This window comes from Pseudomonas sp. LBUM1672 (assembly GCF_059695655.1).
Map to the genome: position 1 here is coordinate 5915515 of NZ_CP166781.1, position 113300 is coordinate 6028814.

The 113300-nt window shown below is 60.1% G+C and carries 112 protein-coding genes, 1 pseudogene and 1 riboswitch (2 of these 114 only partly in view); of the genes and pseudogenes, 58 read left to right on the forward strand and 55 right to left on the reverse strand.

Translation table 11 applies throughout. From position 1 onward, the window contains the following. From dbpA to yccS, 3 genes are all read left to right on the forward strand, one after another. Positions 1 to 488 carry the 3' end of an ATP-dependent RNA helicase DbpA gene (dbpA, locus tag ACA053_RS27075; protein WP_497318362.1) on the forward strand. Its footprint begins 850 nt before the window's first position, so only the last 488 of its 1338 coding nucleotides appear in the window; the start codon falls outside the window, past its left edge; the stop codon is at positions 486 to 488. Between the two features lie 149 nt (positions 489 to 637). Then, a complete protein-coding gene (locus tag ACA053_RS27080) occupies positions 638 to 1816 on the forward strand; it encodes a BaiN/RdsA family NAD(P)/FAD-dependent oxidoreductase (protein ID WP_497394082.1) in 1179 nt (392 codons plus the stop codon). A gap of 286 nt (positions 1817 to 2102) precedes the next feature. Next, positions 2103 to 4286, forward strand: coding sequence for a YccS family putative transporter (gene yccS, locus ACA053_RS27085; RefSeq protein ID WP_497394083.1), 2184 nt, complete (start codon positions 2103 to 2105; stop codon positions 4284 to 4286). Positions 4287 to 4408: 122 nt separating this feature from the next. Here yccS and ACA053_RS27090 read toward each other — a convergent pair whose 3' ends face one another. Continuing rightward, positions 4409 to 5146, reverse strand: a complete 738-nt coding sequence (locus tag ACA053_RS27090) for a substrate-binding periplasmic protein (protein ID WP_109635492.1) — start codon at positions 5144 to 5146, stop codon at positions 4409 to 4411. 257 nt (positions 5147 to 5403) lie between these two features. Between ACA053_RS27090 and ACA053_RS27095 the strand changes: the two genes are divergently transcribed. After that, entirely contained in the window at positions 5404 to 5856 is a 453-nt protein-coding gene (locus ACA053_RS27095; protein WP_497314199.1) for a GNAT family N-acetyltransferase, read from the forward strand. Positions 5857 to 5952: 96 nt separating this feature from the next. Here ACA053_RS27095 and ACA053_RS27100 read toward each other — a convergent pair whose 3' ends face one another. From ACA053_RS27100 to ACA053_RS27110, 3 genes are read right to left on the reverse strand one after another with little or no spacing between them, the layout of a single operon-like run. Then, complete coding sequence (locus ACA053_RS27100; RefSeq protein WP_090178776.1) at positions 5953 to 6249, reverse strand: winged helix-turn-helix domain-containing protein; 297 nt, start codon at positions 6247 to 6249, stop codon at positions 5953 to 5955. A gap of 13 nt (positions 6250 to 6262) precedes the next feature. After that, positions 6263 to 6754, reverse strand: a complete 492-nt coding sequence (locus ACA053_RS27105) for a M48 metallopeptidase family protein (RefSeq protein ID WP_109636241.1) — start codon at positions 6752 to 6754, stop codon at positions 6263 to 6265. Positions 6755 to 6800: 46 nt separating this feature from the next. Then, complete coding sequence (locus ACA053_RS27110) at positions 6801 to 8924, reverse strand: putative bifunctional diguanylate cyclase/phosphodiesterase (protein WP_109635495.1); 2124 nt, start codon at positions 8922 to 8924, stop codon at positions 6801 to 6803. 323 nt (positions 8925 to 9247) lie between these two features. Here ACA053_RS27110 and ACA053_RS27115 point away from each other — a divergent pair, with 323 nt between their 5' ends. Together ACA053_RS27115 and ACA053_RS27120 are read left to right on the forward strand one after the other, a co-directional pair. After that, complete coding sequence (locus ACA053_RS27115) at positions 9248 to 9916, forward strand: polysaccharide lyase family 7 protein (RefSeq protein ID WP_497314201.1); 669 nt, start codon at positions 9248 to 9250, stop codon at positions 9914 to 9916. A 729-nt stretch (positions 9917 to 10645) separates the two neighbouring features. Beyond that, on the forward strand, positions 10646 to 10939 hold the full coding sequence (locus ACA053_RS27120) for a fructose-bisphosphate aldolase (RefSeq protein WP_497394084.1): 294 nt from the start codon (positions 10646 to 10648) through the stop codon (positions 10937 to 10939). Positions 10940 to 10990: 51 nt separating this feature from the next. Here the strand turns inward: ACA053_RS27120 and ACA053_RS27125 are convergent, their stop codons facing one another. Next, entirely contained in the window at positions 10991 to 11122 is a 132-nt protein-coding gene (locus ACA053_RS27125; protein ID WP_497394085.1) for a hypothetical protein, read from the reverse strand. A gap of 338 nt (positions 11123 to 11460) precedes the next feature. Here ACA053_RS27125 and ACA053_RS27130 point away from each other — a divergent pair. Beyond that, a pseudogene (locus tag ACA053_RS27130) lies at positions 11461 to 12167 on the forward strand (transposase). Between the two features lie 376 nt (positions 12168 to 12543). Then, positions 12544 to 12903, forward strand: coding sequence for a hypothetical protein (locus ACA053_RS27135; RefSeq protein WP_497394086.1), 360 nt, complete (start codon positions 12544 to 12546; stop codon positions 12901 to 12903). Positions 12904 to 13018: 115 nt separating this feature from the next. Here ACA053_RS27135 and fba read toward each other — a convergent pair whose 3' ends face one another. The 6 genes from fba to tkt all read right to left on the reverse strand — a co-directional run bounded on the left by fba (position 13019) and on the right by tkt (position 19357). Continuing rightward, entirely contained in the window at positions 13019 to 14083 is a 1065-nt protein-coding gene (fba, locus tag ACA053_RS27140) for a class II fructose-bisphosphate aldolase (RefSeq protein WP_109635505.1), read from the reverse strand. 252 nt (positions 14084 to 14335) lie between these two features. Next, positions 14336 to 14668 (reverse strand): MliC family protein, encoded by a 333-nt coding sequence (locus ACA053_RS27145; protein ID WP_131060609.1) that lies wholly within the window; start codon positions 14666 to 14668, stop codon positions 14336 to 14338. Positions 14669 to 14724: 56 nt separating this feature from the next. Beyond that, positions 14725 to 14946 (reverse strand): hypothetical protein, encoded by a 222-nt coding sequence (locus ACA053_RS27150; protein WP_411960199.1) that lies wholly within the window; start codon positions 14944 to 14946, stop codon positions 14725 to 14727. A gap of 34 nt (positions 14947 to 14980) precedes the next feature. Continuing rightward, positions 14981 to 16144, reverse strand: coding sequence for a phosphoglycerate kinase (locus tag ACA053_RS27155; protein ID WP_150633739.1), 1164 nt, complete (start codon positions 16142 to 16144; stop codon positions 14981 to 14983). A gap of 12 nt (positions 16145 to 16156) precedes the next feature. Next, complete coding sequence (gene epd, locus ACA053_RS27160) at positions 16157 to 17209, reverse strand: erythrose-4-phosphate dehydrogenase (protein ID WP_109635511.1); 1053 nt, start codon at positions 17207 to 17209, stop codon at positions 16157 to 16159. 150 nt (positions 17210 to 17359) lie between these two features. Then, positions 17360 to 19357 carry a transketolase gene (tkt, locus tag ACA053_RS27165; protein ID WP_497394087.1) on the reverse strand — a complete coding sequence of 666 codons (1998 nt, stop codon included), beginning with the start codon at positions 19355 to 19357 and terminating at the stop codon, positions 17360 to 17362. Between the two features lie 273 nt (positions 19358 to 19630). Here tkt and ACA053_RS27170 point away from each other — a divergent pair, with 273 nt between their 5' ends. The 4 genes from ACA053_RS27170 to ACA053_RS27185 all read left to right on the forward strand — a co-directional run bounded on the left by ACA053_RS27170 (position 19631) and on the right by ACA053_RS27185 (position 24250). Continuing rightward, positions 19631 to 20626 carry an ArsR/SmtB family transcription factor gene (locus ACA053_RS27170; RefSeq protein WP_497394088.1) on the forward strand — a complete coding sequence of 332 codons (996 nt, stop codon included), beginning with the start codon at positions 19631 to 19633 and terminating at the stop codon, positions 20624 to 20626. Between the two features lie 18 nt (positions 20627 to 20644). Continuing rightward, positions 20645 to 21835, forward strand: coding sequence for a methionine adenosyltransferase (metK, locus tag ACA053_RS27175; protein ID WP_497394089.1), 1191 nt, complete (start codon positions 20645 to 20647; stop codon positions 21833 to 21835). Between the two features lie 248 nt (positions 21836 to 22083). Continuing rightward, positions 22084 to 23757 (forward strand): NAD-dependent DNA ligase LigB, encoded by a 1674-nt coding sequence (ligB, locus tag ACA053_RS27180; protein WP_497394090.1) that lies wholly within the window; start codon positions 22084 to 22086, stop codon positions 23755 to 23757. A gap of 97 nt (positions 23758 to 23854) precedes the next feature. Next, positions 23855 to 24250, forward strand: coding sequence for a DUF1090 domain-containing protein (locus ACA053_RS27185; protein WP_497314216.1), 396 nt, complete (start codon positions 23855 to 23857; stop codon positions 24248 to 24250). Between the two features lie 186 nt (positions 24251 to 24436). Here ACA053_RS27185 and ACA053_RS27190 read toward each other — a convergent pair whose 3' ends face one another. Beyond that, positions 24437 to 24886, reverse strand: coding sequence for a c-type cytochrome (locus ACA053_RS27190; RefSeq protein ID WP_109635519.1), 450 nt, complete (start codon positions 24884 to 24886; stop codon positions 24437 to 24439). 128 nt (positions 24887 to 25014) lie between these two features. Here ACA053_RS27190 and mltA point away from each other — a divergent pair, with 128 nt between their 5' ends. After that, entirely contained in the window at positions 25015 to 26199 is a 1185-nt protein-coding gene (mltA, locus tag ACA053_RS27195) for a murein transglycosylase A (protein ID WP_497314218.1), read from the forward strand. A gap of 145 nt (positions 26200 to 26344) precedes the next feature. On the opposite strand, the gene ACA053_RS27200 is transcribed toward mltA, so the two are convergent. Continuing rightward, positions 26345 to 26728, reverse strand: coding sequence for an MAPEG family protein (locus tag ACA053_RS27200; RefSeq protein WP_109635522.1), 384 nt, complete (start codon positions 26726 to 26728; stop codon positions 26345 to 26347). 40 nt (positions 26729 to 26768) lie between these two features. After that, positions 26769 to 27602, reverse strand: coding sequence for an EamA family transporter (locus tag ACA053_RS27205; protein ID WP_497314220.1), 834 nt, complete (start codon positions 27600 to 27602; stop codon positions 26769 to 26771). 221 nt (positions 27603 to 27823) lie between these two features. Between ACA053_RS27205 and ACA053_RS27210 the strand changes: the two genes are divergently transcribed. Together ACA053_RS27210 and ACA053_RS27215 are read left to right on the forward strand one after the other, a co-directional pair. Continuing rightward, complete coding sequence (locus tag ACA053_RS27210) at positions 27824 to 28993, forward strand: MFS transporter (RefSeq protein WP_497394092.1); 1170 nt, start codon at positions 27824 to 27826, stop codon at positions 28991 to 28993. A gap of 179 nt (positions 28994 to 29172) precedes the next feature. Then, positions 29173 to 30438: a cation:proton antiporter gene (locus ACA053_RS27215; RefSeq protein WP_497394093.1), complete on the forward strand. Its 1266-nt coding sequence runs from the start codon at positions 29173 to 29175 to the stop codon at positions 30436 to 30438. Here ACA053_RS27215 and ACA053_RS27220 read toward each other — a convergent pair whose 3' ends face one another. Together ACA053_RS27220 and ACA053_RS27225 are read right to left on the reverse strand one after the other, a co-directional pair. Further along, positions 30439 to 31326 (reverse strand): formate/nitrite transporter family protein, encoded by an 888-nt coding sequence (locus ACA053_RS27220; protein ID WP_109635528.1) that lies wholly within the window; start codon positions 31324 to 31326, stop codon positions 30439 to 30441. It abuts the gene before it with no gap. 205 nt (positions 31327 to 31531) lie between these two features. Beyond that, a complete protein-coding gene (locus ACA053_RS27225) occupies positions 31532 to 31936 on the reverse strand; it encodes an acyl-CoA thioesterase (protein WP_109635529.1) in 405 nt (134 codons plus the stop codon). A gap of 198 nt (positions 31937 to 32134) precedes the next feature. After that, positions 32135 to 32237: riboswitch (S-adenosyl-L-homocysteine riboswitch) on the forward strand. Positions 32238 to 32260: 23 nt separating this feature from the next. Between ACA053_RS27225 and ahcY the strand changes: the two genes are divergently transcribed. From ahcY to rhlE2, 4 genes are all read left to right on the forward strand, one after another. After that, entirely contained in the window at positions 32261 to 33670 is a 1410-nt protein-coding gene (ahcY, locus tag ACA053_RS27230) for an adenosylhomocysteinase (RefSeq protein ID WP_077747242.1), read from the forward strand. A gap of 194 nt (positions 33671 to 33864) precedes the next feature. Further along, positions 33865 to 34710 carry a methylenetetrahydrofolate reductase [NAD(P)H] gene (gene metF, locus ACA053_RS27235; protein ID WP_109635533.1) on the forward strand — a complete coding sequence of 282 codons (846 nt, stop codon included), beginning with the start codon at positions 33865 to 33867 and terminating at the stop codon, positions 34708 to 34710. 175 nt (positions 34711 to 34885) lie between these two features. Continuing rightward, positions 34886 to 35701: a substrate-binding periplasmic protein gene (locus ACA053_RS27240; RefSeq protein ID WP_497394094.1), complete on the forward strand. Its 816-nt coding sequence runs from the start codon at positions 34886 to 34888 to the stop codon at positions 35699 to 35701. 222 nt (positions 35702 to 35923) lie between these two features. Beyond that, complete coding sequence (rhlE2, locus tag ACA053_RS27245) at positions 35924 to 37801, forward strand: RNA helicase RhlE2 (protein ID WP_497394095.1); 1878 nt, start codon at positions 35924 to 35926, stop codon at positions 37799 to 37801. 277 nt (positions 37802 to 38078) lie between these two features. Here rhlE2 and ACA053_RS27250 read toward each other — a convergent pair whose 3' ends face one another. From ACA053_RS27250 to ACA053_RS27260, 3 genes are all read right to left on the reverse strand, one after another. Beyond that, positions 38079 to 38663 (reverse strand): YceI family protein, encoded by a 585-nt coding sequence (locus tag ACA053_RS27250; RefSeq protein ID WP_497314231.1) that lies wholly within the window; start codon positions 38661 to 38663, stop codon positions 38079 to 38081. Between the two features lie 32 nt (positions 38664 to 38695). Beyond that, the gene (locus ACA053_RS27255; RefSeq protein ID WP_497314233.1) at positions 38696 to 39247 is read right to left on the reverse strand and encodes a cytochrome b; all 552 of its coding nucleotides are present in this window, start codon (positions 39245 to 39247) and stop codon (positions 38696 to 38698) included. Positions 39248 to 39511: 264 nt separating this feature from the next. Further along, the gene (locus tag ACA053_RS27260; protein ID WP_497394096.1) at positions 39512 to 41263 is read right to left on the reverse strand and encodes a flavin monoamine oxidase family protein; all 1752 of its coding nucleotides are present in this window, start codon (positions 41261 to 41263) and stop codon (positions 39512 to 39514) included. 222 nt (positions 41264 to 41485) lie between these two features. Here ACA053_RS27260 and ACA053_RS27265 point away from each other — a divergent pair, with 222 nt between their 5' ends. Next, complete coding sequence (locus ACA053_RS27265; protein WP_109635542.1) at positions 41486 to 42892, forward strand: adenosylmethionine--8-amino-7-oxononanoate transaminase; 1407 nt, start codon at positions 41486 to 41488, stop codon at positions 42890 to 42892. A 179-nt stretch (positions 42893 to 43071) separates the two neighbouring features. Further along, complete coding sequence (locus ACA053_RS27270) at positions 43072 to 43791, forward strand: 16S rRNA (uracil(1498)-N(3))-methyltransferase (RefSeq protein ID WP_497314237.1); 720 nt, start codon at positions 43072 to 43074, stop codon at positions 43789 to 43791. A 136-nt stretch (positions 43792 to 43927) separates the two neighbouring features. Here ACA053_RS27270 and ACA053_RS27275 read toward each other — a convergent pair whose 3' ends face one another. Genes ACA053_RS27275 through ACA053_RS27285 form a run of 3 tightly spaced genes read right to left on the reverse strand, consistent with a single transcriptional unit; the run spans position 43928 to position 46468 of the window. Further along, positions 43928 to 44830, reverse strand: a complete 903-nt coding sequence (locus tag ACA053_RS27275) for a transporter substrate-binding domain-containing protein (protein WP_109635545.1) — start codon at positions 44828 to 44830, stop codon at positions 43928 to 43930. Between the two features lie 27 nt (positions 44831 to 44857). Next, positions 44858 to 45208 carry a RidA family protein gene (locus tag ACA053_RS27280; RefSeq protein WP_497394097.1) on the reverse strand — a complete coding sequence of 117 codons (351 nt, stop codon included), beginning with the start codon at positions 45206 to 45208 and terminating at the stop codon, positions 44858 to 44860. Between the two features lie 18 nt (positions 45209 to 45226). Continuing rightward, complete coding sequence (locus tag ACA053_RS27285; RefSeq protein WP_497394098.1) at positions 45227 to 46468, reverse strand: D-amino acid dehydrogenase; 1242 nt, start codon at positions 46466 to 46468, stop codon at positions 45227 to 45229. 106 nt (positions 46469 to 46574) lie between these two features. On the opposite strand from ACA053_RS27285, the gene ACA053_RS27290 reads away from it, so the two are divergent. After that, positions 46575 to 47537: a LysR family transcriptional regulator gene (locus ACA053_RS27290; RefSeq protein WP_497394099.1), complete on the forward strand. Its 963-nt coding sequence runs from the start codon at positions 46575 to 46577 to the stop codon at positions 47535 to 47537. A gap of 59 nt (positions 47538 to 47596) precedes the next feature. Here ACA053_RS27290 and trhA read toward each other — a convergent pair whose 3' ends face one another. Next, positions 47597 to 48214, reverse strand: a complete 618-nt coding sequence (gene trhA / locus ACA053_RS27295; protein ID WP_109635552.1) for a PAQR family membrane homeostasis protein TrhA — start codon at positions 48212 to 48214, stop codon at positions 47597 to 47599. A 129-nt stretch (positions 48215 to 48343) separates the two neighbouring features. On the opposite strand from trhA, the gene ACA053_RS27300 reads away from it, so the two are divergent. Continuing rightward, positions 48344 to 49258, forward strand: a complete 915-nt coding sequence (locus tag ACA053_RS27300; protein ID WP_077747236.1) for a LysR family transcriptional regulator — start codon at positions 48344 to 48346, stop codon at positions 49256 to 49258. Between the two features lie 120 nt (positions 49259 to 49378). Here ACA053_RS27300 and madM read toward each other — a convergent pair whose 3' ends face one another. From madM to ACA053_RS27355, 11 genes are all read right to left on the reverse strand, one after another. After that, positions 49379 to 50143, reverse strand: coding sequence for a malonate transporter subunit MadM (madM, locus tag ACA053_RS27305; RefSeq protein WP_150658389.1), 765 nt, complete (start codon positions 50141 to 50143; stop codon positions 49379 to 49381). A gap of 1 nt (position 50144) precedes the next feature. Then, the gene (gene madL / locus ACA053_RS27310; protein ID WP_497314244.1) at positions 50145 to 50561 is read right to left on the reverse strand and encodes a malonate transporter subunit MadL; all 417 of its coding nucleotides are present in this window, start codon (positions 50559 to 50561) and stop codon (positions 50145 to 50147) included. Positions 50562 to 50626: 65 nt separating this feature from the next. Continuing rightward, on the reverse strand, positions 50627 to 51538 hold the full coding sequence (gene mdcH, locus ACA053_RS27315) for a malonate decarboxylase subunit epsilon (protein WP_497314246.1): 912 nt from the start codon (positions 51536 to 51538) through the stop codon (positions 50627 to 50629). After that, a complete protein-coding gene (locus ACA053_RS27320; protein ID WP_497314248.1) occupies positions 51535 to 52146 on the reverse strand; it encodes a malonate decarboxylase holo-ACP synthase in 612 nt (203 codons plus the stop codon). The genes mdcH and ACA053_RS27320 overlap by 4 nt, the downstream gene beginning before the upstream one ends. Further along, positions 52140 to 52943, reverse strand: coding sequence for a biotin-independent malonate decarboxylase subunit gamma (gene mdcE / locus ACA053_RS27325; protein WP_497394100.1), 804 nt, complete (start codon positions 52941 to 52943; stop codon positions 52140 to 52142). Before mdcE ends, ACA053_RS27320 begins: the two co-directional genes overlap by 7 nt. Continuing rightward, positions 52940 to 53791: a biotin-independent malonate decarboxylase subunit beta gene (locus ACA053_RS27330; protein ID WP_497394101.1), complete on the reverse strand. Its 852-nt coding sequence runs from the start codon at positions 53789 to 53791 to the stop codon at positions 52940 to 52942. Before ACA053_RS27330 ends, mdcE begins: the two co-directional genes overlap by 4 nt. Further along, entirely contained in the window at positions 53784 to 54083 is a 300-nt protein-coding gene (locus ACA053_RS27335) for a malonate decarboxylase subunit delta (RefSeq protein ID WP_109635561.1), read from the reverse strand. Before ACA053_RS27335 ends, ACA053_RS27330 begins: the two co-directional genes overlap by 8 nt. Further along, entirely contained in the window at positions 54083 to 54940 is an 858-nt protein-coding gene (locus tag ACA053_RS27340) for a triphosphoribosyl-dephospho-CoA synthase (protein WP_497394102.1), read from the reverse strand. The genes ACA053_RS27335 and ACA053_RS27340 overlap by 1 nt, the downstream gene beginning before the upstream one ends. Continuing rightward, a complete protein-coding gene (mdcA, locus tag ACA053_RS27345) occupies positions 54940 to 56610 on the reverse strand; it encodes a malonate decarboxylase subunit alpha (protein WP_109635564.1) in 1671 nt (556 codons plus the stop codon). Before mdcA ends, ACA053_RS27340 begins: the two co-directional genes overlap by 1 nt. A gap of 231 nt (positions 56611 to 56841) precedes the next feature. Next, positions 56842 to 57267, reverse strand: a complete 426-nt coding sequence (locus ACA053_RS27350) for a hypothetical protein (protein ID WP_497394103.1) — start codon at positions 57265 to 57267, stop codon at positions 56842 to 56844. Further along, a complete protein-coding gene (locus ACA053_RS27355; protein WP_497394104.1) occupies positions 57230 to 57859 on the reverse strand; it encodes a nucleotidyltransferase domain-containing protein in 630 nt (209 codons plus the stop codon). Before ACA053_RS27355 ends, ACA053_RS27350 begins: the two co-directional genes overlap by 38 nt. A gap of 438 nt (positions 57860 to 58297) precedes the next feature. Between ACA053_RS27355 and ACA053_RS27360 the strand changes: the two genes are divergently transcribed. Beyond that, positions 58298 to 58675: a DUF6124 family protein gene (locus ACA053_RS27360; protein WP_083375549.1), complete on the forward strand. Its 378-nt coding sequence runs from the start codon at positions 58298 to 58300 to the stop codon at positions 58673 to 58675. Positions 58676 to 58807: 132 nt separating this feature from the next. Here ACA053_RS27360 and ACA053_RS27365 read toward each other — a convergent pair whose 3' ends face one another. The 6 genes from ACA053_RS27365 to pilG form a co-directional block, all read right to left on the reverse strand. Then, positions 58808 to 59263: a chemotaxis protein CheW gene (locus ACA053_RS27365; protein WP_497331573.1), complete on the reverse strand. Its 456-nt coding sequence runs from the start codon at positions 59261 to 59263 to the stop codon at positions 58808 to 58810. After that, complete coding sequence (locus ACA053_RS27370) at positions 59256 to 65156, reverse strand: Hpt domain-containing protein (protein ID WP_497394105.1); 5901 nt, start codon at positions 65154 to 65156, stop codon at positions 59256 to 59258. The genes ACA053_RS27365 and ACA053_RS27370 overlap by 8 nt, the downstream gene beginning before the upstream one ends. 52 nt (positions 65157 to 65208) lie before the next feature. After that, positions 65209 to 67266: a methyl-accepting chemotaxis protein gene (locus ACA053_RS27375; protein WP_497394106.1), complete on the reverse strand. Its 2058-nt coding sequence runs from the start codon at positions 67264 to 67266 to the stop codon at positions 65209 to 65211. Positions 67267 to 67420: 154 nt separating this feature from the next. Further along, positions 67421 to 67960, reverse strand: coding sequence for a chemotaxis protein CheW (locus tag ACA053_RS27380; protein WP_109635577.1), 540 nt, complete (start codon positions 67958 to 67960; stop codon positions 67421 to 67423). 10 nt (positions 67961 to 67970) lie between these two features. Then, positions 67971 to 68336, reverse strand: a complete 366-nt coding sequence (gene pilH / locus ACA053_RS27385) for a twitching motility response regulator PilH (RefSeq protein WP_109635579.1) — start codon at positions 68334 to 68336, stop codon at positions 67971 to 67973. Positions 68337 to 68393: 57 nt separating this feature from the next. Next, the gene (pilG, locus tag ACA053_RS27390) at positions 68394 to 68798 is read right to left on the reverse strand and encodes a twitching motility response regulator PilG (RefSeq protein WP_010466861.1); all 405 of its coding nucleotides are present in this window, start codon (positions 68796 to 68798) and stop codon (positions 68394 to 68396) included. A 234-nt stretch (positions 68799 to 69032) separates the two neighbouring features. Here pilG and gshB point away from each other — a divergent pair, with 234 nt between their 5' ends. The 7 genes from gshB (at position 69033) to ACA053_RS27425 (ending at position 75084) form a co-directional block, all read left to right on the forward strand. Next, positions 69033 to 69986: a glutathione synthase gene (gene gshB / locus ACA053_RS27395; protein ID WP_109635581.1), complete on the forward strand. Its 954-nt coding sequence runs from the start codon at positions 69033 to 69035 to the stop codon at positions 69984 to 69986. Between the two features lie 77 nt (positions 69987 to 70063). After that, positions 70064 to 70963 (forward strand): energy transducer TonB, encoded by a 900-nt coding sequence (locus ACA053_RS27400; protein WP_109635582.1) that lies wholly within the window; start codon positions 70064 to 70066, stop codon positions 70961 to 70963. Positions 70964 to 71179: 216 nt separating this feature from the next. After that, on the forward strand, positions 71180 to 71752 hold the full coding sequence (locus ACA053_RS27405) for a YqgE/AlgH family protein (protein WP_109635583.1): 573 nt from the start codon (positions 71180 to 71182) through the stop codon (positions 71750 to 71752). Continuing rightward, positions 71752 to 72189: a Holliday junction resolvase RuvX gene (gene ruvX / locus ACA053_RS27410; RefSeq protein WP_005792259.1), complete on the forward strand. Its 438-nt coding sequence runs from the start codon at positions 71752 to 71754 to the stop codon at positions 72187 to 72189. Before ACA053_RS27405 ends, ruvX begins: the two co-directional genes overlap by 1 nt. Before the next feature lie 91 nt (positions 72190 to 72280). After that, entirely contained in the window at positions 72281 to 72784 is a 504-nt protein-coding gene (gene pyrR / locus ACA053_RS27415; RefSeq protein WP_462029647.1) for a bifunctional pyr operon transcriptional regulator/uracil phosphoribosyltransferase PyrR, read from the forward strand. A 27-nt stretch (positions 72785 to 72811) separates the two neighbouring features. Continuing rightward, positions 72812 to 73816, forward strand: a complete 1005-nt coding sequence (locus ACA053_RS27420; protein ID WP_007897943.1) for an aspartate carbamoyltransferase catalytic subunit — start codon at positions 72812 to 72814, stop codon at positions 73814 to 73816. Next, positions 73813 to 75084 (forward strand): dihydroorotase, encoded by a 1272-nt coding sequence (locus tag ACA053_RS27425; protein ID WP_497394108.1) that lies wholly within the window; start codon positions 73813 to 73815, stop codon positions 75082 to 75084. Before ACA053_RS27420 ends, ACA053_RS27425 begins: the two co-directional genes overlap by 4 nt. A 94-nt stretch (positions 75085 to 75178) precedes the next feature. Here ACA053_RS27425 and ACA053_RS27430 read toward each other — a convergent pair whose 3' ends face one another. After that, positions 75179 to 75610 carry an NINE protein gene (locus ACA053_RS27430; protein WP_497314272.1) on the reverse strand — a complete coding sequence of 144 codons (432 nt, stop codon included), beginning with the start codon at positions 75608 to 75610 and terminating at the stop codon, positions 75179 to 75181. 249 nt (positions 75611 to 75859) lie between these two features. Here ACA053_RS27430 and ACA053_RS27435 point away from each other — a divergent pair, with 249 nt between their 5' ends. Beyond that, the gene (locus ACA053_RS27435) at positions 75860 to 76477 is read left to right on the forward strand and encodes a C40 family peptidase (RefSeq protein WP_461956131.1); all 618 of its coding nucleotides are present in this window, start codon (positions 75860 to 75862) and stop codon (positions 76475 to 76477) included. Between the two features lie 134 nt (positions 76478 to 76611). On the opposite strand, the gene ACA053_RS27440 is transcribed toward ACA053_RS27435, so the two are convergent. Continuing rightward, positions 76612 to 77646 (reverse strand): type IV pilus twitching motility protein PilT, encoded by a 1035-nt coding sequence (locus ACA053_RS27440; protein ID WP_131061131.1) that lies wholly within the window; start codon positions 77644 to 77646, stop codon positions 76612 to 76614. 56 nt (positions 77647 to 77702) lie between these two features. Between ACA053_RS27440 and ACA053_RS27445 the strand changes: the two genes are divergently transcribed. The 10 genes from ACA053_RS27445 (at position 77703) to ACA053_RS27490 (ending at position 84701) form a co-directional block, all read left to right on the forward strand. Beyond that, positions 77703 to 78389 (forward strand): YggS family pyridoxal phosphate-dependent enzyme, encoded by a 687-nt coding sequence (locus ACA053_RS27445; RefSeq protein ID WP_497394109.1) that lies wholly within the window; start codon positions 77703 to 77705, stop codon positions 78387 to 78389. Between the two features lie 35 nt (positions 78390 to 78424). Further along, entirely contained in the window at positions 78425 to 79243 is an 819-nt protein-coding gene (gene proC, locus ACA053_RS27450; RefSeq protein WP_497394110.1) for a pyrroline-5-carboxylate reductase, read from the forward strand. Between the two features lie 24 nt (positions 79244 to 79267). Continuing rightward, positions 79268 to 79855, forward strand: a complete 588-nt coding sequence (locus ACA053_RS27455) for a YggT family protein (protein ID WP_010466835.1) — start codon at positions 79268 to 79270, stop codon at positions 79853 to 79855. Next, positions 79855 to 80151: a DUF167 domain-containing protein gene (locus tag ACA053_RS27460; protein WP_008007416.1), complete on the forward strand. Its 297-nt coding sequence runs from the start codon at positions 79855 to 79857 to the stop codon at positions 80149 to 80151. Before ACA053_RS27455 ends, ACA053_RS27460 begins: the two co-directional genes overlap by 1 nt. A gap of 181 nt (positions 80152 to 80332) precedes the next feature. Beyond that, entirely contained in the window at positions 80333 to 81472 is a 1140-nt protein-coding gene (metX, locus tag ACA053_RS27465; protein ID WP_109635598.1) for a homoserine O-succinyltransferase MetX, read from the forward strand. A 7-nt stretch (positions 81473 to 81479) separates the two neighbouring features. Then, positions 81480 to 82100 carry a methionine biosynthesis protein MetW gene (gene metW, locus ACA053_RS27470; protein WP_010466828.1) on the forward strand — a complete coding sequence of 207 codons (621 nt, stop codon included), beginning with the start codon at positions 81480 to 81482 and terminating at the stop codon, positions 82098 to 82100. Between the two features lie 25 nt (positions 82101 to 82125). After that, positions 82126 to 82560 (forward strand): DUF4426 domain-containing protein, encoded by a 435-nt coding sequence (locus ACA053_RS27475; protein WP_109635600.1) that lies wholly within the window; start codon positions 82126 to 82128, stop codon positions 82558 to 82560. Continuing rightward, on the forward strand, positions 82557 to 83153 hold the full coding sequence (gene rdgB, locus ACA053_RS27480) for an RdgB/HAM1 family non-canonical purine NTP pyrophosphatase (protein WP_109635601.1): 597 nt from the start codon (positions 82557 to 82559) through the stop codon (positions 83151 to 83153). Before ACA053_RS27475 ends, rdgB begins: the two co-directional genes overlap by 4 nt. Continuing rightward, positions 83150 to 84355: a radical SAM family heme chaperone HemW gene (hemW, locus tag ACA053_RS27485; RefSeq protein WP_497394111.1), complete on the forward strand. Its 1206-nt coding sequence runs from the start codon at positions 83150 to 83152 to the stop codon at positions 84353 to 84355. The genes rdgB and hemW overlap by 4 nt, the downstream gene beginning before the upstream one ends. Before the next feature lie 22 nt (positions 84356 to 84377). After that, positions 84378 to 84701 carry a DUF3392 domain-containing protein gene (locus ACA053_RS27490; RefSeq protein ID WP_131061120.1) on the forward strand — a complete coding sequence of 108 codons (324 nt, stop codon included), beginning with the start codon at positions 84378 to 84380 and terminating at the stop codon, positions 84699 to 84701. Between the two features lie 129 nt (positions 84702 to 84830). On the opposite strand, the gene trmB is transcribed toward ACA053_RS27490, so the two are convergent. The 4 genes from trmB to ACA053_RS27510 form a co-directional block, all read right to left on the reverse strand. Then, complete coding sequence (gene trmB / locus ACA053_RS27495) at positions 84831 to 85556, reverse strand: tRNA (guanosine(46)-N7)-methyltransferase TrmB (protein ID WP_497314282.1); 726 nt, start codon at positions 85554 to 85556, stop codon at positions 84831 to 84833. 9 nt (positions 85557 to 85565) lie between these two features. After that, positions 85566 to 86360: a thiazole synthase gene (locus tag ACA053_RS27500; protein WP_008068101.1), complete on the reverse strand. Its 795-nt coding sequence runs from the start codon at positions 86358 to 86360 to the stop codon at positions 85566 to 85568. 60 nt (positions 86361 to 86420) lie between these two features. After that, positions 86421 to 86621, reverse strand: coding sequence for a sulfur carrier protein ThiS (thiS, locus tag ACA053_RS27505; protein ID WP_007897898.1), 201 nt, complete (start codon positions 86619 to 86621; stop codon positions 86421 to 86423). Positions 86622 to 86711: 90 nt separating this feature from the next. Further along, positions 86712 to 87083 (reverse strand): DUF423 domain-containing protein, encoded by a 372-nt coding sequence (locus ACA053_RS27510; RefSeq protein WP_497394112.1) that lies wholly within the window; start codon positions 87081 to 87083, stop codon positions 86712 to 86714. Between the two features lie 74 nt (positions 87084 to 87157). Between ACA053_RS27510 and mtgA the strand changes: the two genes are divergently transcribed. Then, complete coding sequence (gene mtgA / locus ACA053_RS27515) at positions 87158 to 87880, forward strand: monofunctional biosynthetic peptidoglycan transglycosylase (protein WP_497314286.1); 723 nt, start codon at positions 87158 to 87160, stop codon at positions 87878 to 87880. 188 nt (positions 87881 to 88068) lie between these two features. Here the strand turns inward: mtgA and rpoH are convergent, their stop codons facing one another. The 4 genes from rpoH to ftsY form a co-directional block, all read right to left on the reverse strand. Continuing rightward, positions 88069 to 88923, reverse strand: a complete 855-nt coding sequence (rpoH, locus tag ACA053_RS27520) for an RNA polymerase sigma factor RpoH (protein WP_007897890.1) — start codon at positions 88921 to 88923, stop codon at positions 88069 to 88071. A gap of 113 nt (positions 88924 to 89036) precedes the next feature. After that, positions 89037 to 90059, reverse strand: a complete 1023-nt coding sequence (ftsX, locus tag ACA053_RS27525) for a permease-like cell division protein FtsX (protein WP_497394113.1) — start codon at positions 90057 to 90059, stop codon at positions 89037 to 89039. Beyond that, on the reverse strand, positions 90056 to 90727 hold the full coding sequence (gene ftsE, locus ACA053_RS27530) for a cell division ATP-binding protein FtsE (protein ID WP_010466809.1): 672 nt from the start codon (positions 90725 to 90727) through the stop codon (positions 90056 to 90058). Before ftsE ends, ftsX begins: the two co-directional genes overlap by 4 nt. Beyond that, on the reverse strand, positions 90724 to 92223 hold the full coding sequence (gene ftsY / locus ACA053_RS27535) for a signal recognition particle-docking protein FtsY (RefSeq protein WP_497394114.1): 1500 nt from the start codon (positions 92221 to 92223) through the stop codon (positions 90724 to 90726). Before ftsY ends, ftsE begins: the two co-directional genes overlap by 4 nt. Before the next feature lie 344 nt (positions 92224 to 92567). On the opposite strand from ftsY, the gene ACA053_RS27540 reads away from it, so the two are divergent. From ACA053_RS27540 to ACA053_RS27560, 5 genes are read left to right on the forward strand one after another with little or no spacing between them, the layout of a single operon-like run. Next, positions 92568 to 93923 (forward strand): M16 family metallopeptidase, encoded by a 1356-nt coding sequence (locus ACA053_RS27540; protein WP_109635615.1) that lies wholly within the window; start codon positions 92568 to 92570, stop codon positions 93921 to 93923. Beyond that, positions 93916 to 95406: a M16 family metallopeptidase gene (locus ACA053_RS27545; protein WP_497394115.1), complete on the forward strand. Its 1491-nt coding sequence runs from the start codon at positions 93916 to 93918 to the stop codon at positions 95404 to 95406. The genes ACA053_RS27540 and ACA053_RS27545 overlap by 8 nt, the downstream gene beginning before the upstream one ends. Beyond that, positions 95406 to 96017, forward strand: a complete 612-nt coding sequence (gene rsmD / locus ACA053_RS27550) for a 16S rRNA (guanine(966)-N(2))-methyltransferase RsmD (RefSeq protein WP_109635619.1) — start codon at positions 95406 to 95408, stop codon at positions 96015 to 96017. Before ACA053_RS27545 ends, rsmD begins: the two co-directional genes overlap by 1 nt. A gap of 56 nt (positions 96018 to 96073) precedes the next feature. Next, positions 96074 to 97072, forward strand: a complete 999-nt coding sequence (locus ACA053_RS27555; RefSeq protein ID WP_497394116.1) for a hydrolase — start codon at positions 96074 to 96076, stop codon at positions 97070 to 97072. Positions 97073 to 97075: 3 nt separating this feature from the next. Further along, a complete protein-coding gene (locus ACA053_RS27560; RefSeq protein WP_497394117.1) occupies positions 97076 to 97915 on the forward strand; it encodes an AraC family transcriptional regulator in 840 nt (279 codons plus the stop codon). Between the two features lie 31 nt (positions 97916 to 97946). On the opposite strand, the gene ACA053_RS27565 is transcribed toward ACA053_RS27560, so the two are convergent. Both ACA053_RS27565 and ACA053_RS27570 read right to left on the reverse strand, forming a co-directional pair. Beyond that, on the reverse strand, positions 97947 to 98801 hold the full coding sequence (locus tag ACA053_RS27565; protein ID WP_497394119.1) for a sulfurtransferase: 855 nt from the start codon (positions 98799 to 98801) through the stop codon (positions 97947 to 97949). Positions 98802 to 98834: 33 nt separating this feature from the next. Then, positions 98835 to 99506 (reverse strand): TetR/AcrR family transcriptional regulator, encoded by a 672-nt coding sequence (locus tag ACA053_RS27570; protein WP_109635625.1) that lies wholly within the window; start codon positions 99504 to 99506, stop codon positions 98835 to 98837. Between the two features lie 148 nt (positions 99507 to 99654). Here ACA053_RS27570 and ACA053_RS27575 point away from each other — a divergent pair, with 148 nt between their 5' ends. The 5 genes from ACA053_RS27575 (at position 99655) to ACA053_RS27595 (ending at position 104363) form a co-directional block, all read left to right on the forward strand. Further along, the gene (locus ACA053_RS27575; protein WP_497394121.1) at positions 99655 to 101085 is read left to right on the forward strand and encodes a coniferyl aldehyde dehydrogenase; all 1431 of its coding nucleotides are present in this window, start codon (positions 99655 to 99657) and stop codon (positions 101083 to 101085) included. 27 nt (positions 101086 to 101112) lie between these two features. After that, the gene (locus ACA053_RS27580; protein ID WP_109635628.1) at positions 101113 to 101658 is read left to right on the forward strand and encodes a twin-arginine translocation pathway signal protein; all 546 of its coding nucleotides are present in this window, start codon (positions 101113 to 101115) and stop codon (positions 101656 to 101658) included. A gap of 160 nt (positions 101659 to 101818) precedes the next feature. Then, positions 101819 to 103414, forward strand: a complete 1596-nt coding sequence (locus ACA053_RS27585) for a GMC family oxidoreductase (protein WP_497394122.1) — start codon at positions 101819 to 101821, stop codon at positions 103412 to 103414. A gap of 115 nt (positions 103415 to 103529) precedes the next feature. Then, positions 103530 to 104009, forward strand: coding sequence for a pantetheine-phosphate adenylyltransferase (gene coaD, locus ACA053_RS27590; protein ID WP_109635631.1), 480 nt, complete (start codon positions 103530 to 103532; stop codon positions 104007 to 104009). A 102-nt stretch (positions 104010 to 104111) separates the two neighbouring features. Continuing rightward, complete coding sequence (locus ACA053_RS27595; RefSeq protein ID WP_048722619.1) at positions 104112 to 104363, forward strand: YfhL family 4Fe-4S dicluster ferredoxin; 252 nt, start codon at positions 104112 to 104114, stop codon at positions 104361 to 104363. Positions 104364 to 104523: 160 nt separating this feature from the next. Here the strand turns inward: ACA053_RS27595 and ACA053_RS27600 are convergent, their stop codons facing one another. The 3 genes from ACA053_RS27600 to ACA053_RS27610 are packed head-to-tail and all read right to left on the reverse strand — an operon-like array spanning position 104524 to position 106575. Continuing rightward, a complete protein-coding gene (locus ACA053_RS27600) occupies positions 104524 to 104847 on the reverse strand; it encodes a multidrug transporter (protein WP_497394123.1) in 324 nt (107 codons plus the stop codon). A 54-nt stretch (positions 104848 to 104901) separates the two neighbouring features. Beyond that, complete coding sequence (gene mutM / locus ACA053_RS27605; protein WP_497394124.1) at positions 104902 to 105714, reverse strand: bifunctional DNA-formamidopyrimidine glycosylase/DNA-(apurinic or apyrimidinic site) lyase; 813 nt, start codon at positions 105712 to 105714, stop codon at positions 104902 to 104904. A gap of 45 nt (positions 105715 to 105759) precedes the next feature. Continuing rightward, entirely contained in the window at positions 105760 to 106575 is an 816-nt protein-coding gene (locus tag ACA053_RS27610; RefSeq protein WP_497396252.1) for an HDOD domain-containing protein, read from the reverse strand. A 310-nt stretch (positions 106576 to 106885) separates the two neighbouring features. On the opposite strand from ACA053_RS27610, the gene ACA053_RS27615 reads away from it, so the two are divergent. The 5 genes from ACA053_RS27615 to ilvD form a co-directional block, all read left to right on the forward strand. Further along, entirely contained in the window at positions 106886 to 108082 is a 1197-nt protein-coding gene (locus ACA053_RS27615) for a class I SAM-dependent rRNA methyltransferase (RefSeq protein ID WP_003195152.1), read from the forward strand. Positions 108083 to 108508: 426 nt separating this feature from the next. Then, positions 108509 to 109588: a SagB family peptide dehydrogenase gene (locus ACA053_RS27620; RefSeq protein WP_497394126.1), complete on the forward strand. Its 1080-nt coding sequence runs from the start codon at positions 108509 to 108511 to the stop codon at positions 109586 to 109588. Beyond that, positions 109585 to 110562: a diiron oxygenase gene (locus tag ACA053_RS27625; protein WP_497394128.1), complete on the forward strand. Its 978-nt coding sequence runs from the start codon at positions 109585 to 109587 to the stop codon at positions 110560 to 110562. Before ACA053_RS27620 ends, ACA053_RS27625 begins: the two co-directional genes overlap by 4 nt. Beyond that, the gene (locus ACA053_RS27630; RefSeq protein ID WP_497394129.1) at positions 110555 to 111763 is read left to right on the forward strand and encodes a multidrug effflux MFS transporter; all 1209 of its coding nucleotides are present in this window, start codon (positions 110555 to 110557) and stop codon (positions 111761 to 111763) included. The genes ACA053_RS27625 and ACA053_RS27630 overlap by 8 nt, the downstream gene beginning before the upstream one ends. A 258-nt stretch (positions 111764 to 112021) precedes the next feature. Then, a protein-coding gene (gene ilvD, locus ACA053_RS27635; RefSeq protein WP_007945541.1) for a dihydroxy-acid dehydratase crosses the window boundary here: on the forward strand, positions 112022 to 113300 show its 5' portion. The gene runs 563 nt beyond the window's last position; the window shows 1279 of its 1842 coding nt (coding positions 1-1279); it begins with the start codon at positions 112022 to 112024; its stop codon lies off the right edge, out of view.

Here is a 113300-nt window from a genome sequence, read left to right on the forward strand (position 1 = left end):
CTACCGACGTCGCCGCTCGCGGCCTGGACATCGATGCGCTGGACATGGTGATCAACGTCGAACTGGCCCGTGACTCGGAAATCCACATTCACCGTGTCGGCCGTACCGGTCGCGCTGGCGAGAAAGGCATCGCGATCAGCCTGGTCGCGCCGTCCGAAGCGCACCGCGCCCAAGCCATCGAGCAATTGCAGAAGTCGCCGTTGAGCTGGGATCAGCTGGACAACCTCAAATCCCAGGGCGGCGCACCGCTGCTGCCGGTGATGAGCACGCTGGTCATTGGCGCTGGCCGTAAAGACAAGGTTCGTCCGGGCGACATTCTTGGCGCACTGACGGGCGATGCCGGTATTCCGGGCGCTCAGGTCGGCAAGATCGCGATTTTCGACTTCCAGGCCTATGTGGCCGTGGAACGCGGGATCGCCAAGCAAGCCTTGCAGCGCCTGAACGACGGCAAGATCAAAGGCCGTTCGCTGCGCGTTCGCATCCTCTAAGAACGCCGCGCCCCCCCTGTAGGAGCGAGGCTTGCCCGCGAAGAACGAACACTCGGTGTATCTGATTCACCGCGTTATCGTTCTTCGCGGGCAAGCCTCGCTCCTACAGGGATCGGGGTAAACCCTGAGATTTGTGTGAGGACATCGTTTTGCGCTCTACCGAAGTCGTGATCATTGGCGCTGGCGCCGCAGGGTTGATGTGCGCACTGACCGCCGCCGGGCGTGGGCGCAAGGTGATGTTGCTCGACCATGCGAACAAGGCCGGCAAGAAAATCCTGATGTCGGGCGGTGGCCGCTGCAATTTCACCAACATGTACACCGAACCTGGCAATTTTCTCTCGCAGAACGAACACTTCTGCAAATCCGCACTGGCGCGCTACACCCAGTGGGATTTCATCGGCATGGTCGCCAAGCATGGCGTGCCGTACCACGAGAAGAAACTCGGCCAGTTGTTCTGCGATAACAAATCCAGCGACATCCTCGAAATGCTGCTCAATGAGTGCGATCAGGTCGGTGTGAGCCTGCACCTGGACACGTCGATCCAGACCATCGAGAAGCTCGAAAGCGGTTACTTGCTGGACACCACGCTGGGCCAGATCACCTGTGAATCCTTGGTGATCGCCACCGGAGGTCTGTCGATTCCGACCCTGGGCGCCACCGGTTTCGGTTATCAAGTGGCCAAGCAATTCGGCCACGACTTGCTGCCAACCCGCGCCGGCCTGGTGCCGTTCACCATCACCGATCAGCTCAAGGAACTGTGCACCGAGCTGTCCGGCACCTCGGTGGATTGCCTGGTGAGCTGCAACGATCAGAGCTTTCGCGAGAACATCCTGTTCACCCACCGCGGCCTCAGCGGTCCGGCGATTTTGCAAATTTCCTCGTTCTGGGAATCCGGCGATACGGTTGAGATCAACCTGATGCCCGACCACGACGTGCCGACCTGGCTGCAACAACAGCAAGCAGAACGCCCGAACAGCGAGTTGAAAACCCTGCTCGGTGAAATCTTCACCAAGAAGATGGCCAACCTGCTGGCGGACAACTGGTTCGTTTCCAAGCCGATGAAGCAGTACACCCACGCGGAAATCGCCGACATCGCCGAAAAACTGGCGAGCTGGAAAGTGGTGCCGGCCGGCACTGAAGGCTATCGCACTGCCGAAGTGACCTTGGGTGGCGTCGATACTCATGAAGTGTCGTCCAAGACCATGGAGTCGTTGAAAAGCCCGGGCCTGTACTTCATTGGCGAAGTGCTCGATGTCACCGGCCACCTGGGCGGCTTCAACTTCCAGTGGGCCTGGGCCTCGGGTTACGCCGCCGCGCAATTTGTCTGACCCGCATCAATATGGTATTGGGCTTTTGTGGCGAGGGGATTTATCCCCGTTCGGCTGCGAAGCAGTCGTAAATCTGCAAGCAAGGTCTACCTGACGTAACGCGTTTGCCGATTTGGGGCCGCTTCGCAGCCCGACGGGGATAAATCCCCTCGCCACAGGGTCAATTCAGACCTGACACCTCCACCAGGAAGGAACAGATTTTGCTGTCAGATGTGATCGGCGCCATTGCGTCGGCGTCATTACTGGCTCAATTTAGCGGCATTGCCTCGGAAGGCCTTCGCACTTCATGTCATCGACCTCATTTCGTCAGTCTCTGCGCCGTCTCTGGGCGCTGGATAAATTCAGCTACAGCGTGCGGGTATTCATCGCCCTGACCGGCAGCATGGCCGTCTGTTGGTATCAGGATGAAATGGGGCTGTTGATCCCGTTGTTCCTGGGGATCATCGCCAGCGCCCTGGCCGAGACCGACGACAGTTGGCAGGGCCGCCTCAACGCGCTGGCCGTGACGCTGGTGTGTTTTCTGGTCGCCGCGTTATCGGTCGAGCTACTGTTCCCTTATCCCATCTTTTTCATCATCGCCTTCGCCCTCGCCGCATTCTGCCTGACCATGCTCGGCGCCCTCGGCGAGCGCTATGGCGCGATTGCCTCGGCGACGTTGATTCTGTCGGTTTACACCATGATCGGCGTCGACCAGCGTGGCGGCGCGGTCACCGATTTCTGGCACGAACCGGTGCTGCTGGTGGCCGGTGCGGCCTGGTACGGCTTGCTCTCGGTGCTGTGGCAGGCGATGTTTTCCAACCAGCCGGTGCAGCAGAGCCTGGCGCGGTTGTTCCGTGAGTTGGGTTATTACCTGAAACTCAAAGCGTCGCTGTTCGAGCCGATTCGGCAGATGGATGTAGAAGCGCGCCGACTGGAGCTGGCCCAGCAAAACGGCCGGGTGGTGGCAGCACTCAATGCGGCCAAGGAAATCATCCTGCACCGGGTCGGCAATGGTCGGCCGGGCTCGAAGGTCAGCCGCTACCTCAAGCTGTATTTCCTCGCCCAGGACATCCACGAGCGCGCCAGCTCTTCGCACTACCCTTACAACGCGCTGGCCGAGGCGTTCTTCCACAGCGACGTGCTGTTCCGCTGTCAGCGCCTGCTGCGCCAGCAAGGCAAAGCCTGCCGGGCGCTGGCGGAATCGATCCAGATGCGCCAGCCATTCATCTACGACGCCAGCTTCGCCGAAGCGTTAAGCGACCTGCACGCTTCCATCGAGCACCTGCGCATCCAGAGCAATCCGGCCTGGCGCGGTCTGCTGCGTTCATTGCGGGCCTTGGCCGCCAACCTCGGCACTCTCGACCGCTTGCTCAGTGACGCCAGCAACCCCGACGCCCTCGCCGACGCCACCGACAGCAGCCTGCTCGACCGCTCGCCGCGCAACCTCAAGGATGTGTGGATTCGCTTGCGCACGCAGCTGACGCCGACCTCGCTGCTGTTCCGTCATGCACTGCGCCTGCCCCTGGCGCTGAGCATCGGTTACGGCATGGTGCATTTGATTCACCCGTCGCAGGGTTACTGGATCATCCTCACCACGCTCTTCGTCTGCCAGCCGAACTACGGCGCCACTCGGCGCAAACTCGGCCAGCGGATCATTGGCACCGCAATTGGTCTGACGGTGGCGTGGGCGTTGTTCGACCTGTTCCCCAATCCGCTGGTCCAGTCGTGCTTCGCGATTGCTGCCGGGGTGGTGTTCTTTATCAACCGCACCACCCGCTACACCCTGGCCACGGCCGCGATCACCCTAATGGTGCTGTTCTGCTTCAACCAGGTGGGCGACGGCTACGGACTGTTCCTCCCGCGGCTGTTCGATACCTTGCTCGGCAGCCTGATCGCCGGGCTGGCGGTGTTCCTGTTCCTGCCGGACTGGCAGGGCCGACGCCTGAACAAAGTGCTGGCCAACACTCTGACCTGCAACAGCATTTACCTGCGCCAGATCATGCAGCAATACGCCGCCGGCAAAAGCGACGACCTGGCCTATCGCCTGGCCCGACGCAACGCGCACAACGCTGACGCGGCACTGTCGACGACGCTGGCCAACATGCTCATGGAACCGGGGCATTTCCGTAAGGAAGCGGATGTCGGGTTTCGTTTCCTGGTGTTGTCGCACACCTTGCTCAGCTACTTGTCGGGCTTGGGTGCGCACCGTGAAACCCAGTTGCCGGCGGATGTGCGCGAACAATTGATCGACGGCGCGGGCGTGAGCCTGGCGGCCAGCATCGACGAGATCGCCCAAGGGCTGGCGAGCAAACAGCCGATTGCGATTCAGAGCGATGCGGAAGAGGCGCTGGCCAATACGCTTGAGCAAATGCCGGATGAGATCGATGAAGGGCAGCGGCTGGTGCAGACGCAACTGGCGTTGATTTGCCGGCAGTTGGGGCCGTTGCGCACGTTGGCGGCGCATCTGATCAAGGACACCAGCGAAGCCTGAGATCTGTGGTGACTGGGCGGGCCTCTTCGCGGGCAAGCCCGCTCCCACATTTGGAATGCGTTCCCTTGTGGGAGCGGGCTTGCTCGCGAAGGGGCCATCAGCCGCACCACAAATCTTTGGCTCTACATCCCATGCTGCTTCATCAACCGCTCATAACTCCCATCAGCCTTCATCTCCGCAATCTCACGGTCGAAACTGGCGACGATCTGTTCATGCTGCGGATTCTTCAGGCTGACCAATATGTGCAGGCTGTTCTCGCTCAGCGGTTTGGGCAGGAACTCCACTGAATTGCGCACCTTGGATGATTCCCGAGCCAGGTAATAACGGGCGACGTATTCATCTTCAAGCGTCAACTTGACCCTATCCGCCGCGACCATGCGCACGGCCATGGCGAAGTTATGCACAGGGACTTTCTGCAGCGACACGTCTTCGTCGAATTCCGATGAATAGGCATACCCGCGCACCACCGCAATCGGATAGGTGTGCAGTTGCTGCAGGTTGTTGAACTCGATGGGCGCGTCCTTGCGCTTGAGAAAGCGCACGCGGTTGATCAGGTATTCGCCGGAGAACTGGCCCAGTTTGGTGCGTTCATCGGTGTACCAGGCGTTGACCAGCACGTCGTACCGGCCCTCGCCCACCCCGAGCAACGCTCGCGCCCAAGGCACTTGTTCGAAATCACTGGCGTAACCGGCCCGGGCCAGCGCGGTGCTGACAATGTCCGTGGCCAGGCCGCCATTGACCAGCGTGGCGTCGGTAAACGGCGGCCAGGCGTCCGCGACCAGACGCAGCTTTTCTGCTGCCGCGCTCTGTGTCAGCAACAGCAGCACGATCAAAGCACAAGCTTGATGCAATCGCGGCATGCCAGAAATCCTTAGCGGGCGCGTTGCCCGGCGTGTTTTTCAGCCAAAACTCCAAGACTCATGTACCGACCAGCCAGGTACTCAACATTAGCTCATTGGAGCCACTGCACAGCGCTTCATCGCAGATTACACAAAGAAGACAACCCCGCGCGAAATGAATGGTGGCATTTTGGCCTTTGTCACAGATTTCTCCGCCATAAAGACATCTATCACCGGGACGCTTAGTATCGGAACGACGTTGCTCAAGGAAAGTGAAGATGACAATCGATTGGGTCTGCAAACACCACAGCGATCTGGGGAAGGAGCAGCTGTACGCCATTCTCCAGTTGCGCGCGGAAGTATTCGTCGTCGAACAGAAATGCGCTTACCAGGATGTCGATGGCCAGGATCTGGAAGGTGACACCTGCCATTTGATGGCGTGGGACGGGGATCGGCTGGTGGCCTATCTACGCTTGCTCGACCCAGAAACCCAGGGCGGCGACGTGGTGATCGGGCGGGTGATCATTGCACCTGGCGCCCGTGGCACCGGGCTTGGGCATGAGTTGATGGCCCAGGCGCTGAGGCAAGCCGAAAAGCGCTGGCCTGAAGTGCCGATCTATCTCTCGGCGCAATCGCATTTGCAGGGGTATTACGGGCGATACGGGTTTGTGGTATCGGGCGAGGAGTTTCTGGAGGATGACATTCCGCATATCGGGATGCGTCGTCCTTAATGGCCCTATCGCGAGCAGGCTCGCTCCCACAGGGGACCGCGGTCAAATGTGGGAGCGAGCCTGCTCGCGATGGCGTCATCTCCAACACTGCAAATCTTACGGGTACTCCAACACCGCTTTAATCTGCCGCAAATTGCGCTCGATCCACCCCCGATCAATCGCCCCCCACTCGCGAATCCGATAGCGTCCCGCATGATTGCGCGCCCCCTCTTCCTGCTCGAACTCGCAAATGATGTCCAGGTCCGCCAACGCCGCAATCGTATCCTGCGCCGTGCGCCGGGGCATGCCGGTCACTTCGGTCAGCGCCGGGACACTGCTCGCCAACCCGCTATCGATCAGGTACGCCACGTACAACCGGCGATAGAAGCTGCTTTTGGTTTTGCTTACATCCATCCAGTCACTCCCTTTACTGCATATCCCGCCACGTCAGGTACACCCGCAGATCAAACTCCACCTGGTGATACCCCGGCAACATGTGTTCGCAGAGCTTGTAGAACGCCTTGTTGTGATCCGATTCCTTAAAGTGCGCCAGCTCATGCACAACGATCATTTTCAGAAACTCGGAGGGCGCTTCCTTGAACAACGAGGCCACGCGGATTTCTTTCTTGGACTTGAGCTTGCCGCCCTGCACCCGCGAGATCGTCGTGTGCAAACCGAGGGCGCGGTGGGTCAGGTCGAGGCGGTTGTCGAATAGCACCTTGTCGATGGCCGGCGCATTGCGCAGGTATTCCTGTTTGAGATCCAGCGCGTAGGTGTACAGCGCCTTGTCACTCTGCACTGCGTGTTTTTCCGGGTAGCGCTGGCTCAGGTAGTCGCCCAGCCGATCTTCGACGATCAACTGGCGCACCTGGTCTTGCAAAGCAGCGGGATAGGCCTGGAGGTATTTCAACGCGGTCATCAGGGGCGGCAACACAATCACGGAAAAGGTCGCCAGTGTAGCGAATTCAGCCGGTCAGCGCGCTCCAGTCAAACGGCTCCACAAAGTCGCCAGCGTCTTCGGCCATCATCGGCCGCCCCACCAGAAAACCTTGCACGTACTGGCAACCATTGGCTTGCAGCCACTCATATTGCGCAATGGTTTCCACCCCTTCGGCAATCACCAGCATGCCGTATTGCTTGCACAGATCGATCACATTGCGTACCAGCGCCGCATCCCGTTCGGACGCCGGCAATCGAGCGATCAGATGCCGATCAAGCTTGAGTGTGTCCAGCTCCAGGTCGCGCAGATGCGCCAGTGAGCACGGCCCGGAACCGAAATCATCCAGCGCCACCCGCACCCCGAGATTGCGTAGCAGGCGCAACGTCTTGCGGGTTTCTTCGGGGTTTTGCATCAACGCTTCTTCCGTCACTTCGACTTCCAGATGACGGGGCTGCAAACCGTGACGCTCCAGCACCTGGCGCAATTCAGTGACCAGATTGGGCATGCCGAACTGAGTGCTGCTCAAGCTGACGCCCAACACCAGATCCTCGGCGAACAAGGTTTCCCAGGCTTTGCGCTGGCCAGCCCCGCGATGATAAATCCAGCTGCCCAGACGACTGATCAGCCGCGCCTCTTCCAGCAATGGCAAAAACAGCCCCGGCGGTACATCGCCGACACTCGGGTGTTGCCAGCGCAGCAACGCTTCAAAGCCACGAATCTGCCCGCTGCCAATGGCCACCTGCGGCTGATACACAAGGTTGAAATCACGGTTCTCAATGGCGGCGCGCACGCTTTCTTCGAGCATCAATCGCGAGCGTGCCCGGCCATTCATGTCGTGGTCGTAGAAACGGTATTGCTGGCGGCCGGCACGTTTCGCTTCGTACATGGCGATGTCCGATGCACGCAGCAAGCCATCAAGATTTGAACCGCAATCCGGGTAAGTGGCGATGCCGATGCTGGCGCCCAACGCGATATCCAGGCCATCAATCTGCTGACAGATCGACACCCGCTCGATGAGCTTCTCGGCAATCTTCGCCGCTTGTTCCGGGAACTCCAGATCCAGCAGCGCCGTGAACTCGTCGCCGCCCATGCGCGCCAGAATGTCGAAGGGCCGCAGACAGGCTTTCAATTGCTCTGACACCCAGCGCAGCACTCGGTCGCCGGCATCGTGACCGAGGGAATCGTTGACGCGTTTGAAGCCGTCGAGGTCCAGGTACAACAGCACCCAAGCACTATCGGACCGTTCGCCGCGCAGCAGCAGATTTTCAACCGTCTGGTAAAAACCGCGACGGTTGAGCAGCCCGGTCAGCGGATCCGTCACCGCCTGGAATTCCAATTGCTGATGCAGATGGCGCACCACCGACATGTCCAGCACCGTCACCACCATCGCATGCTGCTCGCTGGGCAAAGGCGCGCAAGACAGCGCCACCGGCACTTGCTGGCCGGGTGCCGTTCGCAGCAGCGCGTCGTGCAGGCGCAGTGTTTCGCCACGTTTGTAACCGGTGTAAAGATCAGAATCCGCCCAGACCGGGATATGCGGTTTTTGCAGGAAATCCAGAAACTCCCGGTCTTGCAGGTCCTTCACCGTTGCATTGAGCAAGCGCGACATTGCCGGGTTGGCAAAGCGGATCAGACCGTCCTCACCGACCACCAGGATGCCTTCGGCGGCATTGTCCAGCACCGAGGCATTAAACGCGCGCGCGACCTCCAGATCGTGGCTCAGGCGCTGCAACGCACGGCGATTGCGCTGATGCTCGAGCAACGCCTGGACTTTTGGCTTGAGAATTTGCGGGTCGAACGGCTTGAACAGGTAATCCACCGCGCCACTGGCATAGCCCTTGATCACGGCGTCCTGGGACTGTTCGTTGGCGGTCAGGAAAATAATCGGCGTAAGACGGGTTCGCTGGCTGCCGCGCATCAGGCGCGCCACTTCAAAACCGTCCATGCCCGGCATCTGCACATCCAGCAGCACCAGGTCGACATCGTGTTCGAGTAAAAGACTGAGGGCCTCAAAACCGGAAGCCGCGGTAATGACCTGCCAATCCTGGCGCTGGAGCAACGCGCGCATGCTGATCAGATTTTCAGGGTAGTCATCGACGATTAAAAGGATCGAGTTGCCTTCAGCTGGCGTGGGGGGCGCGCATTCCATGCTGCTTCTCTTGTTCGGGGCGTCAGGCCGGTTTCTCGTGAAAACCGGACAAATACTGAGCCTTCACTCTAGACCGGGATCCGCAAAAGCAGAAGCAGCCAATGCGCCATCATTTAACCATCACGTACATTTGCCGACTAACGGTCGCTTCTACAGCCCCCTGAAACCGGGAAAGATGGCCTTTTAACAGGATTTTGACGCCATCCGTTTGTCATTTACGCATTAACAAATTGAACTTCTGCGCTTATAAGGACTGCCCCCAAGGCGCGTGCCAGAGCTTCTGGCACGCGCGTGCAGTAAAAAATTCGTGGAAGCTTTTGTCTATGATCGATCTCGCAACCTGGAACCTCAGCGTTCCTGTCGGCAATCCGCCGTACACTGTCGACACGCCAAAACTGGTGAACGGCTTCAAGGATCAATACTTCCACTCCGACACCGGCACCCTGTTTTTCTGGTCACCGGTCACCGGCTCCAAAACTGAAAATGCAAAATACCCCCGCACCGAACTTCGCGAAACCTACAGCAACGGCACCCTGAAAAACTGGCTCTACCCGGACGCCGACAACTCCCTGCGCGCCACCCTCGCGGTCAACCAGGTACCGAGCACAGGCAAAATCGTCATCGGCCAGATCCACGCCTATGAAAGCCAGAAACCCATGGTGAAGCTCGAGTATCAGTACAAGACCAGCACACAGTCGGGCAACATCGTCGCCAAGGTACGCATGCGCCCGGATGACGACGAAGGTCGGGTCATCACCATCGCCACCGGGGTGAAGCTTGACCGGGAGTTTTCCTACCTCATCCACCTGAGCCCGGGCGGTGCACTGGGTATCAGTGCGGCGGGTTATCAGTGGGACACCGACATTAGCGCGACATGGCGCGATAAGCCGCTGTATTTCAAGGCCGGGGTCTATGTGCAAGACCACACCGGGTACACCAGCGAAGGCGGGAAAGTGACGTTCAGCAAGCTGGATATTGATCACGATAAGTAAACCAACCCCCCGATCGTTTCCACGTCGAGGCGTCGAACCGTCCGCGTGGTAACGCATCCCGGGACGCTCCGCGCCCCATCCCTCTGAAGAACGCCGCAGTTCCTGTAGCAGCTGCCGAGCAACGCGAGGCTGCGTCCGACCGCGCAGCGGTCGCAACACACCGATCACCGTATTCCTGAAAAACACGGTGATCGGTTTCACGACTGCTGCGCAGCCGAACGCAGCCTCGCAGGCTCGACAGCTGCTACAAACCAATCATCTAAGTATCTGAAAAACTCGTAGGACGCCTCTGACCGTGGCGAAGGAGCTTGCTCCCGCTGGACGGCGAAGCATCTCAAAATCCTGCCATCAATTTCTGATGACTCCCCACAGCGCCCTGTTTTATTGCGGTGACGCCGTAAACCAAAACCACGCCACCTAGATAAAAGGCCAGACAGGCGTCCTACAGGGCAGTTGCGGATGCCAGAGTTGCTGCCTAGAGTTGGCCTGTCGCTGACACCGTTGGCGATAGGGTTTCGCAGCCCTAACGATACGTGTAGTAACCTAGCGCCTCGAAAAGACGGGCGCCTCAGCACTCGTCCTCCTTTTTTATGGTGGCTGTGTGTGGGAGACCTTCGGGTCTGCCGGGTTCCTCGTATCCTCGGTCTGCGAACCCGCACACAGCTACCACCCAATTCGTTTCGCAGCGAACGGCAGTAGCTCTTCCTTTAGATTCGAGGAGCTTTACTTATGACAATGAACAATCCGCCCCGCCGCTTCACTCCAATGTCCCAATTCGCCACCAACTACCCCGTCCTGCTCATCGACAGCGACGCCCCGCTACGCGAACTCCACAACTGCGTCAGCGAACGCCTCAATGCAGTTCTCAAATACCTGAACCTCATTGCTTGTTCCAGCCTGCCGGACTATGCGGAGAACGATATCAACACCGTTACCAATATTGCGCGGATCATGATTCAAGACATCGCCGATGTGTTTGGAGTAATTGAGCAGCGCGGATTTGATCAGGCTAAAGTTGAATAGCAGTTTTTCAGGGGAATAAAAAAACCCGCTTTATCGCGGGTTTTTTTCAGACTATTTAGATTCTTTAGGAATCGTCATGGGGGCAGGCTTTTTGCCGTTTTCTACATCACCAAAATTCTTTTCAGGAGGAATGGTGTAAGGGGCCGGCTTTTTACCGTCTTTCTTTAAGTCCTTTGTACTCATGATTGCGTACTCCATTACATATTTTAGGGGAACAAGGGGGCAGATATGGTTTAACGCCCCTTTGTCTTTTTTCTTGTTACACGCTAGAGAATAGAGCGATACAAACTTGCCAGCACCTGTAGGAAATGACAGTTTTTTATACGCTTTGGCGATTAATATATCGTTTCTTATAAAAATACTGAAAAGACATTACAACAAAGGTACAACAAAGGGGACAGATTTGAATGGCACTTACTTAGCAGCTAACCACTTGAGCAGAACAAAGGGGACAGATTTATTATTTAATCGATTGCCTGCTGCTATGCTTCACCCATCACTACAAGGACGTAGGAGGCTATATGCCCAGAATGGGACGTGTTGTGTTACCCAATTATCCGCATCATGTCGTGCAACGAGGTCACAACAAGCAGGTTGTGTTCGCCGAACCGGGAGACTACCAGCGTTACCTCGAAGATCTGCGAGAGCTCAAAGCGCTTTACGACGTTAAAGTTTATGCCTTCTGCTTGATGACCAATCATGTCCACCTACTACTCGCACCAGGAAACTCCGCTGCGAGCCTCGGACAATTGATGAAAGGCCTGGCAGGCGAATGACGCGCTATCGCAACAAGCTGGAGGGACGCTCCGGTACCTTGTGGGAAAGTCGCTACAAATCCAGCGTGGTTCAAACTGACACCTATTTGCTGGCTTGCATTCGATACATCGAGCTAAATCCGGTGAGGGCGCAAATGGTTGAGCATGCACAGGATTACCCTTGGTCGAGCCTGCACCTGCGTCTCAATGAAACGGCTGAAAATCATTGGCTGGATGAAGATCTTTGCTTCACCGAGTTCGGCAGAACCCATACCGAGCGCCTTGCCCGTTACACCTCTTTTATGGAACAGACGATTCCTTCCTCGGAATTGCAATTGATCAGAGGCGCCCTTCAGCGCGGACAATTGACGGGCAACCCTCGATTCACAGATGAGATAGAAAGAATCACTGGAACGCGAATATCGCATCGCACGCGAGGCCGGCCTGCAAAGCAAATCGAAAAGAGGCACTAAAGGGGACGATTAAATAAATCCGTCCCCTTTTCGCTCATTTTTCTAGTCCTCCTTTTAGCAAAAACATAACAAAAAGTTATAAAAAACTGTCAGGTTTTACAGGTGCTTTAAACAGCCTTTCCATCTAGCCTCATAAACGCAACAAGTAAAACAGAAAAGAAGGACAATAATAAATCTGTCCCCTTTTCTACTTATTATTTAAAAAACCACCACCCCTATAACAAAAAGGTATGAGAAACTGTCATTTATTACAGGTGACGGGCGCCATCTGATACAACTAGCCTTATCTACGAAACACAAAAAAGAACAGGGGTAAAAAATCTACCCCCTCTGCTCTTTTCCTCTGTTACATCCTACACAGCGAAAGGACTCTCTTATGAAATACGAAGATCTTAAATCCAACAGCCCAGAGCTCAAACGACTCAAACGACTCAAACAAGACTTGGCAAATTTAATAGCCACTACACAACCGTTACTCGAAGCAGAAGGACACGAGGTAGAGAACAAGCGAGTCCAATATCTAATGAACAGTTACGCCAAAACACCACAAGAAGAGGAGGCGCTACGCGTAACATATGAAACCGCGTCCAAAACTTACGGTTCAAACAAAGAAAACTACCAAAACAAACAAAATGCTATAAATAAAGAAATCTACAATACAGAGCGTAGGCTTGCAGAAGAAAGTGACGATGCACGACCAAAAACTCAGAAAGAACTGGACGATGAATGGAGTTAAAAAAACCAAAATCAAGAGCGCTCTATTGATCCTGCTAAATATCTGTAATTGTTTTTAACCTCCATTAAAAACCCGCCTCTCGGCGGGTTTTTCCATCAACTCAAACGCTAAAGATTTAATTAACCTTAGCGTTCAACTCACCCTTCAAATACCGCTGATACATCCCTTCCAACGAGATCGGTTTGATCTTCGAAGCATTACCCGCCGTACCAAACGCTTCATAACGAGCAATACAAACATCACGCATCGCCGTCACAGTCGCGCCGAAGAACTTACGCGGATCAAACTCGCTCGGGTTAGTCGCCATCAACCGACGCATCGCACCAGTAGAAGCCAGACGCAGGTCAGTATCGATATTGACCTTACGCACGCCGTGCTTGATGCCTTCGACGATTTCTTCAACCGGTACGCCGTAGGTTTCTTTGATGTCGCCGCCGTACTGGTTGATGATCGCCAGCCAGTCTTGTGGCACCGAAGACGAACCATGCATCACCAGGTGGGTGTTCGGGATGCGTTTGTGGATTTCCTTGATGCGGTCGATGGCCAGCACGTCGCCGGTAGGCGGCTTGGTGAACTTGTACGCGCCGTGGCTGGTGCCGATGGCGATGGCCAGGGCGTCGACTTGGGTGCGTTTGACGAAGTCAGCGGCTTCTTCCGGGTCGGTCAGCATTTGGCTGTGATCCAGAACGCCTTCGGCGCCGATGCCGTCTTCTTCACCGGCCATGCCGGTTTCCAGCGAACCCAGGCAGCCCAGCTCGCCTTCTACCGAAACGCCGCAGGCGTGAGCCATGGCCACGGTTTGTTGGGTGACGCGCACGTTGTAGTCGTAGTCGGTCGGGGTCTTGCCGTCTTCGCCCAGGGAACCGTCCATCATTACCGAGCTGAAGCCCAGTTGGATGGAACGCTGGCAGACGTCAGGGCTGGTGCCGTGGTCCTGGTGCATGCACACCGGGATGTGCGGGAATTCTTCGATTGCCGCCAGGATCAGGTGACGCAGGAACGGTGCGCCGGCGTATTTGCGAGCACCGGCCGAGGCCTGGACGATCACCGGGGAGTCAGTCTTGTCAGCGGCTTCCATGATGGCGCGCATCTGCTCAAGGTTGTTGACGTTGAAGGCTGGAACGCCGTAGCCGAACTCGGCTGCGTGGTCCAGCATCTGGCGCATGCTGATAAGTGCCATTATGTGTGTCTCTCCCGGTTTGGGTCGTTAATCGTGCCAGCCTGCCGGAGCGGCGGCGGCTATTCAAGTTATTGCAGATCGGGGGTTGGCCCGGGCTGCGAATTCGGTCTTGCCAAAATCTCTATAAGCCATCGAGTTCCCGTAGGAGCGAAGCTTGCTCGCGAAAGCGGTTTTACTGGCAACACATGTGTTGAATGTGATGACGTCTTCGCGAGCAAGCTTCGCTCCTACAGGTTTCGCACAAGCCTTCAATTACTGCGCTTTACAACCGCGGCCAATCAAATCATTGGTGGCGACCCAGTAAACCAGGCCTTCCTCACCTTTTACGTGAAACGCCAGCATGTCGTTGCTGTACAGCGAACCTTCAGCGCCCGGCTCAAGCTTCAAGCGGTAGACCTGATCGGCCCCGCCGAGGCGCACGTCGACTTCCTTGCGGCTGTCGTCGGTGTAGCGCCAGAGCACTTTGGCCTGGCTGTCGCAGGTCCAGGTGGTCCAGTTGTCCGTCGATTCGGCAGGCTTGAACAGGTTGAAATTCGAGCAACCTGCCAGCAGTGCCAACGCCATAACGGCGATAAAACCTTTCATCCATGTTCCTCGACTGACGGCGCACGCCGCCAGCCCTGAGTAATGTGTCAGACCCGTCAAGGGCAACCATGTTCCTTGGCCGGAGTCTGGGTCTCGTATTTCTCCAGGCCATCAGGTCCGGAGCGCTTGTTGATCACCGGATTGGTTTCCGCCTGCCAGTCGGCCTGGTAGCAGCCTTTTTCCACCGATTGCGGCGCAGGGTCCGGCTTGGCTTTCGGGTTACTCCCGCAAGCCACCAGCATACCCGCAGCGATCAACAGCGCTAACGGTTTGACCATGAGAACACTCCTTTGCGTGGTCAAATGAACGACCTCAGGCCTTGGCACGGCTTTCCAGGACTTCAACGGCTGGCAACACCTTGCCTTCCACGAATTCGAGGAACGCGCCGCCACCGGTAGAAATGTAGGAGATCTGATCGGCCACGCCATATTTATCGATGGCCGCCAGGGTGTCGCCGCCACCAGCGATCGAGAACGCCGAGCTTTCCGCGATGGCCTGGGCCAGCACTTTGGTGCCGTTACCGAACTGGTCGAATTCGAACACGCCAACAGGACCGTTCCACAGGATGGTCTTGGACGACTTCAGCAGCTCGGCGAAGTTCGCCGCGGTCTGCGGGCCGATGTCCAGGATCATGTCGTCGGCGGCTACGTCGGCGATCAGCTTGACGGTAGCGGTCGCGCTTTCAGCGAATTCCTTGGCAACCACAACGTCGACCGGCAGTGGCACGCTGACTTTGGCGGCGATTTCGCGCGCGGTGTCCAGCAGGTCCGGTTCGTACAGGGACTTGCCGACCGGGTGACCGGCTGCGGCCAGGAAGGTGTTGGCAATGCCGCCGCCGACGATCAGTTGGTTGCAAATCTGGCTCAGGCTGTTCAGTACGTCGAGCTTGGTCGAGACCTTGGAGCCGGCAACGATCGCAGCCATCGGCTGGGCCGGGGCGCCAAGGGCTTTGCCCAGTGCGTCCAGTTCGGCGGCCAGCAGCGGGCCAGCAGCGGCGACCTTGGCGAACTTGGCCACGCCGTGGGTCGAACCCTCGGCGCGGTGAGCGGTGCCGAAGGCGTCCATCACGAACACGTCGCACAGGGCGGCGTATTGCTGGGCCAGTTCGTCAGCGTTCTTTTTCTCGCCTTTGTTGAAGCGCACGTTTTCGAACAGCACGATGTCGCCGGCTTTGACGTCGACGCCGCCCAGGTAATCGGCGACCAGCGGCACTTCGCGGCCCAGGGCCTTGCTCAGGTAATCAGCGACAGGCTTGAGGCTGTTCTCGGCCGAGAACTCGCCTTCGGTCGGACGGCCAAGGTGCGAGCAGACCATCACGGCCGCGCCTTTTTCCAGGGCCAGCTTGATGGTCGGCAGCGAAGCCAGGATTCGCGCATCGCTGGTGACTACACCGTCCTTGACTGGGACGTTGAGGTCTTCGCGGATCAGTACGCGCTTACCTTGCAGATCGAGGTCGGTCATCTTCAACACGGTCATGGGTCGCATTTCCTACTGTTTTGGAGAGGCTGCTGTTTGCAGATAGTGTTCCGCAACGTCCAGCATTCGGTTGGCAAAACCCCATTCGTTGTCGAACCAGGCCAGGATGTTCACCAGCCGTGGGCCGGAAACTCGGGTCTGACTGGCATCGACGATGGCCGAATGTGGGTCATGGTTGAAATCACAACTGGCGTGAGGCAACTCGGTGTAGGCCAGAAGCCCTTTGAGCGGGCCGCTGGTCGCGGCCTCGCGCAGAATCCGGTTGACCTCGGTGGCGTCGGTGTCGCTGACGGTCTGCATCGTAATGTCGAGGCAAGACACGTTAACCGTCGGCACTCGCACGGCTTTGGCCTGAATTCGCCCGGCAAGTTCCGGCAGCAGGCGTTCGATGCCACGCGCCAGACCGGTGGACACAGGAATCACCGACTGGAACGCCGAACGCGTGCGGCGCAGGTCTTCGTGATGATAGGCGTCGATCACCGGCTGATCGTTCATGGCCGAGTGGATGGTGGTGATCGACACGTATTCCAGACCAATGGCCTGATCCAGCAGGCGCAACAGCGGCACGCCGCAGTTGGTGGTGCAGGACGCGTTGGACACCAGCAGCTCATCACCGGTCAGGCAATCCTGGTTCACGCCGTAGACGATGGTCGCGTCGACATCCGCCTCGCTGGCCATCGGCTGGGAAAACAGCACACGCGGTGCGCCAGCGTCGAGGAACCGCTGGCCATCGGCACGCGTGTGGTAAGCGCCGGAGCACTCCAGCACCAGATCGACGCCCAAGGACGCCCAATCGATGCCTTCAGGGGTGGCACTGCGCAGGACCTTCACGCAGTCGCCATTAATATGCAGACAATCGCCGTCGACCTTCACTTCGCCGGGAAAACGCCCGTGAGTGGAGTCGAAGCGTGTCAGGTATTCGATGCTGGCCATGTCCGCCAGATCGTTGATCGCGACAATTTCAAACCCGGCCTTTTCGCCTCGCTCAAACAACGCACGCAAGACGCAACGACCAATCCGGCCGTAGCCGTTGAGTGCAACTTTGTAAGGACGCGGTTGAGGCATGGGGTTCTCGATTACCGTGGTGAATCTGTCATTGCAGTGTTGGCAGGGCCGACGCCTTCGCGAGCAAGCCCGCTCTCACAGGAGAATGCATTTCCATGTGGGAGCGGGCTTGCTCGCGAAAGCGGCAGTCCAGACGCCGCAACTTCTGGATCAGTCTTCCAGCAGCTCTTCAGCCTGACCCAGGATGTTTTCCAGGGTGAAGCCGAACTCTTCGAACAAGGCTGGCGCAGGCGCCGACTCGCCGTAGGTGGTCATGCCGATCACGCGACCTTCCAGGCCCACGTACTTGTACCAGTAGTCCGCGTGCGCGGCTTCGATGGCAATACGGGCGCTAACCTGCAATGGCAGAACCGCTTGCTTGTAACCGGCGTCCTGAGCATCGAACACGCTGGTGCACGGCATCGAAACAACACGCACCTTGCGACCTTGCTCGGTCAGCTTGTCGTAAGCCTGAACCGCCAGACCGACTTCCGAACCGGTAGAGATCAGGATCAGCTCAGGCTCGCCTGCGCAGTCCTTCAACACGTAACCGCCACGGGCGATGTCAGCGATTTGCAGTGCGCTGCGTTCCTGATGCTGCAGGTTCTGACGCGAGAAGATCAGCGCCGAAGGGCCGTCCTTGCGCTCGATGGCTGCTTTCCAGCAAACGGCCGATTCAACGGCATCGGCTGGACGCCAGGTGTCGAGGTTCGGCGTGCTGCGCAGGCTGGTCAGTTGCTCGATCGGCTGGTGAGTCGGGCCGTCTTCGCCCAGACCGATGGAGTCGTGGGTGTAGACGAACACCACGCGTTTCTTCATCAGCGAAGCCATGCGTACCGCGTTGCGAGCGTATTCCATGAACATCAGGAAGGTCGCGCCGTAAGGCACCAGGCCGCCGTGCAAGGCCACGCCATTCATGATTGCGCTCATGCCGAATTCGCGAACGCCGTAGTACATGTAGTTGCCGCTGGCGTCTTCAGCTGTAACACCTTTGCAACCTTTCCACAGGGTCAGGTTGGAACCGGCCAGGTCAGCGGAGCCGCCCAGCAGTTCAGGCAACAGCGGGCCGTAGGCATTCAATGCGTTCTGGCTGGCTTTACGGCTGGCGATGGTTTCGCCCTTGGCCGCGACTTCAGCGATATAAGCCGAGGCTTTTTCGGCGAAGTCTTCCGGCAGGTCGCCGCCCAGACGACGGACCAGTTCGTTGGCCAGCTCAGGGAAAGCAGCAGAGTAGGCAGCGAAACGCTGATCCCACTCGGCTTCGGCTGCACGACCGGCTTCCTTGGCGTCCCACTCGGCATAGATGTCAGCCGGGATTTCGAACGGACCGTGGTTCCATTTCAGCGCAGCACGGGTCAGCGCGATTTCCGCGTCACCCAATGGAGCGCCGTGGCAGTCTTCTTTACCTTGCTTGTTCGGCGAACCGAAACCGATGGTGGTCTTGCAGCAGATCAGGGTCGGCTGCTCGCTTTTGCGTGCAGTCTCGATCGCGGTCTTGATCTCTTCCGGGTCGTGACCGTCGACGTTGCGGATCACTTGCCAGTTGTAGGCTTCGAAACGCTTAGGGGTGTCATCGGTGAACCAGCCTTCGACTTCGCCGTCGATGGAGATGCCGTTGTCATCGTAGAAAGCGATCAGCTTGCCCAGACCCAAAGTACCGGCCAGGGAGCCGACTTCGTGGGAAATGCCTTCCATCATGCAGCCATCACCCAGGAACACGTAGGTGTGGTGGTCGACAACGTTGTGGCCAGGACGGTTGAACTGCGCCGCCAGGACTTTTTCAGCCAGGGCGAAACCTACGGCGTTGGCCAGGCCTTGGCCCAGCGGACCGGTGGTGGTTTCAACGCCCGGGGTGTAGCCGAATTCCGGGTGACCCGGGGTGCGGCTGTGCAGCTGGCGGAAGTTTTTCAGGTCATCGATCGACAGGTCGTAGCCGGTCAGGTGCAGCAGCGAGTAGATCAACATCGAGCCGTGACCGTTGGACAGCACGAAGCGGTCACGGTCGGCGAACGATGGATTGCTCGGGTTGTGCTTCAGGTAGTCACGCCAAAGTACTTCGGCGATATCCGCCATACCCATCGGGGCACCGGGATGGCCGCTGTTGGCTTTTTGCACGGCATCCATGCTGAGGGCACGAATGGCGTTGGCACGCTCACGACGGCTGGGCATCGCTGTTCTCCTGCGGGTTCTGTATCGAGAGTGAATAAAACGAAACGGAAAAAAGGCGAGCATTTTCCCTCACCGACCCGCCTCGGGGCAATGACAGATAGTCATCTGAAGGCGTTTTTCCAATGGTTAACAGCGGTTTCGACTGATGAAACCTTTCTGCAGTTCGTTTGTTGACTGAACCTAACGTCTGTAAGTGCCATCTATCGACCAATATCAAAACTTTTTGATATTGCCCTTGCGATGATTTCTACCCGTCACTAGACTGCTGGCCTTATGAATTTACGCGTGCCTTCCATTCGACATGACGATTGCGATGAGCTGGCGGCCCTGTGCAAGGCCGGCGGCGATCCTCTGCGGCTGAATGTATTGCGCGCACTGGCCAACGATTCGTTTGGCGTACTGGAACTGGCGCAGATTTTCGGGATTGGTCAATCCGGCATGAGTCACCACCTCAAGGTCTTGGCCCAGGCCGACCTGGTGGCGACCCGCCGTGAAGGCAACGCGATTTTCTACCGTCGCGCCCTGCCCCACACCGACCTGCTGGGCGGCAAGCTGCACGCCGCCTTGCTCGAAGAAGTGGACAACCTGACCCTGCCGGACGATGTGCAGTCGCGGATTGCTCAGGTCCATGGGCAACGAGCGGCGGCCAGCCAGGACTTTTTCTCCCGGGTAGCGGAGAAGTTTCGCGCCCAGCAAGACCTGATCGCCGGCCTGCCGCAGTACCGCGAAAGCGTGGTGGCATTGCTCGACAAGCTGAGTTTCAGTGACGGCGCGACGGCCATCGAAGTCGGCCCCGGCGACGGTGAATTCCTGCCGGAACTGGCGCGCCGCTTCACCCAGGTCACGGCGCTGGACAACAGCCCGGCGATGCTCGAACTGGCGCGTCAGGTCTGCGAACGTGAAACGCTGGCTAACGTCAGCCTGCAACTGGCCGATGCATTGAATGGCGTCAGCCTTCAGGCCGATTGCGTTGTACTGAACATGGTGCTGCACCATTTCGCCGCGCCGGCCGAAGCGCTCAAGCACATGGCCGATTTGCTGCAACCGGGCGGTAGCCTGCTCGTGACAGAGTTATGTAGCCACAACCAGAGTTGGGCCAGGGAGGCCTGCGGTGATCTGTGGTTGGGGTTTGAACAGGACGATTTGGCCCGTTGGGCCACCGCTGCGGGACTCGTTCCCGGGGAAAGCCTCTATGTAGGCTTACGTAATGGTTTCCAGATCCAGGTCCGCCATTTTCAGCGACCGGCTGGCGACACTCACCATCGGTAAATTCAGGAAAAAATCGAGATGAGCGAATACTCCCTCTTCACCTCCGAGTCCGTGTCCGAAGGGCATCCGGACAAAATCGCCGACCAGATTTCCGATGCGGTGCTGGACGCCATCATTGCTGAAGACAAGTTCGCCCGTGTGGCGTGCGAGACGCTGGTCAAGACCGGCGTGGCAATCATTGCAGGTGAAGTCACCACGTCGGCCTGGGTCGACCTGGAAGAAATCGTGCGTAACGTCATTCTGGACATCGGCTACAACAGCTCCGATGTCGGCTTCGACGGTGCCACTTGCGGCGTGATGAACATCATCGGCAAGCAGTCCCCTGACATCAACCAGGGTGTCGACCGTGCCAAGCCTGAAGATCAGGGCGCCGGCGACCAGGGCCTGATGTTCGGCTACGCCAGCAACGAAACCGATGTGCTGATGCCAGCACCGATCACCTTCTCGCACCAGCTGGTGCAACGCCAGGCCGAAGCCCGTAAATCCGGCCTGCTGCCTTGGCTGCGCCCGGACGCCAAGTCGCAAGTGACTTGCCGTTACGAAGGCGGCAAGGTTGTCGGTATCGACGCCGTTGTTCTGTCGACCCAGCACAACCCGGAAGTGTCGTACAAAGACCTGCGCGAAGGCGTGATGGAGCTGATCGTCAAGCACGTGCTGCCTGCCGAACTGCTGACCAAAGACACCCAGTTCCACATCAACCCGACTGGCCAGTTCATCATCGGTGGCCCGGTGGGCGACTGCGGCCTGACTGGTCGCAAGATCATCGTCGACAGCTACGGCGGCATGGCCCGTCACGGCGGCGGCGCGTTCTCCGGTAAGGATCCATCGAAGGTTGACCGTTCGGCGGCCTACGCCGGTCGTTACGTGGCCAAGAACATCGTTGCCGCCGGCCTGGCCGAACGTTGCGAGATCCAGGTTTCCTACGCGATCGGTGTTGCACAGCCTACGTCGATCTCGTTGAACACTTTCGGCACCGGCAAGATCAGCGACGACAAGATCGTCAAACTGGTTCGCGAAATTTTCGACCTGCGTCCATACGCGATCACCACCATGCTCGACCTGCTGCACCCGATGTACCAGGAAACCGCTGCGTACGGCCACTTCGGTCGCACCCCGACAACCAAGACTGTGGGCGAAGACACCTTCACCACGTTCACCTGGGAAAAGACCGACCGCGCCGACGACCTGCGTACTGCAGCCGGCCTGTAAGACTTTCCCGGCGGTACCAAAAGCCCCGCACGGTTCGCCGTGCGGGGCTTTTTATTGCGCGCAATTCGATAGAACGCAGCCTCGTTTCACTCGACATCGGTTACAAAAATATCTGTAGGAGCTGTCGAGTGAAACGAGGCTGCGATCTTTTGATCTTTATATCGAAACACACCGAAAAACATCGCTGCTGCCGACGCCCGAAAGCTGACTAACCTTGAAAGCATTCCCCCTGAGCAAGGACGCTCACGATGCTTCTGCGCCTGTTTTCCGCTTTGTTGCTGACCTTGTTTTGCCTGCACTCAACGGCCAACGACTGCCCCGACTGGTCACCCGCCCGCGCCCTGGACGAAATTACCGCCCTGCAACAACAAATCGATTTCTGGGACGACCACTATCACCGCAACGGACGCTCACTGGTCGCCGACGAGATCTATGACCAGTCCCGCGCCCGATTGAGCGAATGGCGTGAGTGTTTTGACTTGAGCCTGGCGCCCGACCCCTTGCGCACGGCGGGCGGCAAGATTGCCCACCCCATCGCCCACACGGGCCTGGAAAAACTGCGAGATGGGCCGGCGGTCGAGCATTGGCTACGCAAGCGCGATGACCTCTGGATACAGCCCAAGGTCGACGGCGTGGCCGTGACGTTGATCTATCGCAACGGCTCGCTGCATCAAGCGATCAGTCGGGGTGACGGCTTGAACGGTCAGAACTGGACCGCATCGGCCCGACTGATTGAAGCCATCCCCCGGCAACTGCCGCACCCCTTGAATGTGCTGGTGCAAGGCGAACTCTATTGGCGCCTGACCGACCATGTGCAAGCCAAGGCAGGCAGCCTCAACGCCCGCTCCACGGTGGCCGGGTTGATGGTTCGCAAGGAGCTGAACGCCGAACAGGCCGGTGGTATCGGGTTGTTTGTCTGGGACTGGCCACAAGGTCCGGCAAGCCTGCCGGCCCGCGTGGCGGCGCTCGGTGAAATGGGTTTTCCGAGCACGGCGCCTTACAGTCAGCCGATCAAGGGATTCGCCGACGCGCAACGATGGCGCGATCACTGGTACCGCACGCCCCTGCCCTTCGCCAGTGATGGCGTCGTTTTGCGGCAGAGTCAGCGTCCACCCGCCGAACGCTGGCAGGCGCGGCCGTCATTCTGGAGCGTTGCCTGGAAATACCCCTTCGCCCAGGCACTGGCCGAAGTGCGCAAAGTCCATTTTAAAATTGGCCGCACGGGGCGGATTACACCGGTGCTGGACCTCACACCAGTGAAGCTCGATGACCGACAGATCAAGCGGGTGAGCGTCAGCTCCCTGCAACGCTGGGAGGCGCTGGATATCCGCCCCGGGGATCAGGTGTCCATCAGCCTGGCGGGCCTGACCATTCCAAGGCTCGATGGCGTCGTGCTGCGCAGTACCGAACGCACTGAATTGAACGTGCCATCGGCAGCAGACTTTCATCAATTGAGTTGCTGGCAACCGACATCAGGCTGCGAGAGCCAATTTCTCGCGCGCCTGACCTGGCTCAGCAGCAAACAGGGACTGGCTCTGCCTCATCTCGGCCCTGGCACCTGGGAGAAACTTTTCGAAACAGGCCGCCTCAACAGCCTGCTGGATTGGTTGACCCTCGATGCTCAAGAGCTTGCTAACATTGATGGCTTCGGCAAACGCAGCGCGGCTCGCCTTTTAAACAGTTTCAACAGCGCCCGGCAACGTCCGTTTGCTCGCTGGCTCAAAGCCTTGGGGTTGCCGCCCACCGGCCAGGCACGGCTTGCCGATTCATGGCAGGAACTGGCGAATCGAAATACCGAACAATGGCAGGCAGAAGCCGGTATCGGCCCGGGACGCGCGGCGCAATTGAACGCCTTTTTTCGCGACCCGCACGTCCTGGCACTGAGTCAAACATTACGCATGGCCGGGATTGACGGCTTTTAAACGCCGAGACACCTGGCAGCCCGGGAACCCAAAGGTGGCGACGGGCTCAAACGCCCATCGCCACATCGACCCGATTGTCTTTGCACATGGAGCTTTTATGAAATTTCTTTCACCGCTCGCCTTGCTGACCCTTTGCAGCGTGATGGCCGCTCCCCTGATGGCCGCCGAAGAAGCCCCGGAACTGACCGGCTGTGCCGCGAAGAAACAGGGGATCATCACTCAGATCGAACTGGCCAAATCCCACGGCAACGCCGAACAGCAGGCCGGCCTCGAAACGGCCCTGAGCGAAGTCACCGCCCATTGCACCGACGCCTCGCTGAAGAAGGAACGGGAAAACAAGGTGCTCGACGCCAAGCATGAAGTCAGCAAGCGTCAGGCCGACCTGGACAAAGCCATGAAGAAAGGCGACCCGGAGAAGATCAACAAACGCAAAGACAAACTCGCCGAGTCTCGCAAGGAATTGCAGGACGCACTCGATGAGCTGGATAAATAAGCCATCACAGAATCGTGCGGCTTGCCTGTGGCGAGGGAGCTTGCTCCCGCTGGGCTGCGAAGCGGCCCTAAACGCGCTTATCCAGGCAGACCGCATTTTCCTGGTTTACGACGGCTTCGCCGCCCAGCGGGAGCAAGCTCCCTCGCCACAGTTGCGCAGCAGGTCTCCCCAGATCACACCCGAGAATCAATGATCCCGAAATTCTTTATGGCAGGCACTGCAGGCATCTTCGACTTTCTGTACCGCCGGCCCCAGGTTACTGGCCTTGTAAGGTTGAACCTTGCTGGCAATCACCAATTCACCGGTGGCGGCTTCAAGGGTGCGGGCCATTTCCTGGAAGCGTGTCTGCTGCTGCCACACATTGTCCTTGGCGCTGGTGTGATCTTCTTCGCGCACCTGCGGGAAATGTTTCCACGGCTCACGGGACAACGTGTCGAGCTTCACGGCGCCTGCCTCGAATTTCGGACCGTCGAAGGGAATACGACCACGCAACATGCCGCCCAAGTCTTCGCCGGTCTTGAGCATCTGTTTGAAGATCGCCTTGCGTTGGCCCAGTGGCGAACTCGGGTCGACACCACCGCAAGCAGACAACGTCAGGCAGGCCAGCAATACAACAGAAAGTCTTTTAAGAGTCATGGTGGCTTCAGGTCACGGGAAACGGCGGCCAGTATCCTCGTGTCATCGGCAAAGACCAATAGCCCTATTATCAATACGGGTTGTTTGAGCGCATGGAGCACTCAGGCAACCGGCAAAGGAATTACTCCATGAACAGCCGTTTCAAGGCATTGCGTCACCACCTCGTGTGGACTCTTCCAATGGTGGCCGTGCTTGCTGGCTGCACCGGCGGCGATAAAAGCACGCCTAAAACCCACGCGCTGGCGACCTACTCCAGTGCCACTTGGGAAGCGCTGCCGGCCGTGTCCGACAACGACCTCGTCGCCGGTTTCGGCTCGTGGCGCAGCGCCTGCACCCGACTCAAGGCCGACCCGGTCTGGGGTGCGACCTGTGCGGCTTCAGCTAATGTGCCGCAAACCGCCAACGACATCCGCGGCTTTCTCAAGCAGAACCTCGACGTCTACGGCCTGCGCGCCGCCAATGACAACCCCAACGGTTTGATCACCGGCTATTACGAACCGGTCTACCCCGGCAGCCTGACCCAGACCGACGTGGCAAACATCCCGGTGTACGGCGTGCCCGAGGACATGATCATCGTCTCCCTGGACAGCATTTACCCCGAACTCAAAGGCAAACGCCTGCGCGGACGCCTCGAGGGTCGCGTACTGAAGCCTTACGACGATGCGGCAACGATTGAGACCAATGGGGTGAAGGCGCCAGTGGTTGCCTGGCTGACCGACCCGATGAACCTGCAATTCCTGCAAATCCAGGGTTCGGGTCGCATCCAGCTCGACGACGGTCGTCAGTTGCGCATCGCTTACGCTGACCAGAACGGCCATCCGTACCGACCAATCGGGCGCTGGCTGGTGGAGCAAGGCGAGCTGAAGAAAGAAGACGTGACCATGGGCGCCATCAGCACATGGGCCAAGGCCAATCCGTCGCGCATTCCGGAATTGCTGGGCAGCAACCCGAGTTATGTGTTCTTCACCCGCAACCCGGACAGCAACGAAGGGCCTCGCGGCTCGCTGAACGTTCCGCTGACCGCCGGTTACAGCGCGGCAGTGGACCGCAAGGTGATACCGCTGGGCAGTCTGTTGTGGCTGTCCACCACCAAACCGGACGGCACCGCACTGGTACGGCCCGTGGCAGCGCAAGACACCGGCGGCGCAATTGCCGGCGAAGTGCGTGCGGATCTGTTCTGGGGCACCGGCGAGGCCGCCGGGCAATTGGCCGGGGACATGAAACAGCAGGGGCAGATCTGGATGCTGTGGCCTAAAGGCGCGGCGTTGCCGCAAGTGCCGCAGGTGGCTGATGCGGTGAAGGCGAATCCTTAAGTTCTACGGTGGCTGATGCATAGCCTTCGCGAGCAAGCCCGCTCCCACATTTAATACAGGTCGCGCACCAATCAAATGTGCACTGAAGATCAAATGTGGGAGCGGGCTTGCTCGCGAAGGGGCCAGCACAATCACCGAAGAATTTTCAGACCGACACCACAAAGAAACTGACAATCAACCCCATCCCCACAAACCACACCAGCGACCGCAAAATCGCCCAGTCCGCCAGGTAGCAAATGATGTACAGCAGCCGACTGGTGATAAACAGCACCGCCAGCACGTTGACCGTCACCAGCTGCGCCGTGCCCACCAGATGCGCCACAATCACCGCCGCCGCGAACGCCGGGGTCACTTCAAAACTGTTCAGTTGCGCCGCATACGCGCGTCTACCCAAACCATTCAGCGAATCAAGAAAGTCCCGGGGGTCATGGTTGTCTTGCAGCCCAAACCTGCCACTGACCTTGGCAATGCCCGTGCAGATATAAGGCAGGAAGATCGCGATCAAAACGCACCACAGAGCAACCGTCATAAAGCAGTCCTTTCTTCAGTTTTAGAAATTCGGGGCCCGGTCAAAACTTCATCACCAACATGCCGATCAGTACCAGCCCACAGGCTAAGAGCCTTGGCCTGCCGAAAGGTTCTTTCAGGTACCGCATGCCGAACAGCACGACCAGGATCACGCTGATCTCGCGCAACGCTGCCGCTTCGGCAATCGATCCCAGTTGCATCGCCCACAGCACCAGAGCGTAGCTGAACAACACGCAGAACCCGACCGCCAGACCCAATCGCCACTGTTCTCGCCAGAACAGCATGAACGCCGGGCGCTTGCGCACCAACGCCAGCAACGGGAACGGCCAGGCGCTGAGCAGCGTGACCCAGACCAGATAATCCAGAGGGTGCGACCAGCGCCGCAGCGCCTGGCCATCGATGAAGGTGTAGCAGCCGATGCACAGGCCGATCAGCGCCACCACCGGCAACATCGACCACGGCAGACGCGCCCCGCCGCCGCCCTGCCAGAGCAGGCATAGCATGCCGAACGGGATCAGCAGGATTCCGAAGATCTGCTGGTTCGTCAGCACTTCCCCGGCGAAGATCAGCGTCAACGCCAGCACCACCAGCGGCGACAGCCCACGCATCAACGGATAGACCAACCCGAGGTCGCCGACCCGATAGGCCTGGATCAGCAGGTAGCGATAGAGCAGTTCGAACGCCGCCGATGCCAGGATCCATGGCCAGATTTCAATCGGCGGCAGCGCCACGAACGGCAGCATCAGGGCGACAAACAACATCGCGACGCTGTCCATGCAGGCCACCACCAGCAGCCGTTCGGCGCTGAACTTGATCAGGGTATTCCACGCCGCGTGCAACAGCGCCGCCACCAACACCAGAGCCGTCGCAAGCACGGCACACTCCTTTTGTTAACCGCCGCGCCTCCTGCAAGAAGCGCGTGGATAATTGATTCGCCATATGTCAGCAGCTGTTTATACTGCAAGCGACCACGCCGCACTCAGTTGCGCACAGACTAATTCCAATAATTTCTGCCCCTGCCCGCTCTCTTCGAGAACGGTCATCGGCATGCGTATGCCTGATCAAAGCGTCAAGACTACCGACAGAGACCTTGCGCATGCCACTCGCCTTGCTTGCCCTCGCTGTTGCCGCGTTCGGCATCGGCACCACTGAATTCGTCATCATGGGCTTGCTGCCCGACGTCGCCCGCGACCTCGCCGTGAGCATTCCCCACGCTGGCCTGCTGATCACCGGCTACGCCCTGGGCGTGGTGTTCGGGGCGCCGATCCTCGCGATCGGTGCCGCCAACATGCCGCGCAAAGCCACACTGCTGGGCATGACGCTGATGTTCATCCTCGGCAACGTGCTGTGCGCACTGGCGCCGAACTACGCCACGCTGATGGCCGCGCGCGTGGTCACCGCGCTGTGCCACGGTGCGTTCTTCGGTATCGGCTCGGTGGTCGCGGCCGGGCTGGTCGCACCGAACAAACGGGCGCAGGCGATTGCCATGATGTTCACCGGCCTGACGCTGGCCAACGTGCTCGGCGTGCCATTGGGCACCGCGCTCGGGCAATACGCCGGCTGGCGCTCGACGTTCTGGGCGGTCTCGGTGATCGGTGTGATTGCCGCGTTAGCGCAGTGGCTCTGGCTACCGAAGGACATCGCGATGGACAAGGCCAACCTCGCCAGCGAGTTCAAAGTGCTGGGCAAGATCAATGTGCTGTTAGCGTTGGGCATGAGCGTGCTGGCGTCGACCAGCCTGTTCAGCGTGTTCACCTACATCGCGCCGATCCTCCAGGACATCACCGGTGTCAGCCCCCACGGCGTGACGATCATGCTGCTGTTGTTTGGCGTCGGCCTGACGGCGGGCAGCATGCTCGGCGGACGTCTGGCGGACAGCCGTTTGTTGCCTTCATTGGTGGGCATGGCGCTGGCCGTCGCGGTGGTATTGGCTGCGTTCAGCCAGACCAGTCATTCGGTGATTCCGGCGGCGATCACGCTGGTGCTGTGGGGGATTTTCGCGTTTGCCCTGTGCCCGATCCTGCAACTGCTGATCATCGATCAGGCGCATGAAGCACCGAACCTCGGTTCGACGCTGAACCAGAGCGCCTTCAATCTCGGCAACGCGGCCGGTGCGTGGATTGGCGGGCTGGTAGTTGCCAGCGGTGCGGATCTGGCGGACCTGCCGTGGACCGGCGCGCTGGTCAGTGGCCTGACGGTGCTGACTGCGTTGTTCTACATCTATCTGCAACGTCGCGGTGCGACTGCGGTCAATGTGTCCGGCTGAATAATCGCTTCGCTCATGCAAATGCATTCGCGAGCAAGCCCGCTCCCACATGGATTTCGGTCGTATACAGAATCTGTGTTCACTGGAGATCCACTGTGGGAGCGGGCTTGCTCGCGAAGAAACAGACTCGCTGCAACTGACTGAAACCCCATTTCTCACCCCCCATCCAAGGACCCCGGATGCTCGAGCTTGTCGCTGCCTTTATCTGCCTCACCACCCTCCTCACCTACGTAAATTTCCGCTTCATCGGCTTGCCTCCGACCATCGGAGTCATGGTCACGGCGCTGATGTTTTCCCTGCTGCTGCAAGGTCTGAGCTTTCTCGGCTACCCCGGCCTTGAAGAACGTATCCAGCAGTTGATCGGCCAGATCGATTTCGGCGATCTGCTGATGAACTGGATGCTGTCCTTCCTGCTGTTCGCTGGCGCCTTGCACGTCAACCTGAATGACCTGCGCAGTTATCGCTGGCCCATCGGACTGCTGGCGACTGTCGGCGTATTGATTGCAACAGCGGTGATCGGCAGCCTCGCCTATTACATTTTTTCCCTGTTCGGCTGGCACGTGAGCTTCCTCTATTGCCTGCTGTTCGGCGCGCTGATTTCCCCCACCGACCCGATTGCGGTCCTCGGCGTGCTGCGAACCGCCAATGCGTCCAAGCCTCTGAAAACCACCATCGTCGGCGAGTCGCTGTTCAACGACGGCACGGCCGTCGTGGTCTTCACCGTGCTGCTGGGCATCGCACAACTCGGTGAAACCCCGACCGTCGGCGCCACGGCGATGCTGTTTGCACACGAAGCGATTGGTGGCGTGCTGTTTGGCGGGCTGATCGGTTATCTGGTGTACCTGATGATCAAGAGCATCGAACAGCATCAGATCGAGGTCATGCTGACCCTGGCGCTGGTGATCGGCGGCTCGGCCATGGCGTCGGAGCTGCATGTATCCGCGCCGATCGCGATGGTCGTCGCCGGCCTGATCATCGGCAACCTGGGCCGCAACCTGGCGATGAACGACATGACCCGCAAGTACCTGGACGGTTTCTGGGAACTGCTCGACGACATGCTCAACGCCCTGCTGTTCGCCCTGATCGGCATGGAACTGTTGCTGCTGCCGTTCAACTGGCTGCACGTGCTGGCCGCGAGTTTGCTGGCGTTGGCAATTCTGCTCTCGCGCCTGCTGACGGTCGCACCGGCCATCGTGCTGTTGCGGCGCTGGCGCACAGTCCCGCGCGGGACGATCCGGATTCTGACTTGGGGTGGTCTGCGCGGTGGTGTTTCGGTCGCGCTGGCCTTGGCCCTGCCGCTGGGCCCGGAGCGTGACTTGCTGTTGAGCATCACCTACATCGTGGTGCTGTCGTCGATCCTGTTGCAGGGTCTGAGCATCGGCAAACTGGTCAAGCACGTGACTCGGGACGAGCCTGCGCCAGCGGCACAGGCCGAGCATCACTGATTATTTTTTGCTCTTCTGCGGATCGGGCGCCTGGCCCTGATCCGCCGTCTTCTTCGGCGGTCCGCTCTCACTGCGGATCTGCGCATGGCTGATCAGCGCGAAGATAAAGCTGCCGCCGATGATATTCCCCGCCAGCGTCGGCCCGGCGAACACCAGCCAGAAATCCTTCCACGGCAACTCGCCGGCAAACACCAGGTACGAGACTTCGGCCGACCCCACCACGATGTGGGTGAAATCCCCGAGCGCCATCAGGTAGGTGATGAGGATGATGATCCACATCTTGGCGCTCTCCATGGACGGGATCATCCAGACCATGGTGGCAATCATCCAGCCCGAAACGATGCCTTTGGCGAACATCTGGCTGGCGTCGTTCTCCATGATCTTGCGGCCGATATCGAGAAAAGCCAGATCGGTCTTGCTGTCGAAAATCGGCAGATGCAACATCACGTAGGCCACCAGCAACGTGCCGCAGAGGTTGCCTACCAGCACCACCGACCACAGGCGTAGCAGCCGGCCGAAATTGTTCAGTGTGGGTTTGGTCATGATCGGCAGCACGGCCGTCAGGGTGTTCTCGGTGAACAGTTGCTGACGGGCCAGGATCACCGCGAGAAAGCCTGCGCAGTAACCGAAGCTGGCGATGACCTTGAAGCCTTCACCGTCCGGCAGTCGGGAATTGAGCAGACCCATGGCCATCAGCGACAGGCCCATGGTCAGGCCAGCGGCCAGGGCCGACCACCACAAAGCGGCGACACTGCGCTCGAGTTCCTGATCGCCCTGGGTGCGGATGATTTCGTGCAGCACCGCGGCGCGCGGTGGCTGGTTCTTGTCGACGTCGTGCTGTTCTTCCGGCGACAGGTTTGGGGTTTTGCCTTCTTTCTTGGCGTCCATAAAGCTCCGGAACCGGTGGTGTGTCATGTAGGTACGACACGCGGGGTTCGGAGCTGTTCACTGGTCCGCTGAATCATCGTTGAACCGTAGCCCGCCTTCGCGAGCAAGCCCGCTCCCACAGAGGATCTTCAGCGAACGCAATTCCGGTGAACGACTGAGATTAAATGTGGGAGCGGGCTTGCTCGCGAAGGGTGCGCCGCCGATATCACTCGCTGGCAATATCATCCTTGAACTGGTCTTTGACGTACTTGATCTCGGTCTGGCCGTGTGGCGCAGGCAAACCGTCTTCACCCAGATTGACGAAGACAATCTTGTCCACCGTCAGGATGCTTTTGCGAGTGATCTTGTTGCGCACTTCGCACTTCAGGGTGATCGAGGTGCGACCGAACTCGGTGGCGGTGATGCCCAGTTCGATGATGTCGCCCTGGCGCGAGGCGCTGACGAAGTTGATCTCGGAAATGTACTTGGTGACCACACGCTGATTGCCCAGCTGGACGATGGCGTAGATCGCCGCCTCTTCGTCGAGCCAGCGCAACAGGCTGCCGCCGAACAGCGTGCCGTTGGGGTTGAGGTCTTCGGGTTTTACCCATTTGCGGGTGTGGAAATTCATATTCACTCCTGAGCGTCTTGCCGAATGATGGGGGGCATCATGGCAGAGCCCGGCCTAGAGCTCTATTGGGCATCGACTATGGCCTCGATTACCGTTCGGACATTCATCAACAGAAACGCTTTGGAAGATAAGAATAGCCCGCTATAATCGCCACCGTTTCAAAACGGTAACGTTCACTTGCTACCGTTTTCCCGCCACCTGTCCGAGGGGCGCTGCAGCAGGTTCGACCTGTCAGGCTCGGATGGGGCGTTGACTGGCCATGATTGGCCGGACACTAAACGCACAACGGCGCCCATTCGCATACATTACGAATGGAGGCTCATCATGAGCGCTGTTATCACGCCTGCAGATTTTAACGATTACAAAGTGGCTGACATGTCCCTGGCTGCCTGGGGCCGTCGCGAAACCATCATCGCCGAATCCGAAATGCCTGCCCTGATGGGTCTGCGCCGCAAGTACGCCGGTGAGCAGCCGCTCAAAGGCGCAAAAATCCTCGGCTGCATCCACATGACCATTCAGACTGCCGTGCTGATCGAAACCCTGGTTGCCCTGGGTGCCGAAGTGCGTTGGTCGTCCTGCAACATTTTCTCGACTCAAGACCAGGCCGCTGCTGCTATCGCTGCTGCCGGTATCGCGGTTTATGCCTGGAAAGGCGAAACCGAAGAAGAGTACGAGTGGTGCCTGGAGCAAACCATCCTCAAAGATGGCGCGCCTTGGGATGCCAACATGATCCTCGACGACGGCGGCGACCTGACCGAGCTGCTGCACAAGAAATACCCGGCGATCCTGGACCGCGTCCACGGCGTCACCGAAGAAACCACCACTGGCGTTCACCGCCTGCTGGACATGCTGGCCAAGGGCGAGCTGAAAATCCCGGCCATCAACGTCAACGACTCGGTGACCAAGAGCAAGAACGACAACAAGTACGGCTGCCGTCACAGCCTGAACGATGCGATCAAGCGCGGTACCGACCACCTGTTGTCCGGCAAGCAAGCGCTGGTCATCGGTTACGGTGACGTGGGCAAGGGCTCCGCTCAGTCCCTGCGTCAGGAAGGCATGATCGTTAAGGTTTCCGAAGTCGACCCGATCTGCGCCATGCAAGCCTGCATGGACGGCTACGAGCTGGTTTCGCCGTTCATCGACGGTATCAACAACGGCACCGAAGCCAGCATCGACAAAGCCCTGCTGGGCAAGATCGACCTGATCGTGACCACCACCGGCAACGTCAATGTTTGCGACGCAAACATGCTCAAAGCCCTGAAGAAGCGCGCTGTTGTCTGCAACATCGGCCACTTCGACAACGAAATCGACACTGCTTTCATGCGCAAGAACTGGGCATGGGAAGAAGTGAAGCCACAGGTTCACAAGATCCACCGTACCGGTCCTGGCGCATTCGATGCCCAGAACGACGACTACCTGATCCTGCTGGCCGAAGGCCGTCTGGTTAACCTGGGTAACGCCACCGGTCACCCAAGCCGCATCATGGACGGTTCGTTCGCCAACCAGGTTCTGGCGCAGATCTTCCTGTTCGGCCAGAAGTACGCCGACCTGTCGCCAGCCCAGAAAGCCGAGCGCCTGACCGTTGAAGTACTGCCGAAGAAACTCGACGAAGAAGTGGCCCTGGAAATGGTCCGCGGTTTCGGCGGCGTTGTGACTCAACTGACCAAGACCCAGGCCGACTACATCGGCGTGACCGTCGAAGGCCCGTTCAAGCCGCACGCTTACCGCTACTGATCGACCTGCAGCCTGCTCTCCCTTGTGGGAGCGGGCTTGTGTGGCGAGGGAGCTTGCTCCCGCTCGACTGCGAAGCAGTCGCAAAGCTTTGAGGTCGCTGCGCGACCCAGCGGGAGCAAGCTCCCTCTCCACACAAACCTGCTCCCACACGGGATATGCAAGCCTCTGGCTTACGCGTTTTCAAGGGTATTCCCATGTCCCAAGACCGTCGCTACAGCTTCGAGTTCTTCCCTACGAAGACCGACGCTGGGCATGAAAAGCTACTCGCCACTGCCCGTCAGCTGGCCACGTACAACCCCGATTTCTTTTCCTGCACCTACGGCGCTGGCGGTTCGACCCGTGATCGCACGCTCAATACCGTGTTGCAGCTCGAAAGCGAAGTCAAAGTCCCGGCTGCACCGCATTTGTCCTGCGTTGGCGACAGCAAGGACGACCTGCGCGGCCTGCTGACTCAATACAAGGCAGCCGGCATCAAGCGTATCGTTGCCCTGCGCGGTGACCTGCCTTCGGGCATGGGCATGGCCAGCGGCGAATTGCGCCACGCCAACGACCTGGTTCAATTCATTCGTGAAGAAACCGGCGATCATTTCCACATCGAAGTCGCTGCTTATCCGGAGATGCATCCGCAAGCGCGCAATTTCGAAGACGATCTGAACAACTTCGTGCGCAAGGCCAACGCTGGCGCCGACAGTGCGATCACCCAGTACTTCTTCAACGCCGACAGCTACTTCTACTTCGTCGAGCGTGTGCGGGCGATGGGCGTGAACATCCCGATCGTGCCGGGGATCATGCCGATCACCAACTACAGCAAGCTCGCGCGCTTCTCCGACGCTTGCGGTGCGGAAATCCCGCGCTGGATCCGCAAGCAGCTGGAAGCCTACGGCGACGACACCCAGAGCATTCAAGGCTTTGGTGAGCAAGTCATCACCGAAATGTGCGATCGCCTGCTGCAAGGTGGCGCGCCGGGGCTGCACTTCTACACACTGAACCAGGCTGAAGCGAGCCTGGCGGTGTGGAACAACCTGAAGCTGCCTCGTTAAAAGCAAGATCAAGAGATCGCAGCCTCGTTTCACTCGACAGCTCCTACAAGGGAATACGTACTCTGTAGGAGCTGTCGAGTGAAACGATGCTGCGATCTTTTGCGTTTAACGCCCGAACCAGAGCTTCTGGATCCGGTTTCTGGCTCTTTATGATTTCTCGTCGTAATCTCAAGCCATGCCCCTGATCGCACAGTTACTCACCGTGTTTCTTTTCTCTTGCCTGAGCTTTGCCGCCCGGGGCGAGAAGCTGCGCATTGTCACCGAGCCGTGGGCGCCTTATGTCTATGAGGAAAACGGCAAATCCCTGGGCCTGGATTACGAAACCACGGCGATCGTGTTCAAACGCCTGGGGATCGAAGTGGACTGGCAATTCCTGCCGTGGAAACGCTGCCTGTCAATGCTTGAAACGGGTCAGGCGGATGGCGCGCTGGATATTTTTCACAGTGATGAACGCGACGCCACGTTGCTCTACCCCAGCGAACCGCTGTCAGATGTCGAGTTCGTGATGTTCTACGCCAACGAACGCCCCCATCCCTTCCGCACCCTGGACGATCTGAAAGGCCTGACCGTCGGCACTTCGCCAGGCTACCTCTACAGCAAGGATTTCAGCGATTCGACCCTGTTCACCCGGGAGCCGGCGCCGACCCACGAAGCCAATTTCGGCAAACTGGTACGCGGGCGGATCGACCTGTTGATCACCGATCGCCGGGTCGGCCAGCATTTGCTCGACGAATTGGGCATCCGCGACAAGATCACTGAAAACCCGACAGTCATCAGCCATCAGAGCCAGTTTTTGGCGGTACGCCGTAATGCGGGCATGGATTTACTGGTGCAGCGTTTCGGTGCCGAGCTCAAGCGCTTCAAGCGCGAGCCCGCCTACGCTGAGCTGAGCGCCCGTTATGGCGCGGGGCCCGGCACCGGAGGGCAACCCACCGCCACCACCACCGCCACCGTAAAAACCGTTGAGCAGCAGGAAAGCGGCGCGCAGTGATTGCTCTGTTATACTCCGGCGTTCCCGCCAGGCTCACGCCCGGACGCTCGGACTTGTTCAAGGCATCTCGATCCGCTACAGCGCAGCTTTCCAGCCCGCGCGAGCGCTCCAGACGAGCTTTCAAGGCCCAGCAGGACCGGACGGGATTGCGTTCCTCTTAAACGCCATTCGCGCCAGGCAAGACTCCCATTGGGCCAAGCCCTAACTAAAACAGGATTACTCATGTCCTTTGCTTCCCTCGGTCTCTCCGAGGCTTTAGTCCGCGCCATCGAGGCAGCGGGCTATACCGAGCCTACTCCGGTGCAACAGCGGGCTATCCCCGCCGTGTTGCAAGGTCGCGACCTGATGGTCGCGGCACAGACAGGTACTGGTAAAACCGGCGGCTTCGCCCTTCCGATTCTGGAGCGGTTGTTCCCCAACGGTCACCCGGACAAATCCCAGCGTCACGGCCCGCGCCAACCGCGCGTACTGGTCCTGACCCCTACCCGCGAACTCGCGGCTCAAGTCCACGAGAGTTTCAAGGTCTATGCCCGTGACCTGAAGTTCGTCAGCGCCTGCATCTTCGGCGGCGTCGGCATGAACCCGCAGGTTCAGGCCATGTCGCGCGGTGTTGACGTGCTGGTGGCCTGCCCCGGCCGTCTGCTCGACCTCGCCGGTCAAGGCAGCGTCGATCTGTCCCACGTGGAAATCCTCGTGCTGGACGAAGCCGACCGTATGCTCGACATGGGCTTTGTCCATGACGTGAAGAAAGTCCTGGCTCGTCTGCCGAGCAAACGCCAGAACCTGCTGTTCTCGGCGACCTTCTCCAAAGACATCACCGACCTCGCCGGCAAACTGCTGCACAACCCGGAACGCATCGAAGTCACGCCGCCGAACACCACGGTCGAGCGCATCGAGCAACGCGTCTTCCGCCTGCCAGCCAACCACAAGCGTTCGCTGCTGGCGCACCTGATCACCGCTGGCGCCTGGGAACAGGTCCTGGTGTTCACCCGCACCAAGCACGGCGCCAACCGTCTGGCCGAGTACCTGGACAAACACGGCCTCAGCGCCGTCGCGATCCACGGTAACAAGAGCCAGAACGCCCGCACCAAAGCCCTGGCCGACTTCAAGGCCGGTGAAGTGCGCATCCTCGTCGCCACCGACATCGCCGCTCGCGGCCTCGACATCGACCAGTTGCCACACGTGGTCAACTTCGAACTGCCGAACGTCGACGAAGATTACGTTCACCGTATCGGCCGTACCGGCCGTGCCGGTCGTTCGGGCGAGGCGATCTCGCTGGTCGCTCCGGACGAAGAAAAGCTGCTGAAAAGCATCGAGCGCATGACCAAGCAGAAGATTGCCGACGGCAACCTGATGGGCTTCGATTCCAGCGCTGTAGAAGCCGAGAAACCGGAAGTCCGCGAGCGTCCGGATGTGCGTAACCCGCGCAACCCACGTGGCCCGCGCGGCGACGGTCCGAACGGCACCGGTGGTGGCGGCGGTCGTAAAGACAAAGGCAAGGACAAGGGCGGTAAAGAAAAAGCGCCTGCCACTGGCCGTGGCGATCGCCCAGCCCGTGAACACAAGCCACGCGAAGGCACCCCGGCTCGCGAGCAACAGCGTCCAGCGCCACGCGCTGCTGCTGCAGACCGTGCTCCGGACGAGTTCCTGGACGACGACATCGATAACTTCGGTAACCGCGTCGACTACGTGCCTCAAGCCAAACCGGCTCAGGGCCGTGGCCGCCGTCCGGGTGCTCCGGCACAAGGCACGGCAGCGGGCGCTGGTGCTCCACGCACTGGCGGCAAGCCTCAGGGTCGCCAAAGCGGTCCGCGCAGCAGCGACGGCGCCACCACCGGCACGCCACCGGCCAAGCGCAGTGGCCCACGCAACGGCGCTCCACGTGACGGCCAGGCCCGTCGCGAAGAGTCGCGCAACCGCCGTCCGGCCCGTGACGAACAGCCACGTTCCGAACCTGCCGTGCAAAACCCGCGCGGCCCGGCTCCGAAGATCATTCACAAGGAGTCGAAAACCGATCGTTTCCCGACTCCAGAGCAACTTGATCAACTGCCAGGCCGTCCGCGTGGTGAGAAGCCAGCGTTGCTGACCCGCAACCGCTGAATTAGCACTGCAACGAAAATGCCCCGGATCGCGAGATCCGGGGCATTTTTGTTTTCTGAGGGTGAGCACAAATCCTCAACTCACTAAAGAACCCCTTGTGGGAGCGGGCTTGCTCGCGAAGAGGCCGTGTCAGTCGACATCAATGTTGAATGACACACCGCATTCGCGAGCAAGCCCGCCCCCACAGGGGATCTGTGGTGTCCCTTTCCAATTGTGCCAGGCAATAAAAAACGCCCCCGACCATAAGGCCGGGGGCGTTTTTGTGTCAGCGCGAAAATTACTTCGCTTTCACACCTTCAAACGAAACGTACAGCTCGACCGCGTCGGACGCTGGGCCCAGGTCTTTCTGCTTGCCGAAATCGGAACGCTTGATGCTGGTAGTACCTTCGAAGCCGGCACGGTAGCCGCCCCATGGATCCTTGCCTTCGCCCAGGAAGGTAGCCTTGACCACAACTGGCTTGGTCACGCCAAGGATGGTCAGGTCGCCGGTCACGTCAGCAGTGTCTTTGCCAGCGGCGTTTTTACCGGTGGATTTGACGCTGGTGGAGACGAACTTGGCTTTGGAGCCGTTCAGGAAGTCTTTGCTGGCGATGTGCTTGTCGCGCTCGGCATGGTTGGTGAACACGCTGGCGGTGTTCACGTTGAACTCGATCTTGCTGTCTTCAGGCTTGGCAGCGTCAAAGCTGAACGTGCCATCGATGTCCTTGAAGGTACCGGTGATAAAGCTGTAGCCCAAGTGGCTGATCTTGAAGTCAACGAAGGCGTGCTGGCCTTCCTTGTCGACGACGTAGTCAGCCGCCATCGCGTTGGCGGACAGCAGAGCAGAACCGATTGCCAGAGCAGCGAGTGTTTTTTTCAACATGCTTTCTATTCCTTTGGAGTCGAGGTTGAACTTCAGGCTTTGCGACCCAGCATTCGAGTGAGGGTCGCATCACGATCGATAAAGTGGTGCTTCAATGCTGCCAACGCATGGAGACCGGAAAAAATTACCAGCGCCCACGCCAGATACAGATGAATCACACCGGCGGTGTCTGCCTGGTCCGGTAGTCCGGAAACCAGTGCAGGAACTTCAAACAGGCCAAACACCGAAATCCCGACACCGTCTGCGGTGGAAATCAGGTATCCGGCAATCATCACAGCAAACAGACTGAGGTACAGGAACGAATGACCGAACTTGGCGCCAAGACGCGTCATGCGGCTATACGTTTCCAGTGTCGGCGGTGGCGGGCTGACAACGCGCCACAACACCCGAAGGACCATAACGGCCAACAACACCAGGCCAATGCTCTTGTGCAATTCCGGCGCGTCTTTGCGCCAGGTGCTGTAGTAGTCGAGACCGACCATCCACAAGCCCAACGCAAACAAACCAACGACCGCCAGCGCCACGCCCCAATGCATGAAGATGCTGACCCAACCGTAGCGGGAAGAAGAGTTACGTAGCTGCATTGCCCAAATCCTGTGAGAACTGCGACCAAGACTATCGACTTATCTATCGAATTAAAGCGGAAAATTTTGCTTTGAAATATCGAGAAATACGATCAAGAGTCTGAAATAGATCAGTTAAGGAAAGATTAAAGACCAATGTGTGAGAAAAAATGAAGGCAACCAAGGAACACCTGCGCCACAGGATTTATTCGATTCTTGTGATTGGTTTCCTTCAGGCATAAAAAAACGCGGCATTTCTACCGCGTTTCTTTGAGTGCCAAAAGCTTACTGGGCTTTGGTTTCCGTTGCCGGGGTTGTAGAAGTTTTTGCCGCTGGTTTCTTCGCGGTTTCAGCCTTCTTCGCCGGGGCTTTGGCCGGAGCCTTTTTGGCTTCGGTCTTGGCAGCAGGCTTTTTCACCGGGGCTTTCTTGGCCGGCTCGGCTTTCGCTGGAACCACTGGCTTAGGCGCTTCAACCGGTGCAGGTGCTGGAGTCGGCGCTGGAGCCGGTGTCGGAGCGACTGGAGCCACTGGCTCTGGCGCCTTGACCGGTGCCGGCTTGTCATCCGAACCACCGAACAGGTTGGTGAAGAAGTTACCTTTCTTCGCCGCCACCGCACCCGCCGCTACAGCGGTCGCTGCCGGCACAACCTTCGCAGGCTCAAACGATTTGCCCGCCGCCAGGTCTTCAACCTGACTGGCCGCGCGCTGACCGGTGCGCAATGCGCCTTCCAGTGTGCCCGGGTACAAGGTGTCGGTGTGCTCGCCAGCGAACGCTACGCGCTGCAGCGGACGTTCCCACAAGCGCCAGTACTTGCTGATCTGGCCCGGGCCGAAGGCCAGGTAAGCGCCGCCCATCGACGGGTCGGTGCTGTAGCGGCGGATTTCATAACCGGTGAACGAACCGCGCGCCTGTGGATAAAACGCGTGCAGACGGATCAGCACCTGATCGACCATCTGCTTGTCGCCGAACGCCTGCATGACACGCGCGTTGTCGCCGGACAGGTTGATCACCACATTGGCGCCGCCCTTCAGCGCCGGCTCGACCCACAACATGCCCAGACCGGTGTTGCTGTAGATCTCGCCGGACATGCGCGCCTTGCTTTCCCATACCGGCGTCTTGAACTTCAGCATGATCTGGTCACGCCAGCCGTAGTTAGTGCCTTTGATGGCGCCCAGGTGCTGGGCATCCAGCGCCGGGGTCATCTGGATCTTGTTGAGGGCGCGCAAAGGCACGGCCACCACCACGTAGTCAGCCTGATAGCCGACGCTGCCGACTTTGACGGTCACGCCGTCCTTGTCCTGGTTGATGGACGACACCGGGGAACTGGTCTTGATGGTTTTCAGCTGTTTGACGAAAGCCTGGGCCAGCACCGGGCTACCGCCGAGCAGACGCGAAGCGCGCAGGTCACGGTCGGAGACGCCACGGTAAACACGGCTTTGCTGTGCGAAATACAGCAGCGACAGGCGCGAAGGTTCGTCGTAACGGGTACGAATCTGCTGGTTCACCAACTGACGTGCCGTGGCTGGCAAGGTCAGACGGTCAAGCCAGTTGGAGACGTTGATCTGATCCAGAGCGTGCAGCGTACTGTTGGCCGCCGGGTTCTGCGGATCCTCGATCGAACGCGCCAGATCATCCACGGTCTTTTCGTAGCGCTTGAGCGCTTCGGCGGTGGCCGGCTCCTTGGTGGCCAGATCGGCAGCGGTGTAATACACGCCATCGATCAGGTAGCTCGGGACACGCACGAATTCAGGGGCTGGCGTGGTGCTCAGCTTGAAGGTCGAGACGTATTTGTTCAGCACCGGTTGGGTCTTGTCGTTGCCGATCCACTCGCTGGTGGCCATGCCGGAGCGACCGCCCAGGCTCGGCTTGGCTTCCAGCAGGGTCACCTGCCAGCCTTTGTTCTGCAGTTCGTAAGCCGCCGTCAGGCCCGAGAGCCCGCCGCCGATCACGATCGCCGTTTTATCCTTGGCCAGCGCAGACACGCTGAACAGCCCCAACATCACCAGCGCACAGGCGCGCAGCCAACCAGCAGACATTCAGCGAACTCCGGAAATACACGAGAAAATAGCGGTTTCACGAGTCAGACGACTCAAAGAACCGCGAAGAATACGTTAGCCATCAAAAGGCCGCCAGCGACGTCTATCGACCTATACAAAGTAGCTCAATCGACACAATGGGTTGTCCCCGTGCGATGCATTGCATAGGCTTGCGCGATTGTTTGCCCGCGAAACCAGCGAGCCGCCTCGAGGAGACTGAACATGGGCCTGAATAACCAGTGGATGCAACGCGATCTCGCGGTGTTGTGGCATCCCTGCACCCAGATGAAAGACCACGAACAGCTGCCGCTGATCCCGATCAAGCGCGGTGAAGGCGTGTGGCTGGAAGACTTCGAAGGCAAACGCTACCTCGACGCCGTCAGCTCCTGGTGGGTCAACGTGTTTGGCCACGCCAACCCGCGCATCAACCAGCGCATCAAGGATCAGGTCGATCAGCTGGAGCACGTGATTCTCGCCGGGTTCAGCCATCAACCGGTGATCGAGTTGTCCGAGCGTCTGGTGAAGATGACGCCGGAAGGCCTGACCCGGTGCTTCTACGCCGATAACGGTTCGTCATGCATCGAAGTCGCACTGAAGATGAGCTTTCACTACTGGCTCAACCGCGGCCAGCCGAACAAGAAGCGCTTCGTCACCCTGACCAACAGCTACCACGGCGAAACCATGGCGGCGATGTCGGTGGGCGACGTGCCGTTGTTTACCGAAACCTACAAGGCGTTGCTGCTGGACACCATCAAGGTGCCGAGCCCCGATTGCTACCTGCGCCCGGAAGGCATGAGCTGGGAAGAACACTCGCGCAACATGTTCGCCGCCATGGAACAGACGCTGGCCGAGAATCACGACACCGTCGCTGCCGTGATTGTCGAACCGCTGATCCAGGGCGCCGGCGGCATGCGCATGTACCACCCGGTGTACCTCAAATTGCTACGCGAAGCCTGCGACCGCTACGGCGTGCATCTGATTCACGACGAAATCGCCGTCGGCTTCGGCCGCACCGGGACCATGTTTGCCTGTGAGCAGGCCGGCATCCGCCCGGACTTCCTCTGCCTGTCCAAGGCCCTGACTGGCGGTTACCTGCCGCTGGCGGCGTGCGTCACCACCGAAGACGTCTACAGCGCGTTCTACGACGACTACCCGACCCTGCGCGCCTTCCTGCATTCCCACAGCTACACCGGCAACCCGCTGGCGTGCGCGGCGGCGTTGGCGACGCTGGATATCTTCGAAGAAGACAACGTCATCGAGAACAACAAGGCCCTGGCGCAGCGCATGGCCTCCGCCACCGCGCACCTGGTCGATCACCCGAACGTTTCGGAAGTGCGTCAGACGGGCATGGTGCTGGCCATCGAGATGGTCAAGGACAAGGCGACGAAAGAAGCCTATCCGTGGCAGGAACGTCGCGGCTTGAAGGTGTTCCAGCATGCGCTGGAGCGCGGTGCTTTACTTCGACCGTTGGGCAGCGTGGTGTATTTCCTGCCGCCGTACGTGATTACGCCGGAGCAAATCGATTTCCTGGCGGAAGTGGCCAGCGAAGGCATCGACATCGCGACCCGTGACAGCGTCAGCGTGTCGGTACCGAAAGACTTCCACCCCGGCTTCCGCGATCCGGGCTAAAGACCCATGCAGTTCCCCTGTTGTGAGGGGATTTATTGTGGTGAGGGGATTTATCCCCGTTGGGCTGCGAAGCGGCCCCAAAAATGGGACTGCTGCGCAGTCCAACGGGGATAAATCCCCTCGTCACAAATAGTCAGCAGCCACAAAAGCAACTCCGATCCAATTTTTCGAGACCCAGCATGAGACTGTCCCGCTTCTTTATCGACGCCCCCTTGAGCACCGGCGAACACGAGTTGCCCGAGGCCCAGGCCCATTACATCAGCCGCGTGCTGCGCATGGCCGAGGGTGATGCGCTGCAACTGTTCGACGGCTCGGGCCATGAGTTTCGCGCCACGCTGGTGGAGGTCGGCAAGAAGCGCGTTGTCGTGCAGATCGATGAAAGCTTCGCCGGGCAGGTCGAGTCGCCGTTGCAGATCCATCTCGGCCAGGGCTTGTCCCGTGGCGAGCGCATGGATTGGGCGATTCAGAAAGCCACCGAGTTGGGCGTCACTGAAATCACGCCGATCTTCAGCGACCGATGTGAAGTCCGGCTGAAGGATGAGCGCGCCGACAAACGCCTGATGCACTGGCGCCAAGTGGCAATCAGCGCGTGCGAGCAATGCGGGCGTTCACGGGTGCCGGTGATTCATCCACCGCTGTTGTTGGCGGACTGGTTGAAGCAGACCGAGGCTGAGTTGAAGTTGGTGCTGCATCCGGTGGCTGAGCCGTTGGTGAGTCATGCGAAACCGGCAACCTTGGCGTTTTTGATTGGCCCGGAAGGCGGGTTGTCCGATGCTGAAGTCGAGCAGGCCAAGGCTGACGGTTTTCACGCCGCCCGCCTCGGCCCTCGCGTATTGCGCACCGAAACCGCGCCCGTCGTTGCATTGGCGGTAGCGCAACAACTGTGGGGCGACTTCTAGGGCCCTGTGGCGAGGGGATTTATCCCCGTTGGACTGCGCAGCAGTCCCATTTTTGGGACCGCTACGCAGTCCAACGGGGATAAATCCCCTCGCCACGGGTCTACAAGACATAAAACAGCATCTGATCGTTCAGAAACTACTGCACCGGATCACTCACCGGCTTGGCGATGATTGCCTTCAACTCGCTGGTCATCGGGAATTCCAGGTTCAAGCCTTTGGGCGGTATCGGTTGCTGAAACCAGCGGTTGTAGATGCTGTTGATTTCCCCTGAGCTGTACAGGTCGGCCAGCGTGGCGTTGACCAGTGCCAGGAACTGCGGATCATCCTTGCGCACCATGCAGCTGTAGATTTCTCGCGACTGCTCCTCGCCCACCACCACCCACTTATGCGGATCGCGGGCCTTGGCGCGCTCACCGTAGAGCAACGCGTCGTCCATATAGAACGCCGCCGCCCGACCCGACTGCAGCATCTGGAACGCTTCGCCATGGTCCTTGGCGCTGATCACGAACATGTCGATCTTGTGATCGACGTTGTAGCTCTTCAGAAACCGTTCATTCGTTGTGCCGGCGGTGGTCACGACGTTCTTGCCGCGCAAGTCGGCGAAACTCTTGATGCCGCTGTCCTTCGCCGTGAGCAACTGCCCCTTCACGTAGATGAACCCGTAGGAAAACGCCACTTGCTGCATACGCTCTGCGGTCACGCCGGTGGAGCCGCACTCAAGGTCGACCGTGCCGTTCTGCACCAGCGGAATGCGCGTTTGCGAGGTCACCAGGTTGTACTTCACCTGCAAATCCGGCAGTTCAAGCTTTTGCTTGATGCGCTCGACAATCTTGCTCGCCAGGTCTACCGAATAGCCCATCGGCTGCCCCGTGTGATCACCCACGTAGGAGAACGGCACCGAGGCATCGCGATAGCCCAGCGTGATGCTCTTGGCATTGGCGACCTTGTTCAGCGTGCCGGTCAGCGGCGCTTCGTTTGCCTGGACCTGGCTGGCGAGCAGCAGGCCGAGGGTGCAGCCGATCAACGTGATTTTTTGCATTGTTATTCTCCGTTGTGGGTCAAGCGATTAGCGGCGGGCGGCGATTACGGTGATTTCCACCAGCACCTCTGGACGAGCCAGTTGCGCCTGTAACGTGGTGCGGGTCGGCGCATTGCCCGGTGACAGCCACTGCGTCCAGACCTCGTTCATGGCGGTGAAATCGCGGCCAATGTCATTCAGGTAAATGGTCGCGTTAAGCAGATGATCCTTGTCGCTGCCAGCCTCGGCCAGCAACGCATCGATCTTCGCCAGCACCTCGGCGGTTTGGCCGGTGACGTCGGGGCTGTCACCCGGCACCTGTCCCGAGAGAAACACCAGATCGCCAAAGGTCAGCGCGCCAGAGAGTCGGCTGTTGCTGTTGATACGGTTGATGCTCATCGGTTTTTCCTTTTCAAGTCAGGCGACGCGGGGTGCGAGGCCGTGCATTTCAATTGAAGGTGCGCGCCGGGCGATCAACTCGCTGAGCAACCGGGCGCTGCCACACGCCAGGGTAAAACCCAGGGCACCATGGCCGAGGTTGAGCCAAAGATTGCGGTACGCCGTGGCGCCAATCAACGGCACGCCGCTGGGGGTGGCCGGGCGCATGCCGGCCCACTCGATGGCGGCGTCGTAATCGCCGGCCTTGGGCAAGGTTTCCTGCGCCTGGCGCTTGATCAGCGCCAGCCGTCTGGGGTCGAGCGCCGGGTCGAAGCCGACGATGTCGACCATCGCCGCCACGCGCAGTTGTTCACCAATGCGGGCGTAAACAATCTTGCGGTTGTAATCGGTGATGCTCAGGTCCGGCGCACGATGTTCGGCGCCGATAGGCAAGGTCAGGCTGTAACCCTTGAGCGGGTACAGCGGCAAGTTCATGCCCGGCAGCGCCAGCGCCGGACTGCGATGTCCGGCGGCAATCACCAGTTGCTCGACCGGCAGCACCTGCGACCCCATTTCTATGGCCTGCACCGCGCCGGCTGCGTGGCGAATGCCGGTGACCTTGTGGCCGAGCAAAAACTCGCAACGCCCCGAGGCCTTGAGCCGAGCCAGCAGTTGCTGACAGAAAGCATGGCAATCGGCGACTTCTTCGTCAGGGGTATAAATCGCGCCCACAAACGGCGCCTCGGCGAGTGCAGGCTCCAACTGTGCACACTCAGCCCGGGACAACACTTGTTGCTGTTGCGGATCGGCCAAACCCTGGCGAGCATGTTCGAAACTTGCCGCTTCACGAAACGTCACCAGTTTGCCGTTACGCCGCCAGTCGAAACCGTCGAAATGGTCTTCGTCGCGCCAGCCTTGCAGCGTGGACTGGCTCAAAAGCGCCAGACGCAACAGGTGCGCGCCATTGCGCTGATTCACCGAACGACGGCAGGCCGCCAGGAAGGACGCCATCCAGCGCCATTGCGCCGGGTCCAGGCGCGGACGCAGCTTCAGCGGCGAGTCACCGCGCAACATCCAGCCAAGTGCCTGCAACGGAACGCCGGCATCGGCCAGAGGCGCGACGTAACGGTAGGACAACTGGCCGCCGTTGGCGAAACTGGTCTCGCTGCCCAGCGAATCCCGGGCCTCGACCAGCGTCACGTCGACGCCCTCGCGCACCAGTGCGTAAGCCGTCGTCAGGCCAATGACGCCACCACCGATGATGCAAACCAGCTGAGCCATGTCTGTCCTTAACCGTTGTTGAAACAGGCTTCAGGTTAGGACCAGGTGACAGACCTTGAACAATGCATAAAGATGCCTGACCCATAAACAAAGGTTATGGACTGCCATGCGACTGCGACACATCGAGATTTTCCAGGCCATTCGCCAGACCGGCTCGGTCAGTGGCGCTGCCCAGTTGCTGCACGTGTCGCAGCCGGCGGTGAGCAAAGTGCTGCAACACGCCGAACAGCAACTGGGCTTCCCGTTATTCCTGCGGGTGCGCGGGAAATTGCAGGCCACGCCCGAAGCGCTGGAGCTTGAGCGCGAAGTCGACAAGGTCACCGAAAGCCTGCAAGGCGTGCGACGTCTGGCCCAGAGCCTGCGTCGCGAGCCGGGTCACAGCGTTCGGATCGGCGCGATCCCGGCGCTGGCCCTGTCGCTGCTGCCACCGGCCATCAACGAGTGGACGCAACGCTACCCGGACATCGTCTGCGAACTGTCCAGTGCCCACAGCCGTGAGCTGATGCAGAACTTGCTGATGCGTGAAGTGGATGTCGCGCTGACCTTGCAACCGCCAGATCACCCGGGCCTGAAGGCACAGGTCTTGGCCTGCGGGGTTTTGGTGGCGCTGGCGCCGTTGGGCTATTGGAACGATGACGCCTTGAGCCAACCGTTGCCGTTGATCGAACTGGCCGGTGCGCCGCTGATTGGCCTGTCCAGCGCTGACCCACTGGCGGCCAGGCTCGACAGCTACCTTGAGGCGGTCGATCCACCGCCGCGGGTGCGCATCGCGGTGCAAACCTATTCACTGGCGCGGGCGATGGTTGAATCCGGCGCCGGGCTGGCGGTGATCGATCCGTTTACCGCGCTCGGCGCATCCCCCGCCACCACGGCGATTCGACCGCTGGCGCCCGCGTTACCGATCACCTTGTATGCAGTCACCCGCGCCGACGAACCGCCGCCCCACACCTTGAGCGACTTGTTGCAGGTGTTCAGCCGACGGGCGCAGGCGCAACTGGATCACCTGTCCCCCTGTGGGAGCGGGCTTGCTCGCGAATGCGGTGGATCAGTCAGCGATGATGTCGACTGACCTGACGCTTTCGCGAGCAAGCCCGCTCCCACAGGTTTTGCAAATAGCTGCAGTGCGGTCTACAAGACATAAAACAAAATCGCGACAAAGTGCAGCACACTCCCCGCGATCACGAACAAATGCCAGATCCCGTGCGCATGCCGCAGCCGATGATCCAGCGCAAAAAAGACAATCCCCACGGTGTACAACACCCCGCCCGACGCCAGCCAGGCAAAACCGGTACTGCCTAGCGCCGCGAGCAATGGCTTGACCGCCACCAGCACAATCCAACCCATCACCGCGTAAATCACGATCGACAAAACCCGCGCTTCCGACCGCGGCTTGATCTCTTGCAGGATGCCGATCAGCGCCAGCCCCCAGACAATCCCGAACAACGTCCAGCCCCACGGCCCGCGCAGGGTCACCAGGCAGAACGGCGTGTAGCTGCCGGCAATCAGCAGGTAGATCGAAAAGTGATCGACCTTCTGCATGATCGTTTTCTTACGCCCGCGCACGCTGTGGTAAACGGTCGACGCGCTGTAAAGCACCATCAAGGTAAACCCGTAAATCGCCACGCTGACGATCTTCCATGGGCTGCCGTCCATGCTGGCAATCACCAGCATCCACACCACCCCGACCGTCGCCGCCACCGCCCCGACCAGATGCGTCCAGGCGTTCAATCTTTCCCCGTGATACATGTATTGCTTCCCTCAAAATTCGCTACAACCTTGCGCAAGGCTCAGGCCTTGAGATTAAAAGCGCAATGTTTCAGATCACAATTCCCCTCATACGTGCACAATCGAGCCATTCGACCAAGAGTCCACGCCATGCTGATCGACGAAGAGTTGACCCTGAAAAAACTCGAGGTGTTCCTCGCCTTCATGCGCACCGGCAACCTGGCCCGGGCCGCCGCCGAGTTGCAGACCAGCAACGTCAGCGTGCACCGTGCCATTCACTCCCTGGAAAGCGCTTTGCGCTGCCCGTTGTTCAAGCACGAAGGCCGCAACCTGACACCGCTGGAAAGCGCTTATGTGCTGGAAGAGCGGGCGCAGAAGCTGATTCAGGACGTGGTCGAAACCGTGCGCCTGACCCGCGAAGCGGCGGGGTTTTCGGCTGAACGCTTCAAGCTTGGCTCGTTGTATTCGCTGACGGTGAAGACCGTGCCGCAGCTGATCATGGGCCTGAAGATCCGCCGCAGCGAGCTCAACATCGACCTGATCCTCGGCTCGAATTTCGACCTGCTGTACAAGCTCAAGAACATGGAAGTCGACGCGATCCTGGTGTCCCTGGACGACAGCGTCAACGACCCGGACTGCGAGCAGATACCGCTGTTTTCCGATGACATCTTCCTGGCCACACCGGCGGATTCGAAATTTGCCCAACGGGCGGAAGTTGACCTGGCCGAAGTGCGCGACGAAACCTTCATCACCCTGACCCAGGGGTTTGCCACACACCAGGACGGCAACCGGGTGTTCAAGCAGGCAGGGTTCGAGCCGAAGGTGGCGATGCAGGTCAACGACATCTTCACCCTGCTGAGCATGGTCAGTTCAGGGGTGGGTTATGCGTTGCTGCCGGGGCGGATTGCGGCGGTGTATGAGAACCGGGTGAAGCTGATCCCGTTGCAGGAAAAGTATCGGTTGCAGCAGCACATCGGCGTGGTGTTTTTGAAGGCCAAGGAGCGTGATCCGAATCTGCTGGCGTTGCTGGCGGAGTGTCGGATGTATGCCAATCGTCAGGCCTGAGACCGAGTCGGCCCCAATCGCCAGCAGGCTGGCTCCCACAGTGGAAGTGCAAACCCTATTCCCCCTGTGGGAGCTAGCCTGCTAGCGATGGCGTCAGTCCAGGCAACTCAGAATCTGAAGTCAGCCAACAATCCCGCGAACAATGAAGTACAACAACGAAGGCCCAAGCAAGCACCCAAGCCCGGTATGGAACGTCGCGGTCAACGCGCCATAAGGCACCAACCGCCGATCCGTCGCCGCCAGCCCGGCCGTCACACCGCTCACAGTGCCGGCCAACCCGCCAAACACCATCGCCGAACGCGGGTTATCCAGCCCCATCCAGCGCGCAGCCATCGGCGTGCCGACCATCACGAAAATCGCCTTGATCAACCCGGTGGCAATCGACAACGCCACCACGTCAGAACTCGCACCAATCGCCGCTCCGGTCACCGGCCCGACGATGTACGTCACTGCGCCCGCACCAATGGTGGTCATGCTGATCGCATCGCGATAACCGAATACCCAGGCCATGCTCGCCCCGACAATAAACGGCAGAATCGTGCCCAGCAGCAGCGCAATCACGCCGATCAAACCAGCCTTTTTCGCTTCGGTGGCCTGCACTTCGAACGCCGTTGCGACGATCGCAAAGTCTCGCAGCATCGCGCCGCCCATCAAACCAATGCCGGAGAACAGCGTCAGGTCCGCCAGGCCTTTTTGTCCGCCGGTCATGGTGCCGCCGACCCAGGCCAATACAAGCCCGATGACAATGGCAATCGCCGAGCCGTGAATCCGCCCGAACGTCAGCCGCTTGGACAACACCACCGACACCCACATGATTACGCCGACAAATGCGAACGCCGTGACCAAGCCGTTATGTTCCAGGCCTTTCTCGATGAGATCCCACATATCAACGACCTCCTACTGGCGTGCCGACCGGGGTAATTTCCTCGGGCTCATCGGGCAAGGGTTCGCCTTTGTGAGTGCGGCTGATCAGCGCAATCGTGCAACCGCAGATCACCACCGAACCAATCGCCGCCAGCACCGCCACCGGGCCACCGTGCAGCGCCGTCACGACGTTCTGTTGTGCGGCCATTGCGACCACCACCGGAATGTACATGGCGCCCCAGAAGCCGACGCCCATCTCGCAATCCTTGGTCATGCCGCCGTGCCTGTGCATCCACAACCGCGCGCAGATCAACAGGATCATCGCGATCCCGACTCCGCCCACGTTGGATTTGACGCCCAATAACACGCCAAGCGCATCGCCCATGATCACCCCTGCCAGCGTACAGATCGCCAACAGCGCCACACCGTAAATAATCATTGTTGTTGTCCTCAAAGTGCATCGTCGAATGTTGTTTTTGTTGTTCGAAGGCTTGAGTCGGTGGTCTAGGGTTGGCGGCTTCCCTCCTCACGCAACAGCGCCTGCAAGGTGTCGAGGCGAGCACCGTCGAAGGCAATCACGGTGCCCTGCTCGAACACCCGGCGCGCCAGCCCGGTCAGCACCGCACCAGGCGGCAGTTCGATCTGTAGACGCACGCCACGCTCGTAAGCGCTTTGCACGGTGCCGCGCCAATCCACCACGCGGCACATGTTGAAAGCCAGGTCGTTGCGCAAAGCTTCGATGTTGATGATCGGCCGGGCGCGGCTGCCGCTCAGGTAGCCCAATGTCGGTGTTTTCAGTTGCACGTTGGCGAAGGCTTCGGCCAGGGTTTTCGCCGGAGCTTCCAGCAGCGGGCAATGGGAAGGCACGCTGACGACCAGGCGTTTGGCCAATCCGGCACCGCGACCTTTCGCCAATTCGGCAACGGACTTCATAGCAGCATCGCTGCCGGCGATGACCACCTGATTATCAGCATTGATGTTGGCCAGATAAACCGGCGTATCGATGCTGTGAACCTGCGCCAGCAACCCTTCCACGGTCGACAGCTCCAGGCCGATGATCGCGGTCATGCCGTAGCCCTGTGGATAAGCTTGCTGCATCAACTCGCCACGCAGGCTGACCAGATGCAGCGCATCGCTGAAGCTCAGGGCGCCCGCCACCACCGCTGCCGGGTAGGCACCGATGGACAATCCCGCCACGTAATCCGGCGCCATTGATAACTGGCGTGAAGCCGCAACGCCGGCAATCAACAGGCACAGCTGAACGGCCCGTGTCGACGTCAACGCCTCGGCCGAATCCAGCAGCAAAGTGTCTTCGCCAAGCACTTCACTCGCCTCGATCACCGTTTCGCGAGGCAAACGATGGAGCATGCCCGGCTGCTGCGCGCCTTGCCCTGGGAACACCAGCAAACTGCTCACGCTGCTTGCTCCCACGGATCAATGACCAGGCAGGCCTCACGGGCGTTTTTCAGCAAAACCCGACGGGCAGGACCGGCCCATTCGCGCAGGGCGACGGCGCCGAACGGTGTTTGCAACTGCATGTCTACCTGGCACGCAGCCGTGTCCAGAATCTTCAGCAGCGCCTGCGCTTTCAGTCGATCCATTGGTTGCGGTGTGCGCAGGATCAAGTCGAGATCACTGCGCTCATGCAACGCTTGAACACCACTGGCCAGTTCAAACCCGGCACTGCCGCTGACACCCCACACCCAACCGCAACCATCGAGCATCGGCCGCAGTTGATCGAGGGCACGCAACGCCAATACATCCCGGTCGATAGAAACATGACAAAGCGCTTCCGGCCGTACCCGACGCGAAATCGAATCGATCGACATCACCGCTGCAAAGCGCTGCTCACGCAACCGCCCACGCACCCCGACCGCGATGTGATCCGGCGCACTCAGCGCACGCCGAACCACCACCGGCTGACCTGCGCGGATCGACTCGATCACCCACGCAGGCGCGTCCATCGGCAGCTTTTCTAGAGTCATGCCCCAGAGCAGGTCGTGGGCCAGAAAGGTATTCACCACTGCGCTCTCAGCAGTTCGCGAACCTTGCTCGATGCAGCGCGGTTGCTCGCACCCAATCGACCGCTCAGGTCTCGCCCCGTCGCGGCAACATCGCCGATTGCCTGATCCAGACATTCAGTCACTCGCGCCAAGTCGGCTGCGGTTGGTTGTTCAATCTGCTCGACCGACAAGGTTTCCCACAGCAATCCAAGGCTCGCGTAGCTGTCGATGTCATACGCCATCGGTGGCACGCTGGCAGCCAACGCTTCAAGCTCCTCGACGCTGCGCAACGTCACCCGCGCCGCCGACGCCTTGCCCATCGCATGCACCATCACGCCCGGATCACGCAGGGCAATCAAGCGATTGGCCTGATACCCGTGCGCCAGAAACGCCCCGGACATCGCCTTGCCCACCAGCAAACCGATCACCGCATGGCCAGCCAACCGGGCGCGGGCATAGCTGTCCGCCGCACCGGCGAGGGCCTGATGAATGCCGAGCGCTTCTTCGCGCCGGCCGTAGGCCTGGCTCGGTACATCGACGATGGCGATCAAGGCACGCTTGTGCGGTTTATCCAGATCGGTCGAGATGACTTCATCCACAGCCTTGGCCAGACCCCAGCCTTCCAGCAGACCGACCTCGCCATTGCGGGCGCGGACGAAACGGTTGTCGGGATCAGCCACCACGGCGATAAAGCGAACAGGCTGATCACCCAACACACCGTCGGCGACCTTCAATGAAGCGGGCAAACCTTCGACCGGTTTCGCGCCAGCGCTCAAGGCGTTGAACCAGTTCAAGCCCCTCAGGGAATAGGTGCTCATGAGCGCTCTCCTTGATACAGATCGCGAACCACTGACGGCTCGATTTGCGGCTCGGCGTCCAGACGGGCCAGCCGTTGCAGGAACAGATCGGCCTGACGACTGCGTTGTTGTTCCGGCAAACCTTGCTTGAGCAATTCGCCGACCTGCTGCTGAATCTGCGTCACATCATCGGCGACATAACGGTCCGCCAAACCACTGGCGAAACGCTGCTCGCCCCCGGTCAGGCTCCAGATGAAAGGACGGTCGCGGGAGTCGTATTCCTCAAGCCCCGCCTCCTGTTCGATCACTTGCGGACCGTTTAGGCCAAGCCGCGCTTCCTGAGTCACCAGCAAGTAGCTGCACAACCCGGCGGCAATCGACATTCCGCCAAAGCAGCCCACGCTGCCGGCGACAACACCAACAACTGGCTGGTACTGGCGCAGATCGACAATCGCCGCATGGATATCGGCAATCGCTGCCAGCCCGAGGTTGGCTTCCTGCAAACGCACGCCGCCGGTTTCCAGCAACAACACCGCGCGAGTCGGGATGCCATTGCGGTTATCTTCGGCGGCCAGTTCCAGCGCACCGGCCATTTTCGCCCCACCGACTTCGCCGAGGCTGCCGCCCTGAAACGCGCCTTCGATGGCGGCGATGACCACCGGTAATCCACCGATGCTGCCCTTGGCGATCACCACGCCGTCATCGGATTGCGGCACCACGCTCTGGCGCAATAGCCACGGCGACATGACGCGTTGAAACGGGTCTAGCATTTCGCGGAAGGTGCCAGGGTCGAGCAAGGCTTTCGCCCGTTGCCGGGCGCCGAGTTCGACGAAGCTGTGCTTGTGTAGGAGTTCTTTACTGTCAGTCATGACCGATCTCCTCAAAGCCTTGTTCCAGACGCAAACGCACCACGCCGGGTGTCGCGCCGAAATCATGGATATCGATGGCCATCGCTGGCGGAGTCTGGCCGTCGAACATCCGTGCAAACAGGTGCTGCCAGCGTTGTTGCGCGCCATTGACCGAGGTCTGCACCTTAATCGTCAGCGTGCCCGCCTGACCCGGTTCGATCAGCACTTCCAGATCGCCCGAACCGACACAGCCCACCAGCGTACGGCCCCGTGGCGGCTGCCCGGCGGGGAATTCAAAGGATAAGGTTTCCATCAGAAAGCTCCGGACTCGATGCGGTCGATAAACAGGCAGGCGGCGAGCAAATCCGCGGCACCACCGGGCGACGCATTCAATGCGATTAATTGTTCGTCCAGCTCGTGCAAACGGCGGCGACCGGCGAGGCTGGCGCTGCCACCGGCGTCGAGTACGGCCTGGGCACCGAGTTGCATGGTCTGCAGACCGTGTTCGCCAGCGCGGTAGAGCACGCAGGTGTCGGCCAGACCCGTCATGATCGCCAGCAAGGCATCGAGCCGGGCGTTCTGCTCACCATGGCCAACGGCACGGCTGCGTTTGAGTTGCGGCAGTGCCCGTTGCTGCACCGACGGAAAGCCCAGTTGAGCTTCCTCACGGGCACCGCGCACGCCATAGCGTTGGGCGACTTGAGCGCCATGGCTGAGTGGACGTGGCGCGTAACGGTCATCAAGTAGCGCGAGGCGTGCTGCGCGCACAGCAATCGAACCTGCGGCACTGGATTCAGGTTCAAGCGCGCAGGCCGTGACCAACAGACCCAAGGCCCAGATCGCCCCGCGATGAGTGTTCACGCCGCCGGTGGTGGCGAGCATCGCTTCCTCCCCTTCCCGACCAATGCGCCCGACGGCTTCGCGCAGCGGCACGCCGACTTCGCCAAGCTCAATGGCCGCTTCCGCCATTTCCTTGAACGCAGGCCACAGGGACAGCGCCGAGGCGTGCATCAGCCCGAGGTGCAAATCGGTATGGGCGCCATTGCCACGACGGTCGACCAATGCCGGTTTCGGCGACAGGTCCGCTTCGTCGATCAGCGCGTCCACGGCCACGTCCGCCAGCCGTTCAGCCAGGGAAAGCGTTTTCGGTTGCAGGTTGAATGCGTGCATTACCAGCTCCTGAACTTGGCGGGCGGGTTGTAGAGGCCACCGGACCACTCGACCAGATCCGCCACGCTTTTGGCGGCGAGCAATTCGCGGGTGGCGTCGGTGCGGCGAATGCCGAGGTCTTCGGGCAAGGCGATCAGGCCTTCGCGGCGCATGCGTGCGGTGTCTTTGGGGTTGTGGCGCAGGCCGATGGCGGTCACTCCGGCGACGGCGGCGATCATCGCCTGACGTTCTTCCAGCGAGCGGGCCTTGTACAGATAGGCGATACCTTCTTCGGTCAGCAGGTGGGTGACGTCGTCGCCGTAGACCATGATCGGCGCCAGCGGCATGCCGCTTTTCTTCGCCACTTCTATTGCATCGAGGGTTTCGACGAAGGTCGGTTTGCCGCCTTCCTGGAAGGTCTCGACCATTTGCACCACGAGTTTTTTACCGCGTTCGAGCAAGGCTTCGGGCGCATCCTCATGACGCATGTCGAGCCAGGCCGGCGTGCTGTGACGGCGACCGCGCGGGTCGTGGCCCATGTTCGGCGCGCCGCCGAAACCGGCCAAACGACCACGCGTTACGGTAGAGGAATGGCCGTCGCCATCGACTTGCAGGGTGGCGCCGATGAACAGGTCCACCGCGTATTGCCCGGCCAGTTGGCAGAACATTCGGTTGGAACGTAGAGATCCGTCGCGCCCGGTGAAGAACACGTCGGGGCGCGCGGCGATGTAGTTTTCCATCCCCAGTTCAGTGCCGAAGCAATGCACGCTTTCGACCCAGCCACTTTCGATCGCAGGGATCAGCGTCGGGTGCGGATTGAGCGTCCAGTTGCGGCAGATCTTGCCTTTAAGGCCCAGGGATTCGCCGTACGTCGGCAGGATCAGTTCGATGGCGGCGGTGTTGAAACCGATGCCGTGGTTCAGCGACTGGACGTTGTGTTTCTCGTAGATCCCACGAATCGCCATCATCGCCATCAACACGTGCACAGGCTTGATGTGCCGTGGGTCGCGGGTGAACAGCGGTTCGATGTAGAACGGCTTGTCGGCCACCACCACGAAATCGACCCAGGACGCGGGGATGTCGACGCGCGGCAGGTCGCTGACATCGTCCACCAGTTGATTGACCTGGACGATGACGATGCCGTCGCTGAAGGCGGCCGGTTCGATCAATGCGGGGGTGTCTTCGGTGCTCGGGCCGGTGTAGATGTTGCCGGCGCGGTCGGCCATGAAACCGGCCGAGAGCACGACGTTGGGAATCAGGTCCACCACCAGCCGCGCATAGAGCTCGATGTAGGTATGGATCGCGCCGATTTCCAGCAGGCCATCTTCCAGCAACTGGCTGATGCGCAAGCTCTGGGTGCCGGCAAAAGAGAAGTCGAGCTTGCGGGCGATGCCGCGTTCGAACAGGTCCAGGTGCTCGGAGCGTCCGACGCTGGGCATGATCATGTGCAAGTCATGCAGCTTGGCGGGATCGGCCTTGGCCAAGGAGCGGGAGAGGAAATCCGCCTGCTTCTGGTTATTGCCCTCCAGCACCACACGGTCGCCGGGCAGGATCAAGGCCTCCAGCGCTGCGACGATGTTGTCGGTGGGCAGCACCACACCGTCGGCCAGACCGCGCACAAGCTCGAGACGCCGCTGCTTTTCGCTGCGCCGCCGCGTCCATCGCGAGTCGGGGGATATTGTTGTTGTCATGACCACTCCACGGGTTCGCTGTCGTGGGAGTCACCTTAGGAGTGTTGGGTGGGGGGCATCAATCAAGCACAGAGTCGGATCGTTACGCTTGGAGTAATGGTTGGCCGGGCGGACGCCATCGCGAGCAGGCTCGCTCCCACATTGAATCTGCGGCGCATACAAAACCCCTGTGGGAGCGAGCCTGCTCGCGATGGGGCCGGAACAATCACCGTAGTTTTCAATGCCGAAGCACTACAGCCCGATCATCTGCTCCTGCACCCGAATCAAAAGCTGCTCAGCACTTTCCAACAGCTGCGCCAACAACGCCGGATCTTCATCCATGTAACCTTCGTACTCCGCCAGGTTTCGTCGCTCATGGCACAGGGCGAACAACCGAACCTGTACTTTGCCGATATCTGCGGTATGAACCAGACACTGGAACACCAGATATCGCTTGTCCGAACGGTAGCCACACAAGCGAAGAGCTGTCAGTGCAAGCGCGTGGGCAGCGTTGTAAGCCAGGTCGAATCGACTTGCGAAGGACAGCGAGCATGTTTGCGCATCTTTCAATCGATCCACAGCCGAACGCATCAGCCCTTCACATTCCTTGCGATCCGGCGGCTCGGCTTTCAGTCCACCGCTACGTAACAGGTTCTCCAGATTCTCGTTGCTGCCCATCCTTGGACTCCAAAGGGTTTTCCCCCATCAGGTTGATCTTGTCCTGCTGCGCTACCCGCACGACGAAGCTGTTTTCAGCCGTCAGTTTTGCGGCCCAGTCGTCGGGGGTGTAGAGCGTCGGATTGAGGACGCGGCCTAATTGCTCCTCCAGAGGCATAAGCCGTTCCATCACTTCACTGTAGTGCAGGCCTTCGCCGATCAGCATGAGATCAATGTCACTGGATGCGTTTGCCGAATCCTTGGCGATTGAACCGTACACAAATGCCCAGGTGATCTGTTCAGCAAAGGGTTGAAGCGCCTGACGCAGAGGCTCGGCAATGCCAAACGTTTTGCGGGCGATGCCCAACAGCTCGGCATAGATCGGGCACTGCGGATTGGCTTGATAGTGGGTCTGGTTGCCCTGGCGGCTCAGGGTCAACACGCCTGCCTGTTGCAACCGATCCAGCTCGCGCATGAGGCTGCCTTTACCCACTTGAGCCCAGCGGGCGATCTCGTTGGCGTAAAAACTTCGGTCGGGTTTGCCGAACAACAAGCCCAGCACTTTTTGCTGAGTGGTGGTGAACAGGGCTTCGCTGAGGGAAAGGTTTTTCACAGTGGCAACCGATGAGTCCCAAAAAGGGAATGATAGGTCCCTTTTTGGGAATCTTCAACTTTTGCCGGTCGATTGGAGGTTTGTGTTTAAAAGTTTGTCCGCTGCAAGGGTGGGAGGCTACACGGCGTGACGTCGCCACCTACAGCAATGCCGGAAGCCGCTGACTGGTGGGGTTTTGCGCTGAGCTTTATCGTTTGTGAGTCGCTGCCAAATCAGCGATAGGGGCTGGAAACCCCATAAGTGACGGGGCGCAAAAGCGTCCTTCATAACGTATGCTTGCGCACCTTTATTGTGTGCACTCCGTTATGGCGGCTGTGCGCGGGAGACTTAACCGTCTGCCGGGTTTCTCCGTTACCCCGGGTTTCCAGCCGCGTACAGCTGCCACCTATTCGCGTGGAAACCGAATGGGTCAGCCTCAACCCCTGACGGAGATTCACAATGTTCAAAGCCACTCCCAATCCCCCGGAAACCGACACCGATCCCGAGGCAGTCCTCGAAGCCGAAAAACTCAAGGAAGCCGCCGACCGCGCCTTCGCCCATTACTTCCCTCCCGCTCACGAAAAACCGGCCAAACGCCGCAAACACCCTCTCTTCACCGTCTCCCCCGACATCGACACCGAAGCCCTTTTGGCCAACGCCTCCGAAGACTTGCTGTCGATCAGCGCCATTGCGGCCGATCTGGCGGACGATGTTGAAGGTTCGCGCCGGTCGGTAGCCTTGGCGCTCAGTCGAATGGCCGATGGGGTGCAGTTGTTGGTGGAGCGGGCGCTGGATCATAACGAGGCGTTGCAGATGCAGATGCGCGCCAAAGTCTAGTGCACACCCCCTGTGGCGAGGGAGCTTGCTCCCGTTCGGCTGCGCAGCAGTCGCTAAATAATCGGTTCGCCGGAGATTTTGGGGCTGCTTCGCAACCCAGCGGGAGCAAGCTCCCTCGCCACAGGATACGGGTCAGACTAGCCCGGCACTCACCAACAACTCCTCCAGCGCCAGCAAGTCCGGCACCTTCGCCACTTGCTCCCCCACCTGCACCGCCGCCTGCTCCAGCGGACACAACGGCACATCCACGTAACTCAACTGACTGTCGAGCTTGTACGACCGCGGAATCCCCTGCACCAGCAACGCAATGAACTTCAACTCCGGCCGTCCACCCAGTGCATTGAGAATCACGATCCGCGCCCGCTCGCCGATGACGATTTTCTGGCCGCACGCCGACTCGAAACTGAGCAACGGAATCTGCCGGTCCCGCCACGTCACCAACCCCAGGTACCACGGCGGCGTGTCAAGATCGAACGCCCCCGGTTGATAGTCAATCAACTCCGCCACTGCCACATTGGGCAGGATCAGGTTGCGGTCGGCCAGGGGCAACAGCAGGCCGGTGAGATTGGAGGTACGGTGCTCAAGCATGGGTTTTGCTCCACAACGCGATGCTGTCGAGCAGCACCGATTCCTGGTACGGCTTGCCGAGGTAGTCGTTGACGCCGATGGCCATGGCGCGGTCGCGGTGTTTCTGGCCGGTGCGGGAGGTGATCATGATGATCGGCAAGTGCTGCAGACGTTCATCGCTGCGCACTTGGGTCGCCACTTCGAAGCCGTCCATGCGCGGCATTTCGATGTCGAGCAGCATCACGTCCGGCAGGTGATCTTCGAGCAGCAGCATGGCGTCGACCCCGTCCTTGGCGGTCAGCACGTTCATGCCGTGGCGTTCGAGCAGGCGGCTGGTGACCTTGCGCACGGTCACCGAATCGTCGACCACCAGCACCAACAGCGGCTTATGCGGCTCGATTTCCGGGTCCTGAGTCTGCGTCCGTTGCGGCGCCTGGGCCTGCATGGCGCGGATCGGCGCGAGCAAATCGAGAATCAGCACCACCCGGCCATCGCCCAGAATCGTCGCCCCGGACAGCCCCTGCACCGCCGCAAACTGCGGGCCGAGGCTTTTGACCACGATCTCGCGCGTGCCGGCCATGGAGTCAACCTGCACGGCGATGTGCCGCTCGTTGCATTGCACCAGCAACACCGGCAGCGGCAGGCTCTGGCCCAACAGTTTCGGACGAGTGCTGGTTTTCAGCAGCTCGCCCAGATAACACAGTTCATAACGCTGCCCGGCGTATTCGTAAGTCGGCGGATCAAGCCGGTAATGCCCTTCGAGTTCATTGGGCAACACGCGAACGATGCCATCGATGGTGTTCAGCGGGATCGCGTATTGATCTTCCAGGCACTGCACCATCAACGCACGGTTGACCGACACGGTGAACGGCAGGCGAATCCGGAAATGCACGCCCTGCCCCGGTGTCGAGTCAATGACCATGGTACCGCCGAGTTGCCGAACCTCTTCGTGAACCACGTCCATGCCCACGCCACGCCCGGAAATCTGGGTGATTTTCTCGGCGGTGGAGAACCCCGGTTGCAGGATGAATTGCAGCACGTCGCGGTCGCTGATATCGGCGTCCGGGGCCAGCAAGCCACGCTTGATCGCCTTGCGTCGCACCGCCTCCAGCGGCACGCCTGCGCCGTCATCGCGGATGTCGAAAATGATGTCGCCGCCCTCGCGGGACAGGTCGAGGGTGATCCGCCCTTGAGCCGGTTTGCCCGCCGCGATACGCACCTCGGCCGATTCCAGGCCGTGGTCCACGGCATTGCGCAGCATGTGCTCCAGCGGTGCCGCCATGCGCTCAAGCACGCTGCGATCCATCTCGCCTTCGGCGTTGCCGACGATAAATTCGACGTCCTTGCCCAGCTCACCGGAAACCTGACGGACGATGCGCTTCAAACGCGGCAACATGCGCTCGAACGGGACCATGCGCGTACGCATCAGGCCTTCCTGCAATTCGGTGTTGATGCGGCCCTGCTGTTGCAGCAGGTTTTCCGCGTCCTGATTGCGTCGGTCGAGGGTTTCCTTGAGGTCGAGCAGGTCGGAGGCGGATTCGAACAGCGCCCGCGACAGTTGCTGCAACTGCGAGTGACGGTCCATTTCCAGCGGATCGAATTCTTCGTAGCCCAGGCGTTCGGCGTCGACTTGCTGACGACTGAGTATCCGTCCCTGGGTTTCGGTATCGAGCCGGCGCAACTGGTCGCGCATGCGCTCGATGGTGGTTTCCATCTCGCTCAGGGCCACCTGCGCATCGTTGACCTGTTGCTCGATACGGCCACGGAAGATCGATGTTTCGCCGGCGAGGTTGACCAGATCGTCGAGCAGTTCAGCCGAGACCTTGACCATGTCGGCGCCCGCTTCGACTTGCGGCGCCGGGGTCTCGGGTTTCGGCGTGGCGGGCACCACCAGCGGCGTATCGGGAACGGATGGATGACTGAAATTCTTGATCGCGTCGATCAACCGATCGGCCGACGGCAACGGCTGACCGGCGCGGGTGGCATCGAGCATTTGCGCCAGTCGGTCGTGACTGCTTTGTAGCAGCGCGAACAGCGCCGGGGTCGGTTGCAGCACGCCAGCGGAGAGGCCTTCGTAGAGGAATTCCAGCTCATGGGCGAGGTCGCCAATAGGCGCAATTTCCACCATTCGCGCGCCGCCCTTGAGGGTGTGCAGGTCGCGCAACAGGGTTTCCACTTCCTGACGGTTCGACGGCTCGGCTTGCCAGCGTACGAGGGCCGCGCCGGAGTTTTCGATGATGTCGAAACCTTCCTCAAGGAAGATCTCCAGCAGCTCGGGGTCATGGCCCGGCGAGTCATTGGCCGGCGCGGGTTCTGCCGCTTCGGCAGTGTGGGTGTTGCCGTGGCGGAACTCGCGAATCGCTTCGATCAGTTCGTTCGGGGCGCCCAGGGTGTGCTGGTTCTGCAACTGTTCAAGCAGCACCGCGAGGCGGTCATGGCTTTGTTGCAGCAGCTGCGCCAGGGTTTCGCTGTGGCTGTAACGGCGATCCACCAGACCTTCGTAAAGACTCTCCAGTTCATGGGCGAGGTCGCCGACCGGTTCGACCTCGGCCATCCGCGCGCCGCCCTTGAGGGTGTGTAAATCGCGCTGCAAGGATGACAACGGCGCGGCGTTGTCCGGGTCGCTCAGCCAGCGCTGTAAGGCCTGGCCGGCGCTCTCGAGAATATCCACTGCCTCTTCGAGGAAGATCGAAACGATCTCGTCATCGAGTTCGACCTGAGTCGCGGTCTGTTCCAGTTCGGCGGTGGCGCTGCCCAGTTCGCGGATGCTCAGGGTGCGGCTGCCGTCGCTGCGGATCAGGCCCATGGACGACGGATCCAGGCTTTCATCGAGCAAGCCACGCAACGCCCGGATGCGCTCCGGTTGTGGGCTGACTTCCTGACCGGCAGCCAGTTCGTCGAGCATGTTGATCAGCGCTTCGTGGGCGCTTTGCGCCTCGTGGAAAAAGCGGTCGCTGACCGCCAGGCTGCTCTCTTCCACCGCACCGTACAGGTCGAGCAACGCTTCGCAGAGTTCGTCCACCGGGTGCAGATCGGCGAGGTGCGCGCCTTCACCCAAAGTAGTCAATTCATCCAGCAACGCGCTGAGTTCCTGACGCTCGCCGGGGTGCTGCTGCCAGCGCTGCAACAGGCTTTCGGCGTCGAGCAGGATGTCCATGCCCTGGGCCAGGAAGTTGTTGATCAGCTGCGGATCACGCTTGATTCGCAGCGCGGTGTTCGGCGCTTTCAACAGCGCATCCAGACGCTCGGCGAGCAGCGTTTTGGTGCGCTCGATAAGTGAATCAGCATCCGGTATCTCGGCCAGCGGATCATCTTTGAGTTGCCGCAGCCCGAGACGGAACAGACCTTCGGCTTCCAGCAGCAGTTCGACTTCGTCGAGGTCGAGGGCGATCAGGTGCGCCTTGTATTCGCGGGCGAGTTGATCCAGCGGCGTCGCCAGCTCGGCGATCGGCAATACGCCGGCCATCGAGGCGCTGCCCTTCAAGGTGTGCAATGCGCGCTGCAACTCGTCACTGGCCTGCAACGGCACATGCTCGGCGGCTTGGTCGAGGAAGCGGTTGAGGCTGGCGAGATGGGTCTCGGCTTCTTTGCGGAAGATCTCCAGCAACAGCGGATCGAGGGCCGCGACGTCTTGGGTGTCTTCATCGCTGGCCGGTAAATCTCCCTTGGCGAGGGCATGGGCGCGCGCGGCCAGTTGATCGACCTGATTGCATTGGCGCTGGGCATTGGCGGCAAATTCAGCCACCAGATCCGGTAGCAGGTCCAGTGCATCGCGGAGCAATTGTTGCACCGCCGCCCCCGGCGCAACGCTGTGCTCCAGCACGCGGTTGAGCAGGTTTTCCACGGCCCACGCCAGCTCGCCCAGCACCAGCGCACGGACCATCCGACCACTGCCTTTCAAGGTGTGGAACGCCCGGCGCAATTCACTCAACGCGGCTTTATCGTCCGGATTGGCCGTCCAGCGCGGCAAGTATTCCCGGAGGATTTCCAGGACTTCATCGGTTTCTTCGAGGAAGACTTCCCGCAGCTCATCGTCCACCGGTTCTTCGCCGGCGGGCGGTGGCAACAGGCTGCCCGGTGTAGTCAGGGCCGGCGGATTGACCGAAGACACCGGGCTGGCCAAGACGTCGGCCAGCGACTGGACGGTATCCGGATCCTCAAGTGCCTGCAGGTCCTGCATCACTTGGACTTCACTCGGGCTGAGCACATCCTCGAGCATCGGCACTTGCTGTTCGCTGGGGAAAAACCCGAGGGATGCGAGGCTTTTTTCCGCCACGTCGAGCAGTTGTTCGCCAGGTGCCTCGGGGTCGTCGCTCAGACGCTCCAGGTAATACTCGATGCTGGTGATGACGTCGGCCAGGTTGTCCAGTTCCTGCCAGCCGGGCTGGCCCGGATCGAGCAGCAGATGTTCGCGAATGAAGTGGTTGCAGGCTTCGATCAGGCTCGCCGCACGGCTCAACGGGATCATCGACAGCGCGCCGCGCACCTGGGTCAGCAAGGCCGGTAATGCCTGCAAATGCTGGCGATCCCAGTCGGCGTCGATGTAGTCGACGATCATGTCCTTGGCCTGTTGCAGGCAGATGCGCGCTTCCTTGATCACGATCTGGTGGATCTGCGTCAGATCGGTGGTCGGCAGGTGGCTTTCTTCCTGGCTCTCCGGCTCCACGGTGCCGACCATGCCGGCCAGTGTCGCTTCGACGTAGAGCAAGGCCCCGGCGACGTCCATGAGGATGGCGTCGTTGGGTTCGCGCTGGCCCTGAGCGAGGCTCAGCACCACCGCCAGTTGATCGATGATGACTTTGCGCGGCTGGCCGAAACCCAGCACCGCCAGGGTGTCGGCGATTTGCCGCAGCGGCGCCAGCAGGGTTTCGAGGTCCGAGGTGTGCTGGCGGTCGCTGCGCACAAACAGGTCGAGGCGTTCCTTGACCCGCACCAGCTCTTCACAGAGCGCGGCCAGCACCGAGCGCATGGCGTCACGGTCGGGACCGGCCAGGCGGGCGCGTTCTTCGTCCACCATTGCGCTGTCAGGCAGCGCGTCGTCCAGTGAGTAACGATCTTTCATGGTCAGCATCTGCCCGGTGGGATGTTCGGCCTTGGCAATGTAGAACAGCAAACTCTTGAGCAACTCTGGCGGTGCCGGCTGATTGATGCCGCGTATGCCTTGTTCGAGCAGGCGCTTGAGTTCTTTGTCGGCGTCCTTGAACAGGCTGCGCAGCGCCGGGCTGTTGGCGATCGAGCCCCCGCGCATGCCTTCGACCAGCGCCGAGGCGACTTGCCACAACGGGCTCAGGGGTGCGTTGCCGCACAACCCTTCAAGGCGTGAAAAAACCTTGGTCAGGTAAACGAGGTTATTGTCGTCATCCTGCTCGCGCAGCAATCCGACCAACGCCATTTGCAGCATCTGCCGCAACTTGCGCAGCACATTGGGTAAATCCGCCGGTTCAAGCAGTGCCAGCGACGCTTCGTCCAGCGCCGGCAGGTCGGGCAGTTGCGGACTGAACAGGCTGGTTTCCGACAGCAGGGTTTCGCCCCGGGCACTGCGCAAGTCGTTGATCAGCGGCAGCACCACCAAGGGTAGGTCACGGCGTGCACCTTGCACCCGGTCGAGGTAAATCGGCAGTTGCCCGAGGGCTTGCAGCAACAGGTGAAGCGCCTCGTCGCGATGGCTGACGCGGTTCTGTTGCAAGGCGGTGGCCAGGTGTTCCATTTCTTCGGCGAGCAGGGCCGCGCCGTAGAATTCGACCATCTGCAAACTGCCGTGGACCTGATGGATGCACGCCAGGCAATCGCTCAGGGCGTGCGTCGCCTGGGGGTCATCAAGCAGGGTTTCGATCGCTTGATGAGCCACTTTCAGCGTTTCGGCAATCTCGCCTTTGACCCATTCGAGGGCCACATAGTCGTGCCGATCACCCATAACCACTCCAAATCACTGCTCTACTCAAAAAAACCGAACGCCTGCGGGCGTTTCACACTTTATCCACAGCTTGCGCCTTGGCTGCCGGCAAGGTGAACCCGGACACCGAGCGCCGCAGCTGGCTGGCCATTTTCGCCAGGTTGCCAATGCTCTCGGCAGTGGCGGTCGAGCCCGATGACGTCTGCGTGGTGATCTGCTGGATCACGTTCATCGTCAGGGAAATCTGACCGGCCGAAGACGTCTGTTGCTGCGCGGCATTGGAAATACTCTGGATCAGCGCCGCCAGGGTCTTCGATACGCCTTCGATTTCTTCCAGGGCCACCCCGGCATCCTGCGCCAGACGCGCGCCGCGCACCACTTCGGTGGTGGTTTGTTCCATGGAAATCACGGCTTCGTTGGTGTCGGTCTGGATCGCCCGCACCAGGGTTTCGATCTGCCGGGTGGCGGCGGACGAACGCTCGGCCAGGCGTTGCACTTCGTCAGCCACCACCGCAAAACCGCGCCCGGCGTCACCGGCCATCGAAGCCTGAATCGCCGCGTTGAGCGCGAGGATGTTGGTCTGATCGGCAATGTCATCGATCAGGCTGACAATGTCGCCAATTTCCTGAGAAGACTCGCCCAGGCGCTTGATGCGCTTGGCGGTGTCCTGAATCTGCTCGCGAATGTTGTCCATGCCGTGGATGGTGTTGTGCACCACCTCGTTGCCCTTGTTGGCGATTTCCACCGAACGTTCCGCTACCGCCGAGGATTCGGCAGCGTTGGCCGAGACCTGGTCGATAGACTGCGCCATGTCGTTGATCGCGGTGGAGGCTTCGCTGATCTGTTGCGCCTGATGTTCCGAAGCCTGGGCCAGGTGCATGGCGGTGGCCTGGGTTTCCTGCACGGCGGCGGCAACCTGGCCGGCGGTGAGGTTGATGGTCGCCACCAGGTCGCGCAGTTGATCGACGGAATAGTTGATCGAGTCGGCGATGGTCCCGGTGAAGTCTTCAGTCACCGAGGCGGTCACGGTGAGGTCGCCGTCAGCGAGGTCTTCGATCTCGTCAAGCAGGCGCATGATCGCGTTCTGGTTGCGCTCATTCTTCTCGGCGGTTTCACGCAGCTGACGATTGGTTTCGCGCACCATCACCAGGCCTATGAGGATGATCGACATCAGCGCCAGCAGGCCCAGCACGTAGCCACCGATGGTGTCGGTGTCGCGTCCGCCAGCGAGGTTTTCAAAACCGGTGGCCAGGAGCGAGGCTTCGTCGAGCAGGGTCTGTGACAGGCTGAAAATGTTGGTCGCCGATTCGCGAACCTTGAACAGCTCCGGCGAGGTTTCGAGGATTTCATCCACCGAGCCGGAGACGAATTCGAACAGCTCGGAAATTTCGGTCAAGCGTGCGCGCGCGTCGCGGTCTTCGACCTGGCTGACTCGCAGCGAAGTATTGCCCTGGAGCATGCCGTTGAGCACCTGACCGAACCGCGCGGCGTCACGACCAAACGCGTCGGCGGCCTGTTGCGAGTTTTCATCGCCGGACAGCACGGTGTTCACCGCGCCCAGGATGCGTTCGGCCAGCAGCGACTGACGCTGGGCCATGGCCACCTGAGCGGCCGGTGCGCCGCGCTGCAAGAGGATCTCGACAACTTTTTCGTATTCGACCTGCAACTGCGGCACGGTTTCGGCCAGGGTGGCGGCGACCTGATGCAGCGACAGCACGGTCTGCTCGCTGGAGAGGATCGCATCGGTGTTTTTCAGCAGGCGTTCCCAATCCAGCTGCACGGCGCGCATTTCCGGGCGCACGGCAGACGGTGCCGGCGGCAGGCCTGTGGCCGGGTCGCCCTTCTTCAGGTAACCCCAGCGCTGGGCGAAGTCGTTGCGCGCATCGCTCAGCAGCTTGAACGCCGCCGCTTTACCGGCCGCGGCTTCGGTGGCGTTCTTGGCGATGCGCTGGGACAGCACGCGCAGCTCGCCGGCGTGGCCGATGTACTGTTTGTCGTACGTGGCTTGTGTGTTGAGGTAAGCGAAGTTGGCGAACAGCAGCATGATGAAGATGATCAGCGCGATGAACAGCACGATGATCTGCGAGCGGCTGCGCGATCCTTCTGGCTTGCCTGTTTTTGTTTTTATCATCGGTCCTCGCCTGTTAACCCACACCTGTAAACCTAGCCAAGACCCCTGTGGGAGCGAGCCTGCTCGCGATTCAGGCGCCGCATTGCATCAGGATCACCGCGTTATCGTTCAATCGCGAGCAGGCTCGCTCCCACATTGGATCTGGTCATTTCGTTTACAGCGCTACATGCATGAAGCTTTGCGACTGCGCCAGCGTAAACGGGCTGAATATTTGCCACGTCTGCTCACGCTGAAACCGGCCTTGGACGAACGCTGCGATCGGCCCGTGCAGATCGGCCATCGCCACCGGCTCCAGGCTGTCCTGAGCAAAGTGCTGCAAACCGAAGACTTCATCGACCATCAACCCGGCAAACACTTCGCCGTGCTCCACCACCAACACCCGCCGCTGTTTACGCAGGGTCGACTGCTCATGGCCGAAGAAACTGCACAAATCCATGATCGGCAGCAATCGCCCCCGCAGGTTGGCCACGCCCTTGACCCAGGGTTTGACGCCCGGCAATTGGGTGAAACGCGGTTCGTGCAGGACCTCGCTGACTTCGCCCATGGGCGCGACGTACCAGTGCTCGCCCAGGCGAAAACCGATACCGCTCCAGCGATCCTGCCGGGTCGGCTGGGACGGCAGATCCGCCGCCAGCAGACGACAGCGCTGGTCGATCTGCAGCAGCAGTTCGAAAGCCGTCAGCGACTCGGTCATGGCCGCACGATCAACCGGCCAGCACGTTGTTCAGGGTTTTGATCAGGGTGTCTTCATCGACCGGTTTGGTCAGGTAGTCCTTGGCGCCCTGGCGTGTGCCCCAGACTTTGTCGGTTTCCTGATCCTTGGTGGTGATGATGATCACCGGGATGTGGCCGGTGTCCGGGTCTTTGGTCAACTGGCGGGTCGCCTGGAAACCGTTGAGGCCGGGCATGACGATGTCCATCAATACCGCGTCAGGTTTTTCCTGGCGGGCCAGGGCCACGCCGTCGGCGCCGTTTTCGGCTTTCAACACTTCATGACCGTGCTTTTCCAGCATGCCGGTCAGTTTGTACATTTCGGTCGGCGAGTCATCGACGATCAGAATACGTGCCATGGTCTTCCCCATTCTTGTCGACGCCGGGCCCGCTGGCCGAGCGTCACTGTGCGTGTCCTACTGCGGCAAAACGGCGGCGAAACCCGGTACATGGGCCTGGATCGCGTTCAGCAGTTCTTCCTTGCTGAAAGGCTTGGTCAAAAACTGGTCGGAGCCGACGATGCGCCCCTTGGCCTTGTCGAACAGCCCGTCCTTGGACGACAGCATAATCACTGGCGTGGACTTGAACGCACTGTGGTTCTTGATCAACGCGCAGGTCTGATAGCCATCCAGGCGCGGCATCATGATGTCGACAAAAATGATGCCGGGGTGATTGTCGGCAATCTTGGCCAGGGCATCGAAACCGTCGATGGCCGTGATGACTTCACACCCCACGTTCTTCAACAGCGTTTCGGCGGTGCGGCGAATCGTCTTCGAATCGTCGATCACCATGACCTTCAAGGCGCTGGAATGCTGTTCCATAAATGCTCTGCCGTCGCCTTTGCGAATCAAATTGTCCATTTCCGATAACCGGAGGCTCGAAACCCTTGATGTTTAAGGGCCAGAACGATATGGCAGCCTTTTTAGCACAGTCTCCAAATGCAATCTATCGGGGGACTGGCGCGGTGGTTTTTCCTTGACCGGGAACACACTGAGCGCCAATCTGACGCCACTTTTTCGTGTCCATCCGGACCACCCAAATTCGAGGAAAAACCCATGAGCGTTCGCGTCGGGATTGTCATGGATCCTATTGCCAGCATTTCCTATAAAAAGGATAGCTCGCTGGCCATGCTGCTGGCCGCACAGAAGCGCGGCTGGGAACTGTTCTATATGGAACAGAGCGATTTGTACCAGGCCGAAGGCGAAGCCCGGGCGCGGATGCGTCCGCTGAAAGTGTTTGCCAACCCGGAAAAATGGTTTGAACTGGAAGCCGAGACCGACGCGCTGCTGAGCGATCTGGACGTGATCCTGATGCGCAAGGATCCGCCGTTCGACATGGAGTTCGTCTACTCCACGTATCTGCTGGAACAAGCCGAGCGCGCTGGCGTGCTGGTGGTCAACAAACCGCAGAGTCTGCGCGACTGCAACGAAAAGCTGTTCGCCACCCTCTTCCCGCAGTGCACGCCGCCGACCATCGTCAGCCGTCGCCCGGACGTGCTGCGTGAATTCGCCGATCACCACGGCGACGTGATCCTCAAGCCGCTGGACGGCATGGGCGGTTCGTCGATCTTCCGTCACACCGCCGGCCACCCGAACCTGTCGGTGATTCTCGAAACCCTGACCTTGCACGGCAAGCAGCAGATCATGATCCAGGGTTACCTGCCGGCGATCGTCGATGGCGACAAACGCATCCTGATGATCGACGGCGAGCCGGTGGATTACTGCCTGGCGCGGATCCCGGCTGCCGGTGAAACCCGTGGCAACCTTGCGGCCGGTGGTCGTGGCGAAGCCCGTCCGCTAACCGACAAGGATCGCTGGATCGCCGCCCAGGTCGGCCCGACCCTGCGTGAGAAAGGCTTGCTGTTCGTAGGCCTGGACGTGATCGGCGAGCATCTGACGGAAATCAACGTCACCAGCCCGACCTGCATTCGCGAGATTGATAATGCGTTCGGCACCGACATCGGTGGGATGCTGATGGATGCCATCGATCAGAAGCTAAAGGCTCGTTGATATAGAACAGCCAAGAAACGACCAACATTGCGTTATCATCCGCGGCCTGTGAAAAACGCGATGTTGGTTTTTTTGTCATGACGCTCCCGTCCGATCTACCCGCTGAACTCGCCCATCGTGGCGTGCGCCCGGCCGATCGCCTCGGATTTACCCTGTTTCTCGCGGCGTTGATTCACCTGGCCTTGCTGTTGGGCGTCGGGTTCACGATGGTCGAACCCAAGCAAATCAGCAAAACCCTGGAAATCACCCTCGCCACCTTCAAGAGCGAAAAGAAGCCGACGAAGGCTGACTTTCTCGCCCAGGAAAATCAGGAAGGCAGCGGCACCCTGGATAAAAAGGCGATTCCCAAGACCACCGAGGTCGCGCCCTTCCAGGACAACAAGGTGCAGAAAGTCACGCCACCGCCGGCCGCCAAGCCGCCAGTGCCGGAAGCCGCGCCCAAGGCTGCCGTGACCACCGTTGCGCCGAAGCCGAAAAAAGCCCCGGCCAAGAACGAAGAGGTCAAGCCACTCACCAAACCTGCCGTGGCGGCACCGACGTTCGACACTGAACAGCTGTCCAGCGACATCGCCAGCCTGGAAGCGGAACTGGCCAACGAACAACAGCTGTACGCCAAGCGCCCGCGCATCCACCGCCTGAGCGCTGCTTCCACCATGCGCGACAAAGGCGCCTGGTATAAGGACGAGTGGCGCAAGAAGGTCGAGCGCATCGGCAACCTGAATTACCCCGACGAAGCGCGACGCAAGCAGATCTACGGCAATTTGCGCCTGATGGTCTCGATCAACCGCGATGGCTCGCTGTATGAAGTATTGGTGCTGGAATCCTCCGGGCAACCGCTGCTGGACCAGGCGGCGCAGCGCATTGTGCGACTGGCGGCACCGTTTTCACCGTTTACCGGGGATTTGTCGGACATTGACCGGCTGGAAATCATCCGCACCTGGAAATTCGCCCGCGGCGACAGACTCTCCAGTAATTGATCGATTGATTTGTGGTGATTGAGCCGACGCCTTCGCGGGCAAGCCTCGCTCCTACAGGTTTTGTATGTTTCGCGACAATGGCACATGACCTGTAGGAGCGAGGCTTGCCCGCGAAGAGGCCCTCAAGCAAAACCCGGATCAAAAGAACACCCGCCCAGGCAATTCCTGTGCATCCCCAGCTTGTCAGTTCGCCCCTCCAACGCCACACTAGCGCTCATGAAGAACGTCAGCCCCAGCTACCTCAAGCATCACTTCCTGATCGCCATGCCTCACATGGCCGACCCGAACTTTGCGCACACCTTGACCTACATCGTCGAGCACACGGCCAATGGTGCCATGGGGCTGGTGGTCAACCGCCCGCAAGACCTGAATCTGGCCGATATCCTCGAGCAATTGCGCCCCGACATCGAACCGCCCGTGCTCTGCCAGCATGTGCCGATCTTTATCGGCGGCCCGGTGCAAACCGATCGCGGCTTTGTCCTGCACCCCTCGGGCAAAACCTTCCAGGCAACCGTTGATCTGGAAGGCGAGCTTTCCTTGTCCACCTCCCAGGATGTGCTGTTCGCCATCGCTGACGGCGTCGGCCCGGCCAAAAGTGTGATCGCCCTCGGTTATGCCGGCTGGGAAGCCGGGCAGCTCGAAGCCGAACTGGCGCAGAACGCCTGGCTCACCTGCCCGTTCGACGCCGATATCCTGTTCAACACCAGCAGCGAACTGCGCCTGGAAGCGGCGGCCAAGCACCTCGGGGTCAATCTCAGCCTGCTGACCAGCCAGGCGGGCCACGCCTGATGGCCCTGCGACTGATTCTGGGTTTTGACTACGGCACCAAACAGATCGGCGTTGCGGTCGGCCAGGTAATTACCGGCCAGGCCCGCGAGCTGTGTACCTTGAAGGCACAAAACGGTATTCCCGACTGGAATCAGGTCGAAGCCCTCATTAAAGAGTGGAAACCCGACGCTGTAGTCGTCGGCCTGCCGCTGAACATGGACGGCACGCCAAGCGACATGTGCCTGCGCGCAGAGAAATTCGCCCGTCGCCTCAATGGCCGCTACAACCTGCCCTTCTATACCCACGACGAACGCCTGACCACCTTCGAAGCCAAGGGTGAACGGCGTGATCGTGGCGGACAAAAGGGCAGCTATCGCGACAACCCGGTCGACGCCATCGCCGCCGCCCTGCTGCTGCAAGGCTGGCTCGACGAAAACACCGCACTGTTCGAATCCTGAAGAGCCGTCACAGCGTCTCTCTTAGCTACAACCCGAGCCAAACCCCGCAGCCTTACTCAAAGGCAGGGCTCGGGCCCAAGAAGGAGCAACCATGAGCCTGCCCAATCCCGCCGAACTGATCAGCCAGATGGCGATCCGTCTCAAGGCACACCTGGAACACCGTGGCATCAGCGAACCGCGCTACATCGGTATTCGTACCGGCGGCGTCTGGGTCGCCCAGGCGTTGCTCGAAGAACTGGGCAGCGATTCGCCCCTCGGCACCCTGGACGTGTCCTTCTACCGCGACGATTTCAGCCAGAACGGCCTGCACCCGCAAGTGCGCCCGTCCGCCCTGCCGTTCGAAATCGAAGGCCAGCATCTGGTGCTGATCGACGACGTGCTGATGAGCGGTCGGACCATCCGCGCCGCCATGAACGAGCTGTTCGACTACGGCCGCCCGGCCAGCGTGACACTGGTGTGCCTGCTGGATCTGGATGCCGGTGAGCTGCCGATCCGCCCGAACGTGGTCGGCGCGACGCTGGAACTGGCCGCTCACGAGCGCGTGAAGCTGTCCGGCCCGGAGCTCAAGCTCGAACTGCAAGACCTCGCCCTTTAATTCGCCCTATTGAGAGTCCCCCTCGCGATGACGCCTCTAGAAACCAAGCGCCCGCTGCAGCTCAATGATCAGGGCCAGCTGCGACACTTCCTCTCGCTCGACGGTTTGCGCCGCGAGTTGCTGACGGAAATCCTCGACACCGCCGACTCGTTCCTCGAAGTCGGCGCCCGGGCGGTGAAGAAAGTCCCGTTGCTGCGCGGCAAGACCGTGTGCAACGTGTTCTTCGAGAACTCCACCCGCACCCGCACCACCTTCGAACTGGCGGCCCAGCGTCTGTCGGCCGACGTGATCACGTTGAACGTGTCGACATCGTCGGCGAGCAAGGGCGAAACCCTGCTCGACACCCTGCGCAACCTGGAGGCCATGGCCGCCGACATGTTCGTCGTGCGCCACGGTGATTCCGGCGCGGCACACTTCATCGCCGAACATGTCTGCCCGCAAGTGGCGATCATCAACGGTGGCGACGGCCGTCACGCGCACCCGACCCAAGGCATGCTCGACATGCTGACGATCCGTCGGCACAAGGGCGGTTTCGAAAACCTCTCGGTGGCCATCGTCGGCGACATCCTGCACTCGCGGGTCGCGCGCTCGAACATGCTCGCGCTGAAAACCCTCGGCTGCCCGGACATCCGCGTCATCGCACCCAAAACCCTGCTACCGATCGGCATCGAGCAATACGGCGTGAAGGTCTACACCGACATGACCGAAGGCCTGAAAGATGTCGACGTGGTGATCATGCTGCGCCTGCAACGTGAACGCATGACTGGCGGCCTGCTACCGAGCGAAGGTGAGTTCTACCGCCTGTTCGGCCTGACCACCGCGCGCCTGGCCGGGGCCAAGCCGGATTGCATCGTCATGCACCCGGGGCCGATCAACCGTGGGGTGGAGATTGAGTCGGCGGTGGCCGACGGTCCGCACTCGGTGATCCTCAACCAGGTGACCTACGGCATCGCGATTCGTATGGCCGTGTTGTCCATGGCCATGAGCGGGCAGACTGCCCAGCGCCAATTCGAGCAGGAGAACGCCCAGTGAAGCTCAGCATTCTCGGCGCCCGCGTCATCGATCCAGCCACTGGCCTGGATAAAGTGACCGACATTCATATTGAAGCCTGCAAGATCGTCGCTTTGGGCACCGCGCCAGCCGGTTTTGTGCCCGTCGACACCCTCGACGCCAAAGGCCTGGTGGCCGCCCCTGGCCTGGTTGACCTGAACGTCGCCCTGCGCGAGCCGGGTTACAGCCGCAAAGGCTCGATCGTCAGCGAAACCCGCGCAGCGGCTGCCGGCGGCGTCACCAGCCTGTGCTGCCCGCCGAAAACCAAGCCGGTGCTGGACACCTCGGCCGTGGCCGAACTGATCCTCGACCGCGCCCGCGAGGCCGGCAACACCAAGGTTTTCCCGATCGGCGCCCTGAGCAAAGGCCTGGACGGCGAACAGCTGGCGGAACTGGTCGCCTTGCGCGATGCCGGTTGCGTGGCGTTCGGCAACGGCCTGGAGAGCTTCCGCAATACCCGCACGCTGTGCCGGGCGCTGGAATACGCGGCGACCTTCGACCTGACGGTAATTTTCAATTCGCAGGACCATGACCTGGCTGAAGGTGGTTTGGCCCACGAAGGCCCGACTGCCAGTTTCCTCGGCTTGCCGGGCATTCCGGAAACCGCTGAAACCGTGGCGTTGGCCCGGGATCTGCTGCTGGTTGAGCAAAGCGGCGTGCGTGCACACTTCAGCCAGCTCACCAGCGCGCGCGGCGTGGCCCTGATCGCTCAGGCTCAGGCTCGTGGCTTGCCGGTGACCGCCGATGTGGCGCTGTATCAGCTGATCCTGACCGACGAAGCGCTGATCGACTTCAGCAGCCTCTACCACGTCCAGCCGCCGCTGCGCACCCGCGCCGACCGCGATGGCTTGCGTGCCGCAGTGAAGTCAGGCGTGGTTTCGGCCATCTCCAGCCATCACCAGCCGCACGAACGCGACGCCAAACTGGCACCGTTTGGCGCGACCGAGCCGGGTATCAGCAGTGTTGAACTGCTGCTGCCGCTGGCGATGACGCTGGTGGAGGATGGGTTGCTGGATCTGCCGACGTTGTTGGCGCGCTTGAGCACCGGGCCTGCCGAGGCGTTGCGCCTGCCGGCGGGTAAGTTAGCCGTGGGCGGACCGGCCGATATCGTGCTGTTTGATCCGGCGGCTTCGACCGTGGCCGGTGAGACCTGGTTGTCCAAGGGCGAGAACTGCCCGTTTATTGGGCATACCCTTCCGGGCGTCGTGCGCTACACCCTGGTGGATGGGCGCATTAGTCACCAGGCTTAACACTGAGTTGTCCCAATCGCTAGCAGGGCTAGCTCCCACACAGGATCTGTGAACAACACAAATCCCCTGTGGGAGCTAGCCTGCTAGCGATGGCTTACTGGAAAGTGCCGCGATTCTGAGCGTTGCGCACGGAAACCTGGTCATTCAGCGTCCAGAAGTCATACAAAACCCCCAGAAAGAACAACCCGCCCGTCACTAGGTACAGCAATCCGCTGATCCACTTCCCCTGATACATCCGGTGTACGCCGAATACCCCGAGAAACGTCAGCAGAATCCACGCCACGTTGTACTCGATAGGCCCGGGGGTAAAACGCAGGTCCGCTTCACGGTCCATCGCCGGGATCAGGAAGACGTCGATCAGCCAGCCAATGCCCAGCAAACCCAAAGTGAAAAACCAGATCGTCCCGGTCACCGGCTTGCCGTAATAGAAGCGGTGAGCCCCGGTAAAACCAAAAATCCACAGCAGGTAACCGATCACTTTGCTGTGCGTGTCGTGCTGCGGGCCGGCCTGTTGATAGGTGTTCATGAAGGACCTCGATTCACACGATAGATAAATATTCTTGAATTCTTTGTGACTTTTTTACAGGTTGCCGACGTATGGCAAATGTTAACGTGGGTTCCGTCAAAGCCTTATACCACCTGAGTTCTGTCCGACAATTGCGTCCATTTGCCGCTTATTTGGTTCCGTTGACCACAACTTGAATCGACCAACGGCCTCGGAAGGGCAAAAAACTCTGTTATAAAGTTGCGCGCTAACTTATATGAGCCTTGCCTAATGCGTCCATTTTTCAAGACATGGCTAACCATTTGCCTTTTGATGCCACTGGCCGCCCACGCCACCAATCGTGAGCAACGTCTTCCAAACGTTAATGGTTACACCCAAAAATCCCATGTTTCTGCTCCTTCGAGCAAAAACAAGAAATCCGAAAAACGTGCTCCACAGCTGGTCAGCAAAAGCAGCCTTGTTCCGCCGATGGCGACCAAGGAAAGCAGCAACGTGCTGAGTCGCGCCGTCAACGTCCTCGGTACACCTTACCGTTGGGGCGGCAGCAGCCCAAGTAAAGGGTTCGATTGCAGCGGCCTGGTGAAATACGCGTTCAACGACGCCACGTTCGACCTGCCGCGCACATCGAATGCCATGGCCAGCGGTCATGGCGAGAAAGTCGATCGCAAGGATCTGAAGCCGGGCGACCTGATTTTCTTCAACATCAAGAGCCGTCGGGTCAATCACGTTGCCATCTACCTGGGCAACGACCGCTTCATCCACGCACCGCGTCGTGGCAAGTCGGTGACCATCGACACCCTGAAGAAACCGTACTGGGAAAGCCACTACGTGGTTGCCAAGCGGGTTCTGCCGAAAGAGAAGAACACCCTTCAGGTAGTTCAGCGCTAATCTGCTGACACCTTCACGGCTTTTGTGGCGAGGGAGCTTGCTCCCGCTGGAGTGCGCAGCGCTCCCCGTTTTTAGGTCTGCTTCGCAGCCCAGCGGGAGCAAGCTCCCTCGCCACAGGTCCGCGTTTTCAACCCTCAGAAATTATCTGGCGACCGCGCCTTCTCCCGCGCATGCTCCCGGCTGATCAAGCCCTTGGTCACCAAGTCCTTCAAGCACATATCCAGCGTCTGCATCCCCAGATTGCCCCCGGTCTGAATCGACGAGTACATCTGCGCCACCTTGTCTTCGCGGATCAGGTTACGGATTGCCGACGTGCCGAGCATGATTTCGTGCGCCGCAATCCGCCCGCCACCGATCTTCTTGATCAAGGTCTGCGACACCACCGCCAGTAACGACTCGGACAGCATCGAACGCACCATCGACTTCTCGTCCCCCGGAAACACGTCCACCACCCGGTCGATGGTCTTGGCCGCCGACGTGGTGTGCAGCGTGCCGAATACCAAATGGCCAGTCTCGGCGGCGGTCAGCGCCAGGCGAATGGTCTCCAGATCACGCATCTCCCCCACCAGAATCACGTCCGGGTCTTCCCGCAGCGCCGAGCGCAGGGCCGTGGCGAAGCTGCGGGTGTCGCGATGGACTTCGCGCTGATTGATCAGGCATTTGCGCGATTCGTGGACGAACTCGATCGGGTCTTCGATGGTGAGGATGTGGTGATGGCGATGGTTGTTCAGGTAATCGATCATCGCCGCCAGGGTGGTGGACTTGCCGGAACCGGTGGGGCCGGTCACCAGCACCAGGCCGCGCGGGGCCTCGGTGATTTTGCGAAACACGTCGCCCATGCCGAGGTCGTCCATGCTCAGGACCTTCGACGGGATGGTCCGGAACACCGCGCCCGCCCCCCGGTTCTGGTTGAAGGCATTGACCCGGAAACGCGCCACACCGGGCACTTCAAAGGAAAAATCAGTTTCCAGGTGTTTCTCGAAGTCCACCCGCTGGGTGTCGTTCATGATGTCGTAGATCAGCTCGTGCACCTGTTTGTGGTCCAGGGCCGGCAGGTTGATGCGCCGCACATCGCCGTCAACGCGAATCATCGGTGGCAGTCCGGCAGACAGGTGCAGGTCGGATGCGCCCTGTTTAGCGCTGAAGGCCAGCAGCTCAGTGATATCCATAGCGCTCCTCAATTCCAGTAGAATGCCGCCAACCTTCAAACCGCCGGCGCCTCTTGATGTCCACGATAGCAGACAACATTCTTCAGGTTAGTTCGCGCATCCGCGCCGCCGCCCTTGCCGCCCACCGCGACGAGTACAGTGTTCAACTGCTGGCAGTGAGCAAGACCAAGCCTGCCGAGGCCGTGCGCGAAGCGTATGCCGCAGGCGTGAGCGATTTTGGCGAAAATTACTTGCAGGAAGCCCTGGGCAAACAGCTCGAATTGGCCGACCTGCCCTTGATCTGGCACTTCATCGGCCCCATTCAATCGAACAAGACTCGCGCTATCGCCGAGCACTTCGCCTGGGTGCATTCCGTGGATCGCTTGAAAATCGCACAACGTCTGTCCGAGCAACGTCCGGCCGATCTGCCTCCCTTGAACATTTGCATCCAGGTCAACGTCAGCGGTGAAGCCAGCAAATCCGGCTGCACCCCGGCCGACCTGCCGGCCCTGGCCAAGGCCATCAGCGAATTGCCGCGCATCACGTTGCGCGGGTTGATGGCGATCCCTGAGCCGACTGAAGATCGCGCCGCCCAGGATGCCGCTTTTGCTGCCGTGCAAAGCCTGCAAGCCAGCCTGAACCTGCCGCTCGACACACTTTCCATGGGCATGAGCCACGACCTCGAGTCGGCCATCGCCCAGGGCGCCACTTGGGTCCGCATCGGAACGGCCCTGTTTGGCGCTCGCGACTACGGTCAACCATGAACAATGGATGACGCCTCTCTTTATAAGGACCTGACATGAGCAAGACCCGTATTGCCTTTATCGGTGCCGGAAACATGGCTGCCAGCCTGATCGGCGGCCTGCGCGCCAAAGGCCTGGACGCCGCACAGATCCGCGCCAGCGATCCGGGCGCTGAAACCCGCGCCAAGGTGCAGGCCGAACACGGCGTTGAAGTTTTCGCCGACAACACCGATGCCATTCAAGACGCGGGCGTGGTCGTGCTGGCGGTCAAACCCCAGGCGATGAAAGCCGTGTGCGAAGCGATTCGCCCAAGCCTGAAACCGAATCAACTGGTGGTTTCGATTGCGGCCGGCATCACCTGCGCCAGCATGAACAACTGGCTTGGAGCCCAGCCGATCGTGCGCTGCATGCCCAACACCCCGGCGCTGTTGCGTCAGGGCGTAAGCGGTTTGTTTGCCACGGCCGAAGTGAATGCTGAACAACGCCAGCAAGCTGAAGAACTGTTGTCGGCCGTCGGCATTGCCCTGTGGCTGAACGAAGAGCAGCAACTGGACGCGGTCACCGCCGTCTCCGGCTCGGGCCCGGCGTACTTCTTCCTGCTGATCGAAGCCATGACCGCTGCCGGCGTGAAGCTCGGCCTGCCAGCGGACATCGCCGCCCAACTGACGGTGCAAACCGCATTGGGCGCCGCACACATGGCGGTTGCCAGCGATGTCGACGCGGCTGAATTGCGTCGTCGCGTGACCTCGCCTGCGGGCACCACGGAAGCAGCAATCAAATCGTTCCAGGCCGGCGGCTTCGAAGCGCTGGTCGAAAAAGCACTCGGCGCCGCTGCGCACCGCTCGGCCGAGATGGCTGAGCAACTTGGCCGTTAATCAGCTCTTACAAAGGAATCAATGATGCTTGGACTCAATGACGCTGCCATTTTCATCATCAAAACCCTGGGCAGCCTGTACCTGCTGATCGTACTGATGCGCTTCATCCTGCAACTGGTTCGGGCGAATTTCTACAACCCGCTCTGCCAGTTCATCGTGAAAGCCACTCAACCGCTGCTCAAGCCGCTGCGCCGGGTCATCCCGAGCATGTTCGGGCTGGACATGTCGTCATTGGTATTGGCGCTGATCATTCAGATGCTGCTGATTGCGGTGATCCTGCTGCTCAAAGGCTTCATGGTCGACTGGCTGTTCCTGGTGCCGTGGGCGCTGATCGCGCTCTTCTCGCTGTTTTTGAATATTATTTTCTGGGCGATGATCATCAGTGTGATTCTGTCCTGGGTCGCCCCGGGCAGCCACAATCCGGGTGCAGAGCTGGTCGCGCAGATTACTGAACCGGTACTCGCCCCGTTCCGTCGGATCATTCCGAACCTGGGCGGCCTCGATATCTCGCCGATCTTCGCGTTCATCGTGATCCAGTTGCTGCAAAGCTGGCTGATCCCGCGCCTTGCGAACTTCGCTCTCATGCCGATGGGGCTGCTCGGCCTGATCTGATGAGCTACTTTCGCTGGGACGGTGACGACCTGATTCTGGAGTGTCACCTGCAACCGGCAGCCCGCAGCGATGATTTCTGCGGGCTGCACGGCGATCGGCTGAAGATCCGCCTGACGGCACCACCGGTTGAAGGCAAGGCCAATGCGTATCTCATGGCGTTCCTGGCCAAGGCGTTTGGCGTGTCCAAGAGTCAGGTCAGTTTGATCAGCGGGGAGTTGAACCGGCAGAAACGGGTGCGGATCTGTTCGCCGAAGAAGCTGCCGGATTTGCCCGATCTGCTGCGTCCGGCAGGTTAACCGCGTCATCGTTCTTCGCGAGCAAGCCCGCTCCCACATTGGAACGCGTTCCCCTGTGGGAGCGGGCTTGCTCGCGAATGCCGCACCTCGGTCTAACCGAATGAAATCAGGCCCGCCCTTTGCTTGCCGCTAACCCCAGCGGTCTTTAGACTTACGCCTCATTTCAACGAGAGCAGGGTCGATGCCAACTGCCTTTCCCGCCGATTCTGTTGGTCTGGTGACGCCGCAAGTGGCGCACTTCAGTGAACCCCTGGCCTTGGCCTGCGGCCGTTCGCTTCCAGCTTATGACCTCATTTACGAAACCTACGGCACGCTGAACGCCACGGCGAGCAACGCCGTGCTGATCTGCCACGCCCTTTCCGGTCACCACCACGCTGCCGGCTTCCACAGCCCTGACGATCGCAAACCCGGTTGGTGGGACAGCTGCATCGGCCCCGGCAAGCCGATCGACACCAACAAGTTCTTCGTGGTCAGCCTGAACAACCTCGGCGGCTGCAACGGCTCCACTGGCCCGAGCAGCGTCAACCCGGAGACCGGCAAGCCGTTCGGCGCCGACTTCCCGGTGCTGACCGTGGAAGACTGGGTGCACAGCCAGGCGCGCCTGGCCGACCTGCTCGGCATCCGCCAATGGGCCGCCGTGATTGGCGGCAGTCTCGGCGGCATGCAGGCGATGCAGTGGAGCATCACTTACCCTGATCGCATTCGTCATTGCCTGGCCATCGCCTCGGCCCCCAAGCTGTCGGCGCAGAACATCGCCTTCAACGAAGTGGCGCGCCAGGCGATCCTCACCGACCCCGAATTCCACGGCGGTTCGTTCCAGGAGGCGGGCGTGATTCCCAAGCGCGGCTTGATGCTGGCGCGGATGGTCGGGCACATCACGTACCTGTCGGATGACTCCATGGGTGAGAAATTCGGCCGTGGCCTGAAGAGCGAAAAGCTCAACTACGACTTCCACAGTGTCGAGTTCCAGGTTGAAAGCTACCTGCGTTATCAGGGCGAAGAGTTCTCCGGGCGTTTCGATGCCAACACGTACCTGCTGATGACCAAGGCGCTGGACTACTTCGACCCGGCAGCTAACTTCGACGATGACCTGGCGAAGACCTTCGCCCATGCCCAGGCCAAGTTCTGCGTGATGTCGTTCACCACCGACTGGCGCTTCTCCCCTGCCCGCTCGCGGGAACTGGTGGACGCGCTGATGGCGGCGAAGAAAGACGTCTGTTACCTCGAGATCGATGCTCCGCAAGGCCACGACGCCTTCCTGATTCCGATCCCGCGCTACTTGCAGGCCTTCAGCAATTACATGAACCGCATTACGTTGTGAGAAAGCCATGAGAGCTGATCTGGAAATCATCCAGGAATGGATCCCCGCCGGCAGCCGCGTGCTCGACCTCGGTTGCGGCGATGGCGAATTGCTGACCTGGCTGCGCGATAACAAGCAAGTCACCGGCTATGGCCTGGAAAACGACCCGGACAACATCGCTGAGTGCGTGGCCAAGGGCATCAACGTCATCGAGCAGGACCTGGACAAGGGCCTGGGTAACTTTGCCAGTAACAGCTTCGACGTCGTGGTCATGACCCAGGCGCTGCAAGCCGTGCACTACCCGGACAGAATCCTCGACGAAATGCTGCGGGTCGGCCGCCAGTGCATCATCACCTTTCCGAATTTCGGTCACTGGCGTTGCCGCTGGTATCTGGCGAGCAAGGGCCGGATGCCGGTGTCCGAGTTCCTGCCGTACACCTGGTACAACACGCCGAACATCCACTTCTGCACCTTCGAAGACTTTGAAGCACTTTGTCGCGAACGTGAAGCGAAGGTCATTGATCGGCTTGCCGTGGATCAACAGCACCGCCACGGGTGGGCCAGTAAGCTATGGCCTAATCTATTAGGTGAAATCGGTATTTACCGCGTCAGCAGCCCAGGGCTGCAGGATCACAAGATTGCGGTCTGACCACGACATTCCAAGGAGAACGATCATGGGTCGTCTAGCGCTGTTTGTACTTACTGCCTGCCTGAGCGTCACCGCGATGGCCGCCGACGTCATCAAAGGTGATCGTCAGGAAAAGTTTGGCGATGTGACGGTGCATTACAACACCTTCAACTCCACCTTCCTGACACCCGATATCGCTAAAGCCGCTGAGCTCACCCGCAGCAAGAATCAAGGCGTGATCAACGTTTCGGTGATCAAGGACGGCAAGCCGCTGATAGCTCAAGTCAGTGGTACGGTCAAAGACCTGACCAGCCAAAGCGTGCCGCTGAAATTCAAACAGATCACCGAACAAGGCGCGATCTACTACATCGCTCAGTTCCCGGTCGATCAGCAGGAAGTCCGCACCTTTGAGATCAAGGTGCAGAGCGGCGACAAAACCAACACCATCAATTTCAACCAAGAGCTTTTCCCCGGCGAATGATCAACTTCACGCAACTCGTACTGGCCAGCCACAACGCCGGCAAACTCAAGGAACTCCAGGCCATGCTCGGTGCGTCGGTGCAACTGCGCTCGATCGGCGAGTTCAGCAGCGTCGAGCCTGAAGAAACCGGCCTGTCGTTCGTCGAAAACGCCATCCTCAAGGCCCGCAATGCCGCGCGCATCTCCGGTCTGCCGGCGCTGGCCGACGATTCCGGGCTGGCAGTGGATTTCCTTGGCGGTGCGCCGGGCATCTACTCGGCCCGTTACGCCGATGGCCAAGGCGATGCGGCGAACAACGCCAAACTGCTCGACGCCATGAAAGACGTGCCGGAAGCCGAGCGCGGCGCGCAGTTCGTCTGCGTGCTGGCGCTGGTGCGTCACGCCGACGATCCGTTGCCGATCCTCTGCGAAGGCCTGTGGCACGGACGCATCCTGCACGCCGCCAGCGGTGAACACGGGTTTGGCTACGACCCGCTGTTCTGGGTGCCGTCGCGCGATTGCTCCAGCGCCGAGCTGAGCCCGAGCGAGAAAAACCTCATCAGCCACCGCGCCCGTGCAATGGATCTGCTGCGCCAGCGTCTAGGCCTGTTATGACCCTTGAATCATCCGCATCACCGCTGATCTTCGGCGGTGCCGCCTCATCGCCTCGGACCGCGCTCCCCGTGCTGCCGCCCTTGGCGCTGTACATCCACATCCCGTGGTGTGTGCGCAAATGCCCTTATTGCGACTTCAACTCCCACACCGCCAGCCCGGTGCTGCCGGAGCAGGAGTACGTCGACGCGTTGCTGGCCGACCTCGATCAGGACCTGCATGCGGTTTACGGCCGTGAACTGAGCTCGATCTTCTTCGGCGGCGGCACGCCGAGCCTGTTCAGCGCCGAAGCCTTGGGCCGTTTGCTCAAAGGCGTCGAGCAGCGCATCCCGTTTGCCAGCGACATCGAAATCACCCTGGAAGCCAATCCGGGCACCTTCGAGCAAGAGAAATTCGTCGCCTACCGCGCGCTGGGCATCAATCGCCTGTCGATCGGCATTCAGAGTTTCCAGGAAGAGAAACTCAAGGCGTTGGGGCGAATTCACAACGGCGACGAAGCGGTTCGAGCCGCCGGCATGGCGCGTCAGGCCGGGTTCGATAATTTCAACCTGGACTTGATGCACGGCTTGCCGGATCAGTCGCTGGACGATGCGTTGAGCGACCTGCGCCAGGCCATCGCCCTGAAACCGACCCATCTTTCCTGGTATCAGCTGACGCTGGAGCCGAACACGGTGTTCTGGAACCAGCCACCGACGCTGCCGGAAGACGACACGTTGTGGGACATTCAGGAAGCCGGCCAGGCGCTGCTCGCCGAACACGGTTACGCGCAATACGAGGTCTCGGCCTATGCGCAACCCGGTCGCCCGGCGCGGCATAACCTTAATTACTGGAGCTTCGGCGACTTCATCGGCATCGGCGCCGGCGCCCACGGCAAGCTCAGCCATCCGGACGGGCGCATCCTGCGCACCTGGAAGACGCGCCTGCCGAAGGATTACCTGAACCCGGCGAAAAGCTTCAAGGCTGGCGAGAAAGCGCTGACCAACGAAGAGCTGCCGTTCGAGTTTTTGATGAATGCGTTGCGCCTGACTGAGGGCGTCGAGTCGCGGCTGTACCCGGAACGCACCGGGCTGAGCCTGGAAAGCCTCGCCGAAGGCCGCCGGGAAGCCGAACAAAGCGGCCTGTTGCAGGTCGAACCGTCACGTCTGGCGGCGACCGATCGCGGACAGCTGTTTCTCAATGACTTGCTGCAAACATTTCTGAGCTGATTTCAGCCTTAGGGGAAAACGAATGGATTTGATACTCGACCTGCTCGCCACCGTCTCTCGCTGGAGCCGCAGCAACCTGTCAGAGATTTCTCTGGCATTGGTGGGCTGCCTGCTAGTGCTGTTTGGCGCCGATATCAAAGGCTGGGTCGACCAACGCCTGGGCAGCATCGCCGGCGCGTTGCGCGTGCCGTTGCTCGCTCTGGTGTGCATGATCGGGAGCGGCGTGGCGCTGATCTACGCCACGCCATGGATCATCAAAGGCCTGAGCCAGTTTAACAACTACAGCCTGGCGCCGGTGTTGTTGGTGGTGCTGGTGCTGATCGGCGTAGTCGCCGACCGCCGCTGACTTTCGAACACACCACAAAAACTGTGGGAGCGGGCTTGCCCGCGATGAGGCCATAACATTCAACATCTATATTGACTGTCAGACCGTTATCGCGGGCAAGCCCGCTCCCACAGGTTTTTGTATTACCGTTTAGGACTGTTTTTCGAACTTCAGGTCCCACACGCCATGCCCAAGACGTTCGCCGCGGCGTTCGAACTTGGTGATCGGGCGTTCGGTCGGGCGCGGGACGCATTTGCCGTCTTCGGCCAGGTTGCGATAACCCGGCGCGACGTTCATCACTTCCAGCATGTACTCGGCATACGGCTCCCAGTCGGTGGCCATGTGCAGGATGCCGCCGACCTTCAACTTGCTGCGCACCAGTTCAGCGAAGGACGCCTGAACGATACGGCGCTTGTGGTGACGGCTCTTGTGCCATGGGTCCGGGAAAAACAGCATCAGGCGATCGAGGCTGTTGTCGGCGATGCAACGGTTGAGCACTTCGATCGCGTCGCAATCGTAGACCCGCAGGTTGGTCAGGCCCTGAGTCAGCACGCCATTGAGCAGCGCGCCCACACCCGGACGGTGCACTTCCACGCCAATGAAATCCTGTTCCGGCGAGGCTGCGGCCATTTCCAGCAGCGAATGGCCCATGCCGAAACCGATTTCCAGCGAACGCGGTGCCGAGCGACCGAATACCTGGTCGAAGTCCACCGGCGCGTCGGCCAATGGCAGCACGAACAGCGGCGTGCCCTGGTCCAGACCACGTTGCTGGCCTTCGGTCATGCGCCCGGCGCGCATCACAAAACTCTTGATGCGGCGATGTTGGCGCTCGTCGCCTTCTTCCGTCTGGATTGGCGTGTCGTTTGATTCAGTCATCAATGGCTCTTACTTGATCAGACCATCCAGCGGCGAGGAGGCGCTGGCATAGAGTTTTTTCGGCATGCGGCCGGCGAGGTAGGCCAGGCGGCCCGCGACGATCGCGTGTTTCATGGCTTCAGCCATCATGATCGGCTGCTGGGCGTGGGCGATGGCCGAGTTCATCAGCACCGCTTCGCAACCCAGCTCCATGGCGATGGTGGCGTCGGAAGCCGTACCGACACCGGCATCCACCAATACGGGAATCTTGGCTTCTTCGAGGATGATCTGCAGGTTGTACGGGTTGCAGATCCCCAGGCCCGTGCCGATCAGACCGGCCAGCGGCATCACTGCAATAACACCAATTTCCGCCAGTTGACGGGCAATGATCGGGTCATCGCTGGTGTAGACCATCACGTCGAAGCCTTCCTTGACCAGCACTTCGGCGGCCTTGAGGGTTTCGATCACGTTGGGGAACAGGGTTTTCTGGTCCGCCAGCACTTCCAGCTTCACCAGGTTGTGGCCACCGAGCAGCTCACGGGCCAGGCGGCAGGTGCGCACAGCCTCGGTCGCGTCGAAGCAACCGGCGGTGTTCGGCAGGAAGGTGTAGCGATCCGGCGACAGGACTTCGAGCAGGTTCGGTTCGCCCGGGTTCTGGCCGAGGTTGGTGCGGCGAACGGCGAAGGTCACGATCTCGGCACCCGAGGCTTCGATGGCCAGGCGGGTTTCTTCCATGTCGCGGTACTTGCCGGTGCCTACCAGCAAACGCGACTGGTAAGTACGACCGGCCAGGACGAAGGGCTTGTCGCTACGAACGATGCTCATGGGAAATCCTCTGTAGGGGTGAGGTTCTTGCAGAATTCTGTGCTCTTGCGGGCCGGGCGACTAGCCACCGCCGATGGCGTGGACGACTTCGACGCTGTCGCCGTCGTTCAGCGTGGTTTCCGCATGCTGGCTGCGCGGGACGATATCCAGATTGAGCTCGACCGCCACCCGGCGTCCGGTCAGTTCCAGACGGGTCAGCAGGGCCGCAACGGTTTCACCGTCGGGCAGTTCAAGGGATTCGCCGTTCAACTGAATGCGCATGCCGGAAGCCGCCATCATTTTTAGGGGCTGGCATTCTAGCCCGATCAGTCTTGGCGACCCAAGCCATTCGTCATGAAATGGACCGCCCGGTCAGCTCAACCGCCAGGCGGCAAGCCCCAGGCAGAACCAGCCAACCAGGAATGCCAGGCCGCCGAAGGGTGTGACGATCCCGAGCTTGCTGATGCCGGTCAGTGTCAGCAGGTACAGACTGCCGGAGAACAACAGGATGCCGATGGCAAACGAGACGCCAGCCCACGTCATCAAGCGCCCAGGAATCTGCGTGGCCAGAAATGCCACGCCCAGCAGGGCCAGGGTGTGCACCAATTGGTAGGTGACGCCGGTGTGGAAAATTGCCAGGTATTCAGGCGTCAGACGGTTTTTCAGGCCGTGGGCGGCGAACGCGCCAAGGGCAACGCCAGTGAAGCCGAAGAAAGCGGCCAGCATCATAAAGCCACGCAGCATGAAGAACTCCAGTCAGACTCGATCAACAGGGTCTGTATAATGGCCCGCTCAACGGGTTCGGCCAAGCCATCTCTATGCTGCGTATATTTTTGCGACGATTCACTAAGGCCCTGCTCTGGTTCGCGGGCGGCAGCGTATTGCTGGTGCTGATTTTTCGGGTAGTCCCACCTCCGGGAACGGCGTTGATGGTCGAGCGCAAGGTCGAATCCTGGTTCGACGGCGAGCCCATCGACCTGCAACGCACCTGGAAACCCTGGGATGAAATCTCTGACGACCTGAAAGTCGCAGTGATCGCGGGCGAGGATCAGAAATTCCCGGAGCATTGGGGTTTTGACTTTGGGGCGATCCAGAAAGCCTTGGCCCATAACGAGCTCGGCGGTTCGATTCGCGGTGCCAGCACCCTGAGCCAGCAGGTCTCGAAGAATCTGTTTTTGTGGTCCGGCCGCAGCTGGCTGCGTAAAGGCCTGGAGGCGTGGTTCACCGGGCTGATCGAAGTGCTCTGGCCCAAGCAGCGGATACTTGAGGTGTACCTGAACAGCGTCGAGTGGGATGACGGGGTGTTTGGCGCGGAAGCGGCGGCCCGGCATCACTTTGGCGTTGGTGCCAAGTCTCTTTCCCGGCAGCAGGCGAGCTTGCTGGCGGCAGTACTGCCTAACCCGCGGGTTTGGAGTGCAAGTCATCCAACCAACTATGTTGCGCGCAGGGCTGGGTGGATTCGTCAGCAGATGAGTCAGTTGGGGGGCGATAGCTATCTGGTTGGCATCAATGATTCGCGCCGGGCGCCTTGGTCCCAATAACACTGCAAATCCCCTGTGGGAGCGAGCCTGCTCGCGATAGCGGTAGATTATTCAACATCTGTACCGACTGACCTGACGCCATCGCGAGCAGGCTCGCTCCCACAGGGGCCGGCGCCAGCCGGATAAATGGGCACAAAAAAAACGCCCCGATCAATGATCGGGGCGTTTTTTATTGCCTGTTCGCTGCGTTAAGCGGCGATCGACAACTTGAGCTTGTTCATCGCGCTCTTCTCGAGCTGACGAATACGCTCGGCCGACACGTTGTACTTCTGCGCCAGGTCGTGCAGCGTCGCTTTTTCTTCTGCCAGCCAGCGCTGGTAGAGGATGTCACGACTGCGGTCGTCCAGCACTTCCAGCGCTTCGTGCAGGTTGTGGTTGGAGTTGTCGCTCCAATCGGCATCTTCCAGTTGACGGGCCGGGTCGTACCGGTGGTCTTCCAGATAGTTGGCCGGCGACTGGAAAGCACTGTCGTCGTCCGCTTCCGCGGCCGGGTCGAAGGCCATGTCATGGCCGGTCAGGCGACTTTCCATCTCGCGCACTTCCCGCGGCTCTACGCCGAGGCTTTCCGCCACACGGTGGACTTCCTCGTTGTTCAGCCACGCCAGGCGTTTCTTCTGGCTGCGCAGGTTGAAGAACAGCTTGCGCTGGGCCTTGGTGGTCGCGACTTTCACAATGCGCCAGTTGCGCAGGATGAACTCGTGAATTTCCGCCTTGATCCAGTGCACCGCGAACGAAACCAGACGCACACCCATTTCCGGGTTGAAGCGCTTAACGGCCTTCATCAGGCCGACGTTGCCTTCCTGGATCAGGTCAGCCTGAGCCAGGCCGTAGCCGGAATAGCTACGGGCGATATGTACGACAAAACGCAGGTGGGCGAGCACCATCTGCCGAGCCGCCCCCAAATCCTGCTCATAATAGAGACTCTCGGCCAGTTCACGCTCCTGCTCCGGCGTCAGCAATGGAATGCTGTTCACGGTGTGCACATAGGCCTCCAGGTTCGCACCCGGGACCAGAGCATATGCAGGTTGCAAAGAATTGGTCATACGAAAAAACCTCCGACTTACATAACTCGTGCAGTTCAGCACTGCGAAAATTGACCGGAAACCGAAAGACAAGTTCCCATAAACGCTGAAAGGTCAATACGAGCAAAATGATACTACTTAGGCGCAAGCTCCCTCAGGTGGCGTGCGACTGCAATCCATGCACCGATATACCCCAACAGCACCGCGCCAAGCAAGAGAGACAGACCATCGGCCACTGGCACTCCGGCCAATGCGAAATCACTGCCGTACAAACCGGCCAGCCCGACGACCGCGTCGTTCAGCCAATCAAGGCCAAACGCCAATACGCCCCATGAAAGAATCCCCGCACCGAAGCCATAAAGCGCACCCATATAAAGAAAGGGCCTGCGCACATAGCTGTCCGTGCCGCCGACGAGTTTAATCACTTCTATCTCTGTGCGGCGGTTTTCAATATGAAGACGAATGGTATTGCCTATCACCAAAAGTAATGCAGAAACCAGAAGCACGGTCAGACCGAAGACAAAACGGTCACCCAGCTTGAGGATCGCTGCCAGACGCTCGACCCAGACTAGATCAAGTTGCGCCTGTTGTACCTTCGGCAACTCGGAAAGTTTTTGTCGTAATGCTTCAAGCGTGGGCTTGTCGACCTCGTTCGGCGTTACCAGAACCACGCCAGGCAGCGGGTTTTCCGGCAATTCCTTGAGCGCCTCGCCCAGGCCGGACTGTTGCTGGAACTCTTCCAGCGCCTGATCACGACCGACATATTCCGCATCTGCCACACCAGGCATGCCTTTGATCTGCTCACGCAACGATTCGCCTTCAGCAGGGCTGGCCTCGAGTTGCAGGTACAGGGAAATCTGCGCCGCTCGCTGCCAGGAGCCGCCCAGACGCTCGACGTTACTTAGCAAAAGTGACAAGCCCATTGGCAAACTCAGGGCAACCGCCATCACCATGCAGGTGAAAAAGCTGCCGATCGGCTGCTTGCCCAATCGACGCAGGCTGTCCAGCAAACTTGCGCGATGACTTTCAACCCAGGCGCGGAACAGCGTGGCGAAATCCGGGCCGTCGTCATCGTCGCGTTTTTTCTTCTGCGGTTGCGGATCGGCGGCTTTCGGCGCCACACGCTCGGAAACCTTGGGGCTGCGTGTCGCACTCATACGCCCGCCTCCCCGTCGCCGATCAATCGGCCGCGTTGCAGGGTCAGCATGCGATGACGCATGCGGGCAATCAGCGCGAGGTCGTGACTGGCGATCAGCACGCTGGTGCCCAGACGGTTGATGTCTTCGAACACGCCCATGATCTCGGCCGCCAGGCGCGGGTCGAGGTTACCGGTCGGTTCGTCCGCCAGCAGCAAGGCCGGACGATGGACGATGGCGCGAGCGATGCCGACGCGCTGTTGCTGACCGGTGGACAGGTCGCCGGGGTACAGATCGGTTTTATCCGACAGCGCCACGCGCTCAAGTGCCGAATCGACGCGCTTGACGATCTCGGCCTTCGACAGACCGAGGATCTGTAGGGGCAGCGCAACGTTGTTGAACACCGTGCGATCGAACAGCAACTGGTGATTCTGGAACACCACCCCGATCTGCCGGCGCAAGTAAGGAATCTGCGCGTTGCTGATGGTGGCGAGGTCCTGGCCGGCCAGCAGCAATTTGCCGGTGGTCGGACGCTCCATCGCCAGCAGTAGCCGCAACAAGGTGCTTTTACCGGCGCCGGAATGGCCGGTCACAAACAAAAACTCCCCCCGACGGACTCGAAAACTCAGCTCATGCAAGCCGACGTGACCGTTCGGGTAGCGTTTACCGACCTGTTCGAAACGAATCATGAACGCTCCCGCTCGGCAAACAGTGCCTGGACAAAGGGTTCTGCTTCAAAAGTACGCAAGTCGTCGATGCCTTCACCGACGCCGATGTAGCGAATCGGCAAACCAAACTGCTTGGCCAGGGCGAAAATCACCCCGCCCTTGGCGGTGCCGTCGAGCTTGGTCAACGCCAGACCGGTCAGTTCGACGGTCTGGTTGAATTGCTTGGCCTGGCTGATGGCGTTTTGGCCAGTACCGGCGTCGAGCACCAGCAGCACCTCGTGCGGCGCGTCGGCGTCGAGTTTGCTGATGACACGGCGAACCTTCTTCAACTCTTCCATCAGGTTGTCTTTGGTGTGCAGGCGACCGGCGGTGTCGGCGATCAGCACGTCAATGCCACGGGCCTTGGCGGCTTGCACGGCATCGAAGATAACCGAAGCCGAGTCGGCGCCGGTGTGCTGGGCGATGACCGGGATCTTGTTGCGCTCGCCCCACACCTGCAATTGCTCGACAGCGGCGGCGCGGAAGGTGTCACCGGCCGCGAGCATGACTTTCTTGCCTTCGAGTTGCAGTTTCTTCGCCAGTTTGCCGATGGTGGTGGTCTTGCCGGCACCGTTGACGCCGACCACCAGAATCACGAAAGGCTTGTTCTGGGAGATGATTTTCAGCGGCTGCTCGACAGGCTTGAGCATTGCGGCGAGTTCAGCCTGCAGGGATTTGTACAGCGCGTCGGCGTCGGCCAGCTCTTTGCGCGCGACCTTCTGGGTCAGGCGCTGAATGATCACCGAGGTCGCCTCGACGCCAACGTCGGCGGTCAGCAGACGGGTTTCGATGTCTTCGAGCAACTCGTCATCGATGATTTTCTTGCCGAGGAACAGGCTGGCCATGCCTTCGCCGATGCTGGCGCTGGTCTTGGACAGGCCTTGCTTGAGGCGAGCGAAGAAACCGGCTTTGGTTTCTTCGGTGCGCGGCGGCTCGGCCGGGACTTCGACGGGAACGGCGGGCGCGGCGACTACCGGGGCAATCACGGGGGCAGGCGCAGGCGCTTCAACCACAGGAGCGACGAACGCAGGAATCACCGGTTCTGGAGCTACCGGCTCAGGTTCGGCCACGACAACTGGCGCAACGACAGGCTCGATAACCGGCGCCTGAACAGGCTCTGGCGCAAAGGCCGTCGGGGCAGGAATCGGCGGCGTCACATGCGGCGCCAGTGCATCTTCGACCAAGGCCACCGGCTCTTCCGCCACCGGCAACGTCAACCACGGCTCTGGAGCGGGTGCCAGCGGCTGCTCGGCAATCACTTCGGGTTCAATCTCAGCCAGCGGTTGCAGCACTGGCTCGGCAATCGGCAGGACAACCGGCGCCGGCTCTTCTTCTATTACCGGCGCTGGTGTGGGCTCAGGCAGTGGTTGTGGCTGTTCGACGACGGGTTCCTGCGGCTTTTTGCGCAGCCATCCGAACAGGCTTTTCTTCTCGCCAGCCGCAGCTGGGGTCTTCTTGTCGTCGTTGGAACCAAACATGGAGGACGGCTATCTCACGGTAGCGACGCGCCTAAGGGCGCCCCGGCAAATAAATATTCGATGCAGAACAGACTGCGATTGACCCAGCTTGTTCACGCGCAACATTTTGTCGAGGTGCAAACTGCACCTCAAAGGTTGACTAATACGAAGGACTGGAACGGCATCGTCGGCGAAAACGCAGAGTTTAGCTGACAAACTCAAAGCTTCCGCAGGTAACCCATACAACCTTCCGGCCGATCAAAGGCCTGATAGGCGTGGCCGCCAGTAAAACGGACCAGTATCCTAGCACCCTCTCGCCCGCCGACGCTAAGACCTAGCGGGCAGTCCCAAAGGTTTAAAAACGAATGAATGCTTTAGCCCGCCGCGCTGCAGGCCTGCTGCTCAGCACAGTTTGTCTGCCCCTCTCGGCCCTGGCTGCCGATCCACAACCCACCCACGAATTCACTCTGGATAACGGCCTGAAGGTCGTTGTGCGCGAAGACCATCGCGCGCCAGTGGTGGTTTCCCAAGTCTGGTACAAGGTCGGCTCAAGTTACGAGACGCCGGGCCAGACCGGTTTGTCCCACGCCCTGGAGCACATGATGTTCAAGGGCAGCGAGAAAGTCGGCCCGGGTGAAGCTTCGCTGATCCTGCGCGACCTCGGCGCCGAAGAAAATGCGTTCACCAGCGATGACTTCACTGCTTATTACCAAGTGCTGGCCCGCGACCGCCTCGGCGTGGCCTTCGAGCTGGAAGCCGACCGCATGGCCAGCCTGCGTCTGCCGGCCGACGAGTTCGCCCGTGAGATCGAAGTCATCAAGGAAGAACGTCGCCTGCGCACCGACGACAAGCCGATGTCCAAAGCCTACGAGCGCTTCAAGGCCATGGCTTACCCGGCCAGCGGTTACCACACGCCGACCATCGGCTGGATGGCTGACCTGGACCGCATGAAAGTCGAAGAGCTGCGCCACTGGTACCAATCCTGGTACGTGCCGAACAACGCCACGCTGGTGGTGGTCGGCGACGTGACCCCGGACGAGGTCAAAACCCTGGCCCAGCGTTATTTCGGTCCGATTGCCAAACGCGACGTGCCACCGGCGAAAATCCCTGTGGAACTGGCCGAGCCCGGCGAACGCCAGATCACTCTGCACGTGCAGACCCAACTGCCGAGCCTGATGCTGGGCTTCAACGTGCCGAGCATCGCCACCGCTGAAGACAAACGCTCGGTCAACGCCTTGCGCCTGATCTCGGCCCTGCTCGACGGTGGCTACAGCGGACGCATCCCGACGCAACTGGAACGCGGCGAAGAGCTGGTGTCTGGCGGTTCGTCGAGTTACGACGCCTACACCCGCGGCGACAGCCTGTTCACCCTGTCGGCCACGCCGAACATCCAGAAAAAGAAAACCATGGCCCAGACCGAAGCGGGCCTGTGGAAGCTGCTCGAACAGCTGAAAACCACCGCGCCGTCCGCCGAAGAACTGGAACGCGTCCGCGCCCAGGTCATCGCTGGCCTGGTCTACGAGCGTGACTCGATCACCAGCCAGGCCACCTCCATCGGCCAACTGGAAACCGTCGGCCTGTCCTGGAAGCTCATGGACACCGAACTCGCCGACCTCGAAAGCGTGACACCGGAAGATATCCAGAAAGCCGCCAAGCTGTATTTCACCCGCGAACGTCTCAGCGTCGCCCATGTACTGCCACTGGAGACGACTCATGAGTGAGCGTAAAAAACCCCGTCTGGCCCTGATCGGCCTGATCGCAGCCGTGCTGATCGGCTCCGCTGCGTTTTATCTGTCGAAAAGCGATGACACCAAGGCCAGCGAAGCGCTCGACAAGGCCAAGTCCAGCCAGAAGCTGCAATCGCTGACCGAACTCGACGGCAAGGCACCGAGCCACCGTTCGCTCGACGTCCAGACCTGGAACACCGCCGAAGGCGCCAAGGTGATGTTCGTCGAAGCCCGCGAGCTGCCGATGTTCGACCTGCGCCTGATCTTCGCCGCCGGCAGTAGCCAGGACGGCAACGCGCCCGGTCTCGCGATGCTGACCAACGCGATGCTCAACGAAGGGGTGGCCGGTAAAGATGTCGGCGCCATCGCTCAGGGCTTCGAAGGCCTGGGCGCAGACTTTGGCAACGGCGCGTTCAAGGACATGGCACTGGCTTCCCTGCGCAGCCTCAGCGCCGCGGACAAGCGCGAACCTGCGCTGAAGCTGTTCTCTGAAGTCGTCGGCAAGCCGACCTTCCCTGCCGACTCCTTTGCGCGCATCAAGAATCAGATGCTCGCCGGTTTCGAATACCAGAAGCAGAACCCCGGCAAACTGGCGAGCCTGGAGCTGATGAACCGCTTGTACGGCGATCACCCCTATGCACACTCCAGCGACGGCACGGCGAAAACCGTTCCGGCGATTACTGCGGCGCAACTCAAGGCGTTCCACGAGAAAGCTTACGCAGGTGGCAATGTGGTGATTGCGCTGGTGGGTGACTTGTCCCGCGCTGAAGCCGAAGCGATTGCCGCGCAAGTCTCCAGCGCGCTGCCAAAAGGCCCGGCTTTACCGAAAATCCCGCAGCCTGAAGAACCGAAAGCCAGCATCGGGCATATCGAGTTCCCGTCCAAGCAAACCAACCTGATGCTCTCGCAACTGGGCATCGACCGTGACGATCCGGACTACGCTGCGCTCTCCCTGGGCAACCAGATCCTCGGCGGTGGTGGTTTTGGCACTCGCTTGATGAGCGAAGTGCGCGAGAAGCGTGGCCTGGCATACGGCGTGTATTCGGGCTTCACCCCGATGCAGGCGCGCGGCCCGTTCATGATCAACTTGCAAACCCGCGCCGAGATGAGCGAAGGCACGCTGAAACTGGTGCAGGACGTCCTCGCCGACTACCTTAAAACCGGCCCGACCGAGAAAGAACTCGACGATGCCAAGCGTGAACTGGCCGGCAGCTTCCCGTTGTCCACCGCCAGCAACGCCGATATCGTTGGGCAACTGGGCGCGATGGGTTTCTACAACCTGCCGCTGAGTTATCTCGATGACTTCATGCGTGAGTCGCAGAGCCTGACCGTCGAACAAGTCAAAGTTGCACTGAACAAACACCTGAGCACGGACAAAATGGTCATCGTCAGCGCTGGCCCGACCGTGCCGCAAAAGCCGTTACCGGCCCCAACTGATAAACCTGCCGAGCAGCCGCTCGGGGTTCCGGAGCATTAATGGCCACTCGTCCTAAAAAACCCGTTCACAACGTACACAACGGCGTGAACCAACTGCGCATCATCGGTGGCGAATGGGGCAGCCGCAAGCTCAGCTTCCCGGACGCCCCGGGTCTGCGCCCGACCCCGGACCGGGTGCGTGAAACCCTGTTCAACTGGCTCGCGCCGTACGTGGCCGGAGCCAAAGTGTTTGACCCGTTCGCCGGCAGCGGCGCGTTGTTCCTCGAGGCCCTGTCCCGTGGCGCCGCGATGGGTCAGGCGCTGGACGCCAGCAACATCGCGGTCGCCAGCATCAAGGAACACCTGGGAACACTGCGCTGCACCACCGGCCAGATCCAGACCGCCGATGCGCTGCGCTATCTGGAAACCCAGACCGCGACCGCTTACGACTTGGTGTTCCTCGACCCGCCGTTCAACCAGGATCTGTTGCCGACCGTGTGCACGCTGCTTGAAGAGCGTCAGTGGCTGGCCAATGAAGCCTGGATCTACACTGAAAGCGAAAACGCGCCGTCGAGCCTTGGCTTGCCGGGCAACTGGCGCCTGCACCGGGAGCAGAAATCCGGGCGGGTGTATTACGCATTGTGGCAACGTATGGCAGAGATCGCCGGTTAATCGACCGGCCTGAAAAAGGTGCGCACCGGTTGCGCACCGCTGCATCGAGAGCAATCGTGTCCTTTCCGTCAGAACGCTTCACCCCCGCCTTCGGCCTCGGCAACCCGCACCTGCAAACCTTGTGGGGACCGCTGTGGCGCAAAACCACGCACATCGAACGCGAGCGCGAGCGCTTGTGGCTTGAGGATGGCGACTTTCTCGACTTGGACTGGCACGGCCCACACACCGTCGATGCGCCGCTTGTGCTGGTGCTGCACGGGCTGACCGGTTCTTCAAATTCGCCTTACGTGGCCGGGGTGCAGAAAGCGCTCGGTGCCCAGGGTTGGGCCAGCGTCGCATTGAACTGGCGTGGCTGTTCGGGCGAGCCGAATCTGTTGGCACGCAGCTACCATTCCGGTGCCAGTGAAGACTTGGCCGAAGCCATCAAACACCTGCGGGCCAAGCGCCCTCTCGCCCCGCTCTATGCGGTCGGCTATTCCCTGGGCGGCAATGTCTTGCTCAAGCATTTGGGCGAAACCGGCAGTGACAGTGGCGTGTCAGGTGCGGTGGCGGTGTCGGTGCCCTTTCGTCTCGATCATTGCGCCGATCGCATCGGCCAGGGTTTTTCCAAGGTGTATCAGGCGCATTTCATGCGCGAGATGGTCGCCTACATCAAGAACAAGCAGCGCCAGTTCCAGCATGACGGGCGCGAGGATGGACTGGCGGCATTGGCGGCGCTGGGCTCGCTCGAGAACATGCGCACGTTCTGGGACTTCGATGGCCGGGTCACGGCGCCGCTCAATGGTTTTGTCGATGCCGAGGATTACTATCGCCGCGCTTCGAGCCGGTACTTCCTTGGAGAGATTCGCACGCCAACCCTGATCATCCAGGCGGCCGACGATCCTTTTGTGTTCCCCCATAGTCTGCCGCAAGCGTCGGAATTGTCCGCCTCCACTCAATTCGAGCTGCAAGCCAAAGGCGGGCATGTCGGTTTTGTCGATGGCTCGTTCCGGCAACCGGGTTATTACCTGGAACGGCGGATTCCGCAGTGGCTGAGCACCGTGGGTCGCGGGTAAGCCATGGACGCCGATCAGGGCGAGTCGATCCGTTTCTGGCAAACGGCGCCGTTAGCCGGCGTCGAGTTATTGTCCGCACGCTACATCGAACATCGCTTCGCGCCCCATGTGCATGACGGTTATGTGATCGGCATGATCATGGCCGGCGCCCAGCGTTATCGCTATCGCGGCGCCGAACACCTGGCCGGCAGCGGCACGCTGGTGTTGATCAACCCCGATGAACTGCACACCGGCCACAAAGGCACGGAGGATGGCTGGTTGTACCGGGCGTTTTACCCGGACAGCGGGCAGATTCTCTCGCTGCTGGACGAACTGGAGTTGCCGACCACCAACCTGCCGGGGTTTGGCGCGACGCTGTATCGCGATCCGGATCTGGTGAAGGGTTTCTGCCAATTGCATCGTTTGCTGGAAAGTCCGTCCACGGCCCTGCAACAGCAAACGGTCTGGCGCGAGATGATGCTGTTGTTGCTGCAACGCCATGCGGCCGTGCCGGTTGCCGGCAAACCCGGCAAGGAACACCGGGCAGTGACGCTGGCCAAGGACCTGCTGCAAGCGCAATTAGCCGCGCCACCTTCGCTGGAAGAACTGGCGGCAGCGGTCAACCTGTCACCGTTCCACTTCGCCCGGGTGTTCCGCCGCTCCACGGGCATGCCACCGCACACCTGGCTGATGCAGCAACGCATCGCTCGGGCGCGGGTGTTATTACAGAATGGGTGTTTGCCGCTGGAGGTTGCGACGCAGCTGGGATTTGCCGACCAGAGTCATCTGAGTCGGCAGTTCAAGCAGGTTTACGGGGTGGGGCCGGGGGCGTATCGCAGTGCCCGGCAATTACATAAATCTTGAAAACGACGGTGATCCCACAGGGGATCAGCGTTTATTCGCCGATGGCAACGCCGTGTTGAGGATCGTTGATCCACTCGCTCCACGACCCGGCGTACAACGAACCCAACGGATAACCCGCCAGGCACAGTGCGAACAGGTTATGGCAAGCCGTGACGCCGGATCCGCAGTACGCCACCAGATCAGCCGGCGCACGATCGCCGAGTTTCGCGGCAAAGCGCTGCTTGAGTTGCTCAGCCGGCAAGAAACGCCCGTCGCTACCCAGGTTCTCGGTGAACGCCGCACATTGCGCGCCGGGGATGTGCCCGGCAACCGGGTCGATCGACTCGACTTCGCCCTTGAAACGCGGCAATGCCCGGGCATCGAGCAAGGTCAGCGCGGGTTGGCCGAGACGTTGTTGAAGCTCTTCAGCACTCACGATCAGCGCATTGTCCGGCGTCCCGTTGAAGGTGCCACGCTCGATATCACAAGCATCCAGACTCAGCGGCAAACCCGCCGCGTGCCAGGCCTTGAGCCCGCCATCGAGGATGAACACGCCGTCACGCTTGCCCAGCCAGGCCAGCAACCACCAGGCCCGCGCCGCGTAGGCACCGGGGCCGTCATCGTACAAAACCACTTTACTGTCGGCGTTGATACCCCAGGCTTGCAGGCGTTCGATCAAGTCTTCAGGTTCAGGCAGCGGATGGCGCCCGGTCACCCCCTTGACCACGGTCCCGCTCAAATCACGCTCAAGATCGGCGAAGCTCGAACCGGCGATATGCCCTTCGGCATAGCTGCGCTGGCCGTAGTCCGGGTCTTCGAGGGCAAAACGACAATCCAGAATCACCAGCCCAGGCTGCTCCTTTTTCAGGTCCAACGCTTGCGGGCTGATCAGTTGCGCAATGGGCATAACGGGCTCCTGTGATTAAGTCGGTCTTAGATCCTACTGCACTTCTTCCAGGGCCTGGGCCAGTGGCACGTAAAACTCTTCATACAACGCGTTGACCGCGTCGCGTGACTGGTCCGTGACGAAACCGGCCTCAAGCACCAGCACCTGATACACCCCACGTTTAATCGCCTGCTCGCTCAGGTGATTGGAGTTTTCCCGCGTGGTGCACAGAAAACGCACCCAGGATGTCAGGATAATCCAGGCATTGAGCGTCAGGGATTCGATCTGGACCTTGTCCATTTGCAGGATGCCGGCGTCGACGAAGGCGGCGTAGATGTGGGTGCCATGGATCAGGCAGCGCTGGGAGAAACGCCGATAACGGGCGGCCAGTTCTGGATCGCTGTCGAGCAAATGCTCAAGATCTCGATGCAAAAACCGGTAGCGCCACATCGCCGCCAGCAGCTCCTGAAGGTAGAAGCGCTTGTCTTCCACCGTGGACGCGCGGCCCTGGGGCGGGCGCAGGAAGCTGTCCACCAGGCTTTCGTACTCACTGAACAGCACGGCGATAATCGCCTGCTTGTTGGGGAAGTGGTAGTACAGGTTGCCCGGAGAAATCTCCATGTGGGCAGCAATGTGGTTGGTGCTGATGCTGCGCTCGCCCTGTTGATTAAACAGCTCCAGGCTGTTCTGCACGATGCGCTCGCTGGTTTTGATCCGAGGGGCCATGGCTTGAGCTTTAATTCAGAGTGCGTTGGCGGGCATCTTACGACCTATCGGCGAGTGGATAAAACCATGCTGTACTCAGGATGTCATTTGACTTTCTAGAGCATAGACTCTAAAAAGTGCCTCATTACAACAAAAACCGGAGCCGATCATGACCGCCGACATCGCTTACCTGCAGAACCTGCAACAGCCTCTGGACGAGCTCCAGGCCCTGTTCGATGCGCAGCGTACGGCGTATGCAGCCAACCCGATGCCGCCGGCCGCCCAGCGCCAGCAATGGCTCAAAGCCCTGCGGGATCTGCTGAGCAATGAACGCCAGGCCTTGATCGATGCCATCAGCCAGGACTTCAGCCACCGCAGCGCCGATGAAACCCTGCTCGCCGAACTGATGCCCAGCCTGCACGGCATCCATTACGCCAGTCAGCACCTCAAAGGCTGGATGAAAGCTTCGCGGCGCAAGGTCGGCATCGCGTTTCAGCCGGCGTCGGCCAAAGTGGTTTACCAACCGCTGGGCGTGGTCGGCGTGATCGTGCCCTGGAACTACCCGCTGTACCTGGCCATCGGGCCGTTGGTGGGCGCGTTATCGGCGGGCAATCGGGTGATGCTCAAACTCAGTGAATCGACCCCCGCCACCGGCCTGCTGCTCAAGGAGTTGCTGGGCCGGATCTTCCCGCAAGACCTGGTCTGCGTGGTGCTGGGCGAGGCGGATATCGGTGTCGCGTTCTCCCGACTGCGTTTCGATCACCTGCTGTTCACCGGAGCCACCAGTATCGGCAAATACGTGATGCGCGCGGCGGCTGAAAACCTGACGCCGGTGACGCTTGAGCTGGGTGGCAAATCCCCGGCCATCGTGTCCCTTGACGTGCCGCTCAAGGACGCCGCCGAACGCATCGCTTTCGGCAAGACCCTCAATGCCGGACAAACCTGCGTGGCCCCGGACTACGTGCTGGTGCCGGAAGATCGCGTGGGCGCTTTCGTCGAAGCCTATCGGCACGCGGTTCGCGGGTTCTATCCGACACTGGCCGACAACCCGGACTACACCGCCATCATCAATGACCGGCAACTGGCGCGGCTCAACGACTACGTCAGCGACGCCACCAGCAAAGGCGCGCTGCTGATTCCGTTGTTCGATCAGGGCCAGGGACGGCGCATGAGCCATAGCCTGCTGCTCAACGTCAGCGACGACATGACCGTGATGCAGGACGAAATCTTTGGCCCGCTGCTGCCGATCGTGCCGTACAAGACGCTTGATGAGGCGTTTGCCTACATCAATCAGCGACCTCGTCCGCTGGCGCTGTATTACTTCGGCTACGACAAGCGCGAACAAAACCGCGTCCTCCACGAAACCCATTCCGGCGGCGTTTGCCTCAACGACACCTTGCTGCACGTGGCGCAGGACGATATGCCGTTCGGCGGCATCGGCGCCTCGGGCATGGGCCACTACCACGGCCACGAAGGCTTCCTGACCTTCAGCAAGGCTAAAGGCGTGCTGATCAAGCAACGTTTCAACGCGGCGAAACTGATTTACCCCCCGTACGGAAAAGCCATTCAGAAACTGATCCAGAAACTGTTTATCCGCTAACGATCACGCCGCCGGGTAATAACAATAATGAGCCCAAGCCTGTCCGATACACCCGCGCTGTCACGGCGCGGCCTGCTTAAATTCAGCCTCGGCGCGAGTGCTTTCCTGGCCACCGCCGGAGTGGGTGCGAGCCTCAGCGGCTGCTCATCGAGCATCCCGGCCAGTGGTTTCGCGATTTTGCGCAGCGGTGACCTGCTGTTTCTGCGGGCGCTGATCCCGGTGATGATCGAGGGCGCCGTGGCTGCCGAGAAGATGCCGAAGGCCGTCGATGAAACCCTGCACTGCCTGGATAACGGTCTGAATCACCTGTCGCCGGAAATGCTCAAGCTCACTCAGCAATTGTTCGACGTGCTGGGGATGGCAGTGACCCGCGGACCACTGACCGGGATCTGGGGCAGTTGGGAAAACGCCAGCGCCGATGAGATCCGGCACTTTCTCGATCGCTGGGAAAACAGTTCGTTGAGCCTGTTGCGCATGGGGCATAGCTCATTGCTGCAACTGGTGATGATGGCGTGGTACAGCCGCGCGGAATCGTGGGTGCATTGCGGGTATCCCGGACCGCCTACAGTTTGAGACCGAGGCGCCCCCTTCGCGGGCAAGCCACGCTCCCACAGGATTTGAGGTGGACCACCTTTTTGTGAACGACTCGGAACCTGTGGGAGCGGGCTTGCTCGCGAAGACGTCAGCCGCCTCACCACCGCATCCAAACCCATAACAACAAGAGAACCCGAAGATGCCCGTACCCGACCCGTTCCGCGAAGGCATGGCCCGTGGCTGGAAAACCTACAACGGCTCGCAACTGACCCAGGACCTGACTCTCGAAGCGGACGTGGCGATCATCGGCAGCGGCGCGGGCGGCGGCACCACCGCGGAAATCCTCAGCGCCGCGGGCTACAAGGTTCTGCTGATCGAAGAAGGCCCGCTCAAGACCAGCAGCGACTTCAAGATGCTCGAAGACCAGGCTTACACCAACCTCTATCAGGAAGGCATCGGCCGCATGAGCAAGGACGGCGCGATCACCATCCTCCAGGGCCGCGCGGTAGGCGGCACGACGTTGATCAACTGGACATCAAGCTTTCGCACCCCCGACCCGACGCTTGAGCATTGGGCCAAGGAGCATGACGTCAAAGGCCACAGCCCGGCCGAGATGGCGCCGTGGTTCGAGAAAATGGAACAACGCCTGGGCGTTGCGCCGTGGATGGTTCCGCCCAACGCCAACAACGACGTGATCCGCAAAGGCTGCGAACAACTCGGATACGCCTGGCATGTGATCCCGCGCAACGTGCGCGGTTGCTGGAACCTTGGCTATTGCGGCATGGGCTGCCCGACCAACGCCAAGCAATCGATGATGGTCACGACCATTCCCGCGACCCTGGAAAAAGGCGGCGAGCTGCTCTATCTGGCCCGCGCCGAAAAGCTCTCGATCAAGGACGGCCAGGTCACGGGCCTGCAATGCATGGCGATGGACGACCGTTGCGTCGCGCCTACCGGACGTACGATTACGGTCAAGGCGCGGCATTACGTGCTGGCGGGCGGCGGGATCAACAGCCCGGCGCTGCTCCTGCGCTCGGAAGCGCCCGATCCGCACAAACGGTTGGGCAAACGCACGTTCCTGCATTTGGTGAACATGTCTGCCGGGCTGTTCGACGAGGTGATCAATCCGTTCTACGGTGCGCCGCAGTCGATCTATTCCGACCATTTCCAATGGCAGGACGGCACCACCGGCAAGATGTCCTACAAACTCGAAGTCCCGCCGCTGCACCCGGCGCTGGCCGCCACTTTGCTCGGTGGTTTCGGCAAGGAAAACGCCGCGCACATGGAAAACCTGCCCCACACCCACGCGATGCTGGCGCTGTTACGCGATGGTTTTCATCCGGACAGTCCCGGCGGCAACGTCGAATTACGCGGCGACAACACGCCGGTGCTCGACTATCAGGTTTCACCCTATGCCTGGGACGGCTTGCGCCGGGCTTTCCACAGCATGGCCGAGATCCAGTTCGCCGGTGGCGCCAACGCGGTGATGCCGATGCACGCCGACGCGCGCTACGTGAAAACCCTGGCGGAAGCGCGCACGTTGATCGACGGTTTGAGCCTTGAGTTGTATCGCACCCGCCTGGGCAGCGCTCATGTGATGGGCGGTTGCGCCATGGGCGAGGACCCGAAAAACGCCGTGACCGACAGCCTCGGCCGGCACCACCAGATCAGCAATCTGTCGATCCACGACGGCTCGCTGTTCCCCACCAGCATTGGCGCAAACCCGCAATTGTCGGTCTACGGGCTGACGGCGCAACTGGCGACTTCCCTCGCCGAACGTTTGAAAAACCCATGAAAACCGAGAATATTCCAATCGTCTATAGTGCTTTCTTACCCAACAGGCGACTTGGCCGACCGGGAAGGCTGCGATACCATCCGACTCCCCAACGGACTCCCGCCAGGACGACGCGATGAACCGAGTGTTGTACCCAGGTACCTTCGACCCTATTACCAAGGGCCATGGCGACTTGGTCGAACGCGCCGCGCGCCTGTTCGATCATGTGATCATCGCCGTCGCTGCCAGCCCGAAGAAAAACCCGTTGTTTCCCCTGGAACAACGAGTGGCGCTGGCCCGCGAGGTCACTAAACATCTGCCGAACGTTGAAGTCGTCGGCTTCTCGACGTTGCTGGCGCACTTTGCCAAAGAGAAGAACGCCAACGTGTTCCTGCGTGGCTTGCGCGCGGTGTCGGACTTCGAATACGAATTCCAGCTGGCCAACATGAACCGCCAACTGGCGCCGGATGTGGAAAGTCTGTTTCTTACCCCGTCCGAGCGTTATTCGTTCATTTCCTCGACGCTGGTCCGTGAAATCGCAGCGTTGGGCGGCGATATCACCAAGTTCGTCCACCCTGCGGTGGCGGATGCCCTCACCGAACGCTTCAAGAAGTAACGACCGCTCAAGCGGCGCCCGCGTGCACTGTGGGCGCCAATGCGGCACAATTGCGCGCATTGGTTTATTGCGCCCGGGCCTTGCGCCCCGGCTGGAGTTAGCATGTCCCTGATCATCACCGACGATTGCATCAACTGCGACGTCTGCGAACCCGAGTGCCCGAACGCCGCCATTTCCCAAGGCGAAGAGATCTACGTGATCGACCCGAACCTGTGCACGCAGTGTGTCGGCCACTACGACGAGCCTCAGTGCCAGCAAGTGTGCCCGGTGGATTGCATTCCACTGGATGAAGCACATCCGGAGACTGAAGAGCAGTTGATGGCCAAGTATCGGGTTATTACCGGGAAGGCTTGAGGCAGGCTTTTTTGTAGCGCCTGTGCCGGCCTCATCGCGAGCAGGCTCGCTCCCACAGTGGACTTGTGGTGTTCACATCATTTGATTCACAACACAAATCAAATGTGGGAGCGAGCCTGCTCGCGATGAGGCCATCAGGTATACCGAAGATGTAACTGATTCACTCCCGCTGCTCAAACCCCTCCCCGATACACCCCAGGCACCTTACAAACGCAGCCCTCGCCGGATCAACCACCAACGCCTGCCCCGCATCGCCAACTCCGCCACCCAGCGCGGTAAACGGCAACGACACCACAAACGCCCCGGCACCGATCACCGTCGCCACGACCAGCAAGGGTCGGGCGATCAATAAGTCGCCGAGCATGGCGTAGGCCGGGGGATTCTGGATGGTATAGCGCGGGTCACCGCTGCCGCTACTTGCCGCCAGCGCGGGCGCACCGACGCTCAGCAGCAGCGCAACAACAAGGGTTCGAAACGAATTCATGGCACGGTCCTTCGGCTAGGCAGTGAGAACACTGACTATAGACCGTCGGACGTATCAGCTCTGGCAGCGTGGGCAAAAGACGCTCGCGCGCTGCCCCAGTTTCACTTCGCGCAGTTCAGTGCCACAGACTTTGCAGGGCTGACTGCCCCGGCCGTAGACGAACAATTCCTGCTGGAAATACCCTGGCTGACCGTCGCCGCCGATAAAGTCCCGCAGCGTAGTACCACCACGCTCGATGGCGGCGGCCAGAATGCGTTTGATCTCGATCGCCAGCTTCAAATAGCGCGCCCGGGAAATGCTCCTGGCTTCGCGACGCGGGTCGATGCCGGCGGCGAACAGCGCTTCGGTCGCATAAATATTGCCGACGCCGACCACCACCGCGTTATCCATGATGAACGGCTTGACCGCCATGGATCGTCCGCGAGACTGCTGGAACAAGCGATCGCCATCAAACAGGTCGGTCAACGGCTCCGGCCCCAGGCGAATCAGCAGTTCATGGTTGAGCGGATCGAGGCTCCAAAGCATCGCGCCGAACCGACGCGGGTCGGTATAACGCAGGGCCAGCCCGGACTCGAGTTCGATGTCCACGTGCTCATGCTTGGCCGCCGGCATACCGACTTCTACCAGTCGCAGATTGCCCGACATGCCCAAATGGCTGATCAGCGTGCCGACTTCGGCATTGATCAACAGGTACTTGGCCCGCCGCTCCACCAGCACGATGCGCTGACCGGACAGGCGCACATCGAGGTCTTCAGGAATCGGCCAGCGCAAGCGGCGGTCACGCACGATTACCCGGCTGACGCGCTGGCCTTCCAGGTGCGGCGCAATCCCGCGGCGGGTGGTTTCGACTTCCGGCAGTTCAGGCATGGTGTTCTCGAATCAGGGCTCTCGAATAAATGAAGCAGTCGATGCTCAGCGGTGAGCGCCGAGGTCGCGAATCGTTTGCTTGAGGGTCTCGAAGTCGTAGTCCGAAAGGCCGACATAATCGAGCACCAGATGCCCGATGCAGTTCCATTCGTGGTCTTCGGTCTGATTACCCAGCACCCGGTAAGACGCACAAATGTGCTCGGCCATTTTCAGGATCGCCAGCAGGTTCTTGAGCTGGGCATTGCGCGAAGACTCATCGCTGAAGATCGCCAGGGCGTTGTGGTGATTGGCGATCGCGGCGGTCACATGCTCCGGCAGGCGCCAAGACTTGGCCGTGTAATAACCGACCACCGCGTGGTTGGTGTTGAACACCCGGTTCTCGGTGTCGACCACCCGGCATTCGGCGCTGGCGTTGGCGTAGGCCTCTTCCAGGACGATCATGTAATTGGGGAAACGCTGCAACATCAGCGGCACGCCGCAGTCGTGGAACAGCCCCAGCGCGTAGGCTTCATCGCCGGCCTGGGCGCCGATGCGCTTGGCCAGGGTCAGGCAGGTCATCGCCACGTCCTGAGCGGTATCCCAGAACCGGTTCAGGGTGACGATGGTGTCGTCATTCATCTCGCCCTTGATCGACTGCGCGTTGATCAGGTTGATGATCGAACGGCTGCCCAGCAGGTTCACCGCGCGCTGGATCGAGGCGATCTTGTTACTCAAGCCGTAATACGGCGAGTTGACGATCTTCAGCAAGGCGCCAGAGAGCCCCGGGTCCTGGGAGATCAGCTTCGCGATCACTTCCAGGTCCGGGTCGGGCATGTACTGCTCCATCTGCAAATCCACCATGATTTGCGGCTGGGCAGGCACGCTGATGCCTTGCAGGGACTGTTGAATCTGTTCGGAAGTCAGCTCTTGGGACATAAGTACACACTCTGGGCCAGGGGGCGATTCTAACCTTTATAAAGTTGGATCCGACACACTGGCCGACACATTGGCGAAAGTTTCATCGTTGGCGCTGCATTCAAAATCGCCTTCGCGAGCAGGCTCGCTCCAGGTCATGCGCTAACCCTGTGGGAGCGGGCTTGCTCGCGAAGGCGTCATCAGCGTTTCATCGCCCACCCAGCCCGCCACAACTCTCAACACGCTATACTCCCGCTCTTTTTTCCGGAGCGACGTCATGTCCCTGCCTAGCCTGCGCCTCAAAGCCAACGCCGACCGTCGCCTGCGAAACGGCCACTTGTGGGTCTACAGCAACGAAATCGATGTAGCGGCGACCCCTTTGCACGGTTTTCAAGCCGGCGACCAGGCGATCCTCGAAGCCGCCGGCGGCAAGACGCTGGGCATCGTGGCCATGAGCCCGAACAACTTGATTTGCGCCCGCCTGCTGTCGCGCGACATCAAGTTGCCGCTGGACAAGTCGCTGCTGGTCCATCGCCTGAACGTTGCGCTGTCCCTGCGCGATCGGCTGTTCGACAAGCCGTTCTATCGCCTGGTCTACGGCGACTCCGACCTGCTGCCAGGTCTGGTGGTCGATCGTTTCGGCGACATCCTTGTGGTGCAGATCGCGTCGGCGACCATGGAAGCCCATAAAGAAGACGTGATCGCCGCACTGACCCAAGTGCTCAAGCCAAGCGGCATTCTGTTCAAGAATGATTCCGCCGCCCGTGACGCCGAAGGCCTCAACCGTTATGTCGAAACCGTGTTCGGCCTGGTGCCGGAATGGGTCGCGCTGGAAGAGAACGGCGTGAAATTCGAAGCCCCGGTCATCCAGGGTCAGAAAACCGGCTGGTTCTACGACCACCGCATGAACCGCGCGCGCCTGGCCCCTTATGCCAAAGGCAAACGCGTGCTGGATCTGTACAGCTACATCGGCGGCTGGGGTGTGCAAGCGGCCGCGTTCGGTGCCAGTGAAGTGTTCTGCGTCGATGCCTCGGCCTTCGCCCTCGATGGCGTCGAGCGCAACGCCGCGCTGAACGGTTTCGCCGAGAAAATGACCTGCATCGAAGGCGACGTGTTCGAAGCCCTAAAAGAGCTGAAAGCCAGCGAAGAACGCTTTGACGTGATCGTTGCCGACCCGCCCGCCTTCATTAAACGCAAGAAAGACATGAAGAACGGTGAAGGCGCCTACCGCCGCCTGAACGAGCAAGCCATGCGCCTGCTCAGCAAGGACGGCATCCTGGTCAGTGCATCGTGCTCGATGCACCTGCCGGAAGACGATCTGCAGAACATTCTGCTGACCAGCGCTCGTCATCTGGACCGCAACATCCAGATGCTCGAGCGCGGCGGTCAGGGCCCGGATCACCCGGTTCACCCGGCCATTGCCGAAACCCGCTACATCAAGAGCATCACCTGCCGGTTGCTGCCAAACAGCTGATGACACCGGTTTGACGGGGAGCCAGCCGGCTCCCCGTTTTATTATCTGTTACTGACCCACCCTCAAACTTCCTACACTTTCGATCCTACAAACTTGCAGGACGTTTCTCTGCGTCTTTAACTTTAAAGAATACGACTGACAAAACTTGTTCACAACCTTGATCATTCCGACAAAATTACTGGAAGTTTCCTACCCAATATCGCCTTGATAAGCGCTCATAACGCTCTATCATTAAGCGTGTCACAACGAAGTGACACTCACTTTCAATTACAAGGAGTTCCAAATGAAAGCAATTACTCTGGAAGTTAACAGCATCGCCAACCTGGCTTTTCTGGTTGCCCCTAAAACCCGCTAAGTAAATGAGACGCTGGGGAGTGCCGGCTACCCAGCGTTTTCCATGGCCTTGCCCAGAGCGAAACGCCCATCATGCAGATCAGCCCTCACTTATTCATACTTCCTCGTACGCCCGGCCAAATAGTTTGGGATTACAAGAATCACAAGCAGTTTGAACTGAACCTCAAATATTCCACCCGCCTGGCAGAACTTGTCGACAACCCGGAAAAGTTCAACGAACGTAATACAATCGACACCCAACTACTGAACGCCGGAATACTGACAACAGTAACAACAGACAGTATTGAATGGGGCTGGGACGAACTCTCGAAAATATTTCATATCGGCACCAAGAACATCCCTTGCGAACACATCCCGCAAAATATTAATGAGTGGTCAAAACAATACCTTGATCATTGCACCGACGTGCTGAGCACACCCTCGCCGAAAGCCAGGCGCTCGGAACGCCTGGGAGGTGAGTTGATTGCCCTGCCAAAACCTTCCTGCCTGCCGGAAGGCTCCCTGGCAAATGCCTTGGTCAATCGCAAAACCTGCCGCACGTTTACCGGTGAAGCGGTTTCCCTCGAAGCAGTGAGTACATTGCTGTACCTGTCCCTCGGCTATCTGCATGAGCGCGAAAACGACATCGACGAAAGCATCGTCGAAGGTCTCGGCGCACGACGAAGCAGCCCGTCCGGTGGCGGACTGAATGCCTGCGAAGGCTTTCTCCTGGCGCAAAACGTCAGCGACCTGCAACCCGGCCTCTACGCCTACCACCCCGCCGGGCACGCACTGAGTTTCGTCAATCCGCTGCCCGCAGAGCCTTTGGGGCAATTGATGTGCGGGCAACACTTCATCAATAACCTGCCCGCAGGCCTGTTCATTACCAGTCGATTCGACAAGCTGTGGTGGAAGTACGAGCACTCACGGGCCTACCGAATGGCCTACGTCGAAGCCGGCCACATTTCTCAGACCTTTCAACTGGCGGCCACTTCGCTGGGGTTGAACACCTGGCTGACCGGCGCCTTGACCGATGATCGGGTCGAAGCGCTGTTGGGACTTGAAGACAGTGCAGAGCAACCACTGTTTTTTGTCGGCTGCGGCCAGAGCGACGGGCAAGTGATGTGCAAGGAGTTGAAAGCGCTGCTGAGCGATCGGGAGCAGGAACAATGACCGAGCCCCTCAACGACCCTGCGTCCTACCCCGCCTCATGGGCCAATCGTTTCACGCTTGGAGACTGGAATACCCGGGCCTCGGTGCGCATCAGCGACCACGCCTATCAACTGCCCTCGGACCTGGGACGGCAACTGGAAACCCGCCACTGGTTTCCGCCATCCTTTTTGCCTTACCTGAAACACCCGGCGGTCAAAGCGGCCGGCAGTTCGATTGTTCATCGCCTGACCGCCAATCATCTGGTGTACTTCCTCGACTACACCACCCTGCTCGAACACCGCATCGTCAACCGATCCGTGGAAACCATCGTCCACAACGAACTGGGCATTTCCATCCCCCCTCGGATGAAAACCGCCGCACTGCAGCTTTACACCGACGAGGCTTATCACGCGCTGTTCTCCAACACCCTCGCCGAGCAGATTGCCGACATTTACGGCATGACTGATCGCCCGGTCATGCCCCAGCGGATTGCCCGGCTGAACGCCCTGATCGACCGCACACCGGTCAAGCACAAGGCACTGGCGTGGTTTCTCGTCGGCTTCGTCTCGGAAACGATTATTGCCAAGGAACTGCTCGACGTTTGCCGCGACACATTGGTCAGTAGCGTTCAGGAAATGCTTCGGGACCACCTTGCCGACGAGGCACGGCACAGTCGCTACTTTTGCGAAGTATTCCATTATCTGTGGTTGCAACTGAGCTGCGGCCAACGCACGTTCACTGCCAGGCTGCTCCTGGAAATCCTGCTGGTTTTCTTTGAAGTCGATGAACGCTGGCTTGGCGAAAGCCTGTGCAGCGCCAGCCTGAGCGAAACGTCTGTCGCGCAAATCCTTTGTGATCTGACCGGCCCGCAAGCACAGCGCCTGCGCGCCCGATCGGGTGCAAGTGCCACGCTGGACGCCATGAAAAAAGCGGGCTTCTTCGATCTGCCTGCCAATCGGCAACTTTTCTACAGGGCAGGGCTTCTCGATGAATGACAGAAACCGTGTAGCCCGTGTCGCACAACTTCGTGTCATGGTCATTCTGTTGATGACCATGACACTGCTTGGCGTTTTCCCCCTGGATGTGGTGCTTCCGTCCTTTCCCGATCTTTCCGACTACTTTCGGACCTCGCCGTCCGATATCGCCCTGTCCGTCAGCCTGTTCGCCATTGGCCTGGCGTTGTCCGTGGTGCTGGTCGGACCGCTGTCCGACTTGTGGGGGCGCAAGAAGCTGCTACTGGCCGGTATCGCAATCGCGGTGATCGGTGCGGCGGGGTGCGTGGCGTCCCGCGAGTACAGCTGGTTTCTGTTCTTTCGGGTGATCCAGGCAGTGGGTTGCGGATCGTTCGTCCTGTCACAGGCACTGGTTCAGGATCTGTTCGTTGGCAAGGAACAGGAGCGAATCAGAATCTGGATGGTGACCGGCGGCGGGGTGTTCATTTCGATTTCGCCGCTGCTGGGGACGTGGTTGCAATTGCAGTTGGGCTGGCAGGGCAGCTTTTATGTGTTTATCACCCTGGCTGTCATTGTCTGGCTTAAAGCCTTTTTCCTGCTCAGGGAAAACTCGCACCTGCACAACCCGACACCTGAACGAATTTTCAGTGCCTATTGGCGGGTGTGCTCGGATGTTCGTTTCATGGGTTACTGGTTGATTTCAGCCTTGGCCTTCGCCTGCCATTTCTCGTTCATCGTCACTTCACCGATCATTTTCATGGAGCGGCTGGCGCTTTCACCTTACGAGTTTGCCTGGGCGTTGCTGCTGTATGGCGTGGCCTATGTGTTTGGAGGGATTGTCGCCAGCGCCCTGCATCGGCGGCTGCAGGCCAACACGCAGATAGTCATTGGCCTGGGACTGATCGCTTTGTCCGGGCTGGTCATGCTGTGGTTGGCGGAACAGTTCGGGCTCACTGCGGCGGTGGTGCTGATACCCATGCTGATTTGTACGGCAGGCACCACCATTGCCAGACCCATCGCCAACTCCAAAGCCATGAGTCTCTACCCACAGAATGCCGGAACCTCTACATCGGTCGGCGGCGTGTTGATTTTCATGTCCGGCGGCGTGATCAGCGTGGTGATCAACCTCGCCTCCGAAGATTTGACCACAGCGCTGGCCCTGTGCTTCCTGACTTTGAGTGCCACGGGTCTCGGCTTGAATGTATTGATTACACGACGGCATCTGGCGCTGAACCCGGGCTGAAACCTGCCAGTCGTCATCCCGCACGTTGTGTCAGCGCCGGATCAACGCTTCCCGGCATTCCCTCCTGACGCCAGCCGTGTAGAATCGCGACATTCATCGCCAGTCATCCCCCGGCGGGTTTATGAGCTCAAGCTGAAGCGCGCGGCGATCCCGCAAAGTTATCGGCAACTTCCGGACACACGGCCATTTCTGGGTGTTCCAGACGTCAATAGAAGCTCACTTCCCTTTTGATACCTGATTAGCCGCCCGGAGTGCTTCATGCCTGATTACCGCTCGAAAACATCCACCCATGGCCGCAACATGGCCGGCGCCCGCGCACTGTGGCGCGCCACGGGGATGAAAGATGACGACTTCAAAAAGCCGATCATCGCCATTGCCAACTCGTTCACCCAATTCGTACCGGGCCACGTCCACCTCAAGGACCTCGGCCAGCTGGTCGCCCGCGAAATCGAACGCGCCGGCGGTGTAGCGAAAGAATTCAACACCATCGCCGTGGATGACGGCATCGCCATGGGTCACGACGGCATGCTCTATTCGCTGCCGAGCCGCGAGATCATCGCTGACTCCGTCGAGTACATGGTCAACGCCCACTGCGCCGACGCCATCGTCTGCATTTCCAACTGCGACAAGATCACCCCCGGCATGCTGATGGCGTCTCTGCGCCTGAACATCCCGGTGATCTTCGTTTCCGGCGGCCCGATGGAAGCCGGCAAGACCAAACTGGCCAGCCACGGTCTCGACCTCGTCGACGCCATGGTCATCGCCGCCGACTCCAGCGCTTCTGACGAGAAAGTCGCTGAGTACGAGCGCAGCGCCTGCCCGACCTGTGGTTCGTGCTCCGGCATGTTCACCGCCAACTCGATGAACTGCCTGGTCGAAGCCCTGGGCCTGGCGTTGCCGGGCAACGGTTCGACCCTGGCCACCCACAGCGACCGCGAACAGCTGTTCCTGCAGGCCGGTCGCACCATCGTCGAGTTGTGCAAACGTTACTACGGCGAGAACGACGAATCGGTATTGCCGCGCAACATTGCCAACTTCAAGGCGTTCGAAAACGCCATGACCCTGGACATCGCCATGGGCGGCTCCACCAACACCATCCTGCATTTGCTGGCCGCCGCCCAGGAAGCCGAGATCGATTTCGACCTGCGCGACATCGACCGTCTCTCCCGCCACGTGCCGCAACTGTGCAAAGTCGCGCCGAACATCCAGAAGTACCACATGGAAGACGTGCACCGTGCCGGCGGGATCTTCAGCATCCTCGGCTCCCTGGCCCGTGGTGGTCTGCTGCACACCGACCTGCCGACCGTGCACAGCAAAACCCTGGCCGAAGGCATTGCCAAGTGGGACATCACCCAGACCGACGACGAAGCCGTGCATCACTTCTTCAAGGCCGGCCCTGCGGGCATCCCGACGCAGACCGCGTTCAGCCAGTCGACCCGCTGGGAAACCCTGGACGACGACCGTGAAAACGGCTGCATCCGCAGCGTCGAACACGCCTACTCGAAAGAAGGCGGCCTGGCCGTTCTCTACGGCAACA

Coding starts and splice junctions, on each gene's coding strand:
- ACA053_RS27155 (WP_150633739.1), bottom strand. CDS start 16,144: ATGACCGTGTTGAAGATGACCGACCTCGATCTGCAAGGTAAGCGCGTA.
- ACA053_RS27615 (WP_003195152.1), top strand. CDS start 106,886: ATGTCCCTGCCTAGCCTGCGCCTCAAAGCCAACGCCGACCGTCGCCTG.
- ACA053_RS27240 (WP_497394094.1), top strand. CDS start 34,886: ATGCCCCTGATCGCACAGTTACTCACCGTGTTTCTTTTCTCTTGCCTG.
- ACA053_RS27435 (WP_461956131.1), top strand. CDS start 75,860: ATGCGTCCATTTTTCAAGACATGGCTAACCATTTGCCTTTTGATGCCA.
- ACA053_RS27600 (WP_497394123.1), bottom strand. CDS start 104,847: ATGAATTCGTTTCGAACCCTTGTTGTTGCGCTGCTGCTGAGCGTCGGT.
- coaD (WP_109635631.1), top strand. CDS start 103,530: ATGAACCGAGTGTTGTACCCAGGTACCTTCGACCCTATTACCAAGGGC.
- ACA053_RS27185 (WP_497314216.1), top strand. CDS start 23,855: ATGAAATTTCTTTCACCGCTCGCCTTGCTGACCCTTTGCAGCGTGATG.
- mdcA (WP_109635564.1), bottom strand. CDS start 56,610: ATGACAACAACAATATCCCCCGACTCGCGATGGACGCGGCGGCGCAGC.
- ACA053_RS27405 (WP_109635583.1), top strand. CDS start 71,180: ATGAAGAACGTCAGCCCCAGCTACCTCAAGCATCACTTCCTGATCGCC.
- ligB (WP_497394090.1), top strand. CDS start 22,084: ATGCTTCTGCGCCTGTTTTCCGCTTTGTTGCTGACCTTGTTTTGCCTG.
- ftsY (WP_497394114.1), bottom strand. CDS start 92,223: ATGTTTGGTTCCAACGACGACAAGAAGACCCCAGCTGCGGCTGGCGAG.
- ACA053_RS27375 (WP_497394106.1), bottom strand. CDS start 67,266: ATGATAAAAACAAAAACAGGCAAGCCAGAAGGATCGCGCAGCCGCTCG.
- ACA053_RS27330 (WP_497394101.1), bottom strand. CDS start 53,791: ATGACTGACAGTAAAGAACTCCTACACAAGCACAGCTTCGTCGAACTC.
- ACA053_RS27250 (WP_497314231.1), bottom strand. CDS start 38,663: ATGTTGAAAAAAACACTCGCTGCTCTGGCAATCGGTTCTGCTCTGCTG.
- ACA053_RS27110 (WP_109635495.1), bottom strand. CDS start 8,924: ATGGAATGCGCGCCCCCCACGCCAGCTGAAGGCAACTCGATCCTTTTA.
- ACA053_RS27335 (WP_109635561.1), bottom strand. CDS start 54,083: ATGGAAACCTTATCCTTTGAATTCCCCGCCGGGCAGCCGCCACGGGGC.
- ACA053_RS27120 (WP_497394084.1), top strand. CDS start 10,646: ATGACAATGAACAATCCGCCCCGCCGCTTCACTCCAATGTCCCAATTC.
- mutM (WP_497394124.1), bottom strand. CDS start 105,714: ATGCCTGAACTGCCGGAAGTCGAAACCACCCGCCGCGGGATTGCGCCG.
- ahcY (WP_077747242.1), top strand. CDS start 32,261: ATGAGCGCTGTTATCACGCCTGCAGATTTTAACGATTACAAAGTGGCT.
- rhlE2 (WP_497394095.1), top strand. CDS start 35,924: ATGTCCTTTGCTTCCCTCGGTCTCTCCGAGGCTTTAGTCCGCGCCATC.
- fba (WP_109635505.1), bottom strand. CDS start 14,083: ATGGCACTTATCAGCATGCGCCAGATGCTGGACCACGCAGCCGAGTTC.
- metW (WP_010466828.1), top strand. CDS start 81,480: ATGAGAGCTGATCTGGAAATCATCCAGGAATGGATCCCCGCCGGCAGC.
- ACA053_RS27200 (WP_109635522.1), bottom strand. CDS start 26,728: ATGACGGTTGCTCTGTGGTGCGTTTTGATCGCGATCTTCCTGCCTTAT.
- ACA053_RS27350 (WP_497394103.1), bottom strand. CDS start 57,267: ATGGGCAGCAACGAGAATCTGGAGAACCTGTTACGTAGCGGTGGACTG.
- ACA053_RS27135 (WP_497394086.1), top strand. CDS start 12,544: ATGAAATACGAAGATCTTAAATCCAACAGCCCAGAGCTCAAACGACTC.
- proC (WP_497394110.1), top strand. CDS start 78,425: ATGAGCAAGACCCGTATTGCCTTTATCGGTGCCGGAAACATGGCTGCC.
- madL (WP_497314244.1), bottom strand. CDS start 50,561: ATGATTATTTACGGTGTGGCGCTGTTGGCGATCTGTACGCTGGCAGGG.
- ACA053_RS27440 (WP_131061131.1), bottom strand. CDS start 77,646: ATGGATATCACTGAGCTGCTGGCCTTCAGCGCTAAACAGGGCGCATCC.
- ACA053_RS27380 (WP_109635577.1), bottom strand. CDS start 67,960: ATGACCGAGTCGCTGACGGCTTTCGAACTGCTGCTGCAGATCGACCAG.
- ACA053_RS27100 (WP_090178776.1), bottom strand. CDS start 6,249: ATGGATGTAAGCAAAACCAAAAGCAGCTTCTATCGCCGGTTGTACGTG.
- ACA053_RS27280 (WP_497394097.1), bottom strand. CDS start 45,208: ATGAGCATCAACCGTATCAACAGCAACAGCCGACTCTCTGGCGCGCTG.
- rsmD (WP_109635619.1), top strand. CDS start 95,406: ATGGCCACTCGTCCTAAAAAACCCGTTCACAACGTACACAACGGCGTG.
- tkt (WP_497394087.1), bottom strand. CDS start 19,357: ATGCCCAGCCGTCGTGAGCGTGCCAACGCCATTCGTGCCCTCAGCATG.
- ACA053_RS27370 (WP_497394105.1), bottom strand. CDS start 65,156: ATGGGTGATCGGCACGACTATGTGGCCCTCGAATGGGTCAAAGGCGAG.
- ruvX (WP_005792259.1), top strand. CDS start 71,752: ATGGCCCTGCGACTGATTCTGGGTTTTGACTACGGCACCAAACAGATC.
- ACA053_RS27145 (WP_131060609.1), bottom strand. CDS start 14,668: ATGAAAGGTTTTATCGCCGTTATGGCGTTGGCACTGCTGGCAGGTTGC.
- hemW (WP_497394111.1), top strand. CDS start 83,150: ATGACCCTTGAATCATCCGCATCACCGCTGATCTTCGGCGGTGCCGCC.
- trmB (WP_497314282.1), bottom strand. CDS start 85,556: ATGACTGAATCAAACGACACGCCAATCCAGACGGAAGAAGGCGACGAG.
- ACA053_RS27430 (WP_497314272.1), bottom strand. CDS start 75,610: ATGAACACCTATCAACAGGCCGGCCCGCAGCACGACACGCACAGCAAA.
- trhA (WP_109635552.1), bottom strand. CDS start 48,214: ATGTATCACGGGGAAAGATTGAACGCCTGGACGCATCTGGTCGGGGCG.
- ACA053_RS27620 (WP_497394126.1), top strand. CDS start 108,509: ATGCAGATCAGCCCTCACTTATTCATACTTCCTCGTACGCCCGGCCAA.
- ACA053_RS27220 (WP_109635528.1), bottom strand. CDS start 31,326: ATGGACGCCAAGAAAGAAGGCAAAACCCCAAACCTGTCGCCGGAAGAA.
- ACA053_RS27560 (WP_497394117.1), top strand. CDS start 97,076: ATGGACGCCGATCAGGGCGAGTCGATCCGTTTCTGGCAAACGGCGCCG.
- ACA053_RS27565 (WP_497394119.1), bottom strand. CDS start 98,801: ATGCCCATTGCGCAACTGATCAGCCCGCAAGCGTTGGACCTGAAAAAG.
- ACA053_RS27290 (WP_497394099.1), top strand. CDS start 46,575: ATGCGACTGCGACACATCGAGATTTTCCAGGCCATTCGCCAGACCGGC.
- ACA053_RS27360 (WP_083375549.1), top strand. CDS start 58,298: ATGTTCAAAGCCACTCCCAATCCCCCGGAAACCGACACCGATCCCGAG.
- thiS (WP_007897898.1), bottom strand. CDS start 86,621: ATGCGCATTCAGTTGAACGGCGAATCCCTTGAACTGCCCGACGGTGAA.
- ACA053_RS27595 (WP_048722619.1), top strand. CDS start 104,112: ATGTCCCTGATCATCACCGACGATTGCATCAACTGCGACGTCTGCGAA.
- ACA053_RS27545 (WP_497394115.1), top strand. CDS start 93,916: ATGAGTGAGCGTAAAAAACCCCGTCTGGCCCTGATCGGCCTGATCGCA.
- ACA053_RS27115 (WP_497314201.1), top strand. CDS start 9,248: ATGATCGATCTCGCAACCTGGAACCTCAGCGTTCCTGTCGGCAATCCG.
- ACA053_RS27265 (WP_109635542.1), top strand. CDS start 41,486: ATGGGCCTGAATAACCAGTGGATGCAACGCGATCTCGCGGTGTTGTGG.
- pyrR (WP_462029647.1), top strand. CDS start 72,281: ATGAGCCTGCCCAATCCCGCCGAACTGATCAGCCAGATGGCGATCCGT.
- ACA053_RS27455 (WP_010466835.1), top strand. CDS start 79,268: ATGCTTGGACTCAATGACGCTGCCATTTTCATCATCAAAACCCTGGGC.
- pilH (WP_109635579.1), bottom strand. CDS start 68,336: ATGGCACGTATTCTGATCGTCGATGACTCGCCGACCGAAATGTACAAA.
- rpoH (WP_007897890.1), bottom strand. CDS start 88,923: ATGACCAATTCTTTGCAACCTGCATATGCTCTGGTCCCGGGTGCGAAC.
- pilG (WP_010466861.1), bottom strand. CDS start 68,798: ATGGAACAGCATTCCAGCGCCTTGAAGGTCATGGTGATCGACGATTCG.
- metK (WP_497394089.1), top strand. CDS start 20,645: ATGAGCGAATACTCCCTCTTCACCTCCGAGTCCGTGTCCGAAGGGCAT.
- ACA053_RS27150 (WP_411960199.1), bottom strand. CDS start 14,946: ATGGTCAAACCGTTAGCGCTGTTGATCGCTGCGGGTATGCTGGTGGCT.
- ACA053_RS27125 (WP_497394085.1), bottom strand. CDS start 11,122: ATGAGTACAAAGGACTTAAAGAAAGACGGTAAAAAGCCGGCCCCTTAC.
- ACA053_RS27190 (WP_109635519.1), bottom strand. CDS start 24,886: ATGACTCTTAAAAGACTTTCTGTTGTATTGCTGGCCTGCCTGACGTTG.
- mdcE (WP_497394100.1), bottom strand. CDS start 52,943: ATGAGCACCTATTCCCTGAGGGGCTTGAACTGGTTCAACGCCTTGAGC.
- ACA053_RS27215 (WP_497394093.1), top strand. CDS start 29,173: ATGCTCGAGCTTGTCGCTGCCTTTATCTGCCTCACCACCCTCCTCACC.
- ACA053_RS27510 (WP_497394112.1), bottom strand. CDS start 87,083: ATGCTGCGTGGCTTTATGATGCTGGCCGCTTTCTTCGGCTTCACTGGC.
- ACA053_RS27585 (WP_497394122.1), top strand. CDS start 101,819: ATGCCCGTACCCGACCCGTTCCGCGAAGGCATGGCCCGTGGCTGGAAA.
- ACA053_RS27170 (WP_497394088.1), top strand. CDS start 19,631: ATGAATTTACGCGTGCCTTCCATTCGACATGACGATTGCGATGAGCTG.
- ACA053_RS27260 (WP_497394096.1), bottom strand. CDS start 41,263: ATGTCTGCTGGTTGGCTGCGCGCCTGTGCGCTGGTGATGTTGGGGCTG.
- ftsE (WP_010466809.1), bottom strand. CDS start 90,727: ATGATTCGTTTCGAACAGGTCGGTAAACGCTACCCGAACGGTCACGTC.
- ACA053_RS27630 (WP_497394129.1), top strand. CDS start 110,555: ATGAATGACAGAAACCGTGTAGCCCGTGTCGCACAACTTCGTGTCATG.
- yccS (WP_497394083.1), top strand. CDS start 2,103: ATGTCATCGACCTCATTTCGTCAGTCTCTGCGCCGTCTCTGGGCGCTG.
- ACA053_RS27570 (WP_109635625.1), bottom strand. CDS start 99,506: ATGGCCCCTCGGATCAAAACCAGCGAGCGCATCGTGCAGAACAGCCTG.
- ACA053_RS27500 (WP_008068101.1), bottom strand. CDS start 86,360: ATGAGCATCGTTCGTAGCGACAAGCCCTTCGTCCTGGCCGGTCGTACT.
- mltA (WP_497314218.1), top strand. CDS start 25,015: ATGAACAGCCGTTTCAAGGCATTGCGTCACCACCTCGTGTGGACTCTT.
- ACA053_RS27540 (WP_109635615.1), top strand. CDS start 92,568: ATGAATGCTTTAGCCCGCCGCGCTGCAGGCCTGCTGCTCAGCACAGTT.
- ftsX (WP_497394113.1), bottom strand. CDS start 90,059: ATGAGTGCGACACGCAGCCCCAAGGTTTCCGAGCGTGTGGCGCCGAAA.
- ACA053_RS27275 (WP_109635545.1), bottom strand. CDS start 44,830: ATGCAAAAAATCACGTTGATCGGCTGCACCCTCGGCCTGCTGCTCGCC.
- rdgB (WP_109635601.1), top strand. CDS start 82,557: ATGATCAACTTCACGCAACTCGTACTGGCCAGCCACAACGCCGGCAAA.
- ACA053_RS27575 (WP_497394121.1), top strand. CDS start 99,655: ATGACCGCCGACATCGCTTACCTGCAGAACCTGCAACAGCCTCTGGAC.
- epd (WP_109635511.1), bottom strand. CDS start 17,209: ATGCCTCAACCGCGTCCTTACAAAGTTGCACTCAACGGCTACGGCCGG.
- ACA053_RS27400 (WP_109635582.1), top strand. CDS start 70,064: ATGACGCTCCCGTCCGATCTACCCGCTGAACTCGCCCATCGTGGCGTG.
- madM (WP_150658389.1), bottom strand. CDS start 50,143: ATGTGGGATCTCATCGAGAAAGGCCTGGAACATAACGGCTTGGTCACG.
- metF (WP_109635533.1), top strand. CDS start 33,865: ATGTCCCAAGACCGTCGCTACAGCTTCGAGTTCTTCCCTACGAAGACC.
- ACA053_RS27365 (WP_497331573.1), bottom strand. CDS start 59,263: ATGCTTGAGCACCGTACCTCCAATCTCACCGGCCTGCTGTTGCCCCTG.
- ACA053_RS27580 (WP_109635628.1), top strand. CDS start 101,113: ATGAGCCCAAGCCTGTCCGATACACCCGCGCTGTCACGGCGCGGCCTG.
- mtgA (WP_497314286.1), top strand. CDS start 87,158: ATGCTGCGTATATTTTTGCGACGATTCACTAAGGCCCTGCTCTGGTTC.
- ACA053_RS27445 (WP_497394109.1), top strand. CDS start 77,703: ATGTCCACGATAGCAGACAACATTCTTCAGGTTAGTTCGCGCATCCGC.
- ACA053_RS27225 (WP_109635529.1), bottom strand. CDS start 31,936: ATGAATTTCCACACCCGCAAATGGGTAAAACCCGAAGACCTCAACCCC.
- ACA053_RS27105 (WP_109636241.1), bottom strand. CDS start 6,754: ATGACCGCGTTGAAATACCTCCAGGCCTATCCCGCTGCTTTGCAAGAC.
- ACA053_RS27095 (WP_497314199.1), top strand. CDS start 5,404: ATGACAATCGATTGGGTCTGCAAACACCACAGCGATCTGGGGAAGGAG.
- ACA053_RS27300 (WP_077747236.1), top strand. CDS start 48,344: ATGCTGATCGACGAAGAGTTGACCCTGAAAAAACTCGAGGTGTTCCTC.
- ACA053_RS27475 (WP_109635600.1), top strand. CDS start 82,126: ATGGGTCGTCTAGCGCTGTTTGTACTTACTGCCTGCCTGAGCGTCACC.
- metX (WP_109635598.1), top strand. CDS start 80,333: ATGCCAACTGCCTTTCCCGCCGATTCTGTTGGTCTGGTGACGCCGCAA.
- ACA053_RS27255 (WP_497314233.1), bottom strand. CDS start 39,247: ATGCAGCTACGTAACTCTTCTTCCCGCTACGGTTGGGTCAGCATCTTC.
- ACA053_RS27340 (WP_497394102.1), bottom strand. CDS start 54,940: ATGCACGCATTCAACCTGCAACCGAAAACGCTTTCCCTGGCTGAACGG.
- ACA053_RS27210 (WP_497394092.1), top strand. CDS start 27,824: ATGCCACTCGCCTTGCTTGCCCTCGCTGTTGCCGCGTTCGGCATCGGC.
- ACA053_RS27270 (WP_497314237.1), top strand. CDS start 43,072: ATGAGACTGTCCCGCTTCTTTATCGACGCCCCCTTGAGCACCGGCGAA.
- gshB (WP_109635581.1), top strand. CDS start 69,033: ATGAGCGTTCGCGTCGGGATTGTCATGGATCCTATTGCCAGCATTTCC.
- ACA053_RS27420 (WP_007897943.1), top strand. CDS start 72,812: ATGACGCCTCTAGAAACCAAGCGCCCGCTGCAGCTCAATGATCAGGGC.
- ACA053_RS27285 (WP_497394098.1), bottom strand. CDS start 46,468: ATGGCTCAGCTGGTTTGCATCATCGGTGGTGGCGTCATTGGCCTGACG.
- ACA053_RS27090 (WP_109635492.1), bottom strand. CDS start 5,146: ATGCCGCGATTGCATCAAGCTTGTGCTTTGATCGTGCTGCTGTTGCTG.
- ACA053_RS27490 (WP_131061120.1), top strand. CDS start 84,378: ATGGATTTGATACTCGACCTGCTCGCCACCGTCTCTCGCTGGAGCCGC.
- ACA053_RS27625 (WP_497394128.1), top strand. CDS start 109,585: ATGACCGAGCCCCTCAACGACCCTGCGTCCTACCCCGCCTCATGGGCC.
- ACA053_RS27460 (WP_008007416.1), top strand. CDS start 79,855: ATGAGCTACTTTCGCTGGGACGGTGACGACCTGATTCTGGAGTGTCAC.